A 114,193-nucleotide genomic window follows, 5' to 3' on the forward strand; every position below is an offset into this window, starting at 1 on the left:
CCACTCCGATGCCAACAGCCACAAGGGACCCACCCTCAACATCGGCATAATCCGGACATCGGAATAATGTCCCTTATGCCGATATCGGCATAATGTGCAGAGGTGGGCGAGGTTGTCGTGCGCGGTCTCGCCGAGCAACCCCCAATCATGCGAGTGGTCAAGCTCGGCACCTCTCGCGGGTCTGTTGCAGCCGGGGAAGCGGCAGGTCTCATCGCGCAGGCGGAGGAAGCGGCGCATCGCCTTAGGCGTTTTGTACCGGTCCCTCCCGACGGAGAGGATCACCCCGGTCTCGGGGTGGGTGAGCAACCGGGTGAAGCTCGGCGCCCGCGACGCCAGGTCCCGCGCCGTGTCCGGGTCAATTGGCCCATACCCTTCCAAATACCCGGGTTCCTCGCTGTGCCCGAGGAGTGTCAGCACCGGCACCGTCACCTGCACGGTCGCTTTGACGCCGGTGCCGACGCCGGTCGGGGTGACCCCGTGGATCAACAGGTCGCTGAGCACATCCGTGCGCACCTGGGTGAGCGTGCGCGTCTCGTCGGGGCTTTGGAGGCTGGCGGCGAGGTCGGTGGCGCGGGTGAAGATCGCCTGCACCAGCTCGGCCCCTGTCGTCACGTAGAGGGTGGCCATCCCGTCGTACTCGGGGGTCACCCCGCTGGTGCGGTCCGTGATCGACCTCGCCCGCCGCGCCGTGATCGTCTCCGGATGCAGGCGTTCCCGCAGCAGCCGGGCCTTGTGCTTGAGCTTGGCCACGGTCAGATGCTCGGCCGAGGGCAGCAGGGCTTGTTCGAACGCGGCCAAACCCTCGACCGGGATCGACCAGGACTGCTGGACGATCGTCTGCGCATGCCGATAACTGATCCGCCCCTCCGCCAACGCGGCCCGGGTGGCGGGGAGATCCTCGGTCAACGCCTGGCTCTCCGCGAGGAGGGTCTCCGCCGTGCGTTCCGGTATCCGCAGCGTGGCGGCGAGTTCGCTGGAGAGTTCCCGCTGCGCGATCTCCTCGCGACTCCACCGGGACTGCAGGCTGAGCGGAATCGACCCGGCCTGCGCGGCGCTGAACCGGCGGGCCCGGTCGACCGCCTCGGCCCGCACGGCAAAGCACCGGGCGATCGCCTTGTCGGCTGCCGCGACCGCGTCAAAGAGCAGTCCGAGCTGCTGTTGGGTGGTGCTCACCGGGGTGGCCATACGAGCACACTACGACCAGCCACCGACATTCACCCGCCCCAAACCCACCCTCACGATGGGGTGTGGATAACCTGATCAACCCCACATTGTGGAGGACAGGTCGGGCGTGATTTCGACAAGCTCAATCACCGGCGGAGGTCGAGCTCGTCGAGACCAGGTCGGGTGATTTCGACAGGCTCAATCACCGGTGGTGGTCGAGCCTGGGGAGACCAGGTGCGGCGATTTCGACAAGACCGATCAGGATGCGCGGCGGTAGCCGAGCGCGCGGCTCACACCCTGCGCGGCCACCCGCACCGCCTGCTCGTGTTCGGGGCCCTGCCCCGGCGAGGTGTGCGTCACAATCGACACGGCCGCGACGACCTGGCCGGTGCGGTCCCGGATCGGCGCCGCCAGCGAGCTCGATCCCGCCGTCATCTCCTCCGACATCCGCACGATCCCCTGGCTGCGGATGCCGGCCAACCTGCGCCGCAGCTCCTCCGGCGCCGTCATCGTCTGCGGCAGGAACCGCTGCAGCGGTTCGGCGAGGTAGTCCTGGATGACCATGGTCGGCGCGTGGGCGAGGAGAACGAGACCGACCCCCGTGGCGTGCAGCGGGAGCCGTCCGCCCACGCGGGAGATCACCCGCACCGCCCGGTGCCCGGACAGTTTCTCCAGGTAGAGCGCGTCGCGGCCGTCGAGGATCGCCAGGTGCACATGCTCGCGGGTTGTCTCGTACAGGTCTTCGAGGTAGGGCAGGGCGATCGTGCGGAGGTTTCGCGCCGTCGGCGTCTGCACGCCCACCTCCCAGAGCCGCATGCCGAGCGAGTAACGGCCGTCTTCCTGGCGGGCGAGCCCACCCCAGGTCACCCATTCTGCGACGAGCCGGTGCGCGGTCGAGAGAGGGATGCCCGAACGCCGGGCGATCGCGGTGAGGCTGAGCGCCGTCGCGGGCGGGGAGGTGAAGGCATCCAGGATCGCGAACAGCCGGGCGGCAACCGACCGGTCATCGACCGGGGACACTGACGCGCCCTCGGTCGCCTTCGCCCGCGCCGGCTTCCCTGACATCAGCACCACGCTACCCTCCCGCGGCCATGTCCCGCCGCAGCATTTCGGCCCCGTTCAGGAGGTTCCCATCCCCGCTTCCGTAAAATCGACCGGTGACTGAAACCTCCGGCCAGCCTCCTTTCCGCGAACAATCCCAGTGGGTCAGGAGCGTCGGGCTGATGATCTTCTTCAGCCGCTGGCTCCAGGCCCCCCTTTACATCGGCCTCATCGTCGCACAGGTGATCTACGTCGTCGTCTTCATGGTCGAACTCGGCCACCTCGGCGAGGAGGTCCTGCACGGGTTCACCCACCCGGGACCCGACGGCATCGTCATCGAGGAAGCCAAGATCATGCTCGGCGTGCTCGGGCTCATCGACGTGGTCATGATCGCGAACCTCCTGATCATGGTCATCATCGGCGGCTACGAGACCTTCGTCTCCAAGATCCGCATCGACGGTCACCCCGACCAGCCCGAGTGGCTCTCCCACGTCAACGCCAACGTGCTCAAGGTCAAGCTCGCCATGGCCATCGTCGGGATCTCCTCCATCCACCTGCTGAAGACCTTCATCGAGGTCGGCGACCTCGCCGCCCGCGGCTCCACGTCCACCGAGGGCCAGGAGAGCATCACCGGCGACGTCTACACCTGGGACGGCGTGCTCTGGCAGGTCGTCATCCACATGGTCTTCATCGTCTCGGCGATCGCCCTGGCCTGGATCGACCGGATCTCCCAGGCGGCCGGTCACGCCGTGACCCCCGCGGCATCCGTCGCGCCGCTCGAACCACAGCCACTCGTGAGCGTCCTACCCGTTCCGCGCCCGACCGGCACCGCCGCGATCGAGGCCGGCGCCGTGGGGCATCTCCTCCAGCTGGGCCGGCTCCGCGATGCCGGGGTCGTCTCCGCGGCAGAGTTCGAGCTGAAGAAGACGGAGCTCCTCGCCCGGATCTGACCCGAGGGGAAACCGGCCCAGACGGGAACCCTCAACGCGCGGTTGACGGTTCCCGTTGGCGTCTGTCCGTGGTGTGACGTACACTCCAAGAATCGAACACGTGTTCGAACCGAGGGAGGGCCCGCATGCCGCAGATCATCGACACCCAGGTCGACGTCGAGTTGTCGGCCGACGGCGACCCGCAGGCGTTCATCTGGAACCGGTTCGAGCACACCATCATCGGCCAGCCGCAAGCGGTTTTCACCCGAACCCGCTGGTGGGAGAACGACGGCGTGCCCCTGCGCATCGATACCGAGCTGTGGCGGGTGGACGCGTCACGCGGGGACGAGGAACAGCACCGCTACGATCTGCGACGCGATGTCGACGGATCGTGGGTGCTCGCCCTCGACTGGGGATGAGCTTCCCGCACCTGCACGTCGCCAGCGCGTACTCCACCCACTACGGGGTCACGATGCCGGAGGCGCTGGCCGAGCAGACGAAGGCACAAGACGGCACCTTCCTCGCGGTGACCGACCGTGACGGCCTGTACGGCGCGGTCAAACACGTGCGTGCCTGCGTGGACGCCGGCGTGCGGCCCGGCCTCGGCGCCGACCTCGCGGTGCACGACGACGACCATCTCTCCCTCGGGCGGGTGGTCGTGCTCGCGCACGGCAACACGAACGGCCGCGGGTACGCGGCGCTCTGCCGCGCCGTGTCCGCCGCGCACCGCACGGTCTCGCAGGGGTTCGGATCGCTGCCCAGCATCGCCCGGTCCGAACTCGCCGGGCTGGCCGGCCTCCGCTCGCTCACTGTATTGCTCGGCCCGGCCTCCGACGTGGGCACCGCCACCGGCCACCGTGACAACGAGGATGCCCACGCCCGCCTCACCGCGTGGTTGCGCGCCATGCCGGCCGACTCCGTCTCACTCGAGGTCGTCTGCCACCTGTCGGAGCCGGGCACCCCGGGCAGCGTGACGCCGGCCACCCGGATGCTCGCCCTCGCCGAGCATGCGGGGGTGCCGGCCGTGCTCACCAACGCTGTGCGCTACGGCACCCCCGAGGAGGCTGTCACCGCCGATCTCGCCGACGCCGCGCGAACCCTCACCCCGCTTGCCGAATTGGAGCAGCCTCAGACGAACGGGCAGGCGTGGCTGAAACCGGCGCGGGCGATGCGGCAGGTCGCGCGGATGGTGGTCGACGCGGGGCTGCACGACGACGGCGCCCTCGAGCTTCTCTTCCGCGACACCGAGCGGCTTGCCGACCGGTGCGCCCTCGACCCGGAGGCCGACATCGGTCTCGGCCGGCCGCGGATGCCGGAGGCGAGGATCATCGGGGTCAGCGGCGACCCGGTCGCTGAACTCTGGAAACGGGCACGGGCCGGCATCGACGATCTCTACCCGAGGCCGGAGGCCGGGGCGCGCCGGGGAGCCGCCTCGGCGGAGGACGCGCACGCCCGGCTCGCGCACGAGATGAAGACGGTCGAGCACCTCGGCTTCGCCGGCTACTTCCTCACGGTGGCCCGGGTGGCGGACATCATCAGGGAGATGGGCATCCGCATCCAGGCGCGCGGGTCAGGGGTCGGCTCGGTGCTCAACTATGCGCTCCGAACGTCGTCGGTGGAGCCGCTCTCCAACGGCCTGCTCTGGGAACGCTTTCTCTCCCCCGAACGACAGACCCTGCCCGACATCGACATCGACGTCGAATCGGCGCGCCGACACGACATCTACCGCAAGCTGTTCGACACCTTCGGCGGCGACCGGGTCTCGCTGATGTCGATGACGAACGCCTATCGCGGCCGCGGCGCCGTGCGCGACGCGGGCCTTGCCCTCGGGATGAACCACGAGCAGGTCGCGTCCATCGCGAAACAGATGTGGCGCTTCAACGCAAGGGACTTCCGGCGCGCATTGGAAGAGAAACCCGAGCTCGAGCCGCTCGCCGCCGAGGTGCGCGAATCCCAGCAACTCGACCAGCTGGTCGACCTGACCGCGAAGCTGGACCGTCTCCCCCGGCACATTTCCGTGCACCCCTGCGGGGTGATCCTCTCCGACGCGACCCTGCTCGACCGCACCCCGGTGCAGGCGTCCGGAATGGGGTTGTCGATGTCCCAGTTCGACAAACACGACATGGACCCGATGGGCCTGATCAAGCTGGATATCCTCGGCGTGCGGATGCAGTCGGCCATGGCACACGCCGTGGAGGAACACCACCGGCTCTCCGGCGAGAGCATCGACCTGGATCGGATCCCGCTCGACGATCCGGCCACCTTCGAATTGATCCGTTCGACCCGCACGCTCGGCATCTTCCAGATCGAATCGCCCGGCCAGATGGAACTGGTCGGCAAACTGCAGCCCGAGGTCTTCAACGACCTGACGGTCGAGATCTCCCTGTTCCGGCCCGGCCCGATGCAGAACAACATGCCGCTGAAATACCTCCAGGCCAGGCACGGCGAGGTCATGCCCGATTACCTCCACCCGCGACTGGAACCGATCCTTCGGGAGACGAAGGGGGTCGTCATCTTCCACGAGCAGGTGATGCGACTCTTCGACGAGCTCACCGGCTGCGGCCTCGGCCGGGCGGATGTCTTCCGCCGCCACCTGGGCAAACCCGAGCAGCTCCCCCGGATCGAGGAGTACGTGCGGGAGATGGCCCTGGAACGCGGGTTCCCGCCCGGAGTCATCGACCAGGTCTGGACGGTGCTGGCCGGATTCGGCAGCTTCGGGTTCGCCAAGGCGCACGGCGCCGCGTTCGCGCTTCCGACCTACCAGTCGGCCTGGCTGAAGACCCACCATCCCGCCGTGTTCCTGGCCGGACTGCTCACCCACGCTCCCGGCATGTGGCCCAAGGACCTCATCGTGGCCGAGGCCCGGCTGCTCGGCGTGCCGGTGCTCGGCCTCGATGTGCAGCGGAGCACGCTCGACTACCGGGTCGAGGAGCTCGGCGACGAGCGCCGCGGCATCCGTCTGGCGCTGCCCGAGCTCGCCGGCGGCACCGCCGCCGAACGGGCCCGAATCGTGCGCCACCAGCCGTTCTCCTCGCTGCAGGATTTCCGCGATCGGGTGCGGCCGCGGCGAAAGACCTTCGAGGCGCTCGCCCGGGTCGGGGCGCTGGACAGCTTCATCGGCTACGACCGCGCCCGCCGGCACGAGCTCCTCGCGCATGTGCAGTCCCTCCGCGGCACCGCAGTCACCATCAACGACGACCAACTGGCGTTCGAAGTCGAGTTGCCGGTGCAGGGTTTCGAGGGCGCCCGTTTCGATGCGGTGACCTCCCTGGAGTTGCGCGGGCGCAGCCAGACCGACCTGGAGTTGCGGGACCTCCACCTCGCGGTGTCCGGCCACCAGATGACGCGGTTCTACCCGCTCTTCGCCGAGCTGGGAGTCACCCCGGCCTCCGAGCTCGCCGACCTGCCCGGCGGCACCGAGGTGCTCATCGCCGGGGTGCGGCGCGCCACGAACACCCCGCCGATGCGGGGCGGCCGGCGGGTCGTGTTCGTCAGCCTCGACGACGGCACCGGGCCGGTGTCCAACGTCGTGTTCTTCCACGACGCGCAGGAACGGATCGGCGGCCCGGTCTTCCAGACCCGCCATATCCTCGTGCGGGGCCGCACCCGCCGGTCGGGGGCGAAAGGGGTGTCCGTCACCGGGGAGAACCTGTGGGACCTCACCGAGGTCGCCCGCAAGGTCGACCAGCGGCGGAAGGCGGAGGCCGCCGCGCGGCACACGGACCGGACCATAGAACTCGCGGCCGAACTGGCCGCGATCCCGGTCGACAACGTGCACCATCTGTGGCCGCTTCGCGCCTAGTCCGGCCGCGGATACCGGCGAATGCCCCACCCACCCCGTTGTCGGTCGCGCGGCCTACACTGGCGGCCATGACCGACCAACAGCCCTATCAAATCCTGCGGGAATACGACGACTTCGAACTCCGCCACTATCCCGACTACGTGCTTGTGCAAGTGGAGGTCACCGGCGGTTTCTCCGGTGCGGGCAACGCCGCTTTCGGTCCCCTCTTCCGTTACATCAGCGGTAACAACCAGTCCGCCACCCGCATCGCGATGACAGCCCCGGTGCTTCAGGAGACCACGGCCGACGACGCCCACACCGTCAGTTTCGTTCTTCCCGAGGGGATGCCGGCCTCGGCTGTTCCCGTGCCGCAGGACGCCAGGGTGACCACCAGGGTGGTGCCGGCGCACGGGGCCGCGGCGCGCCGGTTCGGCGGCGGGTGGAGCGAGGCCCGTTTCAGGGAGAACGGCGACACCCTCCTGGCGGCCGTGCGGCGGGCGGGTCTCGAGCCGGTCGGCGGCGTGTACTTCGCCCGGTTCGACCCGCCCTGGAAACCCGGATTTCTCAAACACAACGAGGCCCTCGTCGCCGTGGCATGACGAATGCGCGCGCCGGCCGGCTGGCTAGCGCGGCCCGGTGCCCGCCTTGATCACGGCGCTCGGCGGTGCCTCCGCGAACGCGTCTCCGCCATATTTCGCGTTGGCCACCGACATCACGGCCGGCCACATCCGGTGGCGGGCCGTCGCTGCCTGTCCGCTGTCGAAATAGACCGCCCGCTGGTTCGTCTCCCCGGTGAGGCTGACGACAGCCACCACGGTGGCGACCTTGGTGCTCGTTCCACTCATCCAGGTGTCCTTATTGCCGTCGGTGGTCCCGGTCTTGCCGATCATCGGCACCCGGGGCGAGGTAGCCCGATAGGACGCCTGCGCGGTGCCGCTGGTCATGACCAGGCGCATGGCATACGCCATTCCCGCGGTGACCGCCGGGTCGACGGACTGCGTGCACTGTGATTTCGGTACGGGCAGTTCCGTCCCGTCAGCGGCGACGATCCGGTCGATCACGACCGGGGTGCAGGTGACGCCCTTGTTGGCGATTCCGGCGAACGCGACGGCCATGCTCAACGGAGCGATCTCATTCGTCCCGATCACCGACGCCGCGTTCTGGAGCAGCGGATCACCGTCGGCGCGGTGCATTCCGAAGGCCTCGGCGGTCTGACGGATGCCGCACAGGTCGAGCTTCTTCGCCATCCCGATGTAGCCGGTGTTGATCGAGCCGATCGTGGCCTCGAGTGCGCTGTAGTTGGCGCCGCTTTCGTTCGCGTCGTTCTTGGGGTTCCATTTGTCGCGGTCGTAATTCTGAGGTCCCAGGCAACTGTCCTTGAAGGTGCCCCAGTTCGCCTTTCGCCGCGAGTCGACCCGTTCGTTGAGGGAATGTCCCTCCCGCAGCCATTCCGCCAGGGTGAACACCTTGTAGGTCGAGCCCGGCTGGAATCCGCTCGATCCGCCGTCGACGTAGTCGGTGTTGTAGTTGATCCCGGTGAAGTTGGCTCCCGTGGCCTGCACCACCGGGTCCTGGCTGTAGTCCTTGTTCTGAGCCATCGCAAGCACCCGCCCGGTGCCGACCTGCACGCTGGAGATGACGCTGCCGACGTCCCACCCCGGGTAGGTCGTCGGCACGTTTGCGCGAATGGCGGTCTCGGCCGCGTTCTGCAGGTCCAGGTCGATGGTGGTGTAGACGTTGTAGCCGCCACGCCGGAAGTTGACGAGCCGGGCCGCCTCGTCTGCGCCGAAGCTCGGGTCGTTGCGCAGCACGTGCGTGACGTAATCGCAGAAGAAAGCGCTTCCCGCGGCGGTCTGACACCCGGTGCTCGGCTCGGCGATCGACGGTTCGACGGGGGCGACGATCGCGGCGTCGAACTCGGCCCTGGTGATCTTCCGGTAGGCGAGCATATCCCGCAGGATGTAGTCACGGCGGGTTCGGTTGGCCTGGTAGCCGTTGGCCGCCCCGTTGGTCTCACTCTGCGGGTCGTCCAGCTGGAACTTCACGGGATTGTTGACGATGGCCACGAGGCTGGCTGCCTGCGGCAAGGTCAGGTTCGCCGCCGTGGTGTGGAAGTAGTAGTTGGCCGCGGCCTCGATGCCGTAGACGGTGCCGCCGAACCCGGCGATGTTCAGGTACTGGCGGAGGATGTCGTTCTTGGAATACTTCTTCTCGATCCCGATGGCCAGCCGCATCTCCTTGAGCTTGCGATCTGGACTGGTCTCGGTCGCGGCGAGGTAGCACGTGTGCTGCGCCGCCACGTCGGAGAGCACCTCGCACTTCTGCACGAGCACGTTCTTCACGTATTGCTGGGTGATCGACGATCCTCCCTGGGTGGCCCCGCCGGCGAACGTGCTCACTGCCGCCCGGACGGTGCCCTGGAAATCGACGCCGCCGTGTTCGAAGAACCTGGGGTCTTCGCTGGCGATCGCGGCATCCTTCACGTACGGACTGATCGCATCCAGTCCCACCTCGATCCGGTTCTGGTCGTAGAACGAGGCCAGCAGTGCCGTCGTTCCGTCACTCCGGGTCGCGTAGATATTACTCTTCTGCGACAGGCGATCGATGGAGAGGTACTCCGGCAGATTCTCGAAGACGTTGATGGTGTCCGTGGCAGCGATGCTCGACAATGCGACCACCGGGGTGACCGCGACGGCCACCAGCAGCCCGCCCGCGGAGCTCATCGCGAGAAGCCCGAGCAGCCCGCCGAACACGCCGGACACGGTCCGCCGCTCGGCGAATCCCGAGTTGCGCATCATGTCACCCCCGACCGGTTCCGTTCGATCCATTCACCATAGAACCCCGCGCAGCACTTCCTGAGGAGGGGCTTGCCGCGACGCGCCGAATATGGCATGCCCGGCTCGCGCTACCTGGCCCGCATCCGGTTGCCCCGCGGATTGTGTTCGAGCTCGGCCAGGTCGAGCGCCTCCATCAGGGGCGGCACGTACATCCCGAACCGGCCGCGGAGCCCCTTCTTCAGGCCGTACCAGCCTCCGACCGGGTTCGTTCCGGAACGCGCCCACGCCTCCACCGTGCCCGCGGCGGCGGGCTTCTGCTCGTCGGCGCTGCCGAGGGGGACCCAGTCCCCAGCGTCCCGCAGCATCGCCTGGAGATCGTCCAGGCACCGCAGCCGATAGGCCAGCGTGGTCGTTCCGACGACGCAGACCAGGCTCGGTGGATCCGCGCTCTCGTCGCGATACATCCGGTACTCCGACGTGCCCGGCGGGGTGCGCAGCAGCCACGGATCATCCCTGGTTCCACTGCCGACGATGGCTTCGGTCATGGTGCCTCCCGATTAGTACCCACCATCATCCCGCACCCCTGACCGGTCCGCCAGAGCCGGGGCCGCAAAAAAGGGGCCCGGCAGCGGATGCTGCCGGACCCCTCGTGTGCACCGCCGGGACATCGCCCCGCGCGGGTTGGAACGGGGGCTGATCAGACCGTGGTCGCCGACTTCGGGGCGGCCGGAACGACGGCGCGGACTGCCCATCCGAACAGGGCCAGGAGGATGCCGACGCCCATCGCGAAGACCGATACGCCGAAGGCGACGATCGACGTGAACAGCGACGCGCGCAGGAGCGAAGCGGTCATGACGGTGGGGCGGGTCGGGTCGTCCTGGGCGAGCTCGGCGTAGGTCTTGCCGCCGCTGGCCTTCATGGCGTGGTGGTTGATGATCGTCGCCTGGGCATAGGCCGCCAGGGGGTTGTCGACGGTGGCGCCGGCGAGGAAGGAGGCGTCCTCGGCGACGGTAATCTTCTCCTCGCTCAGTTGGCTGCTGACCGTGCCCCAGACCAGACCGCCGACGAGGAGCATGACGATCCCGCCGATGATGCCGAGGAGACCGATCAGCCTGACCAGTCGCGCCTTGCCTGATGTCAGGGATACGGAAGAGGATTCCGGGAGTGTTGCGGTGCTCATCTGCTGGCCTTTCGTCGCGCCACGCGGTCGTGACACTGTCGTGACTCCAGCGTGACACTTTGTAAGCGTTTACACAGGTGATTCACACCATCCGCCCCACCACTGGGGGTATGGAAAAGGCGTGGCATCCTGCTATGCCACGCCTCTTCCGGGAAATGCTGTCGAACTGGTCTCAGAAGACCGTCAGCCCTCGCGCCCGGAACTGGTCCCGCACGCGTTCCTGCAGTTCGTTGTCCGGAGGGTGGACTCCGTGCAGCGGGTAGGGCAGGTTGAGCCTGTCCCACTTGTCTTCGCCCATCTGGTGGAACGGCAGCACCTCGACCCGTTCGACGTTCGGCCACCGCGCCACGATCTCGGCGACGGCGTCGACGTTGTCGACGGCGTCGGTGAGTCCGGGCACGAGCACGAACCGCACCCAGACCGGGATCTTCCGCTCGGCGAGACGGTCACCGAACGCGACGGTCGGAGCGAGCTCGCGACCGGTCACTTCCTTGTACGTCTCGGGGAGGCCCGACTTGACGTCGAGCAGCACCAGGTCGAGGTTGTCCAGCAGCGTGTCGGACGCGCTCTTGCCCAGGAACCCTGAGGTGTCCAGGGTGGTGTGCACACCCAGCTTGTGGCATTCCTCGAAGATGCGCGCCACGAAGGCGGGCTGCATGAGCGGCTCACCACCGGAGATGGTCAGCCCTCCCCCGGTTGCGTCGAAGACGCCCTTGTAGCGCTTGACCCGGGTCACGAGGTCATCGAGCGTCGTGAGCAACCCGTCGCGCATCTTCCAGGTGTCAGGATTGTGGCAGTACTGGCAACGCAGCAGGCACCCGGAGAGGAAGAGCGTCATGCGCGTGCCTGGACCGTCAACGGCGGTGACCAGTTCCCACGAGTGGACACTGGCCACCGAGCCGTTGTGGATCGCCTCCATCTCGAGATGGTGGAGTTCGGCCAGTTCGGCCTGTTCACTGCTGACGGATGAACCGTCCACCAGGGCGATGGCGGCGCCGGCGCTGGGCAGGCCGAGGTTTACTGCGGGCATTGTCTCGTCCTACTCAGCGTCGCCGCGTGTTGTTATCGGTGAATGTCAGTGCGAGTGGAACGTGCGGCTGATGACATCCATCTGCTGCTCGCGGGTGAGGCGCACGAAGTTGACCGCGTAGCCGGAGACGCGAATGGTCAGCTGCGGGTAGTTCTCCGGGTGCAGCATGGCGTCTTCGAGGGTGTCCTTGTTCAGCACGTTGACGTTGATGTGGTACCCCGTCGCCGACGTGAACGCGTCGATGAGGCCGACCAGACTGGTGATCTGCTCTTCCTTGGTGTGGCCGAGACCGCTGGGAACCACGGTGTTGGTCAGCGAGATGCCGTCCTGCGCTTCGCTGTACGGGAGTTTGGCGACGCTGAGCGCCGATGCGAGCATCCCGTGGGTGTCGCGGCCGTTCATCGGGTTGGCACCCGGTGCGAACGGCTCACCCTTGCGGCGGCCATCCGGCGTGTTGCCGGTCGCCTTGCCGTAGACCACGTTGGAGGTGATCGTCAGGATCGACTGGGTGTGGATCGCATCCCGGTAGGTGGGGTGCTTGCGGATCATTGTCATGAACCGCTCCATCACGTCGACGGCCATGGAGTCGACGCGGTCGTCGTCGTTCCCGAACTGGGGGAACTCGCCCTCGATCGTGTAGTCGACGACGAGACCGGTCTCGTCGCGCACCGGGCGTACCTTGGCGTACTTGATGGCCGACAGGGAGTCGGCGACCACGCTCAGGCCGGCGATTCCGCAGGCCATCGTGCGGATGATCTCCTTGTCGTGCAGCGCCATTTCGAGACGCTCATACGCGTACTTGTCGTGCATGTAGTGGATGCAGTTCAGGGCGGTGACGTAGGTCTCGGCGAGCCACTCGAGGGTCTCGAGGTAGGCCGGGAACACGGTGTCGTAAGAGAGGATCTCTTCGGTGTTCGGCGCGGTCGCCGGGGCAACCTGCTTCCCGGAGACCTCGTCCTTGCCGCCGTTGATCGAGTAGAGGAGCGCCTTGACGGCGTTGACCCTGGCCCCGAAGAACTGCATCTGCTTGCCGACGCGCATGGGAGAGACACAGCAGGCGATCGCGGCGTCGTCACCCATCTCGGCGCGGATGATGTCGTCCGACTCGAACTGGATCGCCGAGGTGTCGATCGAGACCTGCGCGCAGAAGCGCTTGAAGCCCTCGGGGAGGGCGTCGCTCCACAGCACGGTGAGGTTCGGCTCCGGTGCGGCGCCGATGTTGTACAGCGTCTGGAGGAAGCGGAAGGTCGTCTTGGTGACCAGCGCGCGGCCGTCCTCGCCGATTCCGGCGAGGGACTCGGTGACCCAGGTCGGGTCGCCGGCGAAGATCTCGTCGTATTCGGGGGTGCGCAGGAAGCGCACGATGCGGAGCTTGATGACGAGGTCGTCGATGAGCTCCTGGGCGCCGGACTCGGTCAGGAGGCCGGCGGCGATGTCGCGTTCCATGTACGTGTCGAGGAACGCCGCGTTACGGCCGAACGACATTGCCGCGCCGTTCTGCTCCTTCACCGCGCCGAGGTAGGCGAAGTAGAGCCACTGCACGGCTTCCTGGGCCGTGACGGCGGGCTTGGAGATGTCGGAGCCGTAGCTGGCCGCCATCTGGACGAGTTCCTTGAGCGCGCGGATCTGCTCGGAGTTCTCCTCGCGGGCGCGGATGATGTCCTCGGTCGAGGGCTCCATGTCGAGCTCGGCGCGGTCGTTCTTCTTGCCGGCGATGAGCGCGTCGACACCGTAGAGGGCAACGCGACGGTAGTCGCCGATGATCCGGCCACGGCCGTAGGCGTCGGGAAGACCCGTGATCAGGTGGCTGTTGCGCGCACGGCGGACCCCGGGAGGGTAGACGTCGAACACGGCCGTGTTGTGGGTCTTGCGGTAGTCGGTGAAGATCTTCTCGAGCTCGGGAGACACGGGGTAGCCGTAGGTCTCGAGCGAGGTGGCAACCATGCGCCAGCCGCCGAACGGCATGATCGCGCGCTTGAGCGGAGCATCCGTCTGCAGGCCGACGATGACCTCGTTGGGCTGGTCGATGTAGCCGGGCTTGTGGGCTGTAATGGATGACGGGGTGGTCGCGTCAACGTCGTAGACGCCCTTGCGTCGTTCCTCGGGGAACATGGCGGACAGCTTGGCCCAGACCCCGGTCGTGCGAGCCGTCGGGCCCGCCAGGAAGGTAGCGTCGCCGAGGTAGGGCGTGTAATTGCGCTGGATGAAATCGCGAAGATCGATCGAATCCTGCCAGGGGCCGGACACGAAGTCCGGACGCTCGGCCTGCGTCGCGTCTTTGTCGCTGCGAACACCTTCTGTGATGGTCATGTAGATTGCACTCCTCGTGGGATCGAGTCTCCCCCGCCGCAGAAGTGTGTCTCCCACAGTCGGGCCTGGAGAGCAGGAACACGAGGATTGTGGCTAATGCGACGATGCATCGTGACTTGCCCTCTTCTGCCAACACTACTCCGGTCGCCGGGCCCATAACACGAATCGGCCCCGCCGTTTCGCGCCCGCGCCCTTAAGGGGAGGCGGCCCGTTCGCGGCCCAAGTCGCCGGGGCATCCGGAAGCCCGGAAATGCGATTCCGGCGCAGATCCAAAGGCCTGTCCAGAGGCCAGAATCACGGTTCAACGCCTCAACCGGAAGGATTTTCACAGTTTTTTTCCGGGATTGAGCAGCGAGTCGGGGTCGAAGGCGGCCTTCACCCGGCGCTGGAGGTCGCGGAGGACGGGTCCGAGTTCGTCGTCGAGGTGCGCCTGCTTGAGGAGGCCGATGCCGTGCTCGCCTGACGCGGAGCCGCCGAGGGAGATTGCGAGCCGGATCACCCGGGCGAAAGCCTCGTTGGCCGCCTCGACCTCGGCCGGGTTCGCCGCGTCGAAGCCGATCATCGGGTGGAGGTTTCCGTCGCCGAGGTGCCCGCCGGTGCCGATCGGGATCGACAGGTCGCGGGAGATCTCGGCGAGCCCGGTCAGCAGGGCCTGCAGCTGGGACCGTGGCACGGTGATGTCCTCGTTGAGGCTGGACCCGCGCGCGGCCTGCAGCGCGGGCTGCAGCAGCCGGCGCGCCGTCATCAGCTGGTCCAGCTGCGCGGGGTCGTGGGCGACGAGCACCTCGGTGGCGCCCTCGGCGCGGAGGATGGCGGCGTACTCTTCGACGTCGTCGTGGGCCTGGCCGGCCTGGTCCGACTGCACGAGCAGCAGGGCGGCCGCGTCGGCCGGAAGCTTCGACTCCGGGTCGAAGGCGTTGATCGCCGTGATCGACGGGCCGTCGAGGTATTCCAGGATGCTGGGGCGCCGGTTGGACGCGACGATCAGCGCGGCCGCCGCGAGGGCGGCCTCCGTGCCGGCGAAGGTCGCCGAGACCCCGGACGCGGGGGCAGGGGCAGGCAGCAGCCCGACCGTGATCTCGGTGATGATGCCGAGCGTGCCCTCCGAGCCGACGAGGAGCGCGGTCAGGTCGTAACCGGTGACGCCCTTGATGGTGCGCTGGCCGGTGCGCACGATGGAGCCGTCGGCGAGCACGACGGTGAGCTGGCGCACGAAGTTCCCCGTGACGCCGTACTTGACGCAGAGCATCCCGCCGGCGTTGGTGGCGACGTTGCCGCCGACGGTCGAGCCCTTCCAGGAGCCGGGATCGGGCGGGTAGAACAATCCGACCGCGGCGGCGGCCCTGGCCAGGGCGTAGGTGCGCACGCCGGCCTGCACGGTGGCGGTCTGGTCCTCGGCATCCACGGAAACGATCTTGTTCAGCCGGGTCGTGCTCAGCACGATGGAACCCTCGATCGCGTTGGCGCCCCCGGCCAGGCCGGTGCGCGCACCCTGCGGCACGATCGGGATGCGGTGGGCTGCGGCGAAGGCTACGACGGCCGCGACCTGCTCGGTGTTCACCGGCAGGGCGACCGCGAACGGGACACCGGCCGCGGTGCTGTCGGACTGGTCCCGAAGGTAGGCCCCGGTCTTCTCACCGGTGATCAGCTGGCCGGCGGGAAGAACCTCGGCCAGTGCGTCGAAGAGGGTGGGCTGGGGTGCTGTAGTGGTCACGGATGCCTCTGCGGTAGGAGTGTGTGCGGCCGGAGGTTGCGGCAGGCGATCACATCTGGTGAGGCGAGCGGGAACGCGCGGGCGAAGGGCTCGGACTCTGCGGAGGGCATGTCTCGGATGGCTGCGAGGGCAAGTCTATAAGAGAGTTTTTGTCGGGGTTCGGCTTGATGCCGCGATCAGGTCGGCACCCAATCTCCGTCGAGATTGTATTTATTGATGCATTTATGGTTAGGCTTGACACATGAGTGCGCCCCGATCCCCCCGAAACGGCACTGCCGGTGCGTCCGCGGTGGAGCGGGTCTACGCGCATGTGGCCGAGGCGATCATCACCGGCGCGGTCGGCGCAAGTTCGCTGCTCACGGAAGGCGAAGTCGCCGAGACCCTCGGCATCAGCCGCACCCCGGTGCGGGAAGCCTTCCTCGCCCTCGAGGCGCACGGACTCCTCACGCTCTTCCCCAAGAAGGGCGCGGTCGTCACGGCCCAGGGTGACGCCGAAACCGCCGAGCTGCTCCAGGTGCGCATCATGTTCGAGACGACCGCGGTGTCGCTGCACAGCGCCCGCCCCGGCGCCGACCGCGCCGTGGACGACGACCTGGCCGCCCTGATCCTGGAGCAGGAGGAGGCCGCCCGGGCCGGCGACCTGCTCGCCTTCGCCCGCGCCGATCATCGCTTCCACGCCCGGGTCGTCGACGAGTCCCACAACCGGGTCATCGACGACTTCTACACCCAGCTCGGGCCGCGGCTCAAGCGGCTCCTGCACCGCGTTGCGACCCGCGATCCGGGCAGTCTCGAGGGCTTCATCACCGAACACCGTGCCCTCGCCGGCTACCTCAGCGCCGGCGACGCCCCCGGTTACGAGGTCGCCCTCCGCCGTCATGTGCGGCACGGCTTCCCGGCGCCGCTCGCACCCTGATCCCGGCGCATGCCCGACTCCGATCCAGAAAGATTCATGAACTTCCGCCGTACCGTCCCTGCCTGGCAGCTCGCCGCACCCGCCCTCTTCGTCATGGCCTGGGGCGGCAATCACTTCACCCCGCTCCTGCACATGTACGAGTCGCTCGGCCACTACTCGGCCTTGATGGCCGACCTCTTCCTCGGCTTCTACGTCGTCGGGCTCATTCCCGGGCTGCTGGTGGCCGGCGCCCTCTCCGACCGGTACGGACGCAAGCCGCTGTCCGTCGCCGGCGTCGCCATCGGCATCGCAGCCAGCATCCTGCTCGGCCTCGGCTTCTCCAGTGAGATCATGCTTTCCTCCGGCCGGTTCCTGGCCGGCCTGAGCGTGGGCGTGGCGATGTCGGTCGGGACCGCCTGGCTCAAGGAACTCTCCAGTGCGCCGTTCGACCGCCAGGCCGACCGCACGGCCGGCGCCCGGCGTCCCGCCCTCACCCTGACGATCGGGTTCGGCCTCGGCGCCGGAGTCGCCGGCGCCCTCGCCCAGTGGGGCCCGATGCCCACCCTCTCCCCTTACCTTGTCCACATCCTGCTCAGCCTGCTCGTGCTGCCCCGGCTCCTCCGCGCCCCGGAGACGGTGCCGCGGTTCCGCTCGCACCGGCCGTTCTGGCAGGACCTCGCGGTGCCGCTGGCCGGCCACCGCCGGTTCGTGCGGGTCATCGCCCCCTCGGCCCCCTGGGTCTTCGGCGCCGCGGCGATCGCCTACGCGATCATGCCCAAGCTCGTGGAGGACCAGCTGGGGTCGCTCAACCTGGCGTTCGCGACCCTGCTCACCGTCGTGACGCTCGGCACCGGGGCGCTCGTGCAGCCCCTCGTCGCCCGGATCAACCAGGTCACCGGGGGGCGCGCCCTCGTGGTGGGGATGAGCGTCATGCTGCTCGGACTGGTGCTCTCGATCGCCACCGCCATCGTGCTCTCGCCCCTGCTCGCGCTGATCACGGCGATCACCCTCGGCGCGTCCTACGGCATCTGCGTGGTGGCCGGCCTCGTCGAGATCCAGCGGATCTCAACCCCGGCAGACCTCGCCGGCATCACCGGGGTCTACTACAGCCTCACCTACGTCGGCTTCCTGTTGCCGGTGCTCTTCGCCTGGTTGAACTCGGTCGCCAGTTACGCCGTGCTGATGAGCGTGCTGGCCGCAGTCTGCGCCGGCTGCCTGGCCGCGGTGGCGTACGGCATCCGTCGCGTCTGATCGACCGATCGCATGACCCCGACGGATGCCGCCGCTGGCGTACGCTGGCGACATGACTGAGCACGGTCGCGGCACCCCTCTCCCGGATTACCTCAACCGATGGGTCGCAACACAGCGCTGGTTCGCGAGCAAGGGGAACGTCCCCCGTCTCCACAGCATCGCCCGGTGGTCACTGCCCGCGGCGGAGCCGGGCGTGGACATCCGCACCTACCTCGTCATCGATGCGACGCCCGGCGAGGATTCGCTCTACCAGCTGCCGCTCACCGAACGCACCGATCCGCTGCCGAACGGGGAGCGCGCCCTGGTCGCCAGGGTGGACGGACCCGACGGGGAGGCTCGCTTCCTCTATGACGCACCGTATGACCCCGCGTACGCGACCGCGATCCTGCGGATCATCCTGGGCCAGGGTTCCTCACTCGGTTCGGAGGACTCGGGCGGCAGCGCGCGGGGAGAACTGCTGCTCGACCCGATGGACGCTCCTCTCTATACAGTGGCGGCCAGCCGCGTGCTGACCGGGGAGCAGTCGAACACCTCGATCATCTTCGACACCCGGGGTGCGGACGGCACGCCGGCCCGCCCGGTCATCTGCAAGGTGTTCCGCGCCCTTCATCATGGCGAGAACCCGGACATCTCCGTGCAGGCGGCCCTGGCCAGGGCCGGCTCCCGGTTCGTGCCCGAACCGATCGGCTACGTCGAAGGCGAGTGGGACGACCCCGACCGGAAGGACGGACGGGCCAGGGGGCACCTCGCCTTCGCCCAGGAGTTCCTGCCCGGCGTCGAGGACGCCTGGCGTTCCGCGCTGGCTTCAGCCTCGGCCGAGGAGGACTTCAGCCGGGAGGCCCACGACCTCGGCGTGGCGACGGCTGCCGTGCATGCCGACCTGGCCACGGTGATGCCGACCCGCGAGGCCACCCCCGACGTGATCGAGGCCGAGCTGGCCGGCATCCGGGACCGTTACCGCATCGCCGTGGCCGAGATTCCCGCGCTGGCCGGGTACCGCGCCGCGATCGAAACCATCTTCAGCCGGGCACAGACGGCGCCGTGGCCGCGGCTGCAGCGCATCCACGGCGACTACCACCTGGGCCAGGTTCTCAATGTGCCCGGCGGAAGAGGCTGGGTGCTGGTCGATTTCGAAGGCGAACCGCTCCGCCCGCTGGAGGAGCGCAACCGGCCGGATGTCCCGCTCCGGGATGTCGCCGGCATGCTCCGGTCGTTCTCCTACGCGGCGGGCACCATCGAACTGGCGCATCCGGAACGTCCGGCGCGGGCCGCTCTGGCGTGGGCCGATTCCTGCAGGGAGGCGTTCCTCGCCGGCTACGCCGAACGATCCGGCCTGGACCTCAGCGCGCAGGGAGCGCTGCTCAGCGCCTTCGAGCTCGACAAGGCCCTCTACGAGGCCGTCTACGAGACCCGCAACCGGCCGAGCTGGCTCCCGATCCCCCTCGCGGCGATCAAGCGACTCGTCGGCCTCGTCCCCGCGCCGGGCCGGGCCTGACCTGCCCTCCCGCGGGTGAGGGAGGTGGGGGTGGGTGGGTCAGCGCTTCAGCTCGGGGAACTGGTCGTCCCGCCACTCGTCGGCCAGTCGCGTGCGGGTCGCCGCCGCCTCGTCCTCGCGCATCCTGAGCTCGACCCGGCGGATCTTGCCCGAGCTGGTCTTGGGAAGTTCGAAGAACTCGACCCGTCGCACGCGCATATAGGGAGGTAGCCCGTTGCGGGCGTGGCGCAGCACCTCGAGGGCGGTTGCGCCGTTGGACTCCCAGCCGGAGGCAAGCGCGATGTACGCCTTCGCGATGTTGAGGCGGGTGTCGTCCGGCGCCGGCACGACCGCGGCCTCCGCGACGGCCGGATGCTCGAGCAACACGCTCTCAACCTCGAATGGCGACACCTTGTAGTCGGAGGACTTGAAGATATCGTCGGTGCGCCCGATGAAGGTGATGTAGCCGTCGCTGTCGCGGCTGGCGACGTCACCGGTGTGGAAGTAGCCGTTGCGCACGGCCTCGGCCGTGCGCTCGGGGTCGCCGTAGTAGCCGGCCATCAGGTTGACGGCCGTCTCGGAGAGGTCAAGGCAGATCTCACCCTCGTCGGTCACCGCACCCGTGATCGGGTCGACCAGGCTGATCCGGACCCCGGGCAGCGGGAGGCCCATCGACCCTGCCTTGAGGCGGGATCCCGGCCCGTTTCCGACGATCGCGGTGGTCTCGGTCTGGCCGTAGCCGTCGCGGATCGTCAGCCCCCAGGCCCGCTGGATCTGGCTGATCACCTCGGGGTTCAACGGCTCCCCGGCCGAGAGGATCTCCCGCAGACCCTCGGGCTTGACGCCCAACTCGGACTGGATCAGCATCCGCCACACGGTCGGCGGCGCACAGAAGGTCGTGACGCGCGCGCGGTGCAGCTGGTCGGCGAGGGCGCGCGGGTCGAACCGGGCGTAGTTGTAGACGAACACGGTCGCCTCGGCGATCCACGGCGCGAAGAAGCTGCTCCACGCGTGCTTGCCCCAGCCGGGCGAGCTGATCGCCAGGTGCACGTCGTCGGGACGCACGCCGATCCAGAACATCGTGGTGAGGTGCCCCACCGGATAGGAGGTCTGGGTGTGCACGACCATCTTCGGTTTGCTGGTGGTGCCCGAGGTGAAGTAGATCAGTGACGCATCGTCGGATGCCACGGTGACCGTGGTCTTCACCGGGGTGACCAGGTCTGCGTCGGCGTAGTGCGCCCAGCCGGGCACGGCCTCCCCCACGCAGATGCGCGAGTAGTCGCCTTCGACCTGGGCGAACTTGGCCGCATCGCTCGCGTTCGCGATCACGTGATCGACTCCCCCGCGCCGCACCCGGTCGGCCAGGTCACCGGTGGCCAGAACCGTGGAGGTCGGCAGGATGACGGCGCCGGCCTTCATGATGCCGAGCATCAGTTCCCAGAGCTCTACCTGGTTGCCGAGCATGAGCATGACGTGGTCGCCCGGCTGGACACCCCGCTGGATCAGCCACAGCGCGACCTGGTCGGAGCGGGTGGACATCTGCGCGAAGGTGACCTTCAGTTCGCGACCGTCCTCCTCCACGATCCAGAGGGCGGTCTTGTCGTTGCCCTCCGCGATGACGTCGAACCAGTCGGTCGCCCAGTTGAAGGAGGACCCGACCTCGGGCCAGGCGAATTCGGCCGATGCACGCTCGTGCCCTTCGCGCAGGCGCAGGAGTTGGTCCCGCGCGTCTCGGAAGCTGCTGGTGCTCGTAGGGTTGGTCACGGATTCCATTTTCCTCAACAGTGAATGCCCGGAACTGCATGAATCGGCGTCTCCACGCCGTCCGCATCGTGTGCGGGACGTTCCGTCCACTCTAGGACCCGGGTTGCCAACCCTCTCGGCGGCGCCGGCCGGCGCCGTCAGGCGAAGTCGCTGCTTCGGGACCCGGACCTGAGGTCGGACGCGCGCATCGTGCCGGGCCGGTCGGGCAAGCGCCCGTAGCCGTCCCGCAGAACGTGCAGCATGGTGCCGCCGATACCGGCGAGGGAAAGAATGCCGAGAATGATGAGAATGAGCATTGCCTGCCTCCAGTTCAGGGATGAATCGATGGGTTTGAGCCTCCTCGGTAAGGCGGGCCGGTCACATCGGGCGGATGCCGTAACTCGGCGCTTCGGGGCGATGCTGCGGGCGGGCCCGACCGGCGACCCGCCCGCTCGTGGCCGACCCGTCGCCGAGCTGAGAGAAAAGCCGGCTTTTGCCCCGGGCAATGGCTGCACGCCTCTCAGTTCGGCGACAGGTTTGTCGCTGCGGGGTCGACCACCGAGGGCGGAGCGGGGTCGGCAGGGCGGCTATCGTGCGGGATCGGTGGCGCGGGAGAGGTAGGCGGCTTCGGTGCGCGTGACGGCGCCGGTCTTCCGGAGGATGTTCGACACGTGCACGCTCGCGGTCTTCACGCTGATGAACAGTCGCTCCGCGATTTGCCGGTTGCTCAGACCCTGGGCGAGCAGGTCCAGCACCTGGCGCTCTCGCTCTGTCAGCAGGGCCGCGGTCTGGGCCTCCGCCGAGAGGTCGCTCGCCCCGGGCCTGGCCGGGCCGATGCGGCGCAGGAGCCGGGTGGCCTGGTCCGCCACGAGTCCGAGCCCGATCCGCTCGGCGTCGCGGCGGGCCGACTCGGCCCACCGGCGCGCGCTCGACCGATCACCGCTGGTGGCGAACGCCTCGGCCAGGCGGAAGGCCGCGTACGGCGCCAGCTGGGCGTCCGCCTCCGGGACGGCGGATGCCGCAACCGCCACCGTCCACGCCTCCGGATCCGTTCCGGTTCGACCGGGCCCGCTCAGTTCCGCCTCGAAGACCGCCCGAAGGGCCGGCACCGTCGGCCAGGGCGACGCCGCGGCCAGCGTGGCGCGCAGCTTCCCTTCGAGACGGTCGAGGATTCGCCCCGGACCGGCGCCGGTCCGGGCCGGCTCGACACCCGGCCCGGCACCCGGCTCGGCAACCACGCCGGCACCCACGCCGGCGCCCTGCGCGCCCTCGCGTTCGATCGGCGAGCCGCCGGCGCGGGCGGCCGCGATCACCCGGGCTCCGATGGCCAGCAACGGCAGATCGTAGGCCGGGAACGACCGGTGCTCCGGTTCGAGGAGCACGCTCACCTCCCGCCATGCCTCCTGGACGTCCGCGCGCGCCAGGGCGATCTCCGCCGCGACCGCGGCGAGCCCGAGCCGGGATTGGGCGTCGATGCGCACCTGGAGGTTGAGCGCGCCCCGCCAGCCGCGGAGCATCCGATCGGCGCCCGGCGCGTCGCCGGCCCGGAGGGTGGAGTGCAGTTTGAGCCGCTGGAGATGCGCGCGATAACCGATCGGCGGATCGAGCTCGAGGGCGCGGTCGAGGAGCTCGTCGGCGCGGGGGGTCTGGCCGAGCGCGGCCAACGGCCCGATCAGGTTCGACATCAGCATGGCGCCCGAGGTTCGTTCGACTCCGCGCTGCCTCGCCCGCTCTACTCCCTCCTCGGCGACGCGCACCGCGTCCTCGAACCGGCCGAGCAGATGCAGGGCGTCGGACTGGTTCACCCAGAACCGCAGCCGGGCCGAGTCGTTGTCCCCGGCCAGTTCCCCGGCCAGCTCCAGGTCGGACAGGCCCGCCTCGATGGCGCCCGCGGACAGCCGGGAGAATCCTCGGATGTTCGCCGCAACCGACATCCGCGGCCCGGAGCCGACCTCGGCCGCCTGCGCGTAGGCATCGTTGGCGGTGCCGACAGCCTCGTCGAACCGCGCTTCCAGCATCAGCCGGGCCGCCAATTCGCCGAGGACATTGGCACGAAGCACGCTGGGCGGCTGATCGGTGAGCACGTCCAGGGCCTCCCGGAGGAGGGCGACGGACCCGATCTGGCCGATGTTCGCGAGGTAGGAGGCCTTGTTCCGGAGCATCCGGGCGTACCGCTCGGGGTCAGCGGGGCTCGAACCGGCGATGGCTTCGTCGATCAGGGCGATGGCGCGTTCGCTCTCGCCGGCGTTGCGCAGGATGTAGGACGTTTCGGCGAGCAGGTCGACCCGGCTGCGCCCGGCCAGTTCCTCGGCATCCGGAATCTGGTCCCAGAGTTCGATCGCCCGCTCTCCCATTCTCGCCGCCGAGGCGAAGGCGTAGGAGCGATGGGCCTGCGTCATCGCGGTGACCGAGGATGCGAACGCCTTCCGCAGGTTGTGCGCGGCCATCCAGTGGTAGGAGACCGCCGTGGCGTCGGGGCTCGCCTCGCTGCGACCGGATTCGAGGGCCTCGGCGTAGCGGGTGTGGAACCGCACCCGCTCCCCGGGCAGGAGCTGGTCGTGGATGGCTTCGCGCACGAGCGCGTGCCGGAACGCATAGGCGGTGCCGAGCGCGACGAGCACCCCGGCATTGACGGCTTCCCCTGCGGCCGCGTCGATGTCGTCCGCGCTGGCGTCGCAGACGAGCGCGAGCAGCTCGTGTTCGACCCGTACGCCGCCGGCCGCGAGCAGCCGCATGATCCGCTTGGTGTTCTCGCTGAGCAGCTCGTACCGGGCGAGCAGGATGCCCCGAAGGGTCTCCGGCACGCTCTCCGCGCCGGCGAAGATCTCACAGCCGATCAGTTCCTCGACGAAGAACGGGACGCCATCGGTGCGCTCGTGCACAAGGCCGATCTCCCGCTCGTCGGGCGCCGAACCGAGGATGCCGATGGCCATCTGGCGCACCTGGGCGCGGGTCAGCCTCGCCAGTTCGCGCCGCTCAGCGCGCCGGTTGCGGTCGAGTTCGGGCAGCCAGGCCCGGAGCGGGCTTCCCCGGCCCAACTCGTCGCTCCGGAAAGTGAGCACGAAGAGGATGCGGTCCCGCTCGATCACCCGGATGAGGTATCTCAGCAGCCCGAGGGTGCCCTGATCGGCCCAGTGCAGGTCCTCGACCACGAATACGAGCGGATGCACCCTGGCCGCGGCCTCGAGGGTGCCGGCAACGGCGTCGTAGACACTGTTGGCGCTGAGCCGGCTGGACGCACCGGCTTCGGGTGGGGCAACGGCGCGGTTCGGGAGTCCGAGTTCGGGCAGGAGTAGGACCAACGTCTCCCCGGCCTGGCCCGCGGCTTCCAGGAACGCCTGCTCGCCGATCCCGGCGGCCAGTTCCCGCAGCGCGGCGACGACGGGAGAGTACGGCGGGGCGTCGCTGTCGAGGTCGATCGATTGCCCGCGCAGCACCAGCGGCCGGTCCGGCCGGCCGGCCCCGGCTCCCGTTCCGGTTCCGGGTTCGGGTTCAGCTTCGGGTTCGGTTTCAGCTTCGGGTTCGGGACGAAGCTCGTCCAGGAATTCCTGGACGAGCCGGGTCTTCCCGATGCCGGCCTCGCCGCCGAGCGCCACCGTGCGCGTGCGGCCCGCCTGAACCTCGGCGAAGGCGCCGCGGAGCGCCTCGAGGTCGGACTCTCGGCCGACGAGCGCGGTGGTCTGCTCGATGTGCATGGGTCCATCGTGCCACTGCCGGGCGACCCCGGCACCGCTGGCGTCCTCGACGGGTGCGGCCTGCCGGACCGGTCGGGTCACCTCGAGTGGGTCACCGCGACGAGTGGAGCTGCGGATGCCCGGCGAGCCGCAGCCGGTTGATGGTCCGCTGCGGGAGGGTCTCCCTGGCTGTCCCGCGCGCACGCTCCTCGTCCACGCGTTCGCGCGCCACCCGCCGACGCTCCAGGTCTCGGGTGAGCCGTTCCTCGTCGGCGCGGTAGAGCCGGTAGAAGGCGTATTCACTGATTTGCACTGTGTCCTCTTCCTCTGTTTCCTGTTCATCACAGTGCGCTCTAAGGCGGTGGCCGGGCATCGGACGGATGCCCTATTTCCGCTGGCCTATATGCTGGCGAACAACGGAGGGAACGGCGATGAGTCAGCAGCGCACGGATCAGGGAGAGCGGTCGAACCGGGGATCGGCTGCCGGAGCCGCAGCCCCCGGAGCACCGTGGCTGTGGCTGTCGATCGCCGCGGGCGTGCTCGCCGTCGCCGGCAGCGTGGTCGGGCTGGGCGTCGGCGGGTTCTACGCGAACCTGACCCCGGCCTTCCTGCCCCAGGCGCTGGCACAGGACGTCGCCAACCTCGCGCTGGCGGCCCCGGCCCTGCTGGTCTGCGCGATCCTCGCCCTGCGGGGGTCGCTCCGCGCCCGCCTGGTCTGGCTGGGCGTGCTGGCGTTCACGGTCTACAACTACGTCATCTACACCTTTTCGATCCCGTTCGGGCCGTTGTTCCCGGTCTGGGTGGCCGTGCTGGGCCTCAGCCTCTTCTCCCTGATCGGCGGGATCGCGAGCACGGATGCCGGGGCCGCCGCCGCCCGGTTCGGGAGCCGGCCGGCGGCAGTCGTCACGGGGTGGTCACTCATCGTCGTCGGCGTGCTGTTCGGCCTGCTCTGGCTGTCGGAGGACGTCCCTGCCCTAGTGGCGGGCACCACACCGCAGAGCGTGCTGGACCTGGGCATTCCGACGAACCCGGTGCACATCCTCGACCTGGCCTTTTTCCTGCCCGCGGTCGTCGGCACCGGCATCCTGTTGCTCCGGCGCCGGGAGATGGCCTACCCGGTTGCGCCGGCGTTCCTCGTGTTCCTGATCCTCACCGGGGTGCCGATCATGGTCACCCCGATCGTGCAGTCGGTGCGCGGCGAGACGGCGGCCTGGACGGTGCTGGCGCCGATCGGACTGATCACGGTGCTCATGCTGGTGCTGCTCGCCTGGCTGCTCCGCACCGTGGGATCCCCCGACGGGGCAGAAGCGCGCAGCGGGGCGGGAGAGCCCGCAGGCTAGGAGGGGCTCCCGGCGATGTTGACCATCCAGCTCACGCCGAACCTGTCCAGACACATCCCGAAGCTGTCGCCCCACGGGGCTTTGTTGAGCGGCATGGTCACGGTGCCGCCGGCCGAGAGCCCGTCCCAGAACCGGCGCAGCTCGGTCTCGTCCGCGGAGTCGCCACTGAGGGAGACCGCGTAATTGGTGCCGGGCGTGTAGTCCATGCTGTTGGGAGTGTCCGCGCCCATCAGGACCAGGCCGGCGTCCGTTTCCAGCATGGCGTGCATGGTCTTGTCCTGCTCAGCCGGGTCCTGGCTGACCTGGAACTCCGCGAACGTGCTGCGGGTCAGGGTGCCGCCGAAGACCGACTGGTAGAACTCCATGGCCTCCTTGGCCGTGTCGCGAAAACTCAGGTACGGGTTGAGACGTGAGGTCATGAGCTGCACTCCTTCATCGACGGATTCCTGCTTCGATTATCGACCACCCGGCGCGGATACCCGAGAGTCGGGTCAGCTACGCCCCGGCGTCGGCACCAACCCGGTCGCCGAGCTTCATCGCCCTGATCAGCGACGCGAAACGCGCGTTGCCGGGCAGGTCGTCGATCAGCACGGACACCCCGTCCGGGCCGGCCAGGGGAATCCGCCAGTTCGGGTACTCGTTCATGGTTCCCGGCTGGTTCTGGGTGCGCCGTTCACCGACCGCGTCCACCAGCGCCACGCCGAGCAGCGATGACGGCGTCAGCGCCGTGAACGCATAGAGCGCCTCGACCGTTTCCTGGATCCCGACGGGCGTCCCGGACTCCGGCAGCAGCCCACGCTCGCGCACGAGGGCGAGCACCGCCTCCTGCTCCGCCGCGTCCGCCGCCCGTTCCTCGTCGACCGGGCGACCGAGCAGACCGAGGGATTCGCGCAGGGCCACGTGGTCTCCGGCGAGGTAGCCGGCGGTCGGCGGCAGGTCGTGGGTGTTCACGCTGGTCAGGCACTGTTGCCGGTAGCGCTCGGGGGCGAACGGCACCCCGTTGTCGCGCTCGAACCAGAGGATGGAGGTTCCGAAGATGCAGCGCTCGGCCAGGTACTCCCGCACCCAGCCCTCGAAGACCCCGAGGTCCTCGCCGATCACGATCGCCCCGGCGCGCTGGGCCTCGAGCGCCAGGATGCCGATCAGGGCCTCGTGGTCGTAGTGCACGTACGTGCCGTCCCCCGGACCGGCGCCTTCCGGGATCCACCAGAGCCGGAAGAGACCCAGGATGTGGTCGACGCGCACCCCGCCGGCGTGACGGAGCACGCTGCGGAGCATGTCCCGGTACGCCGCGTAGCCGGAGTCGGCCAGCCGGCCCGGGTGCCACGGCGGCTGGGACCAGTTCTGGCCGATCTGGTTGAACATGTCCGGCGGCGCACCGACGGTCATCCCCTGGGCGAGCACGTCGTGCAGGGTCCAGGCATCCGAGCCGTGGCGCTGTACCCCGACCGCGAGGTCGTGCACGACGCCGATGCCCATGCCGGCATCCGTCGCCGCCCGCTGGGCGGTCTCCAGCTGGTGGTCGCACACCCACTGCAGCCAGCAGTGGAAGGTCACCCGGTCGGCGAGCTCGTCCCGGTGCAGTGCGGCGAAAGGGCTGCGCGGGCCGGTCGGTTCCTGCAGCCACTCCGGCGAGTCCGCCGGGAAGCGTTCGGTCAACGCGCACCACAGCGCGAAGTCCTCGAGCCCCTGGCCCTGCTCCCGGCGGAAGACCTCGAACTGGTGCCCCCTGGCCGGGCTGCGCCGGACCTGGTGGATGAGTTCGAGCGCGGTGAGCTTGGCCGTGTAGGAGGAGTCTCTGTCCAACCGTTCGGTGTCGAGGTTCGCCGGCCGCAACGTGGCCGCGAGGTTCTCCACGACGGTGCGGGACGCGGCGGGCAGGTAGGCGTACTCGGGGATGTCCTCGACCCGGATGTACAACGGGTGGAAGAACCGCCGGCTGGACGGCAGGTAGGGCGACGGCTCCACGGGCGGGGCTGGCTCCGAGGCGTGCAGCGGGTTGACCAGCACGAATCCGGCGCCGTACTGGGCTCCGGAGATCGCGGCCAGGTCGGCCAGGTCGGCGAAGTCGCCGATTCCCCAGGACCGTGAGGACCGCACGGAGTACAGCTGGGCCATCAGGCCCCAGCTCTGCTGCCCGGCGAGCGCCTGGGTGGTCTGCAAGCGCTCGGGGGTGACCACGAGCGTGCTCCTGGCCGTCTCGCCGGCCGACTCGGCGAGCAGGGTGTGCCAGCCGAGGGGCAGGTCGGCGGGCACGACGTAGGAGGCCCGGCTGACACTGCGGCCGTCGATGTTCCGCGGTTCGCTCCAGTCGCCGCGCTGCGGAACCGGATGCCGTGAACCGTCTTCGGCGAGGACCGACACTGTGACCGACTGGCCGGTGCCGACGTGCACGGCGACGTCGAGTTCGCTGCCCTCGCGGGCGACGAGAGTGGGCGGCAGCAGCCGACGCCACGGCTCACTCTGTTTCTCGGCCAGCGACGACGCGAGCTCCTCCGGCGAGCCGGCCGGGACGCCCAGGGCCGTGAGCACGCCGCGCAGAGTCTCGGCCTGCACCGTTCGTTCCACACCGTCCCAGCCGCGGATCGACGTGTCCACCCCGTGTGCCCGTGCCAGTTCCAGCAACGCTGCCGTCGTTTCGTCGGGTTGACCGTGCTTCATGGCCCCACTCGTTTCATGACCCCACTCTATGGCCTGTGCCCGGGCCGCCCGCCGTTCAGGCGAGGACGGTGGCGCGCACCGCCCAGGCACGGGCCGACAGGGGAATCGAGCCGTCGGGCTGCACGGGCAGGCGCGCGCGGAGGATCTCGCGCAGGTAGGCCCGCCGGCGCTCGTCCAGTGACATCAGGTAGGCGGGAGCCGCGCCCTGCCCGCCCAGGAACGGCTCCCAATAGTCGTCGAAGCCGGGGAATGGGGTGGGGATGTCGATGGCCCGGGCCTCGGGGTCGGCCAGCCCTGCCTCGGTGAACAGGTCCTGCAGGGCCTCGGGCCGGCAGGAGGGGAACCGGGCGCCTTCGTGCAGGCGCACCGCGTCGGGGTCGAGCAGGGCCGCGGCGTCCCAGAAATACCGGATGAGCTCCATCTTCCCGGCGTAGTCCCAGACATAGGCGGCGATGGTGCCTCCCTCCACCGTCACCCGGGCCATCTCGGCCAGCGCCGCGCGCTGATCCGTGATGAAGTTGAGGACCAGACCGGACACGGTCACGTCGACCGCCTGGCCGGGAAGCGGGATGGCCTCGGCGCCGCCCTGGTAGAGCCGTGCCCGGCCGCCCAGGTTCTCCCGCGCCGCCGCGAGGAATCCGGCCGAGGGTTCCACCCCGGTCACCTCGGTCGGGGAGCACCGGTCGAGGATCTCCTGGCACAGCACCCCGGTGCCGCAGCCTACGTCGAGCCAGCGCCGACCGGGCGCGATCCCGAGCCAGTCGACGAACTCCGCGGCGACCAGACGGCTCCACCGCCCGATGTACCGTTCGTACGGGCTTCCCTGCTCCCAGCGCTCGAGCACCGGTTCCGAATCCATGGTCGCTTCTCTCCACGTCTGCGTCTGTGACTCTCGCTGCCGGGACCTCGAGCCTGATCCGCCGGGCCGGGTCTCCGCCACCGATTGCTCACAAACTACAACCCTTCGGGGAGAATGCGACAGGGACTTCTACGCTGGAAGGCGTGGAAGCTCGACTTCCCACGATGACGCCAGCGATCCTCACGGTCACGGTAGAACCTGCTGCCGGGCCGCCCGTGGTCAGTGATCCGGACGGGCCCGGCTCGGCTGCACCCGGGGCGGCTCCCCCGGCATCTTCGGGAAGTCGGGCGGGAACGGCAGCTCGCCGAGGCCCGCCTCCCGGTCCCGGGCCCACCAGCCGAGCAGCAGGTCGATCGTTCCGGGGTGATCGTGCATCCGCGCCCAGGGGTCGCCGGTGCTGCGCAGCCGATCCGGCACGGTGGCGACGGTGTGGTCCCGGGGATCGGCGTCACCGAGCTCATCCCAGTCGAGCGGGCAGGACACCGGCGCGTGGGCCAGCGGCCGCGGGCTGTAGGCGCCGGCCATCGTGCGGTCCCGGTTCGCCTGGTTGAAGTCGACGAACACCCGCTCGCCCCGCTCCTCCTTCCACCAGTTCGTGGTGACCTGGCGCGGCATCCGGCGTTCCAGTTCCCGTGCGGCCGCGATCACCGCGTGCCGCACGTCCAGGAACTCATGGGTCGGGGTGATCGGCGCGAAGACGTGCAGGCCGCGGTTCCCGGATGTCTTCACGAAGGCGGTCAGGCCGGCCTCCCCGAGCACCGACCGCAGTTCGACCGCGGCCGTGACGGCATCGCCGAAGCCGGTGCCCGGCTGCGGGTCGAGGTCGATCCGCAGCTCGTCGGGGTTGTCGGGCAACCCGGCGCGCGAGGCCCACGGGTGGAAGACGACCGTGTTCATCTGCACCGCCCAGACCGCGGCGGCGGGCTCATCGAGGACCAGTTGCGGATGCGACCTTCCGCTCGGGTACACAACCGTCACCGAGCGCACGAAGTCGGGCGCGCCCCGCGGCGGGTTCTTCGAGAAGTACTGGTCGCCCTCGACGCCGTCCGGGAACCGCTGCAGGGTCACCGGCCGGTCGCCGTTGGCGCGGATGAAGGCGGTGCCGACGTCGATGATGTAGCGGGCAAGGTCCAGCTTGGTGGTCCCGGTCTCCCGCCAGAGGATCCGGCCGGGGCTGGAGAGGCGCACCTCGCGGTCGCCCTGCGGTCCGGGGACGGTGAGGAGCACGGCATCGGTTCCCATGCGGACAACCTAGCGGGATTGCGCCGCCCGGCACCAGCCTGTTCGACCGCCCGGTCAGCGGTCAGTACCAGTTCACGCTCTCGGAGTGCGCCCATGCCCCGCAGGGGGTGCCGTACCGGGCCGCGATGTAGCCCAGGCCCCAGTTGATCTGGGTCGCGGCGCTCGTGCGCCAGTCGCTGCCGGCGGACGCCATCTTGCTGCCGGGAAGGGACTGCGGGATGCCGTAGGCCCCGCTGCCGGCGTTGTAGGCGTCGGCTCGCCAACCGGACTCCCGGTTCCACAGCGACACCAGGCAGCTGAATTCACCCTGGCTCCAGCCGCGTGCGGACGCGGCCGAGGAGGCGTAGGCCCGTGCTGCGGCCGGATCGACGACCGTGCCCGGTGACGGCGCGGTACCCGAACCCCCGCTTCCGGTCCCTCCGCTTCCGGTCCCTCCGCTTCCGGTCCCTCCGCCCTGGCCGGCCGCGGCCTGCGCTGCGGCTGCTGCCCGTGCCGCTTCCGCCTCTTGCTTCTGGTAGGCCTCATCCGCGGCGACCCCGGCCAGATAGGTGCGTTCGGTTTCCGCCGTGGAGTTCTTGAGGCTGGCGAGCTGGGCGACGAGCACGTCGGCCGTCGCGGTCTGCGCGGCCAGTTGCTCATCGGCGGCCCGCTGGGCGGTCACCGCCGCTGCCGCCTGATTCTGGGCGATCCTGGCCAGCCGGTCCCGCTCGGCGGCGGCCGCCGCCGCCGCCTTCGAGGCGCTCTGGACCACGTTGGCCTGTGCCAGGGCCCTCTGCTGGATGCCGGCGGCCGTCTCGCCGAGGCGTGTCGTCACGCCCAGTTGATAGAGCAGGTCGGCCCCGCCGTCGGCAGACAGGAGCAGCCGGGTGACGACGCCGCCCGAGCCGGCCCGGTAGAGCTGCGCCCCGATCCGGCCGAGCTGATCGTCTGCCGCCGACGCCTTGTCCGAGGCGACGGCCAGTCGAGCGGAGAGCGCGGCGGCGCGCGCGGCGGCCGTTCCCGAGTCGGCCTGGGCAGTGGCGGCCGCCCCGTTGGCGACGATGGCCGCGTCGCCGAGGCTCGCCGCCGTGGCCTCCAGCCCGGACAACAGCCCGGTGATCCGTTCGACCGCGGCCTGGGTCGTTGCCGTGGTGCTCCGGGCCGCCTCGACATCCGCCCAGCTCGGGTACGTCTCGTCGGCTCGAGCTGTAGCCGGCAGGGATAAGGCGACGAGGGCGACAAGGGCGGCCACGCCGAGCATCCGCGGTGTCGTGCGCACGCGTCTCCCCGGGGTTCTCGTCGAGCGGTTGTCAGTCGAGTCTAGTTCGGCCGCGCAGCGGCTCTCGGCTGCGCAGCTGGCTCTCGGCTGCCCAGACGCCGAACCGGTGGCCGGCCCGATATCGGGCCGGCCACCGTCGCTCACGCGACGAGCGCCAGGCGCCGGTCGACCCGGAGGCTGTCGCCATCGACGGAGACGGTGACGTCTCCCCCGGACTCCAGGTCGCCTGCCACCAGCAGGTCCGCGACGCGGTCGTCGAGCTCACGCTGGATGACCCGGCGCAGCGGCCGTGCCCCGTATTCCGGCTGGTAGCCGTGGGTGGCGATCCAGTCGACGGCCTCATCGGTCACCGTGATGCCGATCCCCTGGTTGCGGAGTCGGGCCTCGGTCTGACCGAGGAGCAGCCGGACGATCCGGCGCAACTGCGGCTGGTCGAGCTTGCGGAACAGCACGATCTCGTCGATCCGATTGAGGAATTCCGGCCGCATGGCCTCGCGGAGCTTGCCCATCACGCGGCCCCGCAGCGCCTTCTCCGAGCCGAAGCCGTTGCCGGCCCCGTCCGTCTCGGTGGTGAAGCCCAGAGCCCCGCTGCGGCTGGCCAGGAACTCCGAACCGAGGTTCGAGGTCATGATCACGACCGTATTGCGAAAGTCCACCGTTCGGCCCTGACCGTCGGTGAGGTGCCCGTCGTCGAGCACCTGCAGCAGCAGGTTGAACACGTCAGGATGCGCCTTCTCGATCTCATCGAGCAGCACGACCGAGTACGGGTTCCGCCGCACGCGTTCGGTCAGCTGCCCTGCCTCGTCGTAGCCGACGTAGCCGGGAGGAGCGCCGACGAGCCTGCTCACGGTGTGCCGTTCGCTGAACTCGCTCATGTCGAACCGCAGCATGGCGTTCTCGTCGCCGAAGAGCGACTCCGCGAGGGCCTTGGCGAGTTCGGTCTTGCCGACGCCGGTGGGCCCGAGGAACAGGAAGCTCCCGACGGGCCGGCGTGCGTCGCCCATGCCGGTGCGGTTGCGTCGCACGGCCTTCGCGATCACCGTCACCGCGTCATCCTGCCCGACCACCCGCAGGTGCAGGTCGTCTTCGAGCCGGGCCAGGCGTTCGCGGTCGCCGGCGGTGAGCCGGCTGGCCGGGATGCCCGTCGCCCGGGCGATGATCTCGGCGATCTCGGGTTCGCCGACGACGGCGTCGTCCGGGGCGGGCACGGATGCCCGGCCGGCGTCGGCCGATTCGATCTGCTCCTGCAGGGTGTCGGCCTCGTCACGCAGCCTCGACGCCTCTTCGTACTGTTCGGCGGCCACCGCCAGGGTCTTTTCGGACTCGAGGGCGGCAAGCCGCTCGCGCAGCCGGGCCAGGTCGGGCCGGGAGCCGAGCTTCAGGCGCAGCCGGGCGCCGGCCTGGTCGATCAGGTCGATGGCCTTGTCGGGCAGGAACCGGTCGGTGATGTAACGCGCCGACATTTCGACCGCGCTCCGGATCGCCTCTGCCGTGTAGCGCACGCCGTGGTGCTCCTCGTACCGGCCCTGCAAACCCGTGAGGATCTGCACGGCGTCGTCGATGCTCGGCTCGCCGACCCGAACGGGCTGGAACCTGCGTTCGAGCGCCGGGTCCTTCTCGACGGTGCGGTATTCCTTGAGGGTCGTCGCTCCCACCACGTGCAGTTCCCCGCGGGCCAGGCGCGGCTTGAGGATGTTGCCGGCATCCATCGCCCCGTCGCCGGCCCCTCCGGCGCCGACCACGGTGTGCAGTTCGTCGATGAAGACGATGAGCTCGTCGGTGCGCGCGCTGATTTCGTCCATCGTCTTGGTCAGGCGTTCCTCGAAGTCGCCGCGGTACCGGGTGCCGGCGAGCATGGCGGGCAGATCGAGCGCGATCACCCGCTTCTGCCGCAGCTGCTCAGGGACCTTCCCGTCGACGATGGCCTGGGCCAGACCCTCGACGATCGCGGTCTTGCCGACCCCGGCCTCGCCGATCAGAACCGGGTTGTTCTTGGTGCGGCGGGACAGGATCTCGATGGTCTGGTCGATCTCGTCGGCCCGGCCGATGACCGGGTCCAGCTTGCCGTCGCGGGCGCGCTGGGTGAGGTCGGTGCCGTAGAGCTCCAGCATCGGGGTCTCGGATTCCACGGCCGCTTCGGACTGCTCACCGGCCGGCCGGCCGTCCTCGGCCGCGCGGGCACCGGACTGCAGGGACTCCTGGGTGACCCCGGCTGCGGCCAGCACCTGGCCGGCCGGGGAATCCTGATTCACGACGAACGCGAAGAAGAGGTGTTCCGGGTCGATGTAGGTCGAGCCGAAGGCGCGGGCGACCTGGTGCGCATCCAGCAGCGCGCGCTGCGCCGACGGCGTCAGCGACGGGTCGGCATCGGGGCGCAATTCGGACTTCTCGGGAAGGCGCTGCTCGGCGGCCTTGGCGATGGCGCCCGGATTCGACCCGGCTCGCCGGATCGCCCCGGCGGCCGGCTCCTGCACCGCCAGGACCCGGAGGATGTGGAGCACGTCGACGTCGGAGTGGCCGTGGTCGATCGCGTATCGGGCAGCCTGGGCGAGCACCTCGTGGGTGCGGCGGCTGAGCAGCCGGGTGATGTCGATGGGACGCGCCGACTGGGCGGCGCGCTGGCCCTGCAGGTAGCGGGCGATGAACTCGTCGAACGAACCGCCGTCGGACCCTGCGGGACCAAGGAATGTAGGCATGTGACCTCCTGATGGTGAAACTTGAGTGCCCTTGACTCAACTTAACGCGGGCATCCTGATTTCATTCCCGGGGTTTCCCGTGAGTCGGCCGTGACGCGCGGATCAGGCCGGGGCACCGGAGAGTGTGGTGGACTGGGCAGACCTGCTCGAGACCGGAGACACGCCCACGATGAAGCTCACCGACATCACCCCGCCCGCACGGAGCTTTTCGCGCTGGCTCACCGAGGAGGAGATCGGCCAGGTGCTCGCCAGCGACCGAGGCTGGCGGCTCGCCCCCGACGGGAGCGTCGTCGCCGGCAAGCTGCGCAGGACGGTCATCGCCGCGTCGCTGACCGAGCTCGGCGCCGCGGCCCTGGCCAACCGGTGGACGAGCCGGGCTGCCGCGCCGGGCAGCGACGGCAGCGGCCCGACCCACATCATGTGGGGCGTGTTCAATGCGCGCACCGACGCCGACGTCGCCGCCGCAATCGCCGGGCGGTCCTGAACTATGACCAGACAGGTCGCCGACCGCGGGCGCACCCCGACCACCCTCCCCCGAACGATCGGACGCTGGTTGCTGGGCGCGTTCCTGCTCCTGGCCGGGATCAGCCACCTGAGCTGGAACCGGGAGGCGTTTCTCGCCCAGGTACCGCAGTGGCTGCCGCTGGGGGGCGACTTCGTCGTGATCGCGTCGGGCCTGGTCGAGATCGCCCTGGGCGCGGCCCTGCTCGCCCTGCCCCGATGGCGCGTGCCGGTGGGCTGGGTCGTCGCCGCGTTCTTCCTCGCCGTCTTCCCCGGCAACATCTCCCAGTTCGTCACGGCCACCGACTCGTTCGGGCTCAACTCCGACCTGAGCCGGGGCATCCGGCTGGCCTTCCAGCCCCTGCTGGTGCTCTGGGCCCTGTGGTCCACCGGGGCCTGGCAGGCCTGGCGTTCGGCCCGGTCGGCCCGCCGCTGAACCGGGCTCCCAGTTCCCTGCCAGCATCACGGATACCCCATGGGGTATCGTGAGCGAGACAGCTGAACGAAAGGGACCATCGAATGTGCCGAGCAGTGACGTGTAGGAAGTGCGGAAAGACAACCTGGGCCGGGTGCGGACAGCACGTCGACCAGGTGATGCGAGGGGTTCCGGGCGCGCAACGCTGCCGCGGGCACGAAAACGAACCGCCCCCCAAGGGATTCTTCGCCCGGTTGTTCTCCGGCAGCTGAGCCGACCGCGGCGCCCCCTGGAGCGCCGCGTCGGAATCAGTAGTCGCTGGCCGGCGAACCGGACCTCTCGGCGTGCTTGAGCCTGAGTACGGCCAGGTCGATGCTCACGAACACCTCGGTGCGGGCTGCCCGCCGGTCCTCGTAGTCCGGGTCACGGTCGTCGATGGCGAGCCGCACCAGCTTCGCTGACACCGCGGCCCGGATCTCGTCACTGGCGGCCCGCTGGGCCCGCTCGACGATACGGGCAACGTGCCGGTCATCCTCGGCGACCGCCCGCAGGGCGATCGAGAGCCGTTCGTGCACCCGACGCCGGAGCCGGAGCTGGCTGATGTCCGCGTGCTGGTCCTCGGTGAGATCGGTGGTCCACCGGGACCTGGTCAGCGTCTTCCGGAGGCGGCGCACCCGCCGGGCGTACGAGTCGTTCTGGCGAATGAGCACGTCCAGTTCGTTCCGGGCGGCGTCCGCATACATTTCGGGATCGTAGTCGGCGTGCTCCCGGAGAGCGCCGATGATGATCTCGTTCTTGACGGCCATCCGCACGGCGGACAGCGCGATGAAGAGGCCCTCGTCGACCATCGTGCTGACCTTCGACACGTCACCTCCTCACCCGATGCATCGAGCCTACCGGGAGGCGCGTCGGCACTCCATCGGGCCGGCGAGCCTCCCGGCTCACCCCGCCGCGCTCGGTTACCGCTGGCTCGCCGAGCCGGGCACCATAACGGCGTCTTGCTCGTGCCTCACGCCGATCGGCATGGCCGGCGGCGCCCAGGCGGCCGAATCCGCCTTCAGTGCGAGCGCTACACCGGTCTGCGGCCGTCGCCGGACCAGGTGCGTGCCGCGTCGGCGTTCGCGCGCGCGTGACCGACCGGTGACATCCGGTCGGCTTCGACGGTGCCCTGGCGTTCGCCCGGGGTGAGGCGGCGGCCCCTGATCAACAGCCAAAAGATCAGCACCACCTCGCCGACGAACAGAAACTGCCTGAAGACGGCGGTGAAGCCGTCAACGAACACGGTCCCCAGCGCATCCGCCAGGTAGCCGATGCCGGCGATGACGAGCAGGATACCGAAGATCCTGGCCATGAACCCTGAGCGGTACGCCAGGTAGCCGACCAACAGCAGATGAATGCCGAAAAGTCCGAGCACGATCTCCCAGATGACCGAGAACTGCTCGATGGCCTGGAGCGCCTCGGTGGGACGATCCAGCAGGAGGTACCCGCTCACCAGCCGGCCGATCGCCACCATGAAGACCCCCGCGAAGACGACCCGGGCCCACCCGGCCAGAGCCGAGACGAGCGGATTCACCGGCTTGAACAGGGTGTACAGGGCGCCGGCCACAATGAGGTCCAGGATCGACACGGCGAGCATGCCGGCGATACCCGCGAGGAAGAGCGGCCTCGCCGCGGAGATGTCGCGGGCGGTCGCCGCCGCGTCGCCGGGGGTGACGAGCGGCATGATGGCGCCGAAGCCGAAGCCGGCCAGCACGGCCAGCAGTGCCAGCGCTGTCCCCGCGACGAGGCTGGCCGTGCGCGGCGTCCAGGCGTTGAAGGTCAGGATCGCTGGTCGCCGCGGGCAACGCGCCGGTCATCCTCGGCGACCGCTCGCAGGGCGATCGAGAGCCCTCCCGGCTCACCCCGCAGCGGAGACCGGGGAGGACAACGGGGTGATGTAGGAGTACCCCGTGCTCGTGTTCTTGGTCATCGACAGCACGAGTTCCATGTGCGGCTCGAGGGCGGTGACCTTGTCGAGCGGCGAGCCGACGATGAGCTGGAACCCCAGGCCCTTCCAGGCGGCCACGGCCCGGCCGGCGAACTCCGAGTCGGACTTGACGAACCCCTCGTCGAGGAAGACCGGCGCGAAGCGTGGCCGGGTGCGACTCTCGTCGCCGAGCTGGAACCGGAGGGCCGCGCCGACGACGAACGCGACCAGTTCCTGGGACTCGCCGCCGCTCTTGCCACCGAGGGACGAGTAGGTGCTGACCTCGTCCCCGTCGGGGGTGATCCTGACCGCGGTGATCTCCACGTGCTTGCGCACGTCGAGCAGCAGGTCCCGCGGCGACTCGGTGCGGGCACCACCCTCCGGCCGGCGAATCCGGCCCATGAACGCCTGCAACCGGGCGAACCGGCTCTCGGTCTGTTCGTCGCTGAAGTCCTCGGTGGACCCGGAGGAGAGCAGCTTGAGTTCCGTGCGGAACGCCGCCTGGTCGTCGCGGTGCAGCCGGCGCAGGGAGATCCTCAGGCGGTCCCGGCCCGCGCCGAACGGCAGGGTGGTGAGGATCTCGTTGATCGGCTGCAACCGGTCCTCGATCTCCTCGATGGCGGTGCTGAAGGCGCCGATGAGCGGCACAAGGTCCTGCCCGCTCCAGGCCGAGAGCCGGCGCTTCCATTCCTGGCGCCGCTCGTGCAGGCCCAGCGTGTAGACGGCATCGAGGATGTCCCGGTAGCTGGTGTATGAATCCAGCGACACGCCGATGTTCGGGTCGGGCCAGCGGGCCTGGAAGTTCTCGAAGATGCGCAGCAGGGAGTCCCTCGCGCTCGCGGCGTTGCCCCGGTCCTGGACCGACTGTTCGGTGAGTCGTTCGCGCAGCCGCTTCACCCCGTTCTCGAATGCGGCGAGGTCGCCCTCGTCTCCGACGGCGGCGAACTGGGCATCGAGGTGGGCGGAATGCTCTTCCGACAGGGTGACGGATGCCGCGGCCGCCATCCGGTCCAGCTGCACGCTCACGGCATCCTGGCGGTCCACGATCCCGGTCTGTTCGGCTCGGAGCAGCGCGGCTCGGGCGTCGGCGGAGTGCTTCTGTTTCTGGGCGGCGTCGAGCTCGGCCCCGAGGCGTTTCTCCTCGTCGCCGAGCGCGCGGAGCACGTCACTGTCGGCCAGCACCCGTTCCGACTCGGCTTCCTTGTCCCGGATCCGGGATTCCGCGGCGGCGACGTCGATGGCCGGCCAGGCGGTGTCGAGCACGAACCGGTGGGCGCTGCGGAGGTCCTGGTGCGCGGCCAGGCGGCCGGCCAGGACGGAGGCCTCCGCCGCGAACGCCTCCGCGATCCCGGTCAGCCGGGCCAGCTCGGCGGCGATCTCGTCGAGCCTGGCCCGGCTGGAGAAACCGATGATCGACTTCTGGTCGGAGTTCCAGCCGTGGGCCCCGCGCTTGCCGTTCCGGTTCTGGCCGCTCATCGTCACCCGCGGCCCGTCGCCGACGAGGTCGGCAGGGGTTGCAACGCACAGGGCGTCCAGGTTCGACGCCCTCGCCCGGTCCTGCACCCAGCCGCTGAACGGAGAGTCCTTGAAGACGAGTTTGCCGGAGACGAAACGCGGGTCGCCGACAACGTCACTGTGCTCCCGGAGCTTGACCCCTTCGAAGTGGATCCGCACCGGGATCCGGAGCGGGTCGATGGCTTCGCCGAGTGCCCGGAGGCGCGTCTCGTCGACGAGCATGACCCGCACGACGGAGGCCAGGGTCACCTCGGCGGCCTGGCGCCACGCCTCCTCGCCCGGCGCGACGTCGATGAGTTCGGCCACGAAGGGCAGCTCGGCGGCCGGGATCCCGGCGGCCTCGGCGATCATCAGCCGCGCGTTGTGCAGGTGCTGCGGAACCAGGCTTTGCCGCCCGGTCAGGAAGTCCCGTTCCTGTTTCACAGCGCGAATCTGCTCCTCGACCGGATAGGACCGGCGCTGGAGGGCCAGACGCTCCGCGTCCAGGTCCTTCTCCGCCGCGTCGAACCGGGCCAGGAAGTGTTCGGCGGCACCCTGCGCCTGGCTGAAGTCGTGCGGGCTGTCGATCTCGACGGCCAGGGCCAGGCTGCGATCGTCGAACCTCGCCCGTTCCGCTGCCACATCGTCGCGCTTGTCACGGAGCAGGCCGAGCTCGCTCTGCAGGCTGGCGAGGACGTCGCCGCCGTTCTCCCGCTGCTGGTGCTGGATGCCGGCGATCCTGGACTTGAGGAGCGTCTCGGCGTGGCGCGCCTGGGTCAGCGCCACCTGGTTCTCGCGCCGCTCGGCTCCGTTGACGTCGGCGGCGCCCTCGAGCAGGCCCCGTTCGGTGTGCAGCTGCCAGAGCACGAAAGGAGTGTCGCCGGTGCGGTGCACCCCGAACCTGTCGACCAGGTCGGCCTTCTCGGTCGACGTTTCGTAGACCTGGTGCAGGGCGGGCAGACGTTCGAGAACTCGGGCCTTCTGGGCCTCGGTGACCATGGCCCCGTACGAACGTTCGAGGTCTTCGAAGTGGTCGACGGCCTTGTCGGCCGCGGCGAAGGTCGCGGGTTCCTCGAGCACCATGGACTTGTAGAGACCGTCGACGGTCTTGACCTGCTGGCCGGCCTGGATCCGCGCGAGCAGGCGGAGCGCCTTCCCGCCCTCGCCATTGGCGCCGATCCCGAGCCGGGTGTACAGGGTCTGGGCGAACGCCGCGTAGGTGTCGAAGACGGCGAGCTCAGGGAAGCGTGCCTTCATGGCCCGTTTGTCGAACCGGGACTCGGTGACCTCCGACAGGTCGCGCAGGTCGAGCGCGCCGTCGGTGGCGGCCATCTTCATCGTGATGTCGGCGAACCTGTTCCCCCCGCGGGGCACGAAGTAGGCGCGCAGCACGGTGAAACGGCGCTGGTTGTCGTCGATGAAGGTCATCGCCACCGCACCCCAGGTAGAGGCGTCCGCGCCGCGCAACACCTGGTCCTGAAGCTGGCCGGTCCCGGCCTCCCGGTTGGAGTCGGTCTTGCCGCGGAGGTAGGTCATCAGGTTGCGCTGGTCGACGCTGCGCGCCCGGCCCGAGCCGGCGTCGTTGGACGCCCCGTTGAAGGGAGTGTCCGAGGGCATCATCAACGCGAGGTACGCGTCGAGCAGGCTGCTCTTGCCGGTGCCGGACGCACCGGAGACGAGGGTGGACTCTCGGGCGAAGGCCACCTCGTGGTGGCCGTGGAAGCCACCCCAGTTGACCATCTGGAAGCACTCGGCGCGCCACTGGGTGGTGCCCTCGGTGAGTCCGTCCACATAGAACAGAGGGGAATCGCTCATGAGCTGGCCTCCAGGCTGGACTCGGTGATCTCGTCGAGAGTGACCGGCAGGTCGGGCAGGGTGACGTCGTCCGGCAGGGTGACGTCGTCCGGCAGGGTGACGTCGTCGGGCAGGGTGACGTCGCCCGGCACGCTGGGCTCGTCACCGTTCTGCGCGGCCAGCCACTCCAGCAGCTCGCCCAGCCGCTCGACAGGCAGGAGCACCTCGATCACCGCGGAGATGCGGAACCGGTCGGGATCGCTCGTCCTGAGCAGCACCCGCGCCTTGACCAGGCTCTCCACCGCCGCGGCGGCCCTGCGCGCGTCGCCGGAACGGTCGGTCGCGTGCTCCGGCCGGAAGTGGGCCACGTTGTCGACCAGGTTGTCGCGGTCGACGATCACGATCTCGTGGCCGTTGGCCCGCTCGCTGCGGAACCGCTGCCGCAGCAGCACGAGCAGGATGGTTTCCTCCCGGGTGTAGGAGACGTCGTGCAGGAGGGTCGGGAACCGATCGCCGCCCTCGGCCACGGCCTGCCTCTTGAACGCCACCTCGTAGTGCCGGTCCACGTGCAGGTCGAGGAAGACGTCGTTGAGGCGCGACTTCAGCAGGCCCTCCGACTGCAGGAGGGTGCGCCACTCCGCCGGCTGGAGCGCCGCGGAGATATACCGGTGCTTGAGCAGCAGCACCAGGGTCCTGCGCTGGTCGAGGGTGAGCCCGCCCTCGTCGCCCTCGAACAGGGAGAAGCTGTGCGCGTCGCCCTCCAGCCGCGGCTCGTCTTCGGCGGCGCGGTCGTCGGTCCAGGCGTCAGTCATCATCGGGTCCATAGGTCAGGGCGGACAGCGCCGCCGTTTCGTCATCGTTCAGGATGATGCGGGGCACCTGGAAGCGGCGGCTGGAACCGTCGGGACGCACGGTTTCGAGCGTCTCGACGGTGCCCGCCCGGTGCACGGCGTCGATCTGGGTGGCGATCTGCAGCATCCCGAGGATCTCCACCGGGCGGCGCATGCTCGCGGCGAGCTCGTTGAAGGCGTCGCCGACGGATGCCGCGCCGCCCCGGCCGAGGGCGCTCACCAGGGCGTCGCGCATCTCGCCGAGGCGCGGCCCACCCTGCTGGCGCAGCTCGTCAAGGCTCGGCGGCACCGGCGCGTCGTCGGTGACGTCCTCGAGCGCGGGCGGCGGGCGGTGGCCGGCCGGGTCGTAGAAGCGTTCCCGGAGATGCTCGACCTCGAGCGTGCCCGGCATGAGTTCGGCGGTGACCGTGCTGCGGGGTCCGGCGGTCAGCATCCAGGTCGCGAGTTCCTTGTTGATGTCGCGGAGGAGGCGTTCCAGTTCGCGGTCCTTCACGACGTCGTGGTTGACGATGTGTTCCCGCAGCGTGGTGGTGAGCCCGTTCCGCTGGGTCAGCACGTCATCGATGCCCTTGCGGATCAGGCCGACGGTTCCCATCAGCCCGCGACGCTCGGCGGCGCTGAGTTCGAGGGCGAACGGGTGCAGCAGGATGGTTTCGAGATCGTTCTTCAGATCGGCGAGGAGCGAATCGTTGCGCAGGAGGGTGAAGGCCCCCTCGAAGGCGCGCCCCTCCGGGGTCGATGACATCAGCGCATCCGTCTTCGACAGGTACTCGTCGAGCACCTCGCCGATCGGGCGATCCTCGCTGCGGAAGTCGTTGACGATCTGCCGGTGCATCCCGGCGACGGATTCCTCGACGCGTTTGAAGTCGCTCGGCAGCGCGGTGATCAGGTCGACGAGGTTGGCGTAGCCCTCGTGCATCGCCTCGTTCGACACGGCGGCGATCTCGCCGCCGCCGGCGAGCCGGTCACGCTCGCCCTGTTTCTCGGCGATCTCCTGGTCCAGGCGACGGATGCGTTCCGCCCGGTCAGGGTTGGCCTGCGTGGCGCGGTGGCGCACGGTGTCGACGATGGTGGTCAGGCGGGACTCGCTGATCAGGGCGCGGTCACGGGAGAGGCCCTCGACCAGGAGCAGCGCCTCGAGGGCGTGCGAGGTGAGCGAATACTGCTCCTCGTCGCCCTCCCCCGTCTCCCGGTAGAGCCACTGGTCGTTCATCCACTGCACGCAGAGGGCGCGGCCGTTCTTGCCCGGCACCTCGCTTCCGACCGAGCGGAGGTCGGCGAGGTAGGCGTCGACCTGGGCGTGCAGCCGCTCGGCCGGAACACTGCGGCGGTCCCTGCTGAAGGAGGACTTGAACACCGCCAGCACGAACGGGGCCCACTTGCGGTCCAGCAGGCGAAGGGTGGGTTTGTCGAACGCTTCGCGCACCCGCGCCAATTCACCCGCAATTTCACTCATCCTGCCACCGATTATCCCATCCCCGGGCAGCGGCATCGGCCCGGGGTCCGGCTCAGGACAGCCGACGCCGGGCGTCACAGTCGCGGAGCAGCCCCGCCGGATCGGTATTCTGGGGGCATGAAGATGCCCGCGCTTGCCGCCCTCACCCTGCTGGGGGCGCTGGCCCTGACCGGCTGCGCCGCCGGCACGACCACCCCGGCCGCCGGCCCGGCCACCCCGAGCACGGGGTCGGCATCCGCCGCACCGGGCGGCTCCTGCGCCGGGGTGAACGTCGTGGTGGACTTCGGCCCGCTCGAGGCGGCTACGATCACCGATTGCGCGGCCACCGGTGACGCGGCGACCGTCCCGGCGAGCCAGGTCGTCGCGGCCGCCGGGGCGACAACCGAGGGCACCGTGCAGTACGGCGACCAGGTGGTCTGCCGGGTGAACGGTCGCCCGGCCGCCGACGAGACGATCACCGTCGACGGCGTGGCGCCGTTCACCGAATCGTGCCAGGGCATGCCCGCGGCCGCGGCGTACTGGGCGCTCTGGATCAGACCGTCCGCCGACGCGGACTGGGAATACGCGCAGGAGGGTCTCGGCTCCCTGCAGCTGAAGCCCGGCCAGTCCGTCGGCCTCGTCTTCACGACCGGCACCGAAACGCCCACGCCCGGCAGCTAGTGTTCCGTTTCCGGCCGGCTCCCCTGCGCGCCGCGGCGTTCCTCGCCGTGGGCTTCGTGCTGTTGCGGGCGGGCTACCGGGTTCTCTTCGCCGGGGCATCCGGTCCCGGCCTCCTGCTACTGGACCTCCCGAGGGTTCCGCTGGCCGGGCCGTTCAGCCAGGTCGCCCTGCTCGGGCCGGTCACCGCCGGCGGCCTGGCGAATGCCGCCCTGAGCGCCCTGCCGGTCGCGGCGCTGATCCTCGTCTTCGGGGTGCTCAACGCCGTGGTGGACGTGAGCCGGCTCTTCGCCCGCGGCGCCGGGCGCGGTCCGCTGCGCACGGTCTCCCGTGCCCTGGTGATCGCCTGGGCCACGTTCCCGGCCCTGCTCGACTCGGTCAGGCGGGTGCGGGTGGCCGGCCGGCTGCGCGGCGGTGAGCGGTCGATCCCGGCCCTGCTCGTTCCCGTCTTCGAACAGACGATCGAGCGAGCCCTCGCCCTCGCCGCCTCGATGGAGGCCCGCGGCTTCGCCGCCGCGCACGTGGTCGACGGCGCCTGCGAGAGGCCCGCCGTGATGACGGATGCCGCGCTCGGCTTCGGCGACCCGCGGGAGGACAGCCCCGATGCCGGCCACGGCGACGGCCGGCGCGACTGGCACCTCGCCCAGCTGAACCTCGAGTTCGCGCCCGGCACGCTCACCGTGATCGCCGGGGCGACCGGGTCGGGCAAGACCAGCCTGCTGCACAGCCTGAGCGGCCTGTTCCAGCATTTCTTCGAGGGCCGCCAGGCAGGCCGGATCACCGTGGGCGGCGCGGACCGCGCCGGGACTCCCCCGCGCGACACCGCCGGTTTCGTCGGGGTGGTCAGCCAGAACGTGCGGCTCTCATTCGTGGCCGAGAACGTGCGGGACGAGATCGGATTCGCCCTGGCCGTGCGCGGCGTGGCCGCCGTCATCGTCGACCAGCGGGTGCGGGAGATCGCGGGCCGGCTGGGGATCGAGCACCTGCTCGGCCGAAAGGTGCACGCGCTGTCGGCCGGAGAGGCGAGCCTGGTGGCCATCGGCGCCGCCCTGGCCTCCCGGCCGATCCTGCTCCTGGTCGATGAGCCGCTGGCCGACCTGGACGCCGCGGCCCGGGTCCGGGTCTGCGGGCTGCTCGAGCGCCTCGCCCATGAGTCGGGGGTCTGCGTCGTCGTCGCCGAACACAACACTCGCGAGTGGGCGGGCGCGGCGGATACCTGGCTCGAGTTGCGCGGCAACCGGGCGCACCGGCTCGGGGCCGGTGTCGTCCCCGGCTCCGCGCACCCTCCCGACGGTCCTGCCGGCCTCGCGACGGCTCCCCCGACCCCCGTCGCGCCGGGGACGACGGGGATGCCGCTGACGCCGGGGACGCCGGGGACGCCGCTGGCGAGCATCCGTCGCCTGAGTATGCGCCGCGGGGCCGATCTGGTTGTTCACGAGGTGTCGCTCGAGATCGCGGCCGACGAGATCATCGCCCTCGAGGGACCCAACGGCGCCGGCAAGTCCAGCCTGCTCGGGGCGCTGGCCCTGCCTGCCGCGCGCGGGACCGTGTTCGTCTCCGGGCGGGACGTGGCAGCGCTCCGCCCCGGGGAACGCCGGGCTGCAGTGGCGCTGGTGCCGGAGCACGCCGACGACCTGCTCTTCTCGACCACCGTCGCCGAGGAGTGCCGCCGGGCCGACCGGGCCGTGCGCCGCAGCGAGGCCGCCGGCGCCGCGCAGCCCGCCGCGGACCGGTTCGCGGGACTGCTCGGCCTCGACCTCGCCTCCGCAGGACATCTCCTGCGCCGGCACCCGCGCGATCTGTCGGCCGGCGAACGGCTCTGCCTGGTCATCGCGATCCAGCTCGCGGCGGCGCCGTCGCTGCTGCTGGTCGACGAACCGACCCGCGGGCTCGACCTGGAGGCCCGGGCACTCGTGGGCGCCGCACTGCTTCGCGCCGGGCGCACCGCCTCAGCCGTGGTGTTCGCCACCCACGACCGGGACTTCGCTCGCGCCCTCGCCACGCGCACGATCTCGATGCAGGCCGGCCGCGTCGCGAACGGGCCGCGGGTGGGGGCACCGTGATCCGCGCGGGCGGTCGCTGGACGGCCGGGATCCTGGTGGGCGGCAGCATCCTCGCCGCCGCGGGCTTCGCCTGGCCCCTCTTCGCCGCCGCCGTGCCCAGAGACGCCCAGGCGGCCGTGCCGATCGTGGCGTTCGCGCTCGTCCCGGCACTGGTCGTGGCGCTCGCCCTGACGCTCGACCGGGAGATGTACACCGCGAAGACCGTCGCCCTGCTCGGCGTGCTGTCGGCGGTCGGCGCAGCGGTGCGCATCGCGGGCACCGGGGTGGGCGGGGTGGAGGCCGTGTTCGTCCTGCTGGTGCTGGCCGGCCGAGCCTATGGCGCGCGGTTCGGCTTCCTGCTCGGGCTGCTGACCATCGCGGTGTCCTCGATGCTCTGGGGCGGCTTCGGCCCGTGGACGCCCTTCCAGATGTTCGCCTGCGGCTGGGTCGGCGCCGGCGCCGGCCTGCTGCCGCAGGTCGGCCGCACCGGCACCAGGGCCGGCCCGGGGAGCCGGCTGGGCGCCCGCCTCGAGATCGCACTGCTGGCCGGCTACGGCATCGCCGCGTCCTACCTGTTCGGCCTGGTGATGAACCTCTGGTTCTGGCCATTCGCGGTGGGCGGCGGCACCGGGATCTCCTACGCCGCGGATGCCCCGCTGGGCGAGAACGTTGCCTCCTTCACCCTGTACACGCTGGTGACCTCGACCCTGACCTGGGACACCGTGCGCGCCGTGACCACGTTCGCGGGGATCGTGCTGGTCGGCCCGGCCGCGTTGTCCGCGCTGCGCCGGGCCCGGCTGCCCGGCGCTAGACCGAGAAGTACTTCGCCTCGGGGTGGTGGAACACGAACGCATCCGTCGACTGCTCCGGGTGCAGTTGCAGCTCCTCGGACAGGACCACGCCCATCCGCTCGGGCCTGAGCAGCTCGACCACCTTGCGGCGGTCCTCCATCTCCGGGCAGGCCGGGTAGCCGAGCGAGAAGCGGGCGCCGCGGTATTCGAGTTTGAACATGCCGGCCACATCCTTCGGGTCCTCGGCGCCGACGCCGAGTTCGTCCCGCACCCTGGCGTGCCAGTATTCGGCGAGGGCCTCGGTGAGCTGCATGGTCAGGCCGTTGAGTTCCATGTAGTCGCGGTACTTGTTCTCGGCGAACAGTTTCGCGGTGACCGTGTCGACGTTCGCCCCGGCGGTGACGAGCTGGAGGGCGACGACATCCGTCTGCCCCGACTCGCGCGGGCGCACGAAGTCGGCCAGGCACAGGTGCCGGTCGCGGCGCTGCCGCGGGAAGGAGAACCGGAGCCGCTCGGTGCCGACGACTCCGCCGGAGCCTACGTCGGGCGCGAGAAGGCCCGGCACGCCGAGCACCCCCGACGGGTCGTCGCCGTGGTGCAGGATGACGAGGTCGTTTACTTCGCTGTAGGCGGGGAAGTAGCCGTAGGCGACCGAGGCGTCGAGGATTCCCTCGGCGAGGATCCGGTCGAGCCAGTAGCGCAGGCGCGGCCGCCCCTCGGTGTCAACGAGTTCCTGGTAGCTCGCGCCATCCTCGGCGCGGCTGGGTTTGAGGCCCCACTGCCCCATGAAGGTCGCCCGCTCGTCCAGGAACGCGGAGTATTCGGCCAGGGCGATGCCCTTGACGATCCGGGTGCCCCAGAACGGCGGGGCCGGCACCGGGTTGTCCGCGGCCACGTCGGAGCGGGTCGGCATTGCGTCGGGCTCGGTGACAGTGAGCAGGTTGCGCTTGTGGATGCGCTTCTTCAGGGGAGGGAGCCCCACGGATGCCGGGTCGGCGCCGCGCGCGATGGCCACCAGCGGCTCCATCAGGGCCAGGCCCTCGAACGCGTCCCGCGCATACCGGACCTGCCCCTCGAACAGCCCGGCCAGGTCCTCCTCGACGTAGGTCCGGGTGAGGGCCGCCCCGCCGAGGATCACCGGCCACTTCTTCGCCAGCCCGCGCACGTTCAACTCGAGCAGGTTCTCCTTCATCACCACGGTCGACTTCACGAGCAGGCCGCTCATGCCGATCACGTCGGCATTGTGCTCCTCGGCCGCGGCGATGATCTCGTTGATCGTCTTCTTGATCCCGATGTTGATCACGTCGTAGCCGTTGTTGGTGAGAATGATGTCGACGAGGTTCTTGCCGATGTCGTGCACGTCGCCGCGCACGGTGGCCAGCACCATGGTGCCCTTGCCGGCCGCCGTCGACTTCTCCATGTGCGGCTCGAGCAGGGCTACCGCGGCCTTCATCACCTCGGCCGACGCCAGCACGAACGGCAGCTGCATCTCGCCGCTGCCGAACCGGGCGCCGACGACCTGCATACCGGCGAGCAGGTGCACGTTGACGATGTCGAGGGCGCTCATCCCTCCGGCGCGGGCGAGGTCGAGGTCGCCCTCGAGGCCCTTGGCCTCTCCGTCGATGATGCGGCGTTCGAGCCGTTCGCCCACCGGCAGGGCGGCGAGCTCCGTGGCGCGCTCATCCTTCAGCGCGGCTGAATCGACCCCCGCGAAAAGGTCGAGCAGGGCGGCCAGCGGGTCGTAACTGAGGTTCCCCTCGACGTCGTATTCCCGGCGGTCCCAGACGAGGTCGAGCGCCACCTTGCGCCGGTCATCCGGCACGGAGGCCAGGGGCACGATCTTGGCCGAGTTGACGATGGCGGAGTCGAGCCCGGCCTCGGTCGCCTCGTGCAGGAACACCGAGTTGAGCACCGACCGGGCGGCGGGGTTCAGGCCGAACGACACGTTGGAGACCCCGAGGGTGGTGTGGATGCCGGGGTACCTGGCCTTGATCTGCCGGATGGCGTCGATCGTCTCGATCCCGTCCCGGCGGGTCTCCTCCTGGCCGGTGGCGATCGGGAAGGTGAGCGCGTCGACGATGATGTCCTGAACCCGCATTCCCCAGTCGTTCACAAGGGTCTCCACCAGCCGGGTGGCGATCCGCACCTTGTGCTCCGCGGTGCGGGCCTGGCCTTCCTCGTCGATGGTCAGGGCGATCACTGCGGCGCCGTGTTCCTTGACCAGCGGCATGATCCGGCCGAAACGCGATGCCGGGCCCTCGCCGTCCTCGAAGTTGACCGAGTTGACGACCGGGCGGCCGCCGATGAGTTCCATCCCGGCCTGCAGCACCGCGGGCTCGGTCGAGTCGACCACCAACGGGAGGGTGGAGGCGCTGGCAAGCCGAGAGACGACCTGGCGGATGTCCGCGACCCCGTCGCGGCCGACGTAGTCGATGCACACGTCGAGGAGGTGGGCGCCCTCGCGCACCTGGGCGCGGGCGATGTCGACGCAGTCGTCCCACCGCTCCTCGAGCATGGCGTCGCGGAAGGCCCGCGACCCGTTGGCGTTGGTGCGCTCCCCGATCGCCAGGAAGGCGCTGTCCTGGTCGAAGCTCACGTGCTGGTAGAGGCTGGCGACGCCGGGATCTTCCTCGATCGTGCGTGTCGTGACGGGGGTGCCGCGCAGCCGGTCGACGACGGCCTTCATGTGTGCGGGGGTGGTGCCGCAACATCCGCCGACCAGGGCCAGCCCGAATTCCTTGACGAACTGCTCATGCGCGGTGGCCAGCTGGTCGGGCGTGAGTGGGTAGCTGGCGCCGGTGGCGGTGAGCATGGGCAGTCCGGCGTTGGGCATGCACAGCACCGGCACGTGTGAGTAGCGGGAGAGGTGGCGGAGGTGTTCGCTCATCTCGGTCGGCCCGGTCGCACAGTTGAGGCCGATCGCGTCGACGCCGAGCGGTTCGAGCGCGGTGAGTGCCGCCCCGATCTCACTGCCCATCAGCATCGTGCCGGTGGTCTCGACGGTCACTTCGACGAAGATCGGCAGCCGGATGCCGGACTCGGCGATCGCCTGCTTGCACCCGTTCACGGCGGACTTGGTTTGCAGCAGGTCCTGGGAGGTCTCGATCAGGAAGGCGTCGGCGCCGCCACGGATCAGGCCGATGGCCTGCTCGGCGAACGTCTCCTTGAGGTGGGCGTAGGTGGTGTGGCCGAGGCTCGGCAGCTTGGTGCCCGGGCCCATCGAGCCGAGCACCCAGCGCATCCGGCCGTCGCGCGCCTCGTAGTCGTCGACGCTTTTGCGGGCGATGGCCGCGCCGAGGCGGGCGAGCTCCTCGATCCGGTGCTCGATGTTGTAGTCGGAGAGGTTCGACCAGTTGGCGCCGAAGGTGTTGCTCTCCACCGCGTCGATGCCGGTGTCGAGGTAGGCCCCGTGGATCGCCTCGATCATGTCGGGGCGACTCACGTTGAGGATCTCGTTGCAGCCTTCGAGCTGCTGGTAGTCCTCCAGGGTCGGGTTGTGCTCCTGCAGCATCGTGCCCATGGCCCCGTCGGCGATGACGACCCGCTGCTTCAGCGCGTCGAGCAGTGCCTGCGCCCGTTCAGGCCGCACGGCGGCCCCGAAGGTGCTCTGCCGCTCGCCGGCCTGGTCACGAGGTTGCGTCATCGGCCCAGCTTAACCGGGCCGGGCCCGGCCGTTCCCCTCATTACGCCGGGCGTCCGGGCCGGGCATCCGGTCAGTACCAGCCGGCCGACTGCGAATGGTCCCAGGCGCCGCACGGGGTTCCGTAGCGGCCGGCGATGTAACCCAGGCCCCAGGTGATCTGGGTGGCCGGGTTGGTCTGCCAGTCGGCACCGGCCGACGCCATCTTGCTGCCGGGCAGCGCCTGCGGGATTCCGGTGGCCCCGCTCGACGAGTTGTAGGCGTTCACGTTCCAGCCGGACTCCCTCGCCCAGAGGCTGACGAGGCAGCCGAACTGGTCGCCGCCCCAGCCGTACTGGGCCATCATCAGGTCGCGGGCGATGGCCTGGGCGCCGCTCGGGTCGGTCGGCGCGGACGGCCGGGACGGGGCGGACGGCTTCGCCGACGCCGCGTTGGCGGCCTCCGCTGCTGCGGCCGCCGCAGCCGCGGCCTGAGCCTCGGCGGCCGCCTGGGCCGCAGCGGCAGCCGCTGCGGCCGCGGCCTGCTCGGCGGCGATCCGGTCGGTCTCCGCCGTCGACGCCTGAACGTTCGCCGATTCCGCCTTCGTCAGGTCGACAAGCTCGAAGACCCGCTCGGGCGCCAGCAGTGTGAAGTGGGTGAGTGAAGCGACGGATGCTGCGAGAGCCGTCGCATCCGCCTTTCCCTCGGCCGCGGCCATGACGACGACGGCCTCGTTCAGTGCACCCTTGGCCGTGGACGCGGCACGGGCCGGCATCACATTGTCGTAGGCGATCAGCTGGTCGGGGTGCACCCCGGTGCTTTCGGCGAGGTCGCGGGTGGCCTTGATGCGTACATCCTGCGCCGCCGCGACGGATTGCATGACGAAACCGGTTCCGACGACGGCGGTGACGAGGAGGAACGCGCCGGCCGCGAGGATGCGCTTCCGATCCTGGCGCCGATGCGTGTCCCGGTGGCGGGTGCGACCGCTCCCGGGGGTGCTGACGGACGGGAAGGACGACGTTTTCTTGATCCGGGGCATGACTTTCACAGTGCGAATCGCTCGAGCACAGGCGCCAGCGGTTCTGGTTCGATGAGCTCAGGCGGGGTTCCGCCCGGGCGAAGCTGCAACAATGCCTTCGCTTACTGGAAGAATCCTCATTTTCCACTGGCAAAGTACTGGCAGGCGGGGGTGCCTGCCGGCGGCGTGGCCGCCCCGGAAGCACCGCTCTCATGGTGCAATGGTGGTGATGTCACTCCGCACCGCGCCCTCGCACCGGCTCGTCTATTCCCCCGACGGCATGCAGCTCGCCACCTACGAATTCGGCGATCCGGCGGCCCCCACAGTGGTCGTTGTGCACGGTTTCGCCTCCAGCGCCGTGGCGAACTGGCATCTGACCGGCTGGACCAGGGACCTGACCCGGGCCGGGTTCCACGTGATCGCGATCGACCAGCGCGGCCACGGAGCCAGCGACAAACCGCACTCCCCGGCCGCCTACACGATGGAGATTCTCGTCGCGGATATTCAGCGGGTTCTCGACGCGTATCTGCTCGATGAGGTGGACTACGTCGGCTATTCGCTCGGTGCGCGGGTCGGCTGGCAGGCCGCCCGCGAGCTGGAGGGACGCGTCCGGCGCGCGGTGCTCGGAGGCATTCCCGACGGCGATCCGTTGCGGCGCTTCCGGATCGCGGATGCCCGGGCGCACATCGAACACGGCGCCGACGTCGACGACCGGCTCACCGGCGCCTACCTGACCATGGCCCGCGCAGTGCCGGGCAACGATCTGAGGGCGCTCGTCGCACTGGTCGAGGGGATGCGCGGCGGCTCCCAACCGGGGGCGGAGAACGCCCCGGCCCAGCCGCTCCTGTTCGCGACCGGGAGCGAAGACCGCATCCTCGAGGCGTCGCGGGCGCTCGCCCGCGCCGCCCCGGATGCGGGCTTCGTCGAGATCCCGGGCCGGAACCACTTCAACGCACCGACGGCGCGGGCGTTCCGGGAGGCCGCGATCGGATTCCTCAGCAGCCCCGGAACACCCGTGTCACCTCGCTGATGCCGCGCGGCTGAGTCAGTACCAGCCGACGGACTCCGACTTGTCCCAGGCCGCGCACGGGGTGCCGTAGCTGCCCGAGATGTAGCCAAGGCCCCAGGTGATCTGGGTGGCCGGGTTGGTCTGCCAGTCGGCGCCGGCCGAGGCCATCTTGCTGCCGGGCAGCGCCTGCGGGATGCCGGTGGCCCCGCTCGAGGCGTTGTACGAGTTGACGTTCCAGCCGGACTCCTTGTTCCAGAGGCTGACGAGGCAGCCGAACTGGTCGTCGCCCCAGCCGTACTTGGACATCATCAGGTCGCGGGCGATGGCCTGGGCGCCGCTCGGGTCGGTCGGTGCGGACGGGCGGGACGACGAGCTGGTCGACGCCACGGTGGCCTTCGCGGCCTTCGCGGCCTCGGCAGCGGCGGTGGCGGCCTGCTCGGCGGCCACGCGGTCCACCTCCGCGGTGGCGGCCTGCACGGCAGCGGTCTGGGCCTTGGTCTCGTCGACGAGGTCGTAGACCCGGTCGGGAGCCAGAAGCGTGTAGTGGGTGAGCGAGGCAACCGACACGGTCAGTGCCGCGGCATCCGACTTGCCCTGGGCCGCCATGATCACGGTGTTGGCTCCGTCCAGGGTGCCTTGGGCGGCCTGGGCCGCCTGGGCGTGGGCGATGCCGGCGTACGCACCCAGCTGCTCGTGCTGGCGCCCGGTGCTCGCGGCAAGTTCAGCGGTGGCTTCGACGCGGTCGTTCGACGCGGCCGACGCGGATTGGATCACAGCGCCGGTTCCGATCGTCGCGCCGATGGCGACGATGGCGCCGGCCAGGAGGAAGCGGCTGCGGCGCCGACGCGGCTTCCGCGGGCGGGTCAAGCCTTCGTCGGAGGTGCTGGTGGACGTGGGGGAATCAAACGAGGAAGAAATAGGCAATCCCTTTGCAACACGAATCGCCCGGGCCCCCGCGCGTCATCAGGCAGGTGCGGAGCGATTCTTGTCCGGCAACCGCGGGCAGGGGTGCGCGCGGGCGAAGTTCCCAGTCTGCAATATGTTTCTGGACGAAACCTCACTTGTTGCTGGCAATGTCATGGCAACGCGCTTCCCCTGCCTTGCGCGCGCCATGCGCGGGCAGGCCGCGCCGCTCTGATAATCTCTCACCATGGGGGCCAAGTCATTCGATCGAGGTGTCGGCATCGTGATTGCCGCCGTGGCCGGGGGCGCTGCGGTTCTCCTCTGGCTCGTCGTCGCAGCGGGCAAGCCCGCCCCGGGCGCATTACCCTCCCAGGGCTTCCTCCTCGGCATCTGGCGAGTGCTCTACGACCTCGCCGCGCCGGCGCCCAGGGTGATCCTGGGTGCCGTCGCCCTGGCCTTACTCCTTGCCGCGGGAATCGCCATGCTCGAGAGGCGAACCTCGAGCAAGGCCCGTCGCTCCTTGAACAATCGCACCACCCCGCTATCAGCCGGAATCGTGATGGCCAGGACGCGCGGAATCTATGCCGGCGAGGTGACCGTGACCGTCCTGGTGCCTGCACACAACGAAGAGGCCTCCATCTTCGGGACGCTCTCATCGCTGCTTGCCCAATCGCACAGGCCGGACCGGGTAGTCGTCGTGGCCGACAACTGTAACGACGGGACCGTCGAGATTGCCCGGGCCCTCGGGGTGGAGATCTTCGAGTCGCGCGGGAACACGGCCAAGAAGGCCGGCGCACTCAATCAGGTCCTGAAGCAGCTGCTGCCTGGCCAGGGCGACAACGATCTGGTCATGGTGCTCGATGCGGACACGAGTCTCGACGACGGATTCCTGGCGGCCGCCGTCGCTCGATTCACCAGCGACCGAGCCCTCATGGCGATCGGCGGACTGTTCTATGGCGAGGAAGGTTCCGGGATGCTGGGCCAATTCCAGCGCAACGAGTACATCAGGTACTCCCGAGAGATCCGACGCCGCAGGGGCCACGTCTTCGTCCTCACCGGCACGGCCTCGCTGTTCCGGCCCGTCGCCTTGCGCACCGTGGCGAGCTGCCGCGGTGACACGATCCCCGGCGCCCACGGAGATGTCTACGATACCGCCGCCCTCACCGAGGACAACGAACTGACCATCGCCCTGAAATCGCTCGGTGCCCTCATGATCTCCCCTTCGGAATGCTCCGTCGTCACCGAGGTGATGCCGACCATTCAGAGCCTGTGGGTGCAGCGCCTCCGCTGGCAGCGGGGGGCATTGGAGAACATCGGAGCTTACGGCGTCTCGCCGCCGACATTCCGCTACTGGGCGCAGCAGTTGGGCCTGGGCTACAGCGTTATCGCGCTGAGCGCCTTCGTCCTGCTCCTGCTGGTGACGCTCCTCGCAATCGATTCGTGGGTGTGGTTCCCGTTCTGGCTGGGCATCGGCCTCGTCTTCACCGCCGAACGTGTCGTGTCGGTGTGGGCGGGAGGGCCGCGCGCACGCCTGCTGGCGCTCGCGCTCTTTCCTGAACTGCTCTTCGACGTGTTCCTCGACCTCGTCTATGTGAAGGGGATTGTCGATATCGCGCTGGGCCGGCAGGCCGATTGGGGCCACGTCGTCCGCTCCGCGCCGAACGACGCATTGCAGAAGGTGGAATGAACTCATGATGGCCGTCTCTCTTCACTACCTGGTTCCGGCCGGAATCCTCTTCCCGTCGGCGGTGCTTCACTCGCAGGAGTTCGCCATCCTCGCGGCATTCGTAGCGATCAATACGGTCATGTTCGCCTCCTTGGCGGTCGCGAAGATCCTCCCGAAGGTGCATCCCACCGACTGGCTACCTGGACGCAACCGTCGCGCTGAGACCCGGAGCATCCACCCGGACGGGCGCGTCTAGGAGCCTGCTGATTTAGCTGGGTGCGGTGGCCCTCGCGAGTCAGGTGGGTCGTTTTTTGAGTCGCGTGTGGGCGTGTTTGGGTTGCTCGGGGGGCCGAGTCAGTGTCGCGAGTCTGGCCAGGCCAGCGATGTTCTCGAGGTCGGTGTGAGCGCTGGGGCGCCTGTCCTGCCTGGTGTCTTCAGCCAAGGGCCCAAACCCCGTTCTGGCTGGTGAGTCCGAGGCCCAGGAGCCGCTTCAGGTTGATGGCCGCGGCGCGGGTGTTCCACCAGGCGTGGTTCTTCACGACGCCGCGGTAAGGGACTCGTCTCGCCCCGCGAGTCATCCATGCGATCGAGCGTTCAACCATCGGCCGGTGCTGCCGGTAAACGGCTTGAAAGCCCGGGTCCAGGGCCCGCGCCCGGTGCTCGCGTTGAATCTGCTGCTGCGGATGCAACTCGATCTTGCGACCGCGTGTGGCCGTGGTGCACTGGGCCCTGAGCGGGCAACCGGTGCAGGCACTGCCGAACGTGACTCGTCGTTTCGGACTGATCGGCCGGACGGTTCCGGCCGGGCAAGTCATCGTGCCCGCAGCCTCATCAACGGTGAAGTCATCGATCGTGAACCCGCCAGGGACCGCCCGGCTCAGCGGCATCGGCTTGATGATCGGGGTGTGTCCGGCCGCAGTGATTTGGGCGAGGAGGTCGCCGCTGCCATAAGCAGAATCACCGAGGACCTCGACAATGTCTGTCCCGATGCTGGTGTCCGCGGCCACGAGGGCGGCGCCGCGGGCCGCGTCGCTGTTCTCCGCGCCGGAGGCTTTCGTCAAAACGGCCGCGGTCACCAGGCCGGTGTCGGGCTCGATCGCGATGTGGGCTTTGAAACCGTCCTGCTTCTTCTCCCGGCTCTTGTGAGCGTGGCGGGCATCAGGATCAACAGTCGAGATAACCCGGTCCGGGGCAACCTTCCGCGCGATCCGCCACCGCCCATCGGTGCCATCGGACCCCTCGGCCGGTTCAACGTCCTGGCCCGCGACGAGGGCGAGCAGCGCGACCGTGTCCTGCTGCGGCCCGGTCAACGACGTCGTGTCGATTGCCGCAAGCAACGCCAGGGCGTCGGTCACGAGGCGGGACACGAGCTCGTCCCTGGCTGCTTTATCGTCCCAGGCGATGTCGGGTTTGCCCGGCTTGGCGTAGTCGTGGCCGGGCAGGCTCGCGACGATCATGTCCGCTCCAGGGACCTCCCGGCCGACCCGGCGGATCTGCGCGACCAGCTACGTGACCGTGTCCTGGCGGGCGACCGCGTCGTCCAGGATCGTGGAGTCCAACGCCCGCCGCTTCCGGCCCGAGAGCGCCCCGGACCGGGCGATGACCTCGGACACCGCCTCGAAAATACGGTGCGGACGCGTGCTTGCCGCGAGGCGGCGCCGCCAATACGTCAACACCGTCGGATGGAACGATGTTTCCGTCAACCCGAACCCGCAGGCCGCTTTCCACCGCAGATCAAACGTGAGCGCTTCCGCTGTTTCCCGGTCCGATAACGAGTGCAACGTCTGCAGCACGAGCACTGAAGCGATCACGTCCGCCGAGATCGACGGCCGACCCCGACCCGACGGGAACAAGTCCGCGAACGCGTCATCGGGGAACAACTCGTGCCGGTGCTCAGCGAGGAACGCGAACACCGACCCGGCCGGCAACATGTGCCCGGCGAACGCACCGACATCCAACAACTCACGCTGACCATCATCACGACCCTGCATGAATCAAGTCTTAAACACATCGGCCGAAACTAACAAAGGCGCGCCTTAAAGCGTCGGATAAATCAGCAGTCTCCTAGCCGCTATCGTGCCGGCTCAGCCGGCGGCGGCCGGACTGAGGAGCACGGAACGACGGTCCAGATGGATGCCGGCGACCATGCACCGCACGGACCCGCCCGCAAGCTCGATGGTGGGCACGGAGAGCGGGACGATCTCGCAGCTGCGTTCGATGATCCGCCGTTGCGGTTTCGTCAGATTGGCCAGCGCCCGCTCGGACAGGGCCAGGATCCGGCCGGTCTTCCCGTGCAGCTCGATCGCGTTGCCGGCGAAATTGCGGATCTGCTCCGGGTCGAGGTCGATCACCTCACGGTCCTGCGCGGAGAGGCGCTCGACGACCTGGGCGCGACGGGCGGCCGACGTGATCAGGCGCAGCCCGACGAGGGCGAAGTCGGTGGCGACGCACATCATGACGTTGGTGTGGTAGATCGCGGTGCCCGTCTCGTCGACGGCGTCGAAGGCCATCGGCTCGTAGCCGAAGTTGGTGCAGAACCGTTCGAGCGCGATCGGATCCGCCCTCCTCGAGCGGGCCACATAGGCGATCCGGGCGCCGTGGTCGAGCACCATCGCCCCGGTGCCCTCAAGGAAGACGTCGTCGAGTTCCAGCCCCGAATAGTCGACGACGTCCTGCACCCGGTAGCTCTGCTTGAGCATCTCGACGATGTCGCCGCGGCGCTCCGTGCGCCGGTTCGGCGTATGCATCGGGTACAGCGCCACGTGTCCCCCGGCGTGGGTCGAGATCCAGTTGTTGGGGAAGACACTGTCGGGACGGCCGGGACCGTCGTCGTCGAAGAGGTGCACCGTGACCCCGTGCGCCTCCAGCATGGCGGCCGCCTCGGACACCTCCGCGTATGCGGCGGCGGCGACGGCGTCCGCGTCCTCGCCGACGGCGTGGGTCTGGAAGACGTTGTCGAGGGCCGTCTCCGGATTGGGCGTGAAGAACCGGGGCCTGATCAGGAGAACGGCGGACGGGGCCTGGACCGACATCGGTCAGACGAGCGCGGGCGAGCCCGCGGTGACCAGGCCGAACAGGTCCTTGGGGTCGTCAGGATCGGCGACGAGATCGATGTCCGTGTAGAAGGTGGTGTGGTCGACGGCATCCTGCAGAAAACGGAGCGCGGAGAAATCCTCGATGGCGAAGCCGACCGAATCGAAGACGGTGATCTGGCGGTCGTCCCGACGCCCGACGGCCTGGCCGGCGAGCACCTGCCAGATCTCGGTGACCGGGAAGTCGGGATCCATCTGCTGGATCTCCCCCTCGATCCGGGTCTGCGCCGTGAACTCCACGAACACGTCGCCGCGGAGCAGGATGGCGGCGTCGAGCTCGGTCTTGCCGGGGCAGTCGCCGCCGATCGCGTTGATGTGCACGCCGGGCTCGACCATCTCGTCGGTGAGCACGGTGGCGTTGGCCTTGTCCGCGGTGCAGGTGGTGATGATGTCGGCGCCGAAAACGGCATCCGCCGCGCTCGTCGCGACGACGATCTCGAAGCCCAGCGGGGCCAGGTTGCGCAGGAACTTGTCCAGAGCCGCCGGGTCGGTGTCCCAGACCTGGAGCCGGTTGAGACCGAGCACCCCGCGGAAGGCCAGGGCCTGGAATTCGGACTGGGTGCCGGTGCCGAGCATCGCCATGGTGTGCGAGGCGGGACGGGCCAGCGCCCGGGCGACCATGGCCGAGGTCGCGGCCGTGCGCAGCGCGGTGAGTACGGTCATCTCGGACCAGAAGGTGGGGTAGCCGCTCTGCACATCGGCGAGCACGCCGAAGGCCGTGACGGTCTGCAGGCCGCGCGACGGGTTCGAAGGGTGGCCGTTGACGTACTTGAAGCCGTAGGTTTCGCCGTCGCTGGTGGGCATCAGCTCGATCACGCCGAGCGGCGAGTGGCTGGCCACCCGGGGTGCCTTGTCGAAGGAGGGCCAGCGCCGGAAGTCACGCTCGATGTACTCCACCATGTCGGTGAGGATGCGCTCGACCCCGGTCTCGGCGGCCCAGCGGTTGATGTTTCCCACGTCTACAAAACGCACCATGTGCGGCTCCTCTCGATCAGGTTCCCACAGTAGGAGGGACCGATATGTGCCCGCCATTCGCTTTGCGCGCCAATCCGACCAGGGAAATGGTCAATCTGTTCGGTTCGCGCGTACACTTTGCCTCATGTCTCCTCTCGACGACCTCGACCGACGACTCCTGGCCGCGCTGCGGGTGAACGGGCGTGAACCCGTGGCGAGCCTGGCCCGCGACCTCGGGGTGACCCGGTCGACGATCAACAGCCGGCTCAAACGCCTGACCGACTCGGGGACGATCGTCGGCTTCGGCGTGCGAATCCGCGAGGACCGCGACCCGGATGCGATCCGCGCGATCACGCTGATCGAGGTGGAGGGCCGCGCGACCGACCGGGTGATCCATTCCCTGCGCGGCTTCCCCGAGGTGGAAGCGCTGCATTCCACGAACGGCGGCTGGGACCTGGTCGCCGAACTGCGCACCGAGAGCCTGGCCGACTTCGACCGGCTGCTCGGCCAGGTGCGCTCCATCGAGGGCGTCGTCAACAGCGAGACGAGCCTGCTGCTCAGCTCCGTCGCCCACGACGACCTTCCCCCGGCCGGGGCCCGCAGGCCCCGGCCCTGACCCGGTTCCCCGGCGGATCCGAAGCTGCCCGCGCCTAAGCTGAAGCGACCATGCGACTCTTCCTGATCCGCCACGGCCAGACTCCCGGCAATGTCCTCGGCCAGCTCGATACCGCCCACCCCGGACCGGGCCTGACCGAGCTCGGCAGCCGTCAGGCCGCGGTGCTCCCGGATGCCCTCCGCCATGAGCCGATCGACGCCATCTTCGCGTCGACGCTGGTGCGCACCCAACTCACCGCCCGGCCGCTGGCGGAGGACCGGCGCCTCGAAATCCAGGTCTCCCCCGGCCTGCACGAGATCGAGGCCGGTTCCCTCGAGGGGCGGAGCGACCGGGCATCCGTTCACTCCTACCTGGAGACAGTGTTCGCCTGGGGTGCGGGCGACCTCGGCGCCGCGATGCCGGGCGGCCCCGACGGCCATGCCTTCTTCGCCCGCTTCGACGCCGACATTGACGCGGCCACCGCCGGCGCAGAGGCGGTGGCCGTCTTCAGCCACGGCGCGGCCATCCGGGTCTGGACCGCGGCCCGCGCCCTCAACGTGACCTCGGTCTTCGCGGGGACGACCGAACTTGTCAACGCGGGCATGGTCGAGCTGACCGGGTCGGCCCAGGACGGCTGGACGCTCGTCTCCTGGGCCGGGCTCCAGACCGAGAGAGACCCGCGCGCCGATAGGAACCTGCGCTGACCCCCGTGTTAGGGTCGGATCCTATCTAAGGAGTGCTGTGCTGACAGCTTCGTCTTCCCCTGTGACAGCAGGCACCCCGCGTTTCCGGTCTTCGCTCGTGCGGACCCTGGCCCTGACGGCGTCGCTGGCGATCGCCGTTCTGGCCCTCACTTTCGGCCCGACCGGCGCCAATGCGTTCGCCGCGACGCAGGACCTGACCCAGTGCAACGGCGAACTGGGCGGCGGTGGTAAGGAACTCGACTGCACCATCGACATCGTCAACACGCTGAACCTGACGACCGGCACGGAGAGCTCGACGGTCACCACCAAGGTCTGCTCTGGACCCAACCAGGCCGCGATCTGCGGCGACTCCGTGACGACGTCGTATAACCTGCTCACCAAGTCGGTCAACCAGTGCAACGGCTCCGTGAACGGAGGCGGTTCCACCCTCACCTGCAGGGTGACCGTCGTCAACAACATCACGGGCGCCCCCGCCAACTCGGGCACGACCGGTGCAACGGTCAACCAGTGCAACTACGCCGGCACCGGCGGTGGCACTGCGCCGACCCTCAACTGCGACCCCAACCCCGCCTCCGTATCAGGCGCCACGATCACCCAGTGCAACTACTCTGTCAACGGCGGCGGCGCCCCCGACCGGGTCACCTGCACCGTTGGACCGTCCACGGTGAGCGCGCTGCTGCCCGTGACGGTCAACCAGTGCAACGACTCCGCCAACGGCGGCGGGTCCCTCGTCACCTGCAGCGTGGCGCTGACGAACAACATCACCACTGCTGCCGGGAGCACGACCCCGATCCCCGTGAAGAACGTCCTGCACGATTCCAAGACCGACGGGTTCGGCCTGGCCGCGGGCCACGACGCCGGCAACCTCGGCGGAACGGCGTTCCTGGGCGCCGGTGTCCTCATCCTGCTGGCCGCCGGCCTGCTGACCGCCTCCGCCGCCACCCGCAAGGCTGACGCCCGTCGCTAGCAGGAGGCTGCTGGTCGGGGCCGCAGCCCTGCTCTGCGCGATCGCCGGAGGCCTGATCGCGGTCGGTGTCGCCGGTGGTTCGGATGCCGGCCCGCCGGCATCCCTCCGCCGCACCCCCGCTCCGGCCGAGACCGCGGCGCCGTCCTCGGCGGCTCCGACCACGGATCCCATCGCGAACGCCGTCATCGCGGCCTCCGCGCCGCTGCGCCTCCGGGTCCCGGCCATCTCGCTCGATGGCGCGGTGACGGAGTACACCCAGCAGATGATCGACGATCGGGACGGCTTCGATCCCCCCGACCTGTCGACCATTTCGTGGGACACCACCATTGCGGGCGGACTGGCCGGAACGGACTCGGCCAACACGGTCTATCTCTACGGGCATTCCTGGGTCGATGCGGCGGTCTTCAACGGCCTCAAGGAGATGAAGGCCGGGGACCTGGCAGCGGTCGACACGGCAAACGGCACCCTGTGCTACCAGGCCCAGAAAACGCTCACCCTCGACAAGGCGGAGTACAAGAGCAACGACGAACTGACGAATGCGATCCCGAACCGCCTGGTCCTGGTCAGCTGCTATCGACCCGTCGGCTACGATCCGAACTCGGCCACGGTGAAGAACATCGTCGTGGTGCTGCAACTGGACCAGAACGCCACCAACGCCGGCTGCTGAGCGACGCCGTCACTGCGCCCTTGCCCGCGGCACCCTCGGCCGCACGAGCGAGTGGCTGTCCCTGAGCAGCTGCTCGACCAGGGCGTCCTCGACCTGACCGCCGAGCACGATCGTGATCCAGTGCTTCTTGTTCAGGTGGTAGCCCGGGGTGATCTGCCCGGCGAATTCCTCCCGCAGGGCACGACTCTCCTCCGGGTCGCACTTAAGCGACACCGTCAGCGGCTCCCCCGCCAGAGCGGAGAGGGCGAAGATCTTGCCGTTGCCGCTGGTCTTGAACACGCTCGTCTCCTCCCCGAACGGGAACGTCTCCACAGCCTGGGGCAGGCTCAGGCAGAAGTCGACGAGGGCATCCGGGGTCATGGCTTCGAGACTAGACCGTCACCGCATTCATGGCACCGGCCGTCAACTCCACCGAGCGCAACCGGTCGGCGACGTCGCGGGAGGCATGCGCGATGATGAGCTCGTCGGCCTGGGTGGCCGCGGCGAAGTCCTCGAGGAAGTCCCGCACCACGTCGGGCGTGCCGATGGCGGAGTACCGCATCATGTTCGCGATCTGGCGTCCCTCGTTCGTGGTGAGGAACGCGTCGATCTGCGCGTCGGTGTAGTCGGGTGCGGCCGGACCGCGGGCGATCATGCCGCGCACCCTGGCGCGCCGGGTCGTCTCGAACTGGAGCGTCGCATCCGCCTGGTCGTCGGCGGCGATCACGTTCACGCCGACGATCACGTGCGGGGCGGAAAGCTGGCGCGACGGGACGAAGTCGCGCCGGTAGGTGGCGACGGCTTCGAAGAGGGAGTCGGGCGCGAAGTGCGACGCGAACGCGTAGGGCAGGCCGAGCCTGGCCGCGAGCTGGGCTCCGAAGAGCGAGGACCCGAGGATGTAGAGGGGCACGTCGGTGCCGGCGCCGGGCACGGCCCGCACTCCGGGGACGACAGACTCGTCGCGCAGGTAGGCCTGCAGTTCGACCACGTCCTGCGGGAACTGGTCGGATGCCCTCGGGTCGCGGCGCATGGCCCGCGCGGTGGTCTGGTCGCTGCCGGGCGCGCGGCCGAGCCCGAGGTCGATCCGGCCGGGGTAGAGCTCCGCGAGGGTGCCGAACTGTTCGGCGATCGAAAGCGGCGAGTGATTGGGGAGCATGACGCCGCCGGCGCCCAGCCGGATCGTGGAGGTGTGCGCGGCGACGTGGCCGATCAGGATGCTCGTTGCCGACGAGGCGATCGTCGGCATATTGTGGTGCTCGGCGTACCAGACCCGGCTGTAGCCGTGCCTCTCGGCGGCCTGGGCGAGCGCGACGCTGGCCGCGAAGCTCTCCCTCGCGGTCTGCCCGGGGGCGATGGGGGCGAGGTCGAGTATGGAAAGCGGAATCGTCATGCTTGGGGCAACGGGATCCGCCCCCGAATCGTTACCCGGCACACGAAATCAGATTCCGCACGGAGGACCGGCGATCCCGGAACCGGCGGTGAGCGCCTACCGGGTCAGGCGGACCGGCGAAGCCGGCCGACGCCTGGCAGGAAGCGGCCCACCCGCGCCCCATAGCCGGCGTAGTCCGAATGCTCGGCCAGGAGCATCCGTTCCTCCCACCGGGCCTTGCCGGCCAGCAGCAGCACCAGCGCAAGCCACGTGGCAAGATGCCAGGCCGATGCGCCGAACAGGGCGAGCCCCAGCCCGCCGGTCATCAGCCCGGTGTAGATCGGGCTGCGCACGAGGCCGTACACCCCGGTGGTGACCAGCGGGGCGTGCTCCCGCGGGATCGGGCTGGCCGTCAGCGCCGGCCCCAGGCCGACCACGCCGAGCACCGCGAGGCTCACGCCGCCCGCGCAGAGCACGATCGCCGCGACCAGGACACCCAGGTTGACGGGCCACAGCGCCCCGTGCGGGAGGAGGGCCAGCGCAGCGAGCAGCACGAACTGCGCGGAGACCAGGCCGAACGCGAACACACGCTTCATGACTCGAGGCTACGCCGGTGCGGGTGGCACCGGGTGGCGGCAGGGAATCGCGCACGGTCGCCCTTGACCGCCCGCGCGAACAGTCACACACTGGCACGGCCGGCACCGGCCGGCCTGAAAGGACGGACCGATGGACTACGAACGCTCCTTCCTGATCGTGGTCGGCGTCGATGGTTCCCCCGAGTCGATTTCCGCCCTGCGCTGGGCCGTCGACGAGGCGCGCGTCCGCCACGGCCGGGTGCGCCTGATCACGTCCTGGTCCTACCCGCCGCGCACCGCGGACGTCGACGGTGAGTTCATCGACGACCGGTCAGAGCGCGGCGCCGAGCGGATCCAGGCCGTCGCGCTGGACGCCGTCCCTTCCGACGGGGTGGCCCTCACCGGCACCATCGTCCAGGGACCCCCGGCATCGGTTCTGCTTGACGCTGCCGACGGCGCCGACCTGCTCATCGTCGGGTCGCGCGGGCTCGGCGGGTTCAGCGGGCTGCTCCTCGGCTCGGTCTCGAGCCAGCTGATCCACCATGCCCCGTGCCCGGTGCTGGTCATCCGGTCGTAGCGGTGCCCTGCCGGTCATGTCCACCGGGCTGGTGCCGACGGGCCTGCGCACCATCTTGGAATTCGCCGCCGCCGCCGTGACGCTCTCCGCCGTCAACCTGATGGCGACATGGACAACGGCGACGGCACCAGCGCCACGGGAACGGCAGCGATCTCCGCGGCGAAGGCGTTCGTCGCCGCAACGAAGTAGCGCCGGTCAGGGGCTGACCCCGATCAGCCGAGCGAGCCGCCGGCGATCTCGTAGGACCACAATTCGCTGCTGACCCCGACGGGGCGGGGGGCAGGCTCGCCGTCCTTGGGCGTCTCACTGCGGTGCCCGTGGCCGAACGCCGGCGAATTCAGCCAGGCCTGGAACGAATCGTCGTCCGCCCAGCGGGTCACGACGAGCCAGGTCTTGCGATCGTCGGTGGGCTTCAGCAGTTCGAAGCCCTCGAAGCCGGGGCGATCGTCGACGGCGCCGGCCCGCGCGGCGAATCGGCGGGCAAGCTCGTCACCGCCGTCTTCGGGAACGGTGATCGCGTTGATTTTGATGATCGTCATCGGGGCTTCCTTCGGTTCGTGGCAACAGAGCCTTTCCCATGCTGGCACGACCGGCTGTGCCGAAGCTGCGACGCCCACCGCGTCGCGCAAGGTTGAGAGAATGAACGGATGAGTGACGCCGCCGAGTTCGTGGACGCGACCCTGCAGCGCGAGGGCGACCCCCACCGGGCCGGCGCCGAGCAGGCCAGGCTGCGCAGCGAACTGCGATTCTACGGCGCATCGGTCGGCGCGGTGCGGGGAACGATTCGCGACGCTCTCCGCCGCTACCCCGGACTCACCCACGACGAGATCACCGCGTTGAGTTCGGAGCTGTGGGCGGTGCCGGTGTTCGAGCGCCGTCTCGCGGCGATCGTGCTGCTTCAGTCGCGAGTGCGGATGCTGCAGAACTCGGACCTGACCCGGATCGAAAGCTTCGTGCGGGCCGCGCGACTGCCGGTCCTGGTCGATCTGCTCGGCGACGGCGTGGTCGGACCGTTGCTCGCGCTGTTGGACCCGCCCGGCCGGACCCGGGCGCAGACCGTGCTGGACCGCTGGTTGAATGACGGCGATGAGTGGCTTCGGCGCGCCGCGCTGCTGGCCCGCGAGCAGGCAGGGGGCGACCGGGCAGGGAGCGAGCACGCGGGCTGAGGCGCCTGGGCCGATCCCTCCCGATCATCCTCCTGTGCGATGCCGGCCGACGTCGCCGGTGCCGTCAGAGGAGCGGGAGCACCTGTTCGCGCACCTGTTTGCGCAGGATCTTGCCGAGCATCGACCGCGGCATGTCCTCGATCTGCACGATCCTCCGCGGGATCTTGTACGCCGCGAGGTGCTCGCGGCAGTGGGCCCGCTGCGCCTCCTCGTCCAGCGTCGTCCCCGGCTTCAACTCGACGGCCGCGACGACCATCTCCCCGCCCCGCTCCAGCGGCTTGCCGAAGACGGCGGCGTCGACGACATCCGCGTGCAGGCGCAGCACGGCCTCGACCTCGGAGGGCGACACGTTGAACCCGCCGGTGATGACCAGTTCCTTGGCCCGGTCCACAATCGTGGTGAAGCCATCTTCGTCGACGGTGACGATGTCGCCGGTGCGTAGCCAACCGCCCGGCAGAAGCGTCTTCGCGGTCTCCTCCGGGTTGTTCCAGTAGCCCTGGAACACCTGCGGCCCCTGCAGCAGCAGCTCCCCAGGCTGGCCCTGCGGCACCAGGGCGGTCGGGTCGTCGAGGTCGACGACCTTCATCCGGGTCGAGGGGAAGGGAACGCCGATCGTGCCGGGGCGGCGGCTGGGATGGAACGGATTGCCCAGCGCCACCGGGGAGGATTCGGTCATGCCGTAGCCCTCGACGAGCAGCCCGCCTGAGACCGATTCCCACAACTCGACGACATGCTCCGGCAGGTTCATCGCGCCCGAGATGCAGTACTTGCAGGAGCGCAGCGAGATTCCGCGCTCCTTCGCGGCGAGCGCGGTGCGCTCATAGATCGGCGGCACCGCGCAGTACACCGTCGCGGGCGACTTCTTCATGGCGTCGAGGATGAGATCGGGGTCGAACTTGGGGAACAGCACGAGCAGGCCCTGCTTGCGGATGCCGTAGGTCAGGTACAGCGTCATGCCGAACGCGTGGAACATCGGCAGGATCGCGTAAAAGATCTCCTTGCGGTACTCGGCCCCGTGCATCCACGCCTCCCCCTGCAGGGCGTTCGCATAGAGGTTGAAATGGGTGAGCTTGGCACCCTTGGGCCGGCCGGTGGTGCCCGAGGTGTACTGGATCGCCGCGAGGTCGTCGACGGAGGGGCGCGGATGCTCCCGGTCGAGGTGCCCGTGCGCCAGCAGGTCCTTCCACGGCGTCGTTCCCGGCGCGGCGCCGGTGAGCGCCTCACGGGACTCCCGCAGGCTCTTCACCGGCAGGTACAGGGCGAGCCGTTTGACCGGGGGGAACGCGCTGAGGAGGTTGACCGAGACCACATGATCGATCTCGATATCGGCCGGGAACGCGCGAACCGATGCCGCCACCTTGTCCCAGGCGATCACGACGCGGGCCTGGTGGTCCTCGAACTGGTGCCGCAGCTCCCGGGACGTGTAGAGCGGGTTGTGCTCGACCACGACCGCGCCCAGCCGCAGCACCGCGTAGAACGCCACGACGTGCTGGGGGCAGTTCGGCAGGATGAGGGCGACCCGGTCCCCTGCCCGCACGCCCAGGTGCCGCAGCCCCTCCGCGGCACGGTCGACCTGGTCGCCGAGTTCGGTGTAGCTGGTGCGGCGACCGAAGAACTCCAGCGCCGGATGATCGCCGGCCTCCGCCACCGACCGCTCGAACATCGCCACCAGCGATTCCGTGGGCAATTCGATCTCGGCCGGGACGCCCGGCTGGTAGTTCTTCACCCAGGGCTGCTGCTCAGTGTTCGCCATGGACCCATTCTCCCGCGAACCGGTCCCTCCCGTCGCCGGTGATCACGCTGTATGCGGAAAGCAGGCGATCGCCCGACTCAGCCGCCGGTGTACCGGAAGATGTAGAGCCCCGAGTCCCGGTCGCTCGCGGCAACATATTCGATGCCATTGCTCTCGAACACTTGGACACCCCAGATGTTGTTGCCTCCCTGGTCAATGAAGCGGCCGGTCTCGACGAGTTTGTTGTCGACGATCTTCGCCACGCGGAAACCGCCGGAATAGTAGGAAAAGTACGCCAGATCAGCCCGCTGCTTGGACGTGGCCACCTCGTGCACCGAAAGATCGCCGAACCCCTGCGCGAAGGCCGGGTCTTCTGCCTCGGGGATCGCATACGTGTCCAGCTCGGCCATCTTCCCCGTCGAGTTGTCGAAGAGGTGGACGTAGCCCCAGCCGTCGAAGAACGCGCGGACCGAGACGACGTCTCCGATATCGCCCAGGCTCACGCCTGGAATGAGGCTGCCTGCACCCGCAAGACAGGCCGCGTTGTCGTACAAGGCCGCCCTATCGAAGAGGCCGAATCCGGTCTTGCGATCGACCGAGAAAGTGGGGATGGACCCGTCGACGCTCATGCCGAACGCGCCGCATCCGTCGGAACCCTCCCGGTTGACAATGACGATGCCCTCATAGCCGCCGGCCGCTTCCACGCTGGCCACCTTCTCCGTGAACGTGCAGAGACCGCGGGTGACGACCGCGACCTGCCTGCCGCTGGTGGTGTTCGGCGCCGGTACCACGAGCGGATCACCGGCACAGGCCCGGCCCGCGTAGACGGCGTCCCCGGTCAGCGACTCGCCGCCCTGCAACTGAGGGGTATTGCTGCCCTGCGAGATCTGGAACGCAGTCGCCGTATCATCCGTGCTGCCCTCGGCGCCGTTGGGTGCGAAGTCCTCGTCGGCGCCAATGACGTACCTGTTGTCGAGCGTGAACTCGCCCTGGTGGCCGTTGCCCTCCGGTTTCTCGATCAGGCCGGCGGCCTCCTGGAGCTGCGGATCGGGATTCGTGAAGTCCGTATCGCCCAGATAGATCGGTTTCTGCACATCGGTCATGTCGACGGAGACGTAGCCGGCGTCCCAGTAGGACAGGAGCATGACCTGTTTGCCGGCAATCTGCTTCACCACCAGGTCGTGCAGGAACACCTCGGTCAGGTTCGCCGGTGCGCTCTGCAGGATCTGCGGAAAGGTTTTGTCCAAGTCGTACTCTGCAGTGAGGAAGGGCTTCTTCGGGTTGGTGATGTCCATGATGTCGACGTCGGTGCCCTCTTCGTTGTCAACGATAACCGCGTAGGCCTTGTCGCCGGCATCCCACGCGAACACGCTGTGGGTCTCGTTCGCGGCTTTCTTGCCCTGGCCGTTCACTGTGGAATCGCCGACGCCCTCGGCGAGCGGCGTGGGGTGGGCCGGGTTCGTCACGTCATAGAGGTTCATGCCGCCGAAACCTACTTTGTCCTTGCACTTCTCGTTATTGCTGACCAGCACGTCGCCCGTGAAGGCGGGTGTGTCAATCCTCAGCGCCTGGATACCCTCCCCCGGGTAACTGCCCTCCTTGGCCTGAATGAAGGCGACCTCCTTCGGTTTCGCCGGGTCCTTGATGTCGACGACGTGCACGCCGTTATAGGTACATGTCACGGCACCCCACGCTGCGAGGTAGGCGTAATCCTTGAAGACACCGACATCGGCGATCTTCTCCGGGACGGCGTTCTTCATCTTCAGCTTGGAAATCAGGTCCACGTTTGACTGGGTGGCGGGCAGATGGCCGGCCGTACCGCCGTGCTGGCTGGCGTCGCGGGCGCCGTCGGCGCTCGACACCGCACCGTCTTCGTCGGGTTGCGCTGAGGCAACGGATGTTGTGGCGAGGATCAACGCGGCGACTGACACCATCGTCAATGCAGCACGGATCGCGGACGACTTGACCATGACACTCCTTCGGGTCTGGGTTCCTCGGGCGGTTCAGGCGAATACCGGAACTGTAGTACTGACCTTGTGCCTACGGGAAGGCCCCCGGCGGATAAATCAGGTCGATTGCCCGGAAGCGGTCACCGGGCGACCACCCGGACGCGATACCGTTGGTAGTATGACGCCCCCTGATACCACCACGCCGCGTGAGGCAGACACTGCCCCCGAAGCGAAGACTTTCTCCGACCTCGGGCTCAATGATGCAATGCTCAAGGCACTCAAAGACGTCGGATACGAAACCCCCTCGGCCATCCAGGCCGCCACCATCCCCCCGCTCCTCGCCGGCCGGGACGTGGTCGGCCTCGCCCAGACCGGAACCGGCAAGACGGCCGCCTTCGCGCTGCCGATCCTCTCCCGCCTCGACCTGGCCCAGAAAACCCCCCAGGCACTCGTCCTCTCGCCGACCCGTGAACTCGCCCTGCAGGTGTGCGAGGCGTTCGAGAAGTACGCCGCCCACATGCGCGGCGTGCACGTGCTGCCCGTCTACGGCGGACAGGGCTATGGCGTTCAGCTCTCCGCGCTGCGCCGAGGCGTGCACATCGTCGTCGGCACCCCCGGCCGCATCATGGACCACCTCGAAAAGGGCACGCTCGACCTGTCCCAGCTGAAGTACCTGGTGCTCGACGAGGCCGACGAGATGCTCAAGATGGGCTTCGCCGAAGACGTCGAGACGATCCTCGCCGACACCCCCACCGACAAGCAGGTCGCCCTGTTCTCGGCGACCATGCCGGCGCAGATCCGGCGGATCTCGAAGAAGTACCTGAACGACCCCGAAGAGATCACGATCAAGAACAAGACCACGACCTCCGCGAACACCACGCAGCGGTACCTGATGGTGTCGTACCCGCAGAAGGTCGACGCGCTCACCCGCATCCTCGAGGTCGAGAACTTCGAGGGCATGATCGTCTTCACCCGCACCAAGAACGAGACCGAGCTGCTCGCCGAGAAGCTGCGTGCCCGCGGCTACTCCGCCGCGGCCATCAACGGCGACGTGGCCCAGGTGCAGCGCGAGCGCACGGTCAACCAGCTCAAGTCGGGCAAGCTGGACATCCTGGTCGCAACGGATGTCGCCGCGCGCGGCCTCGACGTCGACCGCATCAGCCACGTTGTCAACTACGACATCCCGATCGACACCGAGTCGTACGTGCACCGGATCGGCCGCACCGGCCGCGCCGGGCGCAGCGGCGCCGCGATCAGCTTCGTCACGCCGCGCGAGCGTCACCTACTCAACGCGATCGAGCGGGCGACCCGTCAGCCGCTCACGCAAATGCAGCTGCCGAGCTTCGAGGACGTCAACGTCACCCGACTGGCGCGTTTCGACGACGCCATCACTGAGGCCCTCGGCCAGGCCGAACGGATCAGCGCCTTCCGCGACATCATCGGTCACTACGTCGAGCACCACGATGTTCCCGAAGCGGATGTCGCGGCAGCCCTGGCGGTCGTCGCCCAGGGCGAGACTCCCCTGCTGCTCACCCAGGCGGATGCCCGCGCACAGCGGCCCGAGCGCGCCGACCGCGGCGACCGTGCTGAGCGTGCCCGCGCCGACGCCGGTCGCGGCGACCGCCGTGACGACCGCCGTGACGACCGCGGCGAACGCGGAGAGCGCGTCGAGCGAGTGGAACGACGCCCGCGCGACAACAACCGGGCGATGGCCTCGTACCGCATCGAGGTCGGCAAGCGCCACAAGGTGGAGCCCCGCCAGATCGTCGGCGCCCTCGCCAATGAGGGTGGCCTGAGCCGCGAGGACTTCGGTCACATCCAGATCAACCCGGAGTACTCGCTCGTCGAGCTGCCCGCCGACATGCCCGGCGATGTGCTGGGCCGCCTGGAGAACACCCGCATCAGCGGCAAGCTGATCGAGATCCGCGCCGATGGTGGCGGACCCGTCCGTCGGGAGGGACGCGCCGAGCGCCCACCGCGCCAGCCGCGCCGCGACTGACCCCGTTCGGCGGACGCTTCACCTGCGGGTGGAGCGTCCGTCTGTTCAACGGGGGTGACAGGTCGGGGCCGGACGGGACGCTGGCTAGCCGGCCGGGGCGACGGACGCGGCGATCGCCTTCGCGCTGCGCTCCAGGAACGACACGATCTCAGCCGAGGGCATCTCGGTATTGAGCGCGCTCTCGACGAGGATCTCCTCGACGAAGGCGACCCAGGAGCGCATGGCGATGCGGAGCATGTCGGAATCCGGGAAGCCGAGTTCCAGCAGGACGTCGATGACCCGCTGCGCCTGCAGGGCTCGGGCCTGGTCGACGACGTCCCGCACCTCCGTGTCACCGCTCGCGACGCCGCGCACGAGGGAGTAGAACGTTCCCCGGTGATCGCGCACGAAGCGCACGATCCGCTCGAGGGTATCCCGCAGCCGGTCGTCGGGCGGGAGGTCGGCGGACGGTTTCGTCGCACGGAGCATGCTGTCCCTGGCGGTGCGCACGACCTCTCGGTGCATCCCCTTCTTCGAGACGAAGTAGTGGAAGAGCAACCCGCGCGACACTCCCGCCTCGGCGGACAGATACTCCATCGTGAGCGATTCCAGGGGGTGACCGGCGAGCGAGGCCACTCCGATCGACACGAGCTGGGCGCGCCGTTGTTCGGGGCTGAGCCGGGTGCGTCGATCCGCTTGCATGAGTCGAGCCTACCGGCCCGGGTGGTCGGTGCCACGGCCGCGCGAGCCCGTGCCGCCGTGTCGGTTTCCGCGCACGCCCCGGCCCCGATGAAGGGCAATTACCCCCATTCGCGTGACAGATCACCCTGATCCATGCAACTCTTATTAGCATCTTCGTCAATAACGACGAGGCGGCCGCCCTGGCCTGGATCAAGGAGGATCTATGACCATTTCCAAGCTCACCGGCTCGTATCCCGGCCGGATCGTACTGGCCGCGGTTCCCGTGGCGGTCGCGTCCACCCTGCTGCTGGCGGGGGTCGCCCAGGGCGCGGTGCCCGTGTCATTCGCGGTGTCCGGCAGCCAGTTCCAGATCAGCGCCTCGCAACTCGACGGCACCGGCTTCTCGCAGTACGCCGGGGTCACCGACGACACGGCCGGCGATCCGCACCAGGTCGCCATCGCCAACATCACCTCCGCAAGCCTGGCCGACCTGTGCCAGTCCGTGGTGACCGACACCCCGCTCGGCAAGGTCGGCATGCTCATCACGGCGGGCGGCGGCGGCAAGCCGGCGACCGCGACCGACCTGCAGATCGGCATGACCGACCTCAAGGGGGACTCGACCTTCGGCAACATCCGCATCGGCGTGGACGCGTCGACGGTCAATACCGCGCCCAAGGGCTCGGCGGGCGATTTCGCCCAGGATGCCGACACCATCAAGATCGCGGGCCTGCAACAGACCGCGTGGAGCACCCAGGCCTCGGTGTTCACCCTCACCGGCATGCACCTTGAGCTCACGGACGGGTCCAAGGGATGCTTCTGACCAGGATTGCCCGTCCGGACGTGGCCGAGCGCATGACGACCTCGCCGTGGGCGGCCTTCCGAGCCTGGCGCCGCGGCAGGCCGTTCGCGGGAGGCGTGCTCACCTCGCTGGCGGGTGTGGAGATGTTCTTCTCCGGCCAGCTCGACGTGGGCAAGATCCACGTGCAGGTCGGAATCGAGGGCCTGCAGGCGACAATCATCCCGCTCCTGCTCGTGCTGCTCGGCATCCTCGCGGTGACGATGCCGGTGCACCGCATCTTCTACGGTGTGATCGCACTGTCGGTGTCGGTCTACTCCCTGATCGGCGTCAACCTCGGCGGGTTCTTCATCGGCATGCTCCTCGGCGCCATCGGCGGGGTGCTGACGGTGGCGTGGCTGCCGAGACCGCGTGCACCGCGCCAGCCGGGCGCCGAAACGCCGGCGTCCGACGCCGACGCCGGGCACTCGCCGGCGGAGCCGCCCCCGCTCGTGCGGCGCCGCCGGTGACCGCCGGTACGGGCCGCGCCCGCGCGCCTGGCACCGGGCTGCTCGCCGTCGTCTTCCTCGTCTCGCTGTCCGGGATCGGGGCGGCGCGGGCTCCCGCATCATCCGGATTCTGCCTTCCTCCGCTCATGGAGTGCAGTTCCCCCGCTCCCCCGGCGCCGCCACCGGCCCCGGTGCCGAGTCCGCTCGGCGACCTGCCCGGAGGCCTCGGCACGGTTCCGGGCACGGCGCCGCCCGGCCCCGCGGCACCGGCCGCGCCGGCCGTGGCGGATCCCGGCGCTCCCACGTTCACCCTGCCGGCCGCCCAGCTCGGAGGATCGTCGATCTCCTTCTCCGGGATCACCGCCGTGAGCGTCGTTACCGTTCCGCTCGCCGACGGAAGCCGCACCTCGGTACTCAAGCTCGAGGCCGACGACATCGTCATCGACGACTTCCTTCTCGACGTGCGGAAGGCGACCGGCCCGTCCCTGGTCACGAATTCCGGGCGGATGGAGCTGCGCGGCAACGTGAAGGTTTACCTGGACTCCGTCACCGGAACCCTGCTCGACGGCGCTGCGTTCACGCTCGGCGCGGCCACCCCTCCCCCGGGCGACGAGTTGCCGCCATCGCTGCTCAAGGTGCACCTCGGTCTCGTCGGAGTGACCGCGAATTCGATCACCCTGACGCCATCCCACCAGCAGATGCACTGAGCCGCACCCGCTGCGGCGGCACCGGGGCCGAGGTCATCGCCCGCGCCTGCCCCCCTGGAGAACACCCGCGGACTCCGACCTCAAGGGATTATTCCGCACGCGCGGGAAGCCGGCGGCCCCTGATCAACAGCCAGAAGATCAGCGCCACCTCGCCCACGAAGAGGAACTGGCCGAAGACGGCGGTGAAGCCGTCGACGAGCAGGGTACCGACAGCATCCGCCAGATAGCCCATTCCGGCCACCGAGAGCAGGATGCCGAAGATCCGCGCCATGAACCCCGACCGGTAGGCCAGGTAGCCCACCAGGAGCAGGTGAATACCGAAGAGGCCGAGGCCGGTCACCCAGATGGTGGTGAACGCGTCGATCGAGTTGAGCGCAGCGACCGGGTGGTCCAGGAGCGTGTACGCGGTCACGAGCCGACCGATGGCCACCATGAAGACGGCGGCGAAGACCACCCGCGCCCAGGCGGCCACCGCCGACACGACCGGGTTCACCGGCCGGAACAGCGCGTACAGCGCACCGGCCACGATGACGTCGAGAATCGTCACGACGAACAAGCTTGCGATGCCGGCGAGGAACAGCGGCGCCGACTCGGCGATGTCCCGGGCTGTTCGTTCCGCGTCCCCCGGGGTCACAAGAGGAACTATGGCGCCGAAGTTGCCCAAGCCCGCCAGCACCGCCATCAGCGCCAGGGCGATTCCCGCGACCAGGCTCGCCATGCGGGGCGGCCAGCCCCTGAAGTCCACTGTCACGGGGTGTGCTTTCCCGTCGATCTCGCCGGCGGCCTGTCGGATTGCGGTCATCGTAATCTCCATCTCCAGATAAACTTATGTTGTAAGTAAAATACCGCTACGTCGTAAGCGTGTTAACCGGCTCAGTGCATGAACCGGGGAGTATCGGTGGCCGGCTTCCCGGCCGGCACAAGCAGCAGCGATGCCAGGGCGGCCGCGGCCGCGGCGACTCCCGCGGTCACAAAGGCCGCCACGAACCCGTCGACGGTCCGCGGTGCGGCGAGACTGCTCGCGGCGACGACGGACAGGGTTGCGACACCGAGTGCGGCGCCGAGTTCGTGGAAAGTGTTGATCACCGCAGAGGTGATCCCCAGCTCGTCCGGCTGCGCCTGCGACATCGCGGTCGTCGTGGCAGCGACGAAGGATGATCCCAGACCCACGGCCGCGACGCTGACGCCGGTGATCAGGAGCGGGACCACGTCCACGGTGAGCGCCGCCATCCCCGTGCCGATCGCGGCGAACACGAAGGCGCTCGTCGCAACCGCTCGGCCGCCGGCATGGGAGACCAGTCGCCCGGACAGGTGGGCCCCGGCGAGGGTGGCCAGGGCAACCGGAAGGAAGGCCAGCCCGGACACCAGCGGCGACCATCCATGGTGGTTTTGGAGAATGAAGGACAACAGGAAGAAGCTGCCGACGAGCAGCGCGCTCGCGGCGAGCATGACCACGATCCCCGCCCGCACCGGGCGCCGGGCCAGGATTTCGAAATCAAGCAGCGGATCAGCAGCTTTGCGTTCGCGCACGATGAACAGCGCGAACAGCACCACTGCCGCGATGATCAGGGCAATCCCGCCCACTGGCTGCCGCGTATCGCCGATGCTGGTGATTCCGTAGATCAGGCTGCCCACGCCGAGCGTCACGAGGACCGCGCCGACCAGGTCCATCCGCCGATCGGAGCGGAGAACCGTCACGGCCGGAACGACGAGGGGAAGCACAATGGCCACGACAACACCGACGGGGATGTTGATGAAGAAGATCCAGCGCCAGCCCGGCCCGTCGGTGAGGAGACCGCCCACGAGGACGCCGGCGGCCGCGCCGACGGCCCCGACGGCGCCCCAGATGGCCAGCGCGCGGTGACGCTCCGCCCCGGCGAATCTCCCGGTCACGGTGGCCAGGGCGGAGGGAGAAAGCAACGCCGCGCCGATGCCCTGACCTGCTCGCGCGAGCAGGAGGGCCGCCACAGAACCGGCGAAACCCGCGAGGAGTGACGAGACGGTGAAGAGAATCAGACCGACCAGGAAGACGCGCCGGGAGCCCAGGAGATCAGATAGCCTGCCTCCGAAAAGCAGGAGACCACCGAAGGGAATGACATAGGCGGTGATCGCCCAACTGGCGGAGCCGCTGTCGAGGCCCAGTTCCCCCGCAATCTGCGGCAACGCGATATTGATGACGGTGATGTCGAGGATGAGCATGAACTGGGCCGCACAGAGCAGCAGCAGGGCAAGCCAGCGCCCCCGCCCTGGCGCCGCCTGGGTCTGCGGGTGGATGCGCTGCACAAACGATGGATGCGACATGGGTCCTCCTAAGTCAAACATTAATGTACGAGATACTATAACCCCAACATGTCTGTTTGAGATAGAGTGATGTCATGACCACAGCAACGGCAGATCGCACCCCCCGAGCCGACTCCCAGCGCAATCGCGCGGCGATCCTCGACGCGGCCCTGTCCTGTCTGGCGGCGAACCCGCGGGCGAGCATGGCAGAGATCGCCCAATCCGCCGGAGTCGGGCGAGTGACTCTTTACGGCCACTTCTCATCTCGCACGGAACTCATCGAGGCCGCCGCCGCCCAGACCATGCACCGCGCCGAAGCCCGGCTCGCCCCACTGGACCTGACCGGAGATCCCCGCGAGGCACTGGAGCTGCTCGTCACCTCCTCCTGGCGGATCGTCGACGACTCCCGCGGGATCATCGCCGCCGCAGAGGCCGAACTGGGCACCGACCGCGTCCGCGACCACCACGACGAAGCCATGCACCGGGTGCAGCGGCTGATCGAGCGGGGCCAGGCCGCCGGGGTCTTCCGCACCGACCAGCCCGTCGAATGGCTCACCGCGTGCTACTTCGCGATAGTCCACGGCGCGGCCGCCGAGATCCGAGCCGGACGCCTGAACGAAACCCAGGCGGCCGCGTTCCTTCCCGCCACCATCCTTGCCCTCGTCACGGAACCGGCGGAGCGGCTGCCGCGCGCGGACTGAAAGAGCCCGCTCCCCCCGCCCGGACCCTCCGATCGGCCGGCCTGCTTCAGCAGCGTTGCGACGGCAGGGGGCAGAATGGGGGTATGAAAGCCGAGATTCTCTATATCCCCGACTGCCCGAACTCGGCCGCTGCCGGGGTCGCGCTCCGGGACGCGTTGAACGAGACCGGGCACTCCGACGTCGTGATCGATTTTCACCTGCTGACCTCCAGCGATGAGGCCGCGCAGGTTCCGTTTGCCGGGTCGCCGACGATTCTGCTGGACGGAGTCGATGCATTCCCGCCGAGTGCGCGGGTCACCGACCTTGCCTGCCGGGTCTATCGAACCGACCAGGGACCAGCCGCAGTGCCCTCGGCGAACGACCTCATCGACGTGATCCGCGAACGATCGGGCACCGCGCGCTGATTCTGCTGTTCAGGTCCCCGTCACCAGGCGGACACTTCGGGCGACTTGTCTGGTCTGCGGGTTGGGCACAGGCCCCCCCACAAGGAGGACACGATGAAGTACACGAAAATCGGTGTGACCACGGCAGTGGGCCTGGGACTCGGCCTGGCGGTTCTCACCGCAGCCACGCTTCCTGCGACCGCAACCCCGGACACCCCCAAAGCCGGCGTCGCAACGAACTCCGCCTTCGGCATCCAGAACAATGTTCTCGCCGCGGGCCTTGAGCAGAGCCCGGTGGCCTACGGCCAGCTGCCGTTGACCAACCCGAACGGCGGAATCTCGCACTACGGCTACAATACCTCCAACGGCGGTCCGCTGACCCAGGATGCGAAAGAGGCGTTCAAGACCGAGCCCGACAAGAACGTCTACCTCAACTTCGGCGGGAAGCACTACCTGTTCCAGGGTCACGAGGGAGGACCGCAGGGGTACGTCACCCGGGTCAACCTTGACGAAAAGGACCTCGCCAAGCGGGTCACCTTGATTGCCGACACCCGGTCCGATGGGGCCGCCGTTCCCACCTTCGACGGCATCACCTGGGATCCGTTCACCCACCAGCTCCTCCTGGCCGCTGAGGCCGCGGCACCGAAGGGTGGCGTCTTCGGCATCACCCTCGACGACAACGGCGACCCGGTCGACGGCAAGATCGTCCCCCTCCCGGCGCTCGGTTCCGGCGGCTATGAGGGCATCCAAAATGACTCAGCAGGCAATGTCTGGCTGGTCGAGGACATCGGCGGCGCCAAGTCTGCCGGCGGCAAAGTGCCCAACAGCTACGTCTACCGGTTCACGCCGACGAAGGCGGGCGACCTGTCCACCGGCACCCTGCAGGCCCTGCAGGTCAGCCGCACCGACGGCTCCGCAGTCACGGCCGCACAGTTGGCGGACAACCCGTCCGACCAGTTCGTCACCGACCTGCACAGCTACGGTGCATCGTTCGATACGAAGTGGGTCACGGTCACCCCTGGCGCCGACAACGGCGCGACCGCCGCGGCGGCCGCGGCCGGCGCGACCCCGTTCAAGCGCCCCGAGAACGGCGTCTTCCGCCCGGGCACCAAGTTCGGCGAGTTCTACTTCACCGAGACCGGGGACACCGACACGCGCAGCACCCTCCCCGGAGCCTATGGCGGCGTGTTCCGCCTGAGCCAGTCCTCGCCGACCGCGCAGACCGGCAAACTGTCCCCTGTCTTCCTCGGCGACGTCGAACACACGGGCCTGGACAACATCCAGTTCGCGACCAGGGACAAGCTGCTCGTGGTGGAAGATGCCGGCGACTTGCTGCACACCCAGCGCGACGCCCTCGACTCCGGCTACCTGCTGGACCTGGCCAGGAACGGCAAGAAGGGTCCGGAAGCCGTGCGCTGGCTGGCCGAGGGCCGCGACGCCTCCGCGACCTACGATCACAACACCAGCCCCGGCTACAACGACGGTGACAACGAGATCACGGGCATCCACGTCTCAAACGGCGACGCAACGGCCGAGGGAATCCTCGGCGCCCAGATCCCGCAGCTGATGACCGGCGAATGGCGCACGTTCTGGACCCAGCAGCACGGCGACAATGTGACCTGGGAGCTGCACACCGCGGCCGACGCGGACTCGCACGGCGCCGACCGGCACGACGGCAAGAACGACCGGGACTAGGCGCCGCCCAGCCCGCTCCCCACGATTAGGACGATGCCCCGGTTGCCGCCAGCGACCGGGGCATCGCTCTGCGCCGGGCAATCGACCCCGACGATCCGGCGGCGACGAAGTCGGGCGACACTGGCGCCGATCGCGGCGGCGAAGGCGCTAGAAGAGAGTGTCACCGATGTAACCGCCGGGCGAACACCCCGGCGGGATCGCGAACACGGCGGACCCGATCGGGGTCGTCCACTCGTTGAGCAGGTCGAGTGTGTCGAGGCGCTGCTGGAGGGGAACGAATTGACGGTCCACGTCGGACTGGAACGAGACGAAAAGGAGGCCGGAGTTGGAAACGCCCTCCCCGGCGGGCACCTCGTCGTAGTTGTAGCCGCGCCGGACGATCCGCTCCGCCCTGTTCTCCGACCGGGCACGCCGCAGGTGGGAGTACTCGGGAATGATCGGGAACCCGAGCGGTGTCGTCGCCGTGAAATCCGGTTCGTCTTGTTCCTTCGTGCCGGTCAGCGGCGCCCCCGTGGCCAGTGTCCGACCGAGAGCGGATTCGCGGCCGGCGCGGTCGAGCCTGTCCCATTTGTCGAGGTCCATGCTGATCCGGCGGAGCACGAAGCCCGTGCCTCCGGCCAGCCAGCCCGGGTTGTCGGTGGTCGCCCAGACCAGCCGCTCGAAATCGTCCGTGCCGGGGACCGGGTTCACGGTGCCATCGACCTGGCCGAACAGGTTTCGCATCGTCGTTCCCGGCTTCTCGGAGCCCGATGCTCGCCGGAACCCGGTCTGAACCCAGTGGATCGTGGCAAAGGAACGCAGGTCCTTGAGGAGCATCCGGGTCGAGTGCGCAATCGTGACCGGATCGTCGGCGGCGACCTGGATCAGGAGATCGCCGCCGCTCCACGCCGGGTCGAGCCGGTCGACGCCGAAGGCCGGCAGGGGCCGCAGCCAACCGGGCGCCTCCCCCGCCGCGCGTGACACCAGGCCGGGTCCGAAGCCGAAGGTGATGGTCAGGCGCGCGGGGGTGACCGCGAGTTCGGGCTCGGAGTCGGCCAGTGCGCCCTCGCCCTGGGTGAGGCGGGCCGCGTCCCCGGTCAGGATGCGCATCATCCGGGTGAGCGCAGCGCGGTCGACGGTGTCGCGCAGGTTCAGCGCGACCAGGCTGGCGTGGGCCTGAGGCGGTGTCTCGATGCCTGCCTGGTGGAGGCCGAAGAAGGGCACGGTCTCCGCGCCGTTGAGCGGCACAACAACGGCTGACGACGACGCTCCGGCTTTGCCGGCGAGATCGATGCCGATGGCTCCGGCCGCGCCGATTCCCGCGGCGGCACCGCCCAGGAGGAGGTGCCGTCTGCTGAGTCCCCGAGCCGTCGATGGCTGCTGGCCCGTGGTCATTACTTCTTCGTGTCCATGGTCTTCGCGCCCGAGTACGTCTCGTTGGCGCCGGAGTAGTCCTTGGCAGCCGCGGCGAACCCGTGGGTGGAACCGTCCGAGAGCGTCAGGATGACTGTGATCTCGTCGCCGGCTTTGATCGGTCCCGTCAGCGCCATCAGCATGATGTGATTGCCGCCGGGAGCGAGTTCGAGGGTGCCGCCGGCCGGCACGACGAATCCGTCCTCCTTCTTCCGCATGACCATGTCCCCCGTGTCGTTGGGGACGGTCTCGTGCAACTCGAGCATGCTCGCCGCCGGGGACTCGGCCGATACGACGGTCAGGTCCTCCGTGCCCGAGTTTTCGAGGATGCCGAAGGCGCCGGACATCCCGGTGTCGGCGGCCTTCACCCAGGCATCCGTGACGCTCAGCGTGTCTGAGGCCGCGGTCGGCGTCGGGGTCGCCGGGCCCGCGCCGGTGCCGGCACAGCCGGTGAGGGCGAGGATCAGGACGACGGTGCCGACGGCGAGCCGACCGGTGATTGTGCTGGTCTTCATGGGGAGTTCTCCTTGGTGGCGCGGTGGTGTTGGTGTCGGTTCGGCGGTCCCGCGGTGCGGGCCCGGCGGAGATTCAGGGGTGGCGGCGGCCCGTTCGCCGCCGAACAAGGAACGAGACGAGCGCGAAGAGCGCGATTCCGGTCGAGGCGCCGATGATCCCGACGACGACGGTGGGGATTCCGCCGTCGACAGCGGGCTCCCCGGCCGAGTCGACCACGGCCGGTTTCGCGGTTGCGGTCGTCGGCGCGGTGGGGTCCGTCGGCGCGAGCGCTCCGACCGAGAAGGCGAAGGCCCCGGAAACGGGATGCCCGTCGGCCGAGACGACCCGCCAGCGCACCTGGTAGGCACCGTCAGGGGCTCCAGGCTTGAGCCCCTGGGTGGCCTCGATCCCCTCGAGCCGCACCTTCCCGTCGGTCCAGTCGGTGCCGTGGCCGTCGACGACGAGGACGACTGCACCGATGCTCAGCACGTCCTCAGTGAAACGCAGGGTCACCTCCGTCGGCGCGGCCGTGACCTGCTGCCCGTCAGCGGGAGTCGTCGACCGGATCTGGTCGTGGGCACTCGCGGTCACCGCGGAGTTCACGACGAGGAAGAGTGTGAGGGCGACGGTCGCGAGGGCACCGCCTGCCCAGCGGGATCGTGTGGGGTCGGACATGGTGAGCCTCCGGGGTCAGCGGCGCGAGCAGGCTCGCAACCGGTCATTCGGGTTCGGCGCACCGATTGCGCGGGCCGGCCCGCCGGTTCGACGGGAGGGACGGCTGCGGCGTTGCCGACTGTCGCGGCGGCGCAGGGTGCGGGGTGATCCGAAAAGTGGTCAGAAGGCGATGCGTGTCGCCGGTGGGCCACGGCGGGTGAGGCTTGACCGCAAGAGGTCGAACGGAGTCAGCACGAAGTCATCGGCCGCGACGACGGGGGCCCGCGCGGCGCGTACGGCTACGGGCACGAGGTCGCCGCCCCAGTGGAGCACCACGGCGAGGCCCGATGCTGCGAGATCGACGAGGAACCAGAAGGCCTTCTCGCCCCGGTGAAGGGCGAGGATCGTCAACACCGCGGCGGCGCCGTGGGCGGCCCACATCCACGCGTCGACACCCACGGCCCCTGCGGTGGACATGGCCATGGAGTCGACCGCGGCCACGGCACCGGGTGTCATCGTCACGGGAGCGTGGTGGCCCGACCCGGCCATGACGAGCGACGTTGCGCCGCCGGACCCAAGGCCGAACAGCATATGGAAGACGATCTGGCTGAATGCCACGGAGAACGTCGACCGCAGCACGGAGAGGGTCTTCCCCGCCAACGCGACGCAGGCCATGCCGGAGAACGCCAGGGCGAGCACGAGGCTCATCAGCCCCGGCGCCGCGCCACCGGCCACAAGGTGGGAGAAGGCCGCCACGAACACGGCGAAAGACGCCGTGAGCCAGCCCCGGACGAACCTCCCCCACCGTGACGACATCTGATCTCCCGAACGATGAATCTTCTCCGATTGGAGAATGTCCTGCTCCGACAACCCTAGCGAGTCGAGCTTCCGGAGGCTATCTGCCGGAGGAGTTCGGGAAGAGCGGCCGACAAGTTGTGCAGACTTCACCGTCGGCACCCGCCATCTCGGAACGATCCCGGTCGGCCACGGCGCGGTATTCGCTCGCGAGCCGCTCGAGCAGCGCCCAGACAAGCAAGGCGATCGCGGCGACCGCCACGACCGGCCGAACGAATTCGGCCAGCAGCGGCACCGTCGTGCGCAGGTCGGTCGAGAGATAGAGCGAGATCACACCGAGCACGGGCCAGCGCAGATCGCACATCGTCGCCGCCGCGCCGATCGGGGCGTCGAAATACCCGGCGACGATGAGGCCGACCAGGCCCGACCCCGCGGCGACGACAAGGTAGCCCCACCACGAACCGGGGAACGTGACCGATCCACCGGCGAATCCCACGGTGCCCGCGGCGACCACCAGCGCACCGACCACCAAAGCGGAGACGCCGCCCGCGATCATCCGCCGCCTGGCGGGCCAGGTTCGCAGTTCTGTGAACGCGCCGGGAATGTTCATGCGCTGACTGACTCCCTGTCGGGCTCGGCCGCGGCGAGGCCGCAGGAACTCTCCCGGGTGAGGCGCGCGTGCAACGCCCAACCAAGCAGGACGATGGATGCCCCGGCGAGGTACGGCTGCACCGGCTCGAAGAATTGCAGCGCCCCGCTTGCCCCGAGGGCCAGGAGCACGATCTTGTTGCAGACGGGGCACCCGACCGCGAAGAAGGTGATCATCCAGCCGGCCAGGCCGAGGCGCCCCTCCGAACGACTGGGCGTCGCCCCGTCCGGGTAGGCGACGTAGGTGGCAGACACGAGCCCGGCGAGGATCGCGCTCACGGCGAGCAGCGGCCAGGACCAGGCCGTCGGGGCAACCTCGCGGGCGAAGAACGGCGTGTCGATGAGGTCGGTGGGAATCGCGATCACCAGGTAGGTGCCGACCGCGGCGGCCAGGGCGACCCACCAGCGGCGAGCCGGCCAGCGGCGAAGGGACCCGCCCGCGATCAGGAAGGAACCTGCCAGCCGTGACGCCGGCGACCGTCCCGGGTCGACGGCGGCGGTTCGTATACTCTGCATCGCTGGCCTCATCACAGGGTGGAAGTGAATACCGGAAAAGAATCGATACCCTAAGGGGTATTTTATACCGTACGGGGTATTCTGTTGAGGGTCAACCTCGACCGGGCACCCCTCCCGTCGACACCACATCACCAGCACAGGAGCACCGAATGGGATCGTCACCAGACTCCGCGCCGCACCCTGCGGGCCCCTCGGCATCCCCCCGCGACCAGCCGACCGCTGCCGCCCCCGCACCGACGAAGCCCGACGACCTGCGCAAGACCGTCAACCGGCTCAAGCGCGCCCAGGGACAGTTGGCCGCGGTCATCGCCGCCGTCGAATCCGGAGCGGACTGCCGGGCCGTCGTCACCCAACTCGCGGCGGTGTCCAGCGCAATCGACCGCGCGGGCTTCACGATCATCTCCACCGCGATGAAGGAATGTCTCACCGACACCGGCACAGACACAGGCACGGGCACGGATGGCGCCAGGAAGCCGCTCCGGGTCGAGGAGCTCGAGAAGTTGTTCCTGGCCCTCTCCTAGCCCAGCTGCGTAGGATGCACGGCTAGCCGATCAGCGCCTGCACGGCCACATAGACGGCGACGCCGAGCACTAGGACAGCGAAGCCCCGCTTGAGGACCGTATCGGACAGGCCTCGACCGAGTCGGCCCGCCACCAGGGACGCGGCCATGGCAGATGCGGCGAACGCGCCCGTGACGGCCCAGTCGATCTGGACGTCGCCAAGGTGGGCGGCGAATCCGGCGACGGAGTTGATGAGGATGATGACCAACGAGGTGCCGACCGTCACGCCCATCGGCAGGCCGAGGACCAACGTGAGCGCCGGCACGATGAGGAATCCCCCACCGACGCCGAGCAGTCCGGTCAGAAACCCGACAACGGCACCCGTGGCCAGTGCCCTGGGCAGGCAACTGCGCCAGTGGACGCCTCCACCGGGAAGGGCGCAGGGCCCCCCGGCCGACCTGGTCGGCAGGAGCATCCTCACGCCGGCGATGACCATGATCACGGCGAATGCCCCGAGCAGCACCCGCTGGTCGAGCATCCGGTTCACCATCGTACCCAGGTAGGCGGTGGCCACACCGGCCGCGCCGACGATGATGGCGAGACGCCAGTTCACGCCGCGCCGGAGCCGCGGGAGCACCGCTACGGCAGATGCCGCGCCCACCACGATCAGGGACGTCGGGATGGCCTCCGACAGCGGCAGGCCGACGCCATAGACGAGGGCGGGGACAGCGAGAATCGACCCACCCCCGCCGACCAGGCCCAGCAGCGCCCCGACGATCAGGCCCAGGACGAGGGCAGTGACGATCACGGAAGCTGGGGCAGAACCATCGGGAGGCCCACGGCCGCCCACTCGAGCATGCCTCCCGTCATCGTGTGCGCATCGAATCCTGCCTCGGCCAGGTGGTCCGCGGCGGCGGCGCTTCGACGCCCGCTCCGGCAGACGAGAATGACGGGCCGGGTCGATTCCAGAGCCGCGTGGCTGTCGGGGATGAGCCCCAGCGGGATGTGCCGGGCGCCGGGAATCATCCCGTCGACCAGTTCTTCGGTTTCTCGGACGTCGATGATCTGGGCGTCAGCGAGTCGGGTGGACACCTGCTGGGGAGTGAGTTCCATCATGAATGCCTTTCTAATGAGGGGTGGGTGCGGTATCTCCACCACAGGACCCCGGTGAGCCAGGCCAGCGCACAGACGCCGATCAGGATTGCTCCCAGGGAATTGAGGTCGATGGCCGCGATGAGGCCAGGGGCTCCCCCGCCGACGCCCAGATCGGTGAGCATGGACATCAGGCCCATCCCCCCGACGAAGAAGGCGACGAACACGGACACCCCGGTCACGATGAGGTTGTAGTAGACCTTGCGCAGTGGGTCGGTGGAGGCCCAGCGGTAGACGTGGTTCATCAGGATGCCGTCCGCGCTGTCGAACAACGCCATTCCGGCCATGAAGACGACGGGGAGCACCGTCGCGGCATACCAGGGCAGGTTCGGCGTGAGCACCCCAGCGAAAACGAACAGGCTGATCGATGCGGCCGTGTCGAGGCCGAGGCCGAAGAGCACCCCGACCGGGAACATCTTCCAGGGAGCGTCGACGAGCCGGGACATCGGCCGGAGGATCCTGTTGATCAGGCCGCGGTTGTCCAGGTGGCGGTCCAGGTCGCTTTGCACGAACCGGCCCGTGCGGATGTCGCGGAGCACCTGTCGCAGGCCCTGCAGGGAGGACAGGTTGAGCGCTCCCATCAGGATGAGGAAGAGCCCGGACACCGCGGCGCCCCAGACCCCGGTGATCTGGCGGAGGGCGGACCCGTCATCGGCGAGGCCGTCCGCGAACGCGGTGATGCCGAGGACCAGCAGCACCACGGACGCAAGGACGACCGTGGAGTGGCCGAGGGCGAACCAGAATCCCACGGACACCGGCCGGCGCCCCGCGGCGACCAGCCGGCGGGTGGTGTTGTCGATGGCGACGATGTGGTCGGCGTCGAAGGCGTGCCGGACTCCGAGCAGGTAGGCGCTGACGGCCAGGCCGAGCAGTACCGCGGGGTTGCCGCCGGACCGGGCCAGGTCAGGCAGGACGAGGGCGAACAGTGCCCCCCAGCCGATCAGGTGGAGGGCACCCACGGCCGCACCCATGCCGAGGAGGCTTCGCTTCTCGGCCGGGTGGAATGCCGTTCGGAGCACCGACACGGTGCTAGACGGTTTGCTCGGCCATCGGCAGTCCGGCCGCTTCGGCATCGCCGAAGGACGCGTCGACGTGCACGACGTCCCGGCCTGCGCGCTGCAGGAGGCTCGCGGCGACCCCGGCGCGGTAACCGGACCCGCAGTGGACCCAGATCGTGCCGGCCGGGATGTCATCCATCCGGGAGAGGAGCTCGTGGAGGGGCACGTTCATCGCGCCCAGCAGGTGGGAGTCGCCGAATTCGTCGGTGCGTCGCGTGTCCAGCAGGACGTCGCCGGCGGCGCGGTCGCGCAGCAGTTCTGTCCAGCCCACGCGCGGGTACGAGGCGACCGGGGCATCCGGGGCCAGGGCGTGCGGCTCGGTGCCGATGGCGGCGTCCGGCGAGTCGATGCCGATCCGGGACAGGTCACGGATCGCGTCCTCGACGTCGGCGTGCGCGCCGACGAGGGTGAGCTGCTCGTTCCAGGGCAGCACCCAGCCGAGGTAGGTGGTGAAGTTGGAACCGTTGCCGTATTCAAAGCTCACTGCACCCTGCAGGTGGTTGCTGGAGAATGCGACCCGGTTGCGCAGATCGACGACCCATTCGCCGTCGGCCAGCCTCCGGGCCAGTTCGGCGGCATCCAGCGATTCGGGCACCTGGAGGTTCGCCGGGCCCGGACCCTGGGTGTTGGCCGGGGCCATGTGCGCATAGTACGACGGGTAGGCGGTGAGGTTGGCGATCAGGTCGGCGACGAAGTGCTCCTCGTCGGCGTCGGTCAGGGCGTGGTTGGCCGTGAGCTGCTCGCCGATGGTGGATGAGCCGGCTCCGGTGGCGGGGCCGCTGGAGCAGAACGAGCCGAAACCGTGCGTCGGGAACAGCGCGGCGTCGTGTTCGGCTTCGTGGACGAGCCTGCGCACGGACGCGTACTGGTCGTGGGTGAGCCCGACCGTGTCCGTGGCGGCAACCAGGTCGGTGCGGCCGACAGATCCGAACAGCAGGCTTCCCCCGGAGAACACGGCCTCGGTGGTGCCGTCGCTGACGATATACGAGACGTGGGTGTGCGTGTGCCCGGGGGTGGCGACGACGGTGACGCTGAGGTTGCCGACCTGGATGACCTGGCCGTCCGTGACCGGTTCCCGGTCGAATTTCACCGGGTCGGCGACGTTGACCAGGTACTGTGCGCCGTGCGCCCTGGCGAGCTCGTAACCCCCGGTCACGTAGTCGTTGTGCAGGTGGGTCTCGGCGACGTGCGTGATCACGACCCCGGTCTCGCGGGCGACGGCGTCCACCCGGTCGGTATCACGCTGAGGGTCGATGACCAGCGCGACAGCGCCGTCATGCACCAGGTAGCTGCGGTCTCCCAATTGCGGGGTTTCGATAACGATGACATCCATGGTTCGAAGTCCTCCAGGTCTCAATGCGGATCGGTCCTACCGTTCACAACATACCCCCAGGGGTATCTATTTGCAAGTCGGACACCACCGTCGTCACCCCTGCGCTAATACCCTGCCTGGTATTTGTGGTTATACCCCATAGGGTATATTCTGGTCGCATGGCTACCATTGACATCACCGAAAAGACGTTCGACGAGACCATCACCGACAACAGCATCGTGCTCGTGGATTTCTGGGCCGGCTGGTGCGGCCCGTGCCGCATGTTCGCGCCGACCTTCACCGCTGCGTCGGAGAAGCACCCGGAAATCGTGTTCGCCAAGGTCGACACCGAGGCCGAACAGGGTCTGGCCGCCGCAGCCGGCATCCGTTCCATTCCGACCCTGATGGCGTTCCGCGACAAGGTCCTCGTGTTCTCCCAGCCCGGAGCGCTCAACGCCGCCTCCCTGGACGAGGTGATCGCCGGAGTCCAGAACCTGGACATGGCGGCCGTACACGCCAGCGTCGCCGCCCAGCAAGCCTCCGCCTGACGCGTCGTCCGCCACGCAGTATCGTGAGCCTCCCCGCAGCCCCCAGGATGCGCCGTGATGCCGCGCGCCGCCCGGCTGAGCTGGGACTGAAGCAGAACCTCGCCCAGTTCCTGCTGCTCGTCGCCGTGAACGCGCTCGTCGGCGGCACGCTCGGCCAGGAGCGCACGGTGTTGCCGCTTCTGGCCGATCAGGTCTTCCACCTGGACCGCTACACGAGCGCCCTGACCTACATCATCGCCTTCGGCCTGGCGAAGGCGGGCACCAACTACTTCGCCGGCACCCTCTCCGACCGCTACGGTCGCAGGCCCGTGCTCATCGCCGGCTGGCTGATCGCCATCCCTGTACCTCTGCTGCTGATCTTCGGGCCCTCCTGGGAGTGGATCGTTGCGGCCAACCTCGTGCTCGGGATCAGCCAGGGCCTGACCTGGTCCACCACCGTGATGATGAAGATGGACCTCGTCGGTCCGAAGCGGCGCGGATTGGCGATGGGCTTCAACGAGGCCGCCGGATACCTCGGCGTCGCCGGCACCGCGCTGGCCACCGGATACATCGCCTCCACGTCCGGGCTTCGCCCCGGCCCGTTTCTCCTCGGCGCCGCCTTCATCGCCCTGGGCCTCGGACTATCCGTCGCCTTCGTTCGGGAAACCCACCACCATGCCAGGGCCGAGGCGGCCTCCCACGTCTCGGCGCACGCCGACGCCGGTGCCTCGCTCAGCAACCGCCAGGTGTTCACGCTCACCAGCTTCCGGGACCGGTCCCTGTCCTCGGTGAGCCAGGCCGGCCTGGTCAACAACCTCAACGACGGCCTGGCCTGGGGACTGTTCCCCATCCTCTTCGCGGCGGCCGGCCTCAGCATCGAACGCATCGGCATCCTCGCCGCCGTCTACCCTGCGGTCTGGGGCGCCGGCCAGCTCATCACCGGCGGTCTCTCCGACCGGATCGGCCGCAAATGGCTGATCGTGGGAGGGATGCTCGTCCAGGCCGTCGCGCTGGGCCTGACCGGTGTCGGCCAGGGTTTCGGCATCTGGCTGGCTGCCGCGGTGTTGCTCGGGGCCGGCACCGCCATGGTCTACCCGACCCTGCTGGCGGCCATCGGTGATGTCGCCCACCCCGAATGGCGCGCTCGCTCCGTGGGCATCTACCGACTGTGGCGTGACGGCGGGTTCGCAATCGGCGCCGTGCTCTCCGGGCTGCTCGCCGACGCTTTCGGCATTCCCAGCGCCATCCTGGTCGTGGCGGCCCTCACGGCCGCGTCCGGTGCGGTCGTCGCCGTGCGCATGCGCAGCAACGACTACGTTGAGATCCAGCATCTGGCGACGTGAACGGGCGGGACATGACGTGACCCCTAGCCTGCGGGGGCAGCCGTGACAGGCAGCCGGATGGAGATGATGGTTCCCTCGCCGGGCGCCGACGTCGCCTCGATGGTGCCGCCGTGGCTGCTCACGATCTCACGCACCAGGGCCAAGCCGATCCCTGAGCCGGCGACCTGCTCCGCCGCGCGGCCCCGCCACAGCCGGTCGAAAACGTGCGGGAGTTCATCCGGCGGAATGCCCGGACCGCTGTCAGCGACCCGGAGCACCGCCTGGCCGTGCTCGAGCGTGACCGTCAGTGCTACCCTGTCCCCCGGTCGGCAGTACCGGGCGCTATTGGCCAGCAGGTTGCCGACGGCCTGATGCAGGCGGTCGGCATCCGCCCGCACGAACGCGGGCCCACCCGGGTCGACAGTCAGATTCAGGTCCGCCGCCCGCAGCTGCGGCTCTCGGAGGGCGGATTCGTCACGGGCGATCTGCGCAAGGTCGACGGTGGAAAGGCGCATGGACAGCCCGGCGGTCTCCACCGCCGACAGCTCGGCCAGGTCGGCCACCACCCTCCCCAGACGGAGCGATTGGTCGTGCAGGCCGGCGAGGCCTTCCGGAGTGGGCTGCACCAGTCCATCGCGAAGTTCCTCCAGCCCCGCCTGCAGCGCCGCCAGCGGGGTGCGCAATTCGTGGGCCACGTCGGCCGTCAGATTCCGCCGATCACGATCGGACCGCACCACCGCATCCGCCATCCCATTGAAGGCAACGGCCAGCTCGCCGAGCTCGCCCGGCCCCGGACCGGTTGCACGCGACTCTCGGTCCCCCGCGGTGAAGGAGCGTGCCGCATCGGTCATCCTCCGGATCGGCCGGACGAGCAGCCGAGTCACCAGCCAGCTCGCACCGAGTGCCACGATGAGCGCGACGACCGCGGCCATCGCGATCCACGACCAGGCGACGTCGACCACCCGGGTTCCGGCCATGGCGCCGAAGTTCACCCGGACCGTGCCGACCTGGCCGCCATCGCTGAGGATCGGCGCGGTGACAACGTTCTGGCTCATTCCGGCCCCCTGGCCCATTCCCTGACCGTTGGGGCGTCCGCCGCCGGATCCACTGGTCTGAACCATGTTGCCGTCCAGGTCAAGAACGGAGAGCCGGGCCGGCGCGGCGTCGGCGATCGCGATGGCCCGGCTCAGATCGGCCCGGTCCCAGCCACCGTCCCTCCGGTAGGCGTCGGCGGCGGCTGCTGCGGCTGCTGCTGCGATCTGCTCACGGTCGGCCTGCTCGGCCACCTGCACTCCCCGATCCACACCGATCACGGCCGCCCCGGTGAGCACGAGCACCGATGAGACGGCGACGAGGACGAAGGCGAGCAGGAGCCGCCGCCCGAGCGGCCCCAGTCCCAGGCCAACGGGGGTCACGGTGTCTCGTCCTGGCGAAGCCCGAGCCGGTAGCCGACGCCGAGCACGGTCTCCACCACGTCGGCTCCCGAGGCGCCGAGCTTGCGCCGGAGATTCTTGATGTGGGAGTCGATCGTGCGCTCGTAGCCCGCGTACTCGTAGCCGCGCACCCGGTTGACGAGTTCGTACCGCGAGTACACCCGGCCGGGCGCGGCGGCGACCGCGGCCAGGAGCCCCCATTCGGTAGGGGTCAGGTCGAGCAGTGTGCCGTCCAGCCAGGCCTTGTGTGACCCCTCGTCAATGCGAAGGCGGCTGTTCCCGTAGCTGACCGGACCGGCCTCGCCGGGCAGGCCGCTGTAGCGGTGCATCACGGCCTGCACGCGGAGCACCACCTCGGCGGGACTGAAGGGTTTGGTCACGTAGTCGTCCGCACCCAGCTCGAGCCCGTGGATCCGGTCCTCCGTTGTGCTGCGGGCGGTCAGGACGATCACCGGCAGGTTACCCATTCCGTGGATCTCCCGCAGAATGTCCGTGCCGTCGATGTCAGGAAGGCCGAGGTCGAGGATCACCAGGTCGGCCGAGGCAAGCAGGCGCAGCGCCTCCGCGCCCGACGAGGTCGTGAGCACGGAAAACCCCGCCCGTTCCAGGTAGCGGCGGAGCACGTCCCGGATGTCGCGCTCATCCTCGACGACCAGCACAGTTGGCATGACTTCACCCTATCCGTCAGGTCAGGCACGGATGCCGCGGCGCCGGATCTCCACGCGATCTCCACACGCCCGACAGATCCCCTGCACGCGGCGGAGGGATCTTGTAGGGAGAAACAACCCCAAGCCCAAGGAGCACACCATGCGCAAGAGAATCATTGTCACCACGGCGATCGCCAGCGGAGTCGTCATCACCGCCCTCATTGCCACGCCGAGCATTGCGGCCATGAACCGGGGCGGAGACGCCCAGGGACCCGGCCCTGCAGTGACCAGCAGCCAGCCGTACGCCCATTCCGACGACATGCCCGGCCAGGCCGGCAACATGCACCGCGGCATGGGCGACAGCGCCGGTACCGGCATGGGCATGGGCATGGGCGACGGTGTCGCCGACGGCACCGGCCCCACGAACGGTGCCGGCATGCGGGGCGACCACGAAGCCGGCCAGGGAATGGGAACCGGCATCGCCGACGTCGCCAGCGGCACAGTGACGGACGAGCAGAAGGCCACGCTCACCGCGATGGCCGCGGAGGAGAAGCTGGCCCACGACCTGTACATCACTTTCGCCGAGAAGTACGACGCCACGGTCTTCAGCCGGGTGGCGCAGTCGGAGACCAAGCACCTCGAGGTCGTTCGCACGCTCCTCGAGCGCTACGACATCACCGACCCGACCGTCGGACTGGAAGCAGGAAAGTTCCCGACCGATGCCGCCCAGAAGCTCTACGACACGCTCCTCAGCCAGGGCTCGGTCAGCCTGGACGCGGCGAGGGAAGCGGCCCGCACGGTCGAGACGACGGACATCGCCGATCTGACGGCAGCCTCGGAGGGAGTCACGGCTCCTGACGTGCTCGCGGTGTACGCGAACCTGCTCGCCGCCTCGCAGCACCACCTGACCGCATTCGGCGGCTAAACGGGAACACCACCCGTCAGGGGCGTCCACGACCGTGGACGCCCCTGACCCCTGTCCGCGAGGATCGGAGCCGACCGCGCTACGGGGTGGTGACGATGGCGAGGCCGGTCGAGCCGGCCGCTGCCGACATGGCACCGGCATCCGTCACGTGGGCGTAGCCCAATTCTCCCAGCCGGGCGGCGGCCGCCGCCGACCGATTGCCCGACTGGCAATAGACGACGTAGTTGCCGGACGTCGGCAGCGCCCTGATCCGGCTGTCGAAGTCGGGCGACTGCACGTCGATGTTGACGGCGCCATCGAGGTGACCGGCCGCGTACTCCCCCGCGGTGCGCACGTCGATCACGACGGCATCGGCGGGCAGGGCTGCCGGCGCGGCGGACGAACATGCGGTCAGACCGAACAGGGCGGTGAGGACAAGGGCCAGGGTTGTGATCACTGTTTTCATCCTCCCATGCTATACCCCCTAGGGTATCATGGGACCAAAGTCCCAATACCCCCTGAGGTATCAGAGTAGGTTCGAGTCAACAGCACGGTAACTGGGATTGTGGGGTTTGAGATGTCACGAGTCGTCATCCTGGGCGCGGGGGTCTCCGGGCACACCGCGGCGCTGTTCCTCAAGCGACGCCTGGGCAGGGACCACGAGGTCGTCGTGGTGTCGCCCAACTCGCAGTGGAACTGGATCCCCTCGAATATCTGGGTCGGCGTCGGCAAGATGAGCCCCGACAGGGTGGTCTTCCCACTCGCCCCGATCTACCGGCGCAAGAAGATCGATTTCCGTCAGGCCAGGGCCGTCGCCCTGCGCCCGGAAGGTGATGCCGACAATCCCCAGGGCGCCGTCGACGTGGTCTACACCGATCCGAAGCGAGTCGGCCGGACCGAACGCATCCGCTACGACTACCTGATCAACGCCACCGGCCCCAAACTGAATTTCGCGGCGACCCCCGGGCTCGGCCCGGATGCCGGCAACACCGTCTCGGTCTGCACGCCCAGCCATGCCGTCGATGCCGCCGAGCACCTGGCCGCCGTCATCGACAAGCTGAAAGCGGGCGAGCCCCAGACCCTGGTGATCGGGGTGGGCCACGGCACCTGCACTTGCGAGGGTGCAGCCTTCGAGTACGCGTTCAACGTCGAGCACGAGCTCCGTGCCGCGGGGGTCCGGGACCGGGCCGAGGTCATCTACCTGACCAATGAACACGAACTGGGCGACTTCGGCGTGGGCGGAATGACCTTCAGCCAGGCCGGCCGCCGGATCACGAGCGAGGCCTGGATGGAATCGCTCTTCCGCGAGCGGAAGATGAAGGCGATCACCCAGGCCGCAGTGACCGAGATCGAACCCGGGCTGATCCACTACCGGCAAATCGACGGCAGCGCGAACACCCAGCCCTTCGACTTCGCCATGCTCCTGCCGCCGTTCCGGGGCGTCGGCCTCGAGGTGTTCGACCGCGGCGGAGCCGAGATCACCGACACGGTCTTCGCCCCCAACGGCTTCATCCGGGTCGACGCGAACTACGAGGCCAAGCCCTTCGAACAGTGGACGGCAGCGGACTGGCCGAAGACGTACCAGAACCCGAGCTATCGCAACGTGTTCGGAATCGGGATCGCCTTCGCTCCGCCGCACGCGATCTCCCGGCCGTACGCCACTCCCGACGGGATTGCCATCGCGCCGGCTCCCCCGCGCACGGGCATGCCTTCCGGCTCGATGGGGAAGGTCGTCGCGATGACCATCGCCGACATGATCCTCCACGGTGCTGCCGAGCCGACCCATACCGCGTCGATGGGCGAGATGGCGGCCGCCTGCATCGCGTCGACGGGCACCGGGATGCGCTCCGGGACTGCCGCGGCCATGTCGATGTCGCCGATCGTGCCCGACTACTCCCGCTACCCGGATACGGCCGGCCGGGATCCGAAGGAAACGACAGGGGACATCGGCCTGGCGGCGCACTGGGTGAAACGGATGCTGCACACGATGTTCATCTACAAGGCCAAGGCCTATCCGCTCTGGTATCTCATCCCCGAATAGCCCGCACCAGACGACTCGATCCAACGGAGAACAGCATGGACGACACCCAGCGCCGAATCAACGCGGCACCGCTGCCCGAGGCCCGCGAATTGCGGCGCCGGCGCAATCTCATCCTGCAGTTCCTGCGCTTCGTGCGCCTGAACTGGACGATGTACCGACTCGCCAGACACCACCACTAGGAAGCCGGGTCGCACCGGCGCGAAGGCCGTGCCGCCGGGACGGGCCGCTTGCTCAGGAGGCTAGTTGCAGGTGCAACGCTGCTCGGGCGGAACATCGGCCATGACGCTGGCGACGTGTTCGCCGCATCCGGCCCAAGTGATCTTGCCACAACGGTTACAACGGACTGCACTGCACATGGGGCGCTCCTTGATTGTTCCAACGAAGATTCCAGTATACCCCCCAGGGTATCAAGGGGCAAGTGGCAAGAGGGTTCGAAGGTGAATCCGGCACCCAGCGAGCCCCTCTCCTGCCGATGACGACCTAACATTGGTCAAATGGAAATGCAGAAGGCCCCTGTGGTGGCGGCCCGACCGGGAGCCAAACGCGTCTCGTATCGATGGCCGTTGATCAGTGGCGTGGTCACGCTCGTACTCGCTGTGGCCCTCGGCACTCTGATCGCGCTGCGCGAGAACGGGATGCCGCTGTCCATCGACGCCGAGTGGATGACGGAGCTGATCGAGAATCGCGCGCCGGTCTGGGACTTCCTGGCCATCGTGATGGATTCCCTCGGAGGGGGTCTGGTCGCCATCCTGGTCCTGCCCGTCGTGATATCCGCCGCGCTGCTGCTGGCCAGACGCCCCTGGGCGGCCGGCTACTTCCTCACGGCTTCGCTGTTGACCGGCGGCCTCGTGCAACTTCTCAAGACCCTGTTCGGCCGGGCCCGCCCGGAGAACGTCCTGACGAACCTGGATTTCGGTTCATTCCCGTCCGGGCATGTGGCCAATGCGGCGACCATGGCCGTGGTTCTGGCGCTCCTCTTCCCGCGGGTGTGGGTTTGGGTGGCCGGGTCCGTGTACACGGTCCTGATGATGATCAGCCGAACCTACCTGGGCGCGCACTGGCTCACCGACACCGTCGGCGCGCTGTTCCTCGGGATCGGCGTCGCGGTCGTGCTCTGGGCGCCCGTTGCGGCGAGACTCGACGGCGAGCACGCCCTCGCGGGCAGCCGGCCGGCCCGCCTCTCCCCCGTGCTCCGGATGCTGCACGCCAGGCTCATCGTCGAAGCCAGGCTCCTCGAGCCGACCACCCGGCGGCGACTCCAGCTGGTTGCGGCCGGCCTGGCCGGTCTCGGCGCGCTGTGCTTCACGGTCATCCTCCTCTCTGTGCTCGGCCGGAACGGTCTCACCGCCATCGACGCACCCGTGCAGGAGTGGCTGGCGGCCGGCCGTTCCTCAACCCTGACAGCGGTCATGATCGGGCTGGCCATCGTCTTCGGGCCGATCGCGCTGCCGATCATTCTCCTCGTTGTGACGCTCACCTGGGGCATCGTCGCCCGACACGCCTGGCGGCCGCTCGTGCTGGCGACGGGCATGCTGACCGGGGTCGTGCTGGCGCAGATCATCGGGCGCTCGGTCAACCGGCACCGGCCGCCGACCGAGCTCATGCTCTTCGGCCCCGACCCCTCGTTCTCCTTTCCCTCCGGCCATGTCCTCGGCGCGTCGGACTTCGTCCTGCTCACCGCCTATCTCGTGCTCTCGCGCCGGTGGAGCACCCGCGGCGCCGTCGCCGGGTTCGGCTTCGCCGCGGTCTGCATCATTGCCGCTGCCGTCAGCCGGGTCTACCTCGGCTATCACTGGGCAACGGATGCGCTGGCATCCGTCTCGCTGTCCCTGCTGATCCTGGGCTGTGTGATCGCCTTCGACACCTGGCGCGCCTCGCCGGTCGCGGGGACGGCCGACCCGGTGGAGACGGCCGACCCCGTCAGGTGAGCCGGGCGCGCCAGGCCCGGGCGAAGCAGTACACCCCGTAGGCGAGGAGCCCCACTCCGATCACGCCCAGGATGACCCCGCCAAAGGGCAGGGCCGCCAGGCCCTTCAAGGCTCCGTCGAGCCCGGTCGACTTGCTCGGGTCCAGGGTGAACGCCGCCACCAGGATGAGCACCGCCACCACGATCAGCGCAACGCCCTTGGCGATGTAACCGGCGATTCCCAGGGCGATGATCGCCCGGCCGGCGGCGCCGGCGGGCACCGAGAGGTCGGCGGTGAACTTCCTGAGCGCGCCCTTGCGCACGAAGTAGACACCGATTCCCAGCACGACGAGGCCGCCGAGCAGGAGCACGAACACCCCACCCGGAGCCTTCATCAGAGCGGCGCTGGCGTCGCGGGTGCTGGTGGCCGAATCCGTTGTGCCCCCGAAGGCGAAGGTCGCCGCGGTCCCCGCGAGCAGGAGGTAGACGGCGGCCTTGCTGACCTCGACGACCCGATGCGACCATTTGCGCTTCGGGTCGGCACCCTGGATCAGGAAGGCGCTGAGGAGCAGCCAGAGCCCGAGGGCGAACAGCCCCACCACCACGGTCCAGAGCGCGAAGACCCCGCCGGGGCTCGCCGCGAGCTGGCCGAGCGCCCCGGATTGGTCGGCGGTTCCGCCGCCGCCGACCGCAACGGCGATGGCGATGCCGGCGATCAGGATGTGCAGCAGGCCGTTGACGGCGAAGCCGAGGCGGGCCAGCGCCTGCAATGTGGTACTTCGTTTGGCCGCGCGGGCGACCTGGGCTGCGGGATCACTGTTCACGGCCCTAGCTTAGGTCTGCCGGCCCGATTCGTGGCAGGAAATCGGCGGGTGGGCCCGGCAGGCCGAGAGGTCGGCCTGCCGGGCTCGACCATTACTTGAGGATGCGAATGAGCTTCTTGTTGGCGAACTCCGCGATGCCGAAGCGTCCCAGTTCGCGGCCGAACCCGGACCGCTTGACACCGCCGAACGGAAGTTCCGGGCTGTCCAGGAGCGAGCCGTTGATGAAGACCATCCCGGCGTCGATCAGGTCGGCCACGCGCAGGGCCTGCTCGGGGTCCGTGGTGAACAGGTAGGAGCCGAGGCCGTAGGGGATGTCGTTGGCCACCTGCACCGCCTCGGCCTCGTTCTGCACGCGGTAGATCGCGGCAACCGGGCCGAAGAATTCCTCCCGGTAGGCGTCGCTCTCCGGGGAGACATCGGTGAGGACCGTGGGCGAGAAGAAGGCGCCCTTTCGGCTCCCCCGGGCGTGAACGGTCGCGCCCTGGGCCTCGGCGCGCTGGACCTGTTCCTCGAGGCCCTCGGCGGCGCCGAGGGAGGAGAGCGGGCCGAGCGTGGTCTCCGGCGACGTGGGGTCGGCCGGCACGTTGCCGGTGATCTTCGCCGTGAAGCTCTCCACGAAGGCGTCGAACAGGTCGTCGATCACGATGAAGCGCTTCGCGGCGTTGCACGACTGGCCGGAGTTGTCGATGCGCGCCGCGACGGCCGCGTCGACGGCTTCGTCGAGGTTGTCGGTGCTGAGCACGATGAACGGGTCTGAACCGCCCAGCTCGAGCACTACCTTCTTGAGGTTGCGGCCGGCGACCTCGGCGACGGCCGCGCCGGCACCCTCCGAACCGGTCAGGGACACGCCGCAGACTCGGGGATCCGGAATGATGATGTCGGCAATCTGAGCGCTGGACGCGTAGAGGTTGCGGTACGCGCCGGCCGGGAACCCGGCATCCGCGAAGATCTCTTCGATGGCGGCGGCGGATTCGGGGCACTGCGAGGCGTGCTTGAGCAGGATCGTGTTGCCGAGCACCAGGTTCGGGCCGGCGAACCGGGCAACCTGGTAGTACGGGAAGTTCCACGGCATGATGCCGAGGAGCACACCCAGGGAGGCGTTGCGGATGAAGGCCGATCCTTCGCCTCCGAGCAGCTCGATCGGCTCGTCGGCCAGGAACGCCTCGCCGTGGGTGGCGTAGTACGAGTAGATGTCCGCCGAGAAGTCGACCTCGCCGAGGGCCTGCTCGACGGGCTTGCCCATTTCGCGCACGATGAGCTCGGCCAGGTGCTCGCGGCGCTCGGTGTGCAGGTCGGCGACCCGCTGCATGAGGGCCGCGCGCTCGGCGACCGACGTGCCGCGAGAGAACTCACTGTGGGCACGGTCCGCGGCCCCGATGGCGGCGGTCACCTCATCATCGGTGGCGAGGGGAAAACTCGATCCGCTGGCTCCGGTCGCCGGGTTCGTGACTGTGTATTTGCTCATTGTCTCTCCAGGTGTCGTCGTTAACGCCGATCGAAATGCAACCATCCTGCCGGGGCAGGGTCACTCGCGTGTGGTTACAGTCTGCCGTAGTCGCGGCGGGGATGGCCACGGCCCGAAGACCGCCCCCTCGCCTCAGACCGGCGGCTCCGGGTCGTACTGGATTCCCCGGCGCACGGCGCGGGCGCGCTCGAGACCGGCAAGGCGCCGCCGCACCAGGTGCAGCGCCATGTCGATGCCCGCGCTCACGCCGGCGCTGGTGATGACATCACCGTCGTCCACGTACCGGTCCTGCTCTCGCACCCCACGGGCCGACCGCGTCGAGTTCTTCGACGTCGTCGAAGAGGAGGATTCCAATGTTGCGTGTCATGGCACGTTCACCTTTCTTGTGGTTGGGCCCGAGAGTTCGGGTCGGACTGCCGCGGGCCGGAGGAAGCAGAGGGCGACCAGGGCGCCGAGCGCCGCGACCAGGCCGGCGGCGATGAATGCCGCATGGAATCCGGCGGCGAGGGCCGGCACGTCGGCGATCCCGGCCGCGCCGGCCCCGCGGGCACTGAGCGCGGCGGCGGCACTGAATGCCGCGATTCCCACGGCGGCGCCGATCTGAGAGCTGGCATTCGACAGCCCGGATGCCAGGCCCGGCATCGTCGACGGAACCCCGGAAGCGATCACCATCGTTGACGGCGTGAAGCTGAGCGCGACGCCGGCGGCGGCCAGGAGCAGCCCCGGCAACACGTCGAGGCCGTAACCGGCGCCGGGCGGGGTGCGCGAGAGCCAGAGGTGTCCGCAGGCGAGCAGCAGCAGGCCCAGGGTCAGCGTGCGCGCGGCGCCCAGTGAGCGAATGATCCGGGGCAGGAGAAGCAGGGACACCAGGAATCCCGCGATCGATGTGGGCAGCATTGCCATGCCGGCCGTGCCCGGTTCGAGCTCCAGCACCTGCTGGAGGTACAGGGCGCTGAGGAAGAAGGTCGACACCCGCGCCGCGCCGCCGAGGAGACCCACGACGACTCCGGCCGACACCGTTCGTTCGCGGAACAGGGTGAGGGGGATGATCGGGTCGACGGCGTGGCGCTCGATGACGACGAATCCGACGATCAGGCCGATGCCGGCCAGCGCTCCGCCGACGGCCTGAACGGAGAACCAGCCCTGGTCGGCGATCGAGAGGGTCGCATAGATCAGGGCGAGTGCGCCTCCGGTCACGGAGATCGCCCCCCACAGGTCGAAGGAACGCCGAACCCTGGGCCCCGATGGACCGACGACGAGCAGTGGCGCGCAGACGAACGCGAGGAGGGTGACGGGCACGGTGAGGAAGAACACCCATTGCCAGCCGGCAGCCGCGGTGATCAGGCCCCCGATCGAGACGCCGACGGCCCCTCCCGCCGCCGAGGCGGCGCCCCACGCGCCCATGGCCCTGGCCCGCTCGTCACCGGGGAATTGCAGCAGGATGATCGACATGGCGGCCGGGCTGAGCACCGCGGCACCCAGACCCTGCAGCGAGCGGGCGAGAATGAGCACCGCTTCGGTGGGAGCAAACCCGGCCATCAGCGTCGTCGCCGTGAAGAGTGCTGCCCCGGCCATGAACATCCGTCGGTTGCCGAACAAGTCGCAGGCGCGCCCGGACAGCAGCAGGAAGCCGCCGAACGCCAGGAAATAGGAGTTGACCACCCACGCCACGCCCGTCTGGGTGAGGCCCAGGTCGTGCTGGATGGACGGCAGGGCGACGTTGACCACGGCCGTGTCGAGCATGACGACGAACTGGGCGGAAATGAGCGTCACCAGAGCGGCGCGGCGCCTGCGGCTCATGATCGCCGCCCGAGTCGGAGTGGTTCGACCGGGGCGAGGAGAGCGTGAAGCGTGTCGCGGAGCACCCGGGATGCGTCGTTTTCGGCGAGCCGGCCGGCCCTGATCTCGGACCCGGCAACGTGCAGGATCGCGTACAGGCAGGCCGCCTGCAGCCCGACGGTGAGGTCGGTCCGGAAGACCCCCTCGGATCGCCCCGAGACGAGGAGGGGCTGCAGGAGCAGCAGGGGGCGATCGTGGAAGTCGCGGACGCGTTCTGCCGGGACCTCGTATTGTGCGGCCTCGAGGAACCCGGTGGACTGGGCGAATATCCGCCAGGACGATCGGACCAGATCCTCCAGGCACTCCCACGGCGCCCTGGCCAGGTCCAGAGCCGCCAACTGGGCCTCGGTCCGACTGATCGTCCGCTCGAAGACAGCGCCGATGAGTTCCTCCCGTGTGGCGAAGTACTCGTACACCGTACCCCTGGCCACGCCCGCCGCGATGGCGATCTCAGCGACGGTCGCGCGAGGCTTCTCATTCAGGCAGGCCAGGGTCGCGTCCATGATCGCGTTCTTGTTCCGAGTCGAATCAGATCGGGGCATTCTCATACCCCCTAACTTATACACACTTGTTTGAGATATGCGATGCGTTGAGGAAACTTCTGCAATTCGGCGGCAGCGACGGGGCCGACATCTCGACCTGAAAATAAGTCTTGACATCTCAGACACGTGTGTATAGTTTATGAGTAACAAAGTCCAACACTCGTGTACGACTTAGCGGCGAGGGTCTCCCGGCCCCGCCGTCACCGCCACCACTTCGACAAAGGAGAAAGCCCATGCTCAACTTCTCTCGCCGCCCGGCCGAACCGGCTACGGTCTCCACCCCGTCCGTTCCCGACAGCCGTCGCCGGCCGTGGGCACGGAGGCTCCGCATCACCGGGATCGTGGCTGCGGCTGCCGTCGGTTTGACCCTCGTGTCCACGGGCGCGAACCTGGCCCTGGAGGGCGCTGAGCGCTCGAGCATCACGCCCTACGGGGAACGGATCGAGATCAGCGCCGGCTCGCTGAACGTCTACCAGTCCGGAACCGTCGGCCCGGCGATCGTGCTGCTCAGCGGTCTCGGCACCGCGGCGCCCGCGCTGGATTTCGCCCCGCTGATCCGGGCGCTCGGCGACCGCAAGGTCATCGTCGTCGAGGGTTTCGGCTACGGCTACAGCGACATGACCGCCCCCGCCCGCACTGTGGAGAACATCACGACCGAACTCCACGAGGCACTCACCGCGCTCCAAGTCCCCGCACCGTACGTGCTGGCCGGACACTCCATCTCCGGTTTCTACACCCTCGCCTACGCCAACCGTTACCCGAAGGAACTGTCCGCCGTCATCGGGATCGACCCGACCGTGCCCGCCGGCAAGCTGGGCGCGCCTTCGGCCGGCACCTCGACCGGCTCCCAAGGCGGCATCCCCTGGTCCCGGATCCCGTCCGTCACCGGGCTCGTGCGCTGGGTCGACTCGATCGCGCCCAGCCTGGCCGAACCGGCCGGCGACGCCTTCACGGCCAGTGAGCGAGAACGCCTCCGCCTGATGTCGAGCTGGAACTTCTACAACCCCGCCCTCACCGACGAAACGCTGGAGATGGGCAACAACGCCCGGAAACTGCAGGGGCTCCGCTACCCCGACGGCCTGCCCGTGCTCGACTTCCTCGCCCAGGACACGATCGACTCCGACCCCGACTGGCAGAAAGCCCACGAAACGCAGCTCCAGAACGTTCAGCAGCACAAGATCGTCGTGCTCAAGGGCGGGCACTACCTGCACTGGACCCAGTCCACAGTGATCGCGAAGACGATCACCGACTTCCTGGCTCGGAACAACTAGCACGGCACGACGATCTGCCTCGAACCCTTCCCGAACCCATCCCGAAAGGATCACCACCATGGAATTCATCATTCTCGCGGCCATCACGTTCGCCGCCGCGGCGGCAGTCCGGGCCATCACCCGAGACGGCTACACCCGCGTCGCGACCCGCACGCACCACACCGGCCCGGCGAAATGGAGCGAGTGATGGCCTCCGACCGAACCCTGGCCACGTTCGCCCGCCGTTGGCCCGGCAGGGTGCTCGCCGCCGTCGTTCTGCTCGCCATTCCGGCGGTGATGCTGTTCAGGTCGCTGAACGGCGGCACCTACGCCGACGACAGCTGGACCGCCCTGCTCATGACGGGCGCACTGGCCCTGGCCTACCTCGTCTCACGCCGCCTGATTCCCACGGTGTTGGTCGGAGCGCTCGTCGTCGGCCTGACCGCCTGGACCCTCTCCCCCAGCCTCGCCGACAGCCGCATCGGCGACGCGGCGGTCCTCGGCAGTTTGGACCGGGAAGCAGGCCAGGGAATGCTCGCCGGATTCCAGGACCTGGCGGTCGCCCGGGTCGACCTCGACTCAGCCCACCCGGTCCGGTTCGGCGGCCTCGGTGCCGACGAGACAACCCTCATGGAGGTCGGGTCGCTGACGAAGGCGATGACCGGACTCGTGATCAGGGACGCCGTGGACCGGGGCGAACTGCGCATGGACATCCCGGTGTCGACCTACCTGCCCCAGCTGGCAGGGTCGCCGGCCGGCACGGTCACCCTGAACGAGCTCGTCACCCACACCGCCGGCTACGCCGAATTCGGAGCCGCCAGCCTCCGCCGCGCACTCTGGGGCGCACCGCTCGGCCAGAACTTCCTGGGCACCGGCCTCACGCAGCTGCTCCAGGAAGCCCGGGAGGGAACTCTCCCAACCAGAGGGGCCTATGCCTACTCCACCCTGGGCGCCGCCATTGCCGGGCAGGCCGCGGCGGCCGCAGCCGGGATGAGCTACCCCGACCTGATGCGCACCCGCCTCTTCGAACCGCTCGCGATGACCCACACCGTCATCGAAGACCAGCGCTCCCTCGTTCCGGGCGGCCGATCGAAGAGCGGCCTCCGCGTGCAGCCCTGGCTGCTGGACGCCTACGCACCGGGCGGCGGCGCCGTCTCCACCACCGGCGACCTCGCCAGGCTCGCCACCGCGCTCCTCGACGGCACCGCACCCGGCCTGGCCGCCCTGGACCCGACCACCGCTACAGACATGACGGGCACCCACATCGGAGACTTCTGGCACGTCTCCACCAGGGATGACGGCCGGACGCTCGCCTGGCACAACGGCCAGACCGGCGGCTATAGCTCCTACTTCGGCATCGACCGCACCCGGGGCATGGCCGTCATCGTGCTCTCCGATATCGCCAACCCCGCCGCCTACGACCTGGGCGTCGAACTCCTGGCCGGCCACGACTGACACCATTGCAGGTCACACGGGCCTGACACTGGATTCACGCGTCGAGGTAGGCGACCACGTTGGCCGGAATCCCGAGCACCAGGGCATAAGCGTCGTGCGCGAGCAGAAGGCCCCGCGGATGCCGGGACACCTGCCAGCCGTGCAGGTCGAGGCCGCGCGTGAGGGTTTCAATCCACGCCTCCTCCCGTTCCCGGGCATTGCGCGGTTCGCGGTCCGCCCCGAGGATCACGCGGTATCGCACCTCCTCGACCGAGAGGCCGGACAGCTCCTCCAGGTGATGGTCGACGTCGAGGGCGACGGGAGCGAGGTACAGATCGGCCAGGTCATGTGGTCGTGTGCTCACAACCGCCTCCTTCAGTTGACCTCAACATAGCCGTGCACTCCGCCGAACGATAGCGAATTGACGGCATTGGACAGCCCGTCGAACGCCCTGACCGCCGGTCGGCGGTCGGCGAGCGCCGTTTCCCCCGGCCCTCAATATGATGAGGTCATGCCGACGCCCGTCCTGGCCACGAAACTCTTCGTTCCTGCTCTGCGACCCCAGGTCGTTCCTCGCCCGCGCCTGATCGCGCGTCTGAGGGAGGGCCTGCGCCCGGGCCGGAAGCTGACTCTCATCTCGGCCCCTGCCGGCTTCGGCAAGACAACTCTCCTCAGCGAGTGGATCGCCGACAGCCGGCAACGTGACGCGAGCGTTCGAGTGGCCTGGGTGTCCCTGGACGACGGCGACAACGACCCGGCCCGCTTCCTGACCTACCTCGTCGCCGCCCTGCGGAGTGCCGGGCCCGCTCAGCCGCCATCGGTCGAGCAGGCACTGACGGTCGAGCACGCACTGACGGTCGAGCAGGCACTGACGGTCGAACAGACGCTCACGGCGCTCATCAACGACATCGCACAGGCGCCGCACGACACCATCCTCGTGCTCGACGACTTCCACCTGGTTGATGCGGCGCCGGTGCGGGATGCCCTCGCCTTCCTGCTGGAGCGCCTCCCGTCGAACCTGCACCTGGCCATGGCCGGCCGCTCCGACCCGTCGCTCCCGCTGGCCCGGCTGCGGGGCCGGGGCGAGTTGACCGAGTTGCGTGCGGCTGACCTGCGCTTCACACCGGACGAATCCGCTGCGTTCCTCAACGAGGTGATGGGCCTGACGCTCTCGGCCACCGACATCGCCGCCCTCGAGACCCGCACCGAGGGCTGGATCGCCGGCCTGCAGCTGGCCGCCCTGTCCATGCGGGATCGTTCGGACATCGCCGGTTTCATCCGGGCGTTCACGGGCAGCCACCGGTTCGTGATCGACTATCTGGTCGAAGAGGTGCTGCAGCGCCAGCCGGACGACGTGCGCAACTTCCTGTTCCGCACCGCCATTCTCGACCGGCTCAGCGGCCCCCTCTGCGACGCCGTCACCGGGCAGGCACGGGGCGACGAGATGCTCGAGAAACTGGAGCGGGAGAACCTGTTCGTCGCTCCGCTGGACGACCACCGCCGATGGTACCGCTACCATCACCTGTTCGCCGACGTTCTCCGGGCCCGGTTCCCCGCCGAGTGGCGCGATAGCCTGCCCGACCTCCATCGACGAGCCGGCGAGTGGTACGAGCGAAACAACCTGCCCGAGGACGCGGTCAGGCATGCGCTTGCCGCCGAGGACTTCGAGCGCGCCGCGAACCTCATCGAGGGGGCCGTGCCTGCCCTGCGCAAGGGCAGGCAGGACGCGACCCTGCTCGAGTGGCTCACGCTGCTGCCTGCCGAGGTCGTGGCTCGCCGGCCCGTGCTCAGCGTCTACCTCGCCTGGGCGATGCTCATTGCGGGCAACCTGGATGCCGTCGAACTCCGGCTGAGGGACGCCGAGGCGGGCCTGAGTGCGGCGGCCGGCGCAGGCAGCGGGCCCGGCGCAGCCGTGGCCGGCGCAGCCGGGGCCGACCCTGCCGCAGTCGGAGAAGAGCTTCGGCTGCTGCCGGTGATGATCGCCGTCTACCGGGCCTCGCTCGCCCAGGCGCTGGGTGATGTGGCCGGCACCGCGGAGCACGCCCGGCGCGCGCTCGACCTCACCGAGCCGGGCGATCACTTCGGACGTGCGGCGGCGGCCGGCTTCCTGGGCCTCGCCTCCTGGGCGAGCGGAGACCTCGAGGCGGGACTGCGGGCCTTCGCCGAGGTCAGGACGACCCTGCGGCTGGCCGGCAACACCGCCGATGTGCTCGGCACCACGGTGGTGCTGGCCGACATGCTGATCCCGCTCGGTCGCCTGCGTGACGCCCGGCGGGCCTACGACGAAGCCCTGCAGGTGGCGAGCGCGCAGGGCGAGCCGGCTCCGCAGCCGATGGCCGACCTGCATGTGGGCATCAGCGAGCTGCACCGGGAGCAGGGCGAACTGGATGCCGCCAGGGAGCACCTGCTGGCAGCCCAGGCACTCGGCGAGCGCGCGTCCCTGCCCGAGAACCGCTATCGCTGGTTCGTCGCGATGGCGCGGGTCAGGGAAGCCGAGGGAAACCCCGACGCGGCGCTGGACCTGCTCACCGAGGCGGAACACCTGTACGCGCGCGGCTTCTTCCCCGAGGTGCGCCCGATATCCGCGCTGAGGGCCCGCGTCTGGATCTCGCAGGGCCGGCTGGCCGAGGCACGGGAGTGGGCGACCGGGCAGGGGCTCTCCACCGCCGATCTCAGTTATCTGAGCGAGTTCTCGCAGATCACCCTGGCGCGACTGCTGATCGCCGAGCACCGGGCCGATCCGAAGCAGGGCGCGATTCAGGAGGCACTGGCACTGCTGGACCGGCTCCTCGAGGCGGCCGAGGCAGGGGGCCGCACGGGAAGCGGCAACGAGATCCTGGTGTTGCAGGCGCTCGCCCATCAGGCCCGGGGACGTCTCTCCCTCGCCCTCGCGTCCCTGGAACGGGTGCTCGACCAGGCCGAACCGGAAGGCTACCTGCGACTCTTCCTCGATGAGGGTGCTCCCCTGGCAGAGCTTCTGGGTGAGGCCGCGCACCGGGGAATCCGGCCCGGGCACCTCTCCCGGTTGCGCCGCGCATTCCGGCCGGCCACCGCCGGGGCCCAGCCCGTCGGGGCCCAGCCCGCCGTACCCCTGGCCGCCGGGGAGGCGCTGAGCGAGCGCGAACTGCACGTGCTCCGGCTGCTGGCCACCGAGCTCAGCGGGCCGGAGATCGCCCGCGAGCTCTACCTGTCCCTGAACACGATCCGCACCCACACGCGGCACATCTTCGGCAAGCTCTCGGTGAACAGTCGGCCGGCGGCCGTGCGCCGGGCCGAAGAGCTGGATCTGCTCTAGCGCCGGTCGCCGACGACGACACCGACCGGACACCGACAGGGACTGACAGGAACTCTGACAGGCAGGGGTGACATCATCGAAGGACAGGGCGGGCGCCGCTGACGCATTCGCGGCCCACCGCACCGCCATCGAAATGAAAGCCGCCGTGTAACCCACTCAGCAGAGCAAGCCGACATCCGCCTCATCGTCTCGGACATGGATGGCACCCTTCTCGATGACGACGGCCGCGTTCCCGACGCGTTCTGGCCTCTCCTCGACGACCTCGCGCAGGCCGGAGTGCTGTTCGTTCCCGCCAGCGGCCGCCAGTACCAGACCCTTCACGCGGTCTTCGGCGAGCGCGACGGCCTGCTCTACATTGCGGAGAACGGGGCCAACGTGGTCAAGGACGGCACCAGCATCGTGCAGGAACCCGTCGATCCAGCGATCATCGCCCCCATCGTGGACTGGGTGCGCACCACCGCGGCCGCCGGAGCCGACCTGGGGATCATCGTCTGCGGCGCCCGCTCCGCCTACATCGAACGCTCCGATCCCGACTTCGTCAGCCACGTGTCCCGCTACTACGCGGCACTCGAGGTCGTGGCGGATGTCCAGGTCGCCGCCCTCGATGACGTCGTCCTCAAACTCGCGATCTACGACGTCGGCAGGGCCGAGACCCGCACGGGACCGGCGATCCGCGAGCTCGACCTCCCGGCGGACGTTGTGGTCTCCGGCGAGAACTACGTCGATGTGATGGGCCAGGGAGCGAACAAGGGCCGGGCCCTGGTGCGGCTCCAGCAACAGCTGGGCATCAGCAGGGATCAGACGATGGCGTTCGGCGACTACCTCAACGACGCCGAGATGCTCGATGCTGCCGGGCATTCCTACGCTGTTGCCAACGCGCACCCGAGCATCCGTGCCCGCGCCCGGAACATCGCCCCCTCGAACTCGGAGGCCGGCGTGATCAGCAGCATCCTCGCCGCCCTGCCGCACCTGCAGGGCGAGCGCGCGACGAGCGTGCTCTAGCCGTACGCGACCTGACCCCCCGGCGACGGGGAACCAGTCGTATGCTCGAAGCGGGTTGGATCGAGTCAGACGACGCCGGCGGGCACCGCCGACGGGCAAACGCCGACGGGCAGACGCCGACGGGCACCGCCAGGTCGGCCCGGCGCTACAGAGGGAGACACGATGAGCATCGCCACGCGCACGGACACGCAGACGCCGGCACTGCACGTTGCCGACAGCCACGATCGGATTCGCGTGCGGGGCGCGCGCGAGAACAACCTCAAGAACATCGACGTCGAGATCCCGAAGCGGCGGCTGACGGTGTTCACCGGCGTCTCCGGCTCCGGCAAGAGTTCGCTGGTGTTCAGCACGATCGCCGCGGAGTCGCAGCGGATGATCAACGAGACCTACAGCGCCTTCGTGCAGGGCTTCATGCCGACGCTGGCGCGGCCCGACGTCGATGTGCTCGACGGGCTGAGCACCGCGATCATCGTCGACCAGGAGCGGATGGGCGCCAACCCCCGGTCCACCGTCGGCACCGTCACCGACGCCAACGCCATGCTGCGGATCGTCTTCAGCCGGCTCGGGCAGCCGCACATCGGCTCGCCGAAGGCCTACTCGTTCAACGTCGCCTCGATCAGCGGGGCCGGCGCCGTCTCGATCGAGCGCGGCGGGCAGACCGTCAAGGAGCGGCGCAGCTTCAGCATCACCGGCGGCATGTGCCCGCGCTGCGAGGGCATGGGCAACGTGACCGACCTCGACCTCGCCCAGCTCTACGACGACAGCAAATCACTGAACAGTGGGGCTCTCACCATCCCCGGCTACAGCATGGACGGCTGGTTCGGCCGCATCTTCAGCGGCTCGGGCTTCTTCGACCCGGACAAGCCGATCCGCGACTTCACCAAGACCGAGCTTCACAACCTGCTCTACAAGGAACCGACCAAGATCAAGGTCGACAACATCAACCTCACCTACGAGGGGCTGATCCCGAAGATCCAGAAGTCGATGCTGTCCAAGGACAAGGAGGCGATGCAGCCGCACATCCGGGCCTTCGTCGACCGGGCCGTCACCTTCACCACCTGCCCCGACTGCAACGGAACCCGGCTCAACGAGGGCGCCCGTTCCTCCACAATCGAGGGCATCAGCATCGCCGACGCCTGCGCCATGCAGATCAGCGACCTGGCCCAGTGGGTGCGCGGCCTCACCGAACCGTCCGTGGCGCCGCTGCTCGACGCGCTGCGGGAGAACCTCGAGTCGTTCGTGGAGATCGGCCTGGGCTACCTGTCTCTCGAACGGCCCACCGGCACGCTGTCCGGCGGCGAGGCGCAGCGGGTCAAGATGATCCGCCACCTCGGCTCCTCCCTCACCGACGTCACCTATGTGTTCGACGAGCCCACCATCGGGTTGCACCCCCATGACATCCAGCGGATGAACGGCCTGCTGCTGCGGCTCCGGGACAAGGGCAACACGGTGCTCGTCGTCGAGCACAAGCCGGAGACGATCACGATCGCCGACCACGTCGTCGACCTCGGCCCCGGCGCCGGTGCGGCGGGCGGCGAGGTCTGCTTCGAGGGCACGGTCGAGGAGCTGCGCACCAGCGGCACCCTCACCGGTCGCCACTTCGACGACCGGGCCGTCCTCAAACAGACGGTGCGGATGCCCGACGGCTCGCTCGAGATCCGGGGCGCGACGGCGCACAACCTGCAGAGCGTCGACGTCGACGTGCCGCTCGGGGTGCTCGTCGTCGTCACGGGTGTCGCCGGCTCGGGAAAGAGCTCGCTCGTGCACGGCTCGATCCCCGCCGGCGACAATGTGGTCTCGATCGACCAGGGCGCGATCCGCGGCTCCAGGAGAAGCAACCCGGCGACCTACACCGGGCTGCTCGACCCGATCCGCAAGGCCTTCGCGAAGGCCAACGGGGTGAAGCCGGCACTGTTCAGCGCCAATTCCGAGGGTGCCTGCCCCGCGTGCAACGGTGCCGGCGTCATCTACACCGATCTGGCGATGATGGCCGGCGTCGCCACTACCTGCGAGGAATGCGACGGGAAGCGGTTCCAGGCATCCGTGCTGGAGTACCACCTCGGCGGCCGCAACATCAGCGAGGTGCTCGAGATGTCGGTGACCGACGCCGAGGCATTCTTCGGCGCCGGGGAGGCGCGCACGCCGGCCGCGCACGCCATCCTGGACCGGCTCGCCGACGTGGGCCTCGGGTACCTCAGCCTCGGCCAGCCGCTCCCCACGCTGTCCGGCGGCGAGCGCCAGCGGCTCAAACTGGCCACGCACATGGGCGAGAAGGGCGGCGTCTACGTGCTCGACGAACCGACCGCCGGCCTGCACCTCGCCGACGTCGAACGGTTGCTCGGCCTGCTCGACCGGCTCGTCGACTCCGGCAAGTCGGTGATCGTCGTCGAACACCACCAGGCGGTGATGGCGCACGCCGACTGGATCATCGACCTCGGCCCCGGTGCCGGGCACGACGGCGGCCGGATCGTCTTCGAGGGCTCCCCCGCCGACCTCGTCGCCGCCCGCTCCACCCTCACCGGCGAGCACCTCGCGGCCTACGTCGGAGCCTGACCGCGAGGAGACGCGCGTCCGGCCCTCAGCTGCCGGTCGTGTTGGCCGACGCGGCGGCGTGCTCTGAGCCTGCTTGCCCGGCCTCGGCGACCTTGCGCCTCTTGACCAGGACCGCGAAGTATGCGGCGGCAACGGCGCCAACCAGGCCGATGCCGGCCGTGATCAGGAAGTACAGGTTGTTGGCGCCGGCCACGTCATCACCATAGGCGGTATAGATGGCGGCGCTGATCTGAGGCAAGACGATGTCGGGAAGGTACCCGACGAGCGAGATCAGCCCGATCGCGATGCCCGTCGCCGCCACAGGAACCCGGCAGTCTTCAAGCAGCGACCAGTAGACACCGCGGATGACGTAGACGAACAGTCCGACCAAGACCACCAGCACGTAGACCAGACCGATGGCAAAACCACCTGGCATGAGCGCCAACCCGATCAGCCCGACGGCCGCGGCCAGCATGGCGGCCGACAACACCCGAGACTTTCCGAGCTTGTCGGCGAGGTATCCACCACCGAATCCACCGATGGGCCGCATCCACATCACGACGACGGTGACGACTCCGGCGGCAACCGGGGTAACCGAGTGGTTCGTCGTCAGGTATCCGGAGAAGTAGTAGTACGCCCAGAAGAGGGTGTACCCGCAGAACAGTGCGAACATCAAGACCCACACTTCACGGATCTTGAGGATGCGGCGAACGGCGGCGAACGGCGACTCGACCGGCTCGGCGTGGGTCTCCTCGGCTTTCATCTTCTCGTCGCTGGACAGCACGAAGAAGAGCACAACGGCGAGCACGATGAGCACAGCGCAGTACATGTACACGACCGCCTGGAATCCTGCCGTGGTGTCGGTGATGTCCGACCCGCCGTCGCCGACGAACGCCGCGAAGATCCCGACCGCCACGGTGGCAAGGGCCGCTTCAACCACTCCTCGCCCGCCATCGAGGGCGCCGAAGAATCTGCCTTCCTCGTTCTTCTCAGCGAGCAGGTTGACTGCCTTCAGGAGCGCACTCCAGAAGGTGAAGACGGAGGCAAAGCCCCAGACGAGGAAGACGTAGACCAAAGTCGACTTGTCCGGGATCTGGGCGTAGAACAATCCCGTGACCGCTGTGAGGGCCAACGAAAAGGTGATCATGTACTTCGTGGGGAATTTGTCGGCCAGCCATCCGCTGGGCAGGTAACCGATGACGAAGATGATGCCGAGCATCGAGTACAGATTTGCCAACTCGGCATTCGACATGTCGAAGACCTGCAGAATTGTCGCCTCAAAGTTCTGACGCAGGTACACCAACGGGTAGATGGAACCTCCCGCCAGAATCAGCAGCACGAGTTGGAAGATCTTCTTTGAGTGGCCGGTCTTATACATGTGCGATTGCCCCTTTGCGATCGTGAAGGATACGGTGCGTGCGTTGGAGGATGGCGTCGGTCTGCGCCGTGATGTCGACGGAGACCGCGCGGAGTTGGGTGTAGAGGTCGATGTTTTCGACGTTCGGCTGGAAGGTGTCCTCGCGATGTACCATCCTGCTGGAGGCGTCATCGAAGGTTGGGTACACACCGCAGGCGACGGCGACGCAGATGGCTGCGCCGAGGCCGGCTGCATTGCGCACCTCGTTGCGCACCACAGGAATGCCGAAGACATCGGCGAAGATCTGCATGCACAGGTCGCTGTAGGAACCGCCGCCGGAGACGACGAGCGTGTCGATGGTGATGCCCCGCTCCTCCTCCATGTTCACCATGTTCTGCTTCATGGTGAAGGCGATGCCCTCGAGGATCGAGCGGTACATGTGGGCGTAGCCGTGGCGCTCATCGAAGCCGAGGAACATCCCCTTCTTGTACGGCTTGGTGGGCGGCGCGAGCCAGTCGAGCACGCACAGCAGGCCGTCACTGCCCGCCGGAACGTCAGACGCGACCGCGTTGAGGAAGTCGTCGCCGGTCATCCCGGCGGCTGCTGCGCCGTCGGTTATTTCCCGCCCGAGAAGGTTGCGGAGCCAGGAGACGGTCCACATGCCACGACGGATGCCTCCGCACTCGTAGATGTACCGGTGCGGTTCTGACGCGAAATTCGAGAAGAACGACGTCGGCTCGGCGACGAATTCCTTTCCGACGATCATGCCCGCGATGTACGTGCCCAGAGACACCAGGCCCGTCGTTTCGTCGCGGAGCCCTGCCCCGAGTGCTTCGGCGGCCTTGTCGTTTGCGGTGTGCACCACCGGCAGGCCCTGCGGGATTCCGGTGCTGGCCGCGAACTGCTCGTTCACGAAGCCGCCGACGTCGCCGGGCATCTGCAGCCGATACAACATGCTCCGGCTGACGTTGTACTTGTCGAATGTCTCCTGGTCGCTGAACCAGTCCCAGGTTCCAACGTCCATGGGCCATGGGCCGATGTAGTTGGCGATCGTGTCGGTCAGTTCGCCCGTGAGGCGCCCCATCAGGTAGCCCGATGTCGTTGTCACGTGTACAACGTCGTCGTTGGTCGGTTCGTATGGCTTGGAGAGGCGTTCGTCCATCCAGCTCTGCACTGGCTCGACGAGAGTGCCGTCCGCGCGGGTGAGGGCGCGGCAACACCGGATGCTGCACAGGCCCACGCCGATGATGTCTGCCGGATCGCCCTGGAATGCCTGCATTGCACGCGACGCGGCGGCAACGATGGAGTCGTAGAGGTCGTCGTGTGGATGCTCGACAACGCCCGGTTCGGGTGTGTAGAGGGGCTCCAGGGCCTGGCTGGCTTCGCACACGACTCGTCCGTCGGTGTCAAAGATGACCACCTTCGAGCTTTGCGAGCCGCCGTCGATCCCCAGAATGTACTTCTTCGTCATTGTGAGATTCATGTTCAGGTCCCGGCGCTCAGCGCACCAGATAGCCCCCGTCGACGCTCAGGATGTGCCCGTTCACGTAGTCGGAGGCGCGGCTGGCGAGGAACACTGTTGCCCCCATGAGATCTTGCGTCTGACCCCAGCGGTTGGCCGGGATGTGATCGAGGACCCGCTGGTTGGTGTCGGGGTTGGCTCGGGTTGCGGTCGTGAGCTCGGTGGCGTAGTAGCCGGGGGCGATGCCGTTCACCTGGATTCCGAACTGCGCCAGCTCGTCGCAGTATGCCTTGGTGAATCCGGCGATGCCGTGCTTGGTGGCGGCGTAGGCGGGCGACCACTGGCCACCGAGGAAGGTGAACACCGAGCAGATGTTGATGATCTTGCCGCTGCCTTGCGGGATCATGTACTTGGCGCATTCGTGCGACATCTCGAAGGCAGCGGTGAGGTTGAGAGCAACCATCGGGTCCCACTGCGCACGGGTGTACTTGGTGACGTCGGGCTCGTTGATGCTGCGGCCGGCGCAGTTCACGAGGATATCAATGCTGCCGAATTCCCGGACGCAGGCTTCAACAACTTTGTTGGGGTTTCCTTCGGCCGTGATGTCCGCCATGAGATACGAGTATTTTGAGCCGGCCGCCTCGACCAGCGCGCCG

100 protein-coding genes and 2 pseudogenes (1 of these 102 cut by a window edge) are annotated in these 114,193 nt (G+C 68.9%); 42 read left to right on the forward strand and 60 right to left on the reverse strand.

The genetic code is table 11. The annotated features are described in order from the left end of the window. A partial coding sequence (locus tag E3O32_RS03920) for an HNH endonuclease signature motif containing protein (RefSeq protein ID WP_134507230.1) occupies positions 1-1,185 on the reverse strand: 1,185 nt, incomplete at its 3' end. A gap of 237 nt (positions 1,186-1,422) precedes the next feature. Further along, complete coding sequence (locus E3O32_RS03925) at positions 1,423-2,229, reverse strand: IclR family transcriptional regulator (RefSeq protein WP_134507232.1); 807 nt, start codon at positions 2,227-2,229, stop codon at positions 1,423-1,425. A gap of 92 nt (positions 2,230-2,321) precedes the next feature. Between E3O32_RS03925 and E3O32_RS03930 the strand changes: the two genes are divergently transcribed. The 4 genes from E3O32_RS03930 (at position 2,322) to E3O32_RS03945 (ending at position 7,514) form a co-directional block, all read left to right on the forward strand. After that, positions 2,322-3,155: a TIGR00645 family protein gene (locus tag E3O32_RS03930; protein WP_241974548.1), complete on the forward strand. Its 834-nt coding sequence runs from the start codon at positions 2,322-2,324 to the stop codon at positions 3,153-3,155. A gap of 125 nt (positions 3,156-3,280) precedes the next feature. Next, a complete protein-coding gene (locus tag E3O32_RS03935; RefSeq protein ID WP_134507234.1) occupies positions 3,281-3,553 on the forward strand; it encodes a hypothetical protein in 273 nt (90 codons plus the stop codon). Then, positions 3,550-6,936: a DNA polymerase III subunit alpha gene (locus E3O32_RS03940; RefSeq protein ID WP_134507236.1), complete on the forward strand. Its 3,387-nt coding sequence runs from the start codon at positions 3,550-3,552 to the stop codon at positions 6,934-6,936. Before E3O32_RS03935 ends, E3O32_RS03940 begins: the two co-directional genes overlap by 4 nt. A gap of 68 nt (positions 6,937-7,004) precedes the next feature. Next, the gene (locus E3O32_RS03945) at positions 7,005-7,514 is read left to right on the forward strand and encodes an SOUL family heme-binding protein (RefSeq protein WP_134507237.1); all 510 of its coding nucleotides are present in this window, start codon (positions 7,005-7,007) and stop codon (positions 7,512-7,514) included. 24 nt (positions 7,515-7,538) lie between these two features. On the opposite strand, the gene E3O32_RS03950 is transcribed toward E3O32_RS03945, so the two are convergent. The 6 genes from E3O32_RS03950 to E3O32_RS03975 all read right to left on the reverse strand — a co-directional run bounded on the left by E3O32_RS03950 (position 7,539) and on the right by E3O32_RS03975 (position 15,926). Continuing rightward, entirely contained in the window at positions 7,539-9,713 is a 2,175-nt protein-coding gene (locus E3O32_RS03950) for a transglycosylase domain-containing protein (protein ID WP_166790758.1), read from the reverse strand. Positions 9,714-9,820: 107 nt separating this feature from the next. After that, positions 9,821-10,237 carry a DUF6855 family protein gene (locus E3O32_RS03955; protein WP_134507239.1) on the reverse strand — a complete coding sequence of 139 codons (417 nt, stop codon included), beginning with the start codon at positions 10,235-10,237 and terminating at the stop codon, positions 9,821-9,823. A 152-nt stretch (positions 10,238-10,389) separates the two neighbouring features. Further along, entirely contained in the window at positions 10,390-10,872 is a 483-nt protein-coding gene (locus E3O32_RS03960) for an aromatic ring-opening dioxygenase LigA (protein ID WP_174776482.1), read from the reverse strand. A 172-nt stretch (positions 10,873-11,044) separates the two neighbouring features. Continuing rightward, positions 11,045-11,902, reverse strand: coding sequence for a pyruvate formate-lyase-activating protein (gene pflA / locus E3O32_RS03965; RefSeq protein ID WP_134507240.1), 858 nt, complete (start codon positions 11,900-11,902; stop codon positions 11,045-11,047). A gap of 45 nt (positions 11,903-11,947) precedes the next feature. Next, positions 11,948-14,212, reverse strand: a complete 2,265-nt coding sequence (gene pflB, locus E3O32_RS03970) for a formate C-acetyltransferase (RefSeq protein ID WP_134507241.1) — start codon at positions 14,210-14,212, stop codon at positions 11,948-11,950. Between the two features lie 325 nt (positions 14,213-14,537). After that, positions 14,538-15,926 (reverse strand): FAD-binding oxidoreductase, encoded by a 1,389-nt coding sequence (locus tag E3O32_RS03975; RefSeq protein ID WP_198417517.1) that lies wholly within the window; start codon positions 15,924-15,926, stop codon positions 14,538-14,540. Positions 15,927-16,167: 241 nt separating this feature from the next. Here E3O32_RS03975 and E3O32_RS03980 point away from each other — a divergent pair, with 241 nt between their 5' ends. From E3O32_RS03980 to E3O32_RS03990, 3 genes are read left to right on the forward strand one after another with little or no spacing between them, the layout of a single operon-like run. After that, positions 16,168-16,839 carry a GntR family transcriptional regulator gene (locus E3O32_RS03980; protein WP_134507242.1) on the forward strand — a complete coding sequence of 224 codons (672 nt, stop codon included), beginning with the start codon at positions 16,168-16,170 and terminating at the stop codon, positions 16,837-16,839. 36 nt (positions 16,840-16,875) lie between these two features. Then, entirely contained in the window at positions 16,876-18,069 is a 1,194-nt protein-coding gene (locus tag E3O32_RS03985; protein ID WP_134507243.1) for an MFS transporter, read from the forward strand. Between the two features lie 52 nt (positions 18,070-18,121). Then, the gene (locus E3O32_RS03990; protein ID WP_134507244.1) at positions 18,122-19,564 is read left to right on the forward strand and encodes a maltokinase N-terminal cap-like domain-containing protein; all 1,443 of its coding nucleotides are present in this window, start codon (positions 18,122-18,124) and stop codon (positions 19,562-19,564) included. A gap of 39 nt (positions 19,565-19,603) precedes the next feature. Here the strand turns inward: E3O32_RS03990 and E3O32_RS03995 are convergent, their stop codons facing one another. From E3O32_RS03995 to E3O32_RS17170, 4 genes are all read right to left on the reverse strand, one after another. Further along, positions 19,604-21,316, reverse strand: a complete 1,713-nt coding sequence (locus tag E3O32_RS03995) for an AMP-binding protein (RefSeq protein ID WP_134507245.1) — start codon at positions 21,314-21,316, stop codon at positions 19,604-19,606. Between the two features lie 128 nt (positions 21,317-21,444). Beyond that, positions 21,445-21,603 carry a hypothetical protein gene (locus E3O32_RS17165; RefSeq protein ID WP_166790759.1) on the reverse strand — a complete coding sequence of 53 codons (159 nt, stop codon included), beginning with the start codon at positions 21,601-21,603 and terminating at the stop codon, positions 21,445-21,447. A gap of 270 nt (positions 21,604-21,873) precedes the next feature. Further along, positions 21,874-25,062, reverse strand: coding sequence for a helix-turn-helix transcriptional regulator (locus tag E3O32_RS17735; protein ID WP_166790760.1), 3,189 nt, complete (start codon positions 25,060-25,062; stop codon positions 21,874-21,876). Between the two features lie 10 nt (positions 25,063-25,072). Then, positions 25,073-25,273 carry a hypothetical protein gene (locus E3O32_RS17170; protein WP_166790761.1) on the reverse strand — a complete coding sequence of 67 codons (201 nt, stop codon included), beginning with the start codon at positions 25,271-25,273 and terminating at the stop codon, positions 25,073-25,075. Positions 25,274-25,391: 118 nt separating this feature from the next. Here E3O32_RS17170 and E3O32_RS04005 point away from each other — a divergent pair, with 118 nt between their 5' ends. Continuing rightward, positions 25,392-26,300 (forward strand): hypothetical protein, encoded by a 909-nt coding sequence (locus tag E3O32_RS04005; protein ID WP_134507247.1) that lies wholly within the window; start codon positions 25,392-25,394, stop codon positions 26,298-26,300. On the opposite strand, the gene E3O32_RS04010 is transcribed toward E3O32_RS04005, so the two are convergent. From E3O32_RS04010 to E3O32_RS04035, 6 genes are all read right to left on the reverse strand, one after another. Next, on the reverse strand, positions 26,297-26,719 hold the full coding sequence (locus tag E3O32_RS04010; protein ID WP_134507248.1) for a VOC family protein: 423 nt from the start codon (positions 26,717-26,719) through the stop codon (positions 26,297-26,299). The two genes, E3O32_RS04005 and E3O32_RS04010, sit on opposite strands and share 4 nt — an antisense overlap. 76 nt (positions 26,720-26,795) lie before the next feature. After that, the gene (gene malQ / locus E3O32_RS04015) at positions 26,796-28,961 is read right to left on the reverse strand and encodes a 4-alpha-glucanotransferase (RefSeq protein WP_134507249.1); all 2,166 of its coding nucleotides are present in this window, start codon (positions 28,959-28,961) and stop codon (positions 26,796-26,798) included. A 55-nt stretch (positions 28,962-29,016) separates the two neighbouring features. Beyond that, positions 29,017-29,820 carry a class I SAM-dependent methyltransferase gene (locus E3O32_RS04020; protein ID WP_134507250.1) on the reverse strand — a complete coding sequence of 268 codons (804 nt, stop codon included), beginning with the start codon at positions 29,818-29,820 and terminating at the stop codon, positions 29,017-29,019. 219 nt (positions 29,821-30,039) lie between these two features. Continuing rightward, the gene (gene ligD / locus E3O32_RS04025; protein ID WP_134507251.1) at positions 30,040-31,062 is read right to left on the reverse strand and encodes a non-homologous end-joining DNA ligase; all 1,023 of its coding nucleotides are present in this window, start codon (positions 31,060-31,062) and stop codon (positions 30,040-30,042) included. Between the two features lie 61 nt (positions 31,063-31,123). Beyond that, positions 31,124-32,320 carry an aggregation-promoting factor C-terminal-like domain-containing protein gene (locus E3O32_RS04030; protein WP_241974550.1) on the reverse strand — a complete coding sequence of 399 codons (1,197 nt, stop codon included), beginning with the start codon at positions 32,318-32,320 and terminating at the stop codon, positions 31,124-31,126. 140 nt (positions 32,321-32,460) lie between these two features. Then, positions 32,461-35,016 carry an ATP-dependent Clp protease ATP-binding subunit gene (locus E3O32_RS04035; RefSeq protein ID WP_134507252.1) on the reverse strand — a complete coding sequence of 852 codons (2,556 nt, stop codon included), beginning with the start codon at positions 35,014-35,016 and terminating at the stop codon, positions 32,461-32,463. A 127-nt stretch (positions 35,017-35,143) separates the two neighbouring features. On the opposite strand from E3O32_RS04035, the gene E3O32_RS04040 reads away from it, so the two are divergent. Further along, a complete protein-coding gene (locus E3O32_RS04040) occupies positions 35,144-35,500 on the forward strand; it encodes a hypothetical protein (protein ID WP_134507253.1) in 357 nt (118 codons plus the stop codon). Between the two features lie 3 nt (positions 35,501-35,503). Further along, positions 35,504-35,953 (forward strand): DoxX family protein, encoded by a 450-nt coding sequence (locus tag E3O32_RS04045; RefSeq protein ID WP_134507254.1) that lies wholly within the window; start codon positions 35,504-35,506, stop codon positions 35,951-35,953. A gap of 287 nt (positions 35,954-36,240) precedes the next feature. Here E3O32_RS04045 and E3O32_RS04055 read toward each other — a convergent pair whose 3' ends face one another. The 5 genes from E3O32_RS04055 to E3O32_RS04075 form a co-directional block, all read right to left on the reverse strand. Next, positions 36,241-36,798: a hypothetical protein gene (locus E3O32_RS04055; protein WP_134507256.1), complete on the reverse strand. Its 558-nt coding sequence runs from the start codon at positions 36,796-36,798 to the stop codon at positions 36,241-36,243. Positions 36,799-37,001: 203 nt separating this feature from the next. Next, entirely contained in the window at positions 37,002-37,757 is a 756-nt protein-coding gene (locus E3O32_RS04060) for a DUF4386 domain-containing protein (protein ID WP_134507257.1), read from the reverse strand. Positions 37,758-37,829: 72 nt separating this feature from the next. Next, positions 37,830-41,207, reverse strand: coding sequence for an ATP-binding protein (locus tag E3O32_RS04065; protein WP_134507258.1), 3,378 nt, complete (start codon positions 41,205-41,207; stop codon positions 37,830-37,832). Continuing rightward, positions 41,204-41,998, reverse strand: a complete 795-nt coding sequence (locus tag E3O32_RS04070) for a DUF4194 domain-containing protein (protein WP_166790762.1) — start codon at positions 41,996-41,998, stop codon at positions 41,204-41,206. The genes E3O32_RS04065 and E3O32_RS04070 overlap by 4 nt, the downstream gene beginning before the upstream one ends. Next, a complete protein-coding gene (locus tag E3O32_RS04075; RefSeq protein ID WP_134507260.1) occupies positions 41,991-43,493 on the reverse strand; it encodes a DUF3375 domain-containing protein in 1,503 nt (500 codons plus the stop codon). The genes E3O32_RS04070 and E3O32_RS04075 overlap by 8 nt, the downstream gene beginning before the upstream one ends. A 117-nt stretch (positions 43,494-43,610) precedes the next feature. Here E3O32_RS04075 and E3O32_RS04080 point away from each other — a divergent pair, with 117 nt between their 5' ends. From E3O32_RS04080 to E3O32_RS04090, 3 genes are read left to right on the forward strand one after another with little or no spacing between them, the layout of a single operon-like run. After that, on the forward strand, positions 43,611-44,153 hold the full coding sequence (locus tag E3O32_RS04080; protein ID WP_134507261.1) for a hypothetical protein: 543 nt from the start codon (positions 43,611-43,613) through the stop codon (positions 44,151-44,153). Next, positions 44,153-46,213: an ATP-binding cassette domain-containing protein gene (locus E3O32_RS04085; protein ID WP_166790763.1), complete on the forward strand. Its 2,061-nt coding sequence runs from the start codon at positions 44,153-44,155 to the stop codon at positions 46,211-46,213. The genes E3O32_RS04080 and E3O32_RS04085 overlap by 1 nt, the downstream gene beginning before the upstream one ends. Continuing rightward, positions 46,210-47,112, forward strand: a complete 903-nt coding sequence (locus E3O32_RS04090; RefSeq protein WP_134507263.1) for an ECF transporter S component — start codon at positions 46,210-46,212, stop codon at positions 47,110-47,112. Before E3O32_RS04085 ends, E3O32_RS04090 begins: the two co-directional genes overlap by 4 nt. Here the strand turns inward: E3O32_RS04090 and metH are convergent. Beyond that, positions 47,000-50,626: a methionine synthase gene (metH, locus tag E3O32_RS04095; protein WP_134507264.1), complete on the reverse strand. Its 3,627-nt coding sequence runs from the start codon at positions 50,624-50,626 to the stop codon at positions 47,000-47,002. The genes E3O32_RS04090 and metH overlap by 113 nt on opposite strands. 70 nt (positions 50,627-50,696) lie before the next feature. Beyond that, on the reverse strand, positions 50,697-51,641 hold the full coding sequence (locus tag E3O32_RS17530; protein WP_241974552.1) for an aggregation-promoting factor C-terminal-like domain-containing protein: 945 nt from the start codon (positions 51,639-51,641) through the stop codon (positions 50,697-50,699). Positions 51,642-51,849: 208 nt separating this feature from the next. Between E3O32_RS17530 and E3O32_RS04105 the strand changes: the two genes are divergently transcribed. Then, positions 51,850-52,650 carry an alpha/beta fold hydrolase gene (locus E3O32_RS04105; RefSeq protein WP_134507265.1) on the forward strand — a complete coding sequence of 267 codons (801 nt, stop codon included), beginning with the start codon at positions 51,850-51,852 and terminating at the stop codon, positions 52,648-52,650. Positions 52,651-52,665: 15 nt separating this feature from the next. On the opposite strand, the gene E3O32_RS17375 is transcribed toward E3O32_RS04105, so the two are convergent. Continuing rightward, complete coding sequence (locus tag E3O32_RS17375; RefSeq protein WP_174776483.1) at positions 52,666-53,496, reverse strand: aggregation-promoting factor C-terminal-like domain-containing protein; 831 nt, start codon at positions 53,494-53,496, stop codon at positions 52,666-52,668. Positions 53,497-53,929: 433 nt separating this feature from the next. On the opposite strand from E3O32_RS17375, the gene E3O32_RS04115 reads away from it, so the two are divergent. Beyond that, on the forward strand, positions 53,930-55,219 hold the full coding sequence (locus tag E3O32_RS04115; RefSeq protein WP_241974554.1) for a glycosyltransferase family 2 protein: 1,290 nt from the start codon (positions 53,930-53,932) through the stop codon (positions 55,217-55,219). Positions 55,220-55,223: 4 nt separating this feature from the next. Continuing rightward, positions 55,224-55,454 carry a hypothetical protein gene (locus E3O32_RS04120; protein ID WP_198417519.1) on the forward strand — a complete coding sequence of 77 codons (231 nt, stop codon included), beginning with the start codon at positions 55,224-55,226 and terminating at the stop codon, positions 55,452-55,454. A 178-nt stretch (positions 55,455-55,632) separates the two neighbouring features. Here E3O32_RS04120 and E3O32_RS04125 read toward each other — a convergent pair. From E3O32_RS04125 to E3O32_RS04135, 3 genes and pseudogenes are all read right to left on the reverse strand, one after another. Next, positions 55,633-57,189: pseudogene (locus tag E3O32_RS04125) on the reverse strand (IS1182 family transposase). Between the two features lie 93 nt (positions 57,190-57,282). Then, on the reverse strand, positions 57,283-58,230 hold the full coding sequence (gene ctlX / locus E3O32_RS04130; RefSeq protein ID WP_134507267.1) for a citrulline utilization hydrolase CtlX: 948 nt from the start codon (positions 58,228-58,230) through the stop codon (positions 57,283-57,285). A 3-nt stretch (positions 58,231-58,233) separates the two neighbouring features. Further along, positions 58,234-59,265 (reverse strand): ornithine cyclodeaminase, encoded by a 1,032-nt coding sequence (locus E3O32_RS04135; protein WP_134507268.1) that lies wholly within the window; start codon positions 59,263-59,265, stop codon positions 58,234-58,236. A gap of 124 nt (positions 59,266-59,389) precedes the next feature. On the opposite strand from E3O32_RS04135, the gene E3O32_RS04140 reads away from it, so the two are divergent. From E3O32_RS04140 to E3O32_RS17175, 4 genes are all read left to right on the forward strand, one after another. Continuing rightward, positions 59,390-59,860, forward strand: coding sequence for an Lrp/AsnC family transcriptional regulator (locus tag E3O32_RS04140; RefSeq protein WP_134507269.1), 471 nt, complete (start codon positions 59,390-59,392; stop codon positions 59,858-59,860). A gap of 50 nt (positions 59,861-59,910) precedes the next feature. After that, the gene (locus tag E3O32_RS04145) at positions 59,911-60,543 is read left to right on the forward strand and encodes a histidine phosphatase family protein (protein ID WP_134507270.1); all 633 of its coding nucleotides are present in this window, start codon (positions 59,911-59,913) and stop codon (positions 60,541-60,543) included. A gap of 61 nt (positions 60,544-60,604) precedes the next feature. Further along, complete coding sequence (locus E3O32_RS04150) at positions 60,605-61,510, forward strand: hypothetical protein (protein ID WP_134507271.1); 906 nt, start codon at positions 60,605-60,607, stop codon at positions 61,508-61,510. A gap of 262 nt (positions 61,511-61,772) precedes the next feature. Then, positions 61,773-62,177 (forward strand): class F sortase, encoded by a 405-nt coding sequence (locus tag E3O32_RS17175; protein ID WP_241974556.1) that lies wholly within the window; start codon positions 61,773-61,775, stop codon positions 62,175-62,177. Positions 62,178-62,186: 9 nt separating this feature from the next. Here E3O32_RS17175 and E3O32_RS04160 read toward each other — a convergent pair whose 3' ends face one another. From E3O32_RS04160 to E3O32_RS04170, 3 genes are all read right to left on the reverse strand, one after another. Then, the gene (locus tag E3O32_RS04160) at positions 62,187-62,537 is read right to left on the reverse strand and encodes an MmcQ/YjbR family DNA-binding protein (RefSeq protein WP_134507273.1); all 351 of its coding nucleotides are present in this window, start codon (positions 62,535-62,537) and stop codon (positions 62,187-62,189) included. Positions 62,538-62,547: 10 nt separating this feature from the next. After that, entirely contained in the window at positions 62,548-63,546 is a 999-nt protein-coding gene (locus E3O32_RS04165) for an LLM class flavin-dependent oxidoreductase (protein WP_134507274.1), read from the reverse strand. A 104-nt stretch (positions 63,547-63,650) separates the two neighbouring features. Continuing rightward, complete coding sequence (locus E3O32_RS04170; RefSeq protein ID WP_134507275.1) at positions 63,651-64,121, reverse strand: methyltransferase family protein; 471 nt, start codon at positions 64,119-64,121, stop codon at positions 63,651-63,653. A 130-nt stretch (positions 64,122-64,251) separates the two neighbouring features. Between E3O32_RS04170 and E3O32_RS04175 the strand changes: the two genes are divergently transcribed. Then, complete coding sequence (locus E3O32_RS04175; RefSeq protein ID WP_134507276.1) at positions 64,252-64,677, forward strand: universal stress protein; 426 nt, start codon at positions 64,252-64,254, stop codon at positions 64,675-64,677. A gap of 212 nt (positions 64,678-64,889) precedes the next feature. Here the strand turns inward: E3O32_RS04175 and E3O32_RS04180 are convergent, their stop codons facing one another. Further along, positions 64,890-65,216 carry an antibiotic biosynthesis monooxygenase family protein gene (locus E3O32_RS04180; protein ID WP_134507277.1) on the reverse strand — a complete coding sequence of 109 codons (327 nt, stop codon included), beginning with the start codon at positions 65,214-65,216 and terminating at the stop codon, positions 64,890-64,892. Between the two features lie 108 nt (positions 65,217-65,324). On the opposite strand from E3O32_RS04180, the gene E3O32_RS04185 reads away from it, so the two are divergent. Further along, a complete protein-coding gene (locus tag E3O32_RS04185; RefSeq protein ID WP_134507278.1) occupies positions 65,325-65,843 on the forward strand; it encodes a DNA alkylation repair protein in 519 nt (172 codons plus the stop codon). A gap of 64 nt (positions 65,844-65,907) precedes the next feature. Here E3O32_RS04185 and E3O32_RS04190 read toward each other — a convergent pair whose 3' ends face one another. Beyond that, positions 65,908-67,596: a long-chain-fatty-acid--CoA ligase gene (locus tag E3O32_RS04190; protein ID WP_134507279.1), complete on the reverse strand. Its 1,689-nt coding sequence runs from the start codon at positions 67,594-67,596 to the stop codon at positions 65,908-65,910. 77 nt (positions 67,597-67,673) lie between these two features. After that, entirely contained in the window at positions 67,674-69,545 is a 1,872-nt protein-coding gene (locus tag E3O32_RS04195; RefSeq protein ID WP_134507280.1) for a PA domain-containing protein, read from the reverse strand. A 157-nt stretch (positions 69,546-69,702) separates the two neighbouring features. Here E3O32_RS04195 and E3O32_RS04200 point away from each other — a divergent pair, with 157 nt between their 5' ends. Then, positions 69,703-71,523, forward strand: a complete 1,821-nt coding sequence (locus E3O32_RS04200) for a DEAD/DEAH box helicase (RefSeq protein WP_134507281.1) — start codon at positions 69,703-69,705, stop codon at positions 71,521-71,523. Positions 71,524-71,607: 84 nt separating this feature from the next. On the opposite strand, the gene E3O32_RS04205 is transcribed toward E3O32_RS04200, so the two are convergent. Beyond that, complete coding sequence (locus tag E3O32_RS04205) at positions 71,608-72,204, reverse strand: TetR/AcrR family transcriptional regulator (RefSeq protein ID WP_134507282.1); 597 nt, start codon at positions 72,202-72,204, stop codon at positions 71,608-71,610. A gap of 202 nt (positions 72,205-72,406) precedes the next feature. On the opposite strand from E3O32_RS04205, the gene E3O32_RS04210 reads away from it, so the two are divergent. The 3 genes from E3O32_RS04210 to E3O32_RS04220 are packed head-to-tail and all read left to right on the forward strand — an operon-like array spanning position 72,407 to position 74,174. Further along, complete coding sequence (locus tag E3O32_RS04210; RefSeq protein WP_134507283.1) at positions 72,407-73,003, forward strand: DUF6230 family protein; 597 nt, start codon at positions 72,407-72,409, stop codon at positions 73,001-73,003. A 32-nt stretch (positions 73,004-73,035) separates the two neighbouring features. Continuing rightward, entirely contained in the window at positions 73,036-73,488 is a 453-nt protein-coding gene (locus E3O32_RS04215; RefSeq protein WP_241974558.1) for a DUF6114 domain-containing protein, read from the forward strand. Beyond that, on the forward strand, positions 73,485-74,174 hold the full coding sequence (locus tag E3O32_RS04220; protein ID WP_134507284.1) for a hypothetical protein: 690 nt from the start codon (positions 73,485-73,487) through the stop codon (positions 74,172-74,174). The genes E3O32_RS04215 and E3O32_RS04220 overlap by 4 nt, the downstream gene beginning before the upstream one ends. An 88-nt stretch (positions 74,175-74,262) precedes the next feature. On the opposite strand, the gene E3O32_RS04225 is transcribed toward E3O32_RS04220, so the two are convergent. Beyond that, a complete protein-coding gene (locus tag E3O32_RS04225) occupies positions 74,263-74,976 on the reverse strand; it encodes a DUF4386 domain-containing protein (RefSeq protein WP_134507285.1) in 714 nt (237 codons plus the stop codon). A gap of 71 nt (positions 74,977-75,047) precedes the next feature. Then, positions 75,048-76,475 (reverse strand): DHA2 family efflux MFS transporter permease subunit, encoded by a 1,428-nt coding sequence (locus E3O32_RS04230; RefSeq protein WP_166790765.1) that lies wholly within the window; start codon positions 76,473-76,475, stop codon positions 75,048-75,050. A gap of 74 nt (positions 76,476-76,549) precedes the next feature. Here E3O32_RS04230 and E3O32_RS04235 point away from each other — a divergent pair, with 74 nt between their 5' ends. From E3O32_RS04235 to E3O32_RS04245, 3 genes are all read left to right on the forward strand, one after another. After that, on the forward strand, positions 76,550-77,155 hold the full coding sequence (locus tag E3O32_RS04235) for a TetR/AcrR family transcriptional regulator (protein WP_134507287.1): 606 nt from the start codon (positions 76,550-76,552) through the stop codon (positions 77,153-77,155). An 83-nt stretch (positions 77,156-77,238) separates the two neighbouring features. Further along, a complete protein-coding gene (locus E3O32_RS04240; protein WP_134507288.1) occupies positions 77,239-77,559 on the forward strand; it encodes a thioredoxin family protein in 321 nt (106 codons plus the stop codon). Positions 77,560-77,652: 93 nt separating this feature from the next. Beyond that, the gene (locus E3O32_RS04245) at positions 77,653-79,233 is read left to right on the forward strand and encodes an alkaline phosphatase PhoX (protein WP_134507289.1); all 1,581 of its coding nucleotides are present in this window, start codon (positions 77,653-77,655) and stop codon (positions 79,231-79,233) included. Positions 79,234-79,380: 147 nt separating this feature from the next. On the opposite strand, the gene E3O32_RS04250 is transcribed toward E3O32_RS04245, so the two are convergent. The 6 genes from E3O32_RS04250 to E3O32_RS04275 all read right to left on the reverse strand — a co-directional run bounded on the left by E3O32_RS04250 (position 79,381) and on the right by E3O32_RS04275 (position 83,733). Continuing rightward, complete coding sequence (locus E3O32_RS04250; RefSeq protein WP_134507290.1) at positions 79,381-80,607, reverse strand: Dyp-type peroxidase; 1,227 nt, start codon at positions 80,605-80,607, stop codon at positions 79,381-79,383. Further along, positions 80,607-81,140 (reverse strand): copper chaperone PCu(A)C, encoded by a 534-nt coding sequence (locus tag E3O32_RS04255; protein WP_134507291.1) that lies wholly within the window; start codon positions 81,138-81,140, stop codon positions 80,607-80,609. The genes E3O32_RS04250 and E3O32_RS04255 overlap by 1 nt, the downstream gene beginning before the upstream one ends. Before the next feature lie 73 nt (positions 81,141-81,213). Continuing rightward, a complete protein-coding gene (locus E3O32_RS04260) occupies positions 81,214-81,795 on the reverse strand; it encodes a copper resistance CopC family protein (RefSeq protein ID WP_134507292.1) in 582 nt (193 codons plus the stop codon). Positions 81,796-81,954: 159 nt separating this feature from the next. Further along, entirely contained in the window at positions 81,955-82,590 is a 636-nt protein-coding gene (locus tag E3O32_RS04265; RefSeq protein ID WP_134507293.1) for a hypothetical protein, read from the reverse strand. Positions 82,591-82,669: 79 nt separating this feature from the next. Continuing rightward, a complete protein-coding gene (locus E3O32_RS04270; RefSeq protein WP_134507294.1) occupies positions 82,670-83,179 on the reverse strand; it encodes a hypothetical protein in 510 nt (169 codons plus the stop codon). Beyond that, positions 83,176-83,733 carry a hypothetical protein gene (locus tag E3O32_RS04275; protein ID WP_241974560.1) on the reverse strand — a complete coding sequence of 186 codons (558 nt, stop codon included), beginning with the start codon at positions 83,731-83,733 and terminating at the stop codon, positions 83,176-83,178. Before E3O32_RS04275 ends, E3O32_RS04270 begins: the two co-directional genes overlap by 4 nt. 251 nt (positions 83,734-83,984) lie before the next feature. Between E3O32_RS04275 and E3O32_RS04280 the strand changes: the two genes are divergently transcribed. Beyond that, the gene (locus E3O32_RS04280; protein ID WP_241974574.1) at positions 83,985-84,254 is read left to right on the forward strand and encodes a metal-sensitive transcriptional regulator; all 270 of its coding nucleotides are present in this window, start codon (positions 83,985-83,987) and stop codon (positions 84,252-84,254) included. Between the two features lie 22 nt (positions 84,255-84,276). On the opposite strand, the gene E3O32_RS04285 is transcribed toward E3O32_RS04280, so the two are convergent. From E3O32_RS04285 to E3O32_RS04300, 4 genes are read right to left on the reverse strand one after another with little or no spacing between them, the layout of a single operon-like run. Further along, positions 84,277-85,041: a sulfite exporter TauE/SafE family protein gene (locus tag E3O32_RS04285; protein WP_134507296.1), complete on the reverse strand. Its 765-nt coding sequence runs from the start codon at positions 85,039-85,041 to the stop codon at positions 84,277-84,279. After that, the gene (locus tag E3O32_RS04290) at positions 85,038-85,349 is read right to left on the reverse strand and encodes a rhodanese-like domain-containing protein (protein WP_134507297.1); all 312 of its coding nucleotides are present in this window, start codon (positions 85,347-85,349) and stop codon (positions 85,038-85,040) included. Before E3O32_RS04290 ends, E3O32_RS04285 begins: the two co-directional genes overlap by 4 nt. Continuing rightward, positions 85,346-86,410 carry a HoxN/HupN/NixA family nickel/cobalt transporter gene (locus tag E3O32_RS04295; protein ID WP_198417520.1) on the reverse strand — a complete coding sequence of 355 codons (1,065 nt, stop codon included), beginning with the start codon at positions 86,408-86,410 and terminating at the stop codon, positions 85,346-85,348. Before E3O32_RS04295 ends, E3O32_RS04290 begins: the two co-directional genes overlap by 4 nt. A 4-nt stretch (positions 86,411-86,414) precedes the next feature. After that, positions 86,415-87,776: an MBL fold metallo-hydrolase gene (locus E3O32_RS04300; protein WP_134507299.1), complete on the reverse strand. Its 1,362-nt coding sequence runs from the start codon at positions 87,774-87,776 to the stop codon at positions 86,415-86,417. A gap of 158 nt (positions 87,777-87,934) precedes the next feature. On the opposite strand from E3O32_RS04300, the gene trxA reads away from it, so the two are divergent. Beyond that, positions 87,935-88,303, forward strand: a complete 369-nt coding sequence (gene trxA / locus E3O32_RS04305; protein ID WP_134507300.1) for a thioredoxin — start codon at positions 87,935-87,937, stop codon at positions 88,301-88,303. Positions 88,304-88,350: 47 nt separating this feature from the next. Beyond that, positions 88,351-89,625 carry an MFS transporter gene (locus E3O32_RS04310; protein WP_134507438.1) on the forward strand — a complete coding sequence of 425 codons (1,275 nt, stop codon included), beginning with the start codon at positions 88,351-88,353 and terminating at the stop codon, positions 89,623-89,625. Between the two features lie 23 nt (positions 89,626-89,648). Here the strand turns inward: E3O32_RS04310 and E3O32_RS04315 are convergent, their stop codons facing one another. Further along, entirely contained in the window at positions 89,649-91,019 is a 1,371-nt protein-coding gene (locus tag E3O32_RS04315) for a sensor histidine kinase (protein ID WP_134507301.1), read from the reverse strand. Next, entirely contained in the window at positions 91,016-91,705 is a 690-nt protein-coding gene (locus tag E3O32_RS04320) for a response regulator transcription factor (RefSeq protein ID WP_134507302.1), read from the reverse strand. Before E3O32_RS04320 ends, E3O32_RS04315 begins: the two co-directional genes overlap by 4 nt. Positions 91,706-91,844: 139 nt before the next feature. Between E3O32_RS04320 and E3O32_RS04325 the strand changes: the two genes are divergently transcribed. Next, positions 91,845-92,609 carry a ferritin-like domain-containing protein gene (locus tag E3O32_RS04325; protein ID WP_198417521.1) on the forward strand — a complete coding sequence of 255 codons (765 nt, stop codon included), beginning with the start codon at positions 91,845-91,847 and terminating at the stop codon, positions 92,607-92,609. A gap of 79 nt (positions 92,610-92,688) precedes the next feature. On the opposite strand, the gene E3O32_RS04330 is transcribed toward E3O32_RS04325, so the two are convergent. Next, a complete protein-coding gene (locus tag E3O32_RS04330; RefSeq protein WP_134507303.1) occupies positions 92,689-93,054 on the reverse strand; it encodes a rhodanese-like domain-containing protein in 366 nt (121 codons plus the stop codon). Positions 93,055-93,165: 111 nt separating this feature from the next. On the opposite strand from E3O32_RS04330, the gene E3O32_RS04335 reads away from it, so the two are divergent. The 3 genes from E3O32_RS04335 to E3O32_RS17535 all read left to right on the forward strand — a co-directional run bounded on the left by E3O32_RS04335 (position 93,166) and on the right by E3O32_RS17535 (position 96,557). After that, on the forward strand, positions 93,166-94,629 hold the full coding sequence (locus E3O32_RS04335; protein WP_134507304.1) for an NAD(P)/FAD-dependent oxidoreductase: 1,464 nt from the start codon (positions 93,166-93,168) through the stop codon (positions 94,627-94,629). Positions 94,630-94,664: 35 nt separating this feature from the next. Then, positions 94,665-94,808 (forward strand): hypothetical protein, encoded by a 144-nt coding sequence (locus tag E3O32_RS17180; RefSeq protein WP_166790766.1) that lies wholly within the window; start codon positions 94,665-94,667, stop codon positions 94,806-94,808. Positions 94,809-95,123: 315 nt separating this feature from the next. Then, positions 95,124-96,557, forward strand: a complete 1,434-nt coding sequence (locus E3O32_RS17535) for a phosphatase PAP2 family protein (RefSeq protein WP_241974562.1) — start codon at positions 95,124-95,126, stop codon at positions 96,555-96,557. On the opposite strand, the gene E3O32_RS04350 is transcribed toward E3O32_RS17535, so the two are convergent. The 5 genes and pseudogenes from E3O32_RS04350 to E3O32_RS04370 all read right to left on the reverse strand — a co-directional run bounded on the left by E3O32_RS04350 (position 96,550) and on the right by E3O32_RS04370 (position 101,205). Then, positions 96,550-97,359 (reverse strand): DUF1206 domain-containing protein, encoded by an 810-nt coding sequence (locus E3O32_RS04350; protein ID WP_241974564.1) that lies wholly within the window; start codon positions 97,357-97,359, stop codon positions 96,550-96,552. The two genes, E3O32_RS17535 and E3O32_RS04350, sit on opposite strands and share 8 nt — an antisense overlap. Positions 97,360-97,450: 91 nt before the next feature. Next, positions 97,451-98,824 carry an NAD-dependent succinate-semialdehyde dehydrogenase gene (locus tag E3O32_RS04355; RefSeq protein ID WP_134507305.1) on the reverse strand — a complete coding sequence of 458 codons (1,374 nt, stop codon included), beginning with the start codon at positions 98,822-98,824 and terminating at the stop codon, positions 97,451-97,453. Between the two features lie 132 nt (positions 98,825-98,956). Continuing rightward, positions 98,957-99,109 (reverse strand): annotated as a pseudogene (locus tag E3O32_RS04360) (DJ-1/PfpI family protein); the annotation flags it as partial. 78 nt (positions 99,110-99,187) lie between these two features. Next, positions 99,188-100,624 (reverse strand): MFS transporter, encoded by a 1,437-nt coding sequence (locus E3O32_RS04365; protein WP_134507306.1) that lies wholly within the window; start codon positions 100,622-100,624, stop codon positions 99,188-99,190. Beyond that, entirely contained in the window at positions 100,621-101,205 is a 585-nt protein-coding gene (locus tag E3O32_RS04370; protein WP_166790767.1) for a TetR/AcrR family transcriptional regulator, read from the reverse strand. Before E3O32_RS04370 ends, E3O32_RS04365 begins: the two co-directional genes overlap by 4 nt. Positions 101,206-101,438: 233 nt before the next feature. Between E3O32_RS04370 and E3O32_RS04375 the strand changes: the two genes are divergently transcribed. Genes E3O32_RS04375 through E3O32_RS04380 form a run of 3 tightly spaced genes read left to right on the forward strand, consistent with a single transcriptional unit; the run spans position 101,439 to position 103,910 of the window. Continuing rightward, complete coding sequence (locus E3O32_RS04375; protein WP_134507308.1) at positions 101,439-102,476, forward strand: alpha/beta fold hydrolase; 1,038 nt, start codon at positions 101,439-101,441, stop codon at positions 102,474-102,476. A 58-nt stretch (positions 102,477-102,534) separates the two neighbouring features. Further along, positions 102,535-102,663 carry a hypothetical protein gene (locus E3O32_RS17690; protein ID WP_255455481.1) on the forward strand — a complete coding sequence of 43 codons (129 nt, stop codon included), beginning with the start codon at positions 102,535-102,537 and terminating at the stop codon, positions 102,661-102,663. Next, complete coding sequence (locus E3O32_RS04380) at positions 102,663-103,910, forward strand: serine hydrolase domain-containing protein (protein WP_166790768.1); 1,248 nt, start codon at positions 102,663-102,665, stop codon at positions 103,908-103,910. Before E3O32_RS17690 ends, E3O32_RS04380 begins: the two co-directional genes overlap by 1 nt. 34 nt (positions 103,911-103,944) lie before the next feature. Here the strand turns inward: E3O32_RS04380 and E3O32_RS04385 are convergent, their stop codons facing one another. Then, the gene (locus E3O32_RS04385) at positions 103,945-104,253 is read right to left on the reverse strand and encodes a hypothetical protein (RefSeq protein WP_134507310.1); all 309 of its coding nucleotides are present in this window, start codon (positions 104,251-104,253) and stop codon (positions 103,945-103,947) included. A gap of 147 nt (positions 104,254-104,400) precedes the next feature. Here E3O32_RS04385 and E3O32_RS04390 point away from each other — a divergent pair, with 147 nt between their 5' ends. The 3 genes from E3O32_RS04390 to E3O32_RS04400 all read left to right on the forward strand — a co-directional run bounded on the left by E3O32_RS04390 (position 104,401) and on the right by E3O32_RS04400 (position 110,739). Continuing rightward, positions 104,401-107,184 carry a winged helix-turn-helix domain-containing protein gene (locus E3O32_RS04390; protein ID WP_134507311.1) on the forward strand — a complete coding sequence of 928 codons (2,784 nt, stop codon included), beginning with the start codon at positions 104,401-104,403 and terminating at the stop codon, positions 107,182-107,184. Between the two features lie 183 nt (positions 107,185-107,367). After that, complete coding sequence (locus E3O32_RS04395) at positions 107,368-108,186, forward strand: Cof-type HAD-IIB family hydrolase (protein WP_338145182.1); 819 nt, start codon at positions 107,368-107,370, stop codon at positions 108,184-108,186. 162 nt (positions 108,187-108,348) lie between these two features. Further along, positions 108,349-110,739 carry an ATP-binding cassette domain-containing protein gene (locus tag E3O32_RS04400; RefSeq protein ID WP_134507313.1) on the forward strand — a complete coding sequence of 797 codons (2,391 nt, stop codon included), beginning with the start codon at positions 108,349-108,351 and terminating at the stop codon, positions 110,737-110,739. 25 nt (positions 110,740-110,764) lie between these two features. Here the strand turns inward: E3O32_RS04400 and E3O32_RS04405 are convergent, their stop codons facing one another. The 3 genes in view from E3O32_RS04405 to E3O32_RS04415 are tightly spaced (at most 16 nt apart) and all read right to left on the reverse strand, a layout consistent with a single transcriptional unit that may run on beyond the window. Continuing rightward, positions 110,765-112,096, reverse strand: a complete 1,332-nt coding sequence (locus E3O32_RS04405; RefSeq protein WP_134507314.1) for an MFS transporter — start codon at positions 112,094-112,096, stop codon at positions 110,765-110,767. Next, the gene (locus E3O32_RS04410; protein ID WP_198417522.1) at positions 112,089-113,558 is read right to left on the reverse strand and encodes an FGGY-family carbohydrate kinase; all 1,470 of its coding nucleotides are present in this window, start codon (positions 113,556-113,558) and stop codon (positions 112,089-112,091) included. Before E3O32_RS04410 ends, E3O32_RS04405 begins: the two co-directional genes overlap by 8 nt. A gap of 16 nt (positions 113,559-113,574) precedes the next feature. Continuing rightward, on the reverse strand, positions 113,575-114,193 hold the 3' portion of the coding sequence (locus E3O32_RS04415; RefSeq protein ID WP_134507315.1) for an SDR family oxidoreductase. 170 nt of this gene lie beyond the right edge of the window; 619 of the gene's 789 nt are visible here — the last part of the coding sequence; its start codon lies beyond the right edge, outside the window — the gene reads right to left on this strand; its stop codon occupies positions 113,575-113,577.

This window comes from Cryobacterium mannosilyticum, from assembly GCF_004402705.1.
GTDB lineage: Bacteria > Actinomycetota > Actinomycetes > Actinomycetales > Microbacteriaceae > Cryobacterium > Cryobacterium mannosilyticum.

Excerpts from the sequence above, each read along its gene's own strand:
- E3O32_RS03925 (WP_134507232.1), bottom strand. The coding sequence starts at position 2,229 with ATGTCAGGGAAGCCGGCGCGGGCGAAGGCGACCGAGGGCGCGTCAGTG.
- E3O32_RS03935 (WP_134507234.1), top strand. The coding sequence starts at position 3,281 with ATGCCGCAGATCATCGACACCCAGGTCGACGTCGAGTTGTCGGCCGAC.
- E3O32_RS03940 (WP_134507236.1), top strand. The coding sequence starts at position 3,550 with ATGAGCTTCCCGCACCTGCACGTCGCCAGCGCGTACTCCACCCACTAC.
- E3O32_RS03945 (WP_134507237.1), top strand. The coding sequence starts at position 7,005 with ATGACCGACCAACAGCCCTATCAAATCCTGCGGGAATACGACGACTTC.
- E3O32_RS03950 (WP_166790758.1), bottom strand. The coding sequence starts at position 9,713 with ATGATGCGCAACTCGGGATTCGCCGAGCGGCGGACCGTGTCCGGCGTG.
- E3O32_RS03955 (WP_134507239.1), bottom strand. The coding sequence starts at position 10,237 with ATGACCGAAGCCATCGTCGGCAGTGGAACCAGGGATGATCCGTGGCTG.
- E3O32_RS03960 (WP_174776482.1), bottom strand. The coding sequence starts at position 10,872 with ATGAGCACCGCAACACTCCCGGAATCCTCTTCCGTATCCCTGACATCA.
- pflA (WP_134507240.1), bottom strand. The coding sequence starts at position 11,902 with ATGCCCGCAGTAAACCTCGGCCTGCCCAGCGCCGGCGCCGCCATCGCC.
- pflB (WP_134507241.1), bottom strand. The coding sequence starts at position 14,212 with ATGACCATCACAGAAGGTGTTCGCAGCGACAAAGACGCGACGCAGGCC.
- E3O32_RS03980 (WP_134507242.1), top strand. The coding sequence starts at position 16,168 with ATGAGTGCGCCCCGATCCCCCCGAAACGGCACTGCCGGTGCGTCCGCG.
- E3O32_RS03985 (WP_134507243.1), top strand. The coding sequence starts at position 16,876 with ATGAACTTCCGCCGTACCGTCCCTGCCTGGCAGCTCGCCGCACCCGCC.
- E3O32_RS03990 (WP_134507244.1), top strand. The coding sequence starts at position 18,122 with ATGACTGAGCACGGTCGCGGCACCCCTCTCCCGGATTACCTCAACCGA.
- E3O32_RS03995 (WP_134507245.1), bottom strand. The coding sequence starts at position 21,316 with ATGGAATCCGTGACCAACCCTACGAGCACCAGCAGCTTCCGAGACGCG.
- E3O32_RS17165 (WP_166790759.1), bottom strand. The coding sequence starts at position 21,603 with ATGCTCATTCTCATCATTCTCGGCATTCTTTCCCTCGCCGGTATCGGC.
- E3O32_RS04005 (WP_134507247.1), top strand. The coding sequence starts at position 25,392 with ATGAGTCAGCAGCGCACGGATCAGGGAGAGCGGTCGAACCGGGGATCG.
- E3O32_RS04010 (WP_134507248.1), bottom strand. The coding sequence starts at position 26,719 with ATGACCTCACGTCTCAACCCGTACCTGAGTTTTCGCGACACGGCCAAG.
- malQ (WP_134507249.1), bottom strand. The coding sequence starts at position 28,961 with ATGAAGCACGGTCAACCCGACGAAACGACGGCAGCGTTGCTGGAACTG.
- E3O32_RS04020 (WP_134507250.1), bottom strand. The coding sequence starts at position 29,820 with ATGGATTCGGAACCGGTGCTCGAGCGCTGGGAGCAGGGAAGCCCGTAC.
- ligD (WP_134507251.1), bottom strand. The coding sequence starts at position 31,062 with ATGGGAACCGATGCCGTGCTCCTCACCGTCCCCGGACCGCAGGGCGAC.
- E3O32_RS04035 (WP_134507252.1), bottom strand. The coding sequence starts at position 35,016 with ATGCCTACATTCCTTGGTCCCGCAGGGTCCGACGGCGGTTCGTTCGAC.
- E3O32_RS04045 (WP_134507254.1), top strand. The coding sequence starts at position 35,504 with ATGACCAGACAGGTCGCCGACCGCGGGCGCACCCCGACCACCCTCCCC.
- E3O32_RS04065 (WP_134507258.1), bottom strand. The coding sequence starts at position 41,207 with ATGAGCGATTCCCCTCTGTTCTATGTGGACGGACTCACCGAGGGCACC.
- E3O32_RS04070 (WP_166790762.1), bottom strand. The coding sequence starts at position 41,998 with ATGACTGACGCCTGGACCGACGACCGCGCCGCCGAAGACGAGCCGCGG.
- E3O32_RS04075 (WP_134507260.1), bottom strand. The coding sequence starts at position 43,493 with ATGAGTGAAATTGCGGGTGAATTGGCGCGGGTGCGCGAAGCGTTCGAC.
- E3O32_RS04080 (WP_134507261.1), top strand. The coding sequence starts at position 43,611 with ATGAAGATGCCCGCGCTTGCCGCCCTCACCCTGCTGGGGGCGCTGGCC.
- metH (WP_134507264.1), bottom strand. The coding sequence starts at position 50,626 with ATGACGCAACCTCGTGACCAGGCCGGCGAGCGGCAGAGCACCTTCGGG.
- E3O32_RS17530 (WP_241974552.1), bottom strand. The coding sequence starts at position 51,641 with ATGCCCCGGATCAAGAAAACGTCGTCCTTCCCGTCCGTCAGCACCCCC.
- E3O32_RS04105 (WP_134507265.1), top strand. The coding sequence starts at position 51,850 with ATGTCACTCCGCACCGCGCCCTCGCACCGGCTCGTCTATTCCCCCGAC.
- E3O32_RS04120 (WP_198417519.1), top strand. The coding sequence starts at position 55,224 with ATGATGGCCGTCTCTCTTCACTACCTGGTTCCGGCCGGAATCCTCTTC.
- ctlX (WP_134507267.1), bottom strand. The coding sequence starts at position 58,230 with ATGTCGGTCCAGGCCCCGTCCGCCGTTCTCCTGATCAGGCCCCGGTTC.
- E3O32_RS04135 (WP_134507268.1), bottom strand. The coding sequence starts at position 59,265 with ATGGTGCGTTTTGTAGACGTGGGAAACATCAACCGCTGGGCCGCCGAG.
- E3O32_RS04140 (WP_134507269.1), top strand. The coding sequence starts at position 59,390 with ATGTCTCCTCTCGACGACCTCGACCGACGACTCCTGGCCGCGCTGCGG.
- E3O32_RS04145 (WP_134507270.1), top strand. The coding sequence starts at position 59,911 with ATGCGACTCTTCCTGATCCGCCACGGCCAGACTCCCGGCAATGTCCTC.
- E3O32_RS17175 (WP_241974556.1), top strand. The coding sequence starts at position 61,773 with ATGATCGACGATCGGGACGGCTTCGATCCCCCCGACCTGTCGACCATT.
- E3O32_RS04160 (WP_134507273.1), bottom strand. The coding sequence starts at position 62,537 with ATGACCCCGGATGCCCTCGTCGACTTCTGCCTGAGCCTGCCCCAGGCT.
- E3O32_RS04165 (WP_134507274.1), bottom strand. The coding sequence starts at position 63,546 with ATGACGATTCCGCTTTCCATACTCGACCTCGCCCCCATCGCCCCCGGG.
- E3O32_RS04170 (WP_134507275.1), bottom strand. The coding sequence starts at position 64,121 with ATGAAGCGTGTGTTCGCGTTCGGCCTGGTCTCCGCGCAGTTCGTGCTG.
- E3O32_RS04175 (WP_134507276.1), top strand. The coding sequence starts at position 64,252 with ATGGACTACGAACGCTCCTTCCTGATCGTGGTCGGCGTCGATGGTTCC.
- E3O32_RS04180 (WP_134507277.1), bottom strand. The coding sequence starts at position 65,216 with ATGACGATCATCAAAATCAACGCGATCACCGTTCCCGAAGACGGCGGT.
- E3O32_RS04185 (WP_134507278.1), top strand. The coding sequence starts at position 65,325 with ATGAGTGACGCCGCCGAGTTCGTGGACGCGACCCTGCAGCGCGAGGGC.
- E3O32_RS04190 (WP_134507279.1), bottom strand. The coding sequence starts at position 67,596 with ATGGCGAACACTGAGCAGCAGCCCTGGGTGAAGAACTACCAGCCGGGC.
- E3O32_RS04195 (WP_134507280.1), bottom strand. The coding sequence starts at position 69,545 with ATGGTCAAGTCGTCCGCGATCCGTGCTGCATTGACGATGGTGTCAGTC.
- E3O32_RS04200 (WP_134507281.1), top strand. The coding sequence starts at position 69,703 with ATGACGCCCCCTGATACCACCACGCCGCGTGAGGCAGACACTGCCCCC.
- E3O32_RS04205 (WP_134507282.1), bottom strand. The coding sequence starts at position 72,204 with ATGCAAGCGGATCGACGCACCCGGCTCAGCCCCGAACAACGGCGCGCC.
- E3O32_RS04210 (WP_134507283.1), top strand. The coding sequence starts at position 72,407 with ATGACCATTTCCAAGCTCACCGGCTCGTATCCCGGCCGGATCGTACTG.
- E3O32_RS04215 (WP_241974558.1), top strand. The coding sequence starts at position 73,036 with ATGACGACCTCGCCGTGGGCGGCCTTCCGAGCCTGGCGCCGCGGCAGG.
- E3O32_RS04225 (WP_134507285.1), bottom strand. The coding sequence starts at position 74,976 with ATGACCGCAATCCGACAGGCCGCCGGCGAGATCGACGGGAAAGCACAC.
- E3O32_RS04230 (WP_166790765.1), bottom strand. The coding sequence starts at position 76,475 with ATGTCGCATCCATCGTTTGTGCAGCGCATCCACCCGCAGACCCAGGCG.
- E3O32_RS04235 (WP_134507287.1), top strand. The coding sequence starts at position 76,550 with ATGACCACAGCAACGGCAGATCGCACCCCCCGAGCCGACTCCCAGCGC.
- E3O32_RS04240 (WP_134507288.1), top strand. The coding sequence starts at position 77,239 with ATGAAAGCCGAGATTCTCTATATCCCCGACTGCCCGAACTCGGCCGCT.
- E3O32_RS04245 (WP_134507289.1), top strand. The coding sequence starts at position 77,653 with ATGAAGTACACGAAAATCGGTGTGACCACGGCAGTGGGCCTGGGACTC.
- E3O32_RS04250 (WP_134507290.1), bottom strand. The coding sequence starts at position 80,607 with ATGACCACGGGCCAGCAGCCATCGACGGCTCGGGGACTCAGCAGACGG.
- E3O32_RS04255 (WP_134507291.1), bottom strand. The coding sequence starts at position 81,140 with ATGAAGACCAGCACAATCACCGGTCGGCTCGCCGTCGGCACCGTCGTC.
- E3O32_RS04260 (WP_134507292.1), bottom strand. The coding sequence starts at position 81,795 with ATGTCCGACCCCACACGATCCCGCTGGGCAGGCGGTGCCCTCGCGACC.
- E3O32_RS04265 (WP_134507293.1), bottom strand. The coding sequence starts at position 82,590 with ATGTCGTCACGGTGGGGGAGGTTCGTCCGGGGCTGGCTCACGGCGTCT.
- E3O32_RS04270 (WP_134507294.1), bottom strand. The coding sequence starts at position 83,179 with ATGAACATTCCCGGCGCGTTCACAGAACTGCGAACCTGGCCCGCCAGG.
- E3O32_RS04275 (WP_241974560.1), bottom strand. The coding sequence starts at position 83,733 with ATGCAGAGTATACGAACCGCCGCCGTCGACCCGGGACGGTCGCCGGCG.
- E3O32_RS04290 (WP_134507297.1), bottom strand. The coding sequence starts at position 85,349 with ATGATGGAACTCACTCCCCAGCAGGTGTCCACCCGACTCGCTGACGCC.
- E3O32_RS04300 (WP_134507299.1), bottom strand. The coding sequence starts at position 87,776 with ATGGATGTCATCGTTATCGAAACCCCGCAATTGGGAGACCGCAGCTAC.
- trxA (WP_134507300.1), top strand. The coding sequence starts at position 87,935 with ATGGCTACCATTGACATCACCGAAAAGACGTTCGACGAGACCATCACC.
- E3O32_RS04310 (WP_134507438.1), top strand. The coding sequence starts at position 88,351 with ATGCGCCGTGATGCCGCGCGCCGCCCGGCTGAGCTGGGACTGAAGCAG.
- E3O32_RS04320 (WP_134507302.1), bottom strand. The coding sequence starts at position 91,705 with ATGCCAACTGTGCTGGTCGTCGAGGATGAGCGCGACATCCGGGACGTG.
- E3O32_RS04325 (WP_198417521.1), top strand. The coding sequence starts at position 91,845 with ATGCGCAAGAGAATCATTGTCACCACGGCGATCGCCAGCGGAGTCGTC.
- E3O32_RS04330 (WP_134507303.1), bottom strand. The coding sequence starts at position 93,054 with ATGAAAACAGTGATCACAACCCTGGCCCTTGTCCTCACCGCCCTGTTC.
- E3O32_RS04335 (WP_134507304.1), top strand. The coding sequence starts at position 93,166 with ATGTCACGAGTCGTCATCCTGGGCGCGGGGGTCTCCGGGCACACCGCG.
- E3O32_RS17180 (WP_166790766.1), top strand. The coding sequence starts at position 94,665 with ATGGACGACACCCAGCGCCGAATCAACGCGGCACCGCTGCCCGAGGCC.
- E3O32_RS17535 (WP_241974562.1), top strand. The coding sequence starts at position 95,124 with ATGGAAATGCAGAAGGCCCCTGTGGTGGCGGCCCGACCGGGAGCCAAA.
- E3O32_RS04355 (WP_134507305.1), bottom strand. The coding sequence starts at position 98,824 with ATGAGCAAATACACAGTCACGAACCCGGCGACCGGAGCCAGCGGATCG.
- E3O32_RS04365 (WP_134507306.1), bottom strand. The coding sequence starts at position 100,624 with ATGAGCCGCAGGCGCCGCGCCGCTCTGGTGACGCTCATTTCCGCCCAG.
- E3O32_RS04370 (WP_166790767.1), bottom strand. The coding sequence starts at position 101,205 with ATGCCCCGATCTGATTCGACTCGGAACAAGAACGCGATCATGGACGCG.
- E3O32_RS04375 (WP_134507308.1), top strand. The coding sequence starts at position 101,439 with ATGCTCAACTTCTCTCGCCGCCCGGCCGAACCGGCTACGGTCTCCACC.
- E3O32_RS17690 (WP_255455481.1), top strand. The coding sequence starts at position 102,535 with ATGGAATTCATCATTCTCGCGGCCATCACGTTCGCCGCCGCGGCGGCA.
- E3O32_RS04380 (WP_166790768.1), top strand. The coding sequence starts at position 102,663 with ATGGCCTCCGACCGAACCCTGGCCACGTTCGCCCGCCGTTGGCCCGGC.
- E3O32_RS04390 (WP_134507311.1), top strand. The coding sequence starts at position 104,401 with ATGCCGACGCCCGTCCTGGCCACGAAACTCTTCGTTCCTGCTCTGCGA.
- E3O32_RS04400 (WP_134507313.1), top strand. The coding sequence starts at position 108,349 with ATGAGCATCGCCACGCGCACGGACACGCAGACGCCGGCACTGCACGTT.
- E3O32_RS04405 (WP_134507314.1), bottom strand. The coding sequence starts at position 112,096 with ATGTATAAGACCGGCCACTCAAAGAAGATCTTCCAACTCGTGCTGCTG.
- E3O32_RS04410 (WP_198417522.1), bottom strand. The coding sequence starts at position 113,558 with ATGAATCTCACAATGACGAAGAAGTACATTCTGGGGATCGACGGCGGC.